Below are 93,262 nucleotides of genomic sequence, written 5' to 3' on the forward strand. Positions count from 1 at the left end.
GGCTTCGATCAGCGACATGGCTGCGCCGCGTCTGTTCTGATGGGCGCGCCCTCCACCCTCGCGGCGCAGCCATGTCGCTGATCGAAGCCCGCGCGCTCTCCCGCGTCTACGACCTCGATTCCGGCCGGGTGACCGCGCTTGACCGGGTCTCGCTCGACATCGAGGCCGGCGACCTCGTGGCGGTGATGGGCCCGTCCGGCTCGGGCAAATCCACCTTCATGAACCTGATCGGCTGCCTCGACCGGCCGACCGGCGGACATTACCGGCTCGACGGCGTCGCGGTCGAAACGCTCGGCAGTGATGGCCTTGCAGAACTGCGCAACCGCAAGCTCGGCTTCGTCTTTCAGCAGTTCAACCTGCTGCCGCGCGTCGACGCCTGCGCCAATGTCGAGCTGCCGATGGTCTATGCCGGGGCCGACCGCAAGACGCGGCGCCAGCGCGCGCTCGCCGCTCTCGGCCGGGTCGGGCTGGCCGAACGCGCCCATCACCGGCCGATGCAGCTTTCAGGCGGGCAGCAGCAGCGCGTCGCCATCGCCCGTGCGCTGGTCAACGAGCCTCGCCTGCTGCTGGCCGACGAGCCGACGGGCGCGCTCGACAGCCGCACCGCGCTGGAGATCCTCGCGCTCTTCCAGGATCTCAATCGCGAGGGCGTCACCGTCGTCCTCGTCACCCATGACGCCGAGGTCGCGCGCCACGCCCGCCGCGTCATCCGCTTCCGCGACGGCCGGCTCCTCAGCGACCAGCGGCAGGAGGCGGCCGACGCCCGCACGGCGCTGGCGTCCATCGACTCCCGTGCAGCGGCGGAGCCCGATCCCGCGCCGGAGCCCGTCCCGTGAGCATCCTCGAGGCCATCCGCTCCGCGCTCTCGGCCATCGGCGCCAATGCGCTGCGCTCGGCCCTGACGATGCTCGGCATCATCATCGGCGTCGCCGCCGTCATCGCCATGGTCGCGATCGGCTCGGGCGCCCGAGAGCGAGTGACCTCTCAGATCAAGTCGCTGGGCGCCAATCTCGCCATCGTCCAGTCCGGCAACGTCACGCAGGGCGGCGCCCGGCTCGGCGCCGGCGCCTCCTCGACCCTGACCGACGAGGACGCGACCGCCATCGCCCGGGAGGTCGACGGTGTGCTGGCCGCCGCCCCGGTCATCGTCACACGCGCGCAGGCCGTGTTCGGCGGCGCCAACTGGTCGACCCAGATCACCGCAACCGATCTCGATTTCTTCACCGCGCGCGAATGGGAGGTCGGCGAAGGCCGCCTGTTCGAGCCGGAGGAACTGCGCCGTGGCGAGATCGTCGCCATCATCGGCCAGACAGTGGCGCGCAATCTCTTCGGCGAGCAGAACCCGCTCGAACAGCAGTTCCGCATCCGCAATGTACCCTTCAAGGTCATCGGCGTGATGGCGCCCAAGGGCCAGTCGGCGCTGGGCCAGGACCAGGACGACGTCATCTTCGTGCCGCTCGACACCGGCCGGCGCCGCATCGTCGGCCGCAACTACGCCCGCGACCGCTCGGTCCAGACCATCATGGTCAAATTCGCCAGCGAGGAGGCGATCGCGCCCGGCATCGAACAGACAAGCGCGCTGCTGCGCCAGCGCCACAGGCTGATGGCGGACCAGGAAGACGACTTTATCGTCCGCAACCTGACCGAGATCGCCAACACCGCCACCCAGGCCGCCAATACACTGTCCTGGCTGCTGGCGGCGGTGGCCGGCGTCTCGCTGCTCGTCGGCGGCATCGGCATCATGAACATCATGCTCGTCTCGGTCACGGAGCGGACGCGCGAGATCGGCCTTAGGCTCGCGGTGGGCGCGCGCCAGCGCGACGTGCTGGCGCAGTTCCTGATCGAGGCGACGACGCTCGCCACCATCGGCGGGGCGGTCGGCATCGCGCTCGGCATCGGCTCGGCGCTCACGATTGCGCGAATTGCCGGCTGGCCCTCTGTCGTCTCGCTCGAAACGATCGCCATCGCCGTCGGCGTCTCGGGCCTGATCGGCGTGTTTTTCGGCTTCTATCCCGCCCGACAGGCCGCGCGGCTCGATCCCATTGAGGCGCTGCGCCGGGAGTGACCGGCGCGCTTTCGCGCATCTCTGAAAGGGTCGTTTAACACGGCTGGGCTAGTGTTTCGGGCATGTCCAAGCCCGTCGCAAACCGGATCTGATGCTCGAGACCTCGACGCCCCCGGGCGCTCTCGGCGCCGCAAGCCTCTACAGCCAGGCTCTGTCAGGGCCCGGTGGTGCGTGGTCCTGCGACCTCGCCACGGAGACCGTGAGCTGGACGGACGGCGTTTACGACCTCTTCGAGATTCGGCGCGGGCAGACCCTCCATCGCTCGATGGCGCTCGACGTCTATCAAAGCCAAAGCCGCAGTGAGATGGAGCGGCACCGGGCTGCCGCCATCCGCAGCGGGAAGGGTTTCGTGCTGGACTGCCAGCTTCGCTCGGGCGGCCGCAGCCGCTGGATGCGCCTGCGCCTCGGCGTCAGCTACGACCAGGGTCGCCCGATCCGGATCTTCGGCTCCAAGCAGGACGTCACCGCCGAGAAGAAGATGTGGGACGGGCTCGTGACTGTCTCATCCAAAGATCCGCTGACCGGCCTGACGAACCGGCGCGCCTTCGAGGAGGCCACGCGCGAACTCAGCCGTCATGCGAACGAGTCCCATGGCTTCGCTCTCGCCGTGGTCGCGATCGACGATGTCGAGGGGCTGCGCGAGCGCCATGACCATGCCGGTGCGGTCGACTGCCTGCGCTGCGTCGGCGAACGTCTGGCACGCCTGTTTCCGGATGCGATCCTGGTCGCGCGCATCGGCGGGGCCGAATTCGCCCTGCTGCTTCGCGGCGGCACCGCCAAGGCGATGGAGGCAACTCTGGCCAACGCGCACCGGCTGCTGGCTCGCCCGGTGCCGCGCGGCAGCGGCGCGATCGAACTGCAACTGTCGATCGGCGCCGCCTTGCTGAAACCCTCTCATAGCAACGATCCGAAGCGGCTCTTTGCCGAGGCCGATTCCGCGCTTTATGTCGCGCGGGCGGCCGGCGGCAATGTCGTGCGGGTCTTCGACGGCATGATCGCGCGGCCGCCTGCGACCGCGCCGATCCAAGCGGCGGGGCTCAGCCTTTGACGCTCTTGACCACGTCGGCGACATTGGCGCCGAAGGCTTCCGCCGTCTTCAGGTCGCCCGGGATCATCTCGTCGACGCCCGCATCGGAGGGCGAGGTCACGAGCAGGCCCTGATAGCCGCCGAGATTGTTGAGATCGTCGCGGGTGCTCGACTTGGCGTTGGACGGATGCATCCCCGTGCCGGTCCAGAGCATCTTGTGCTGGGCGGCGAGCAGCGCGAGATAGGCGATAGTCGAGCCCTTGTCGCCGTTCAGCGTCGCGGAATTGGTGAAACCGGCCGCGATCTTGCCCTTCCAGTCCATCGTGTACCAAGGCTTGCTGGAGGCGTCGGCGAATTTTTTGAACTGCCAGGAGACGCTGCCCATATAGGTCGGCGAACCGAAGACGATGCCGTCGGCGGCCTTGAGCGTGGCCCAGGCGGCCTCGGGCAGATTTCCGTCCGCATCGATCGCCAGCAATTCGACGGTCGCGCCCGTGCCGCGCGCACCCTTGGCGACATGCTCGGCGACCTTGGCGGTATGGCCATAGCCGGAATGGAACACGATAGCGATCTGGGTCATGAGAGCCTCCTGAGGATCAATCTGTAAGGTGGCTCCAAGATGTTGCGGCGCGGCGACGTCCGCAACGGTCAAACGATTGCCTCCGCGCAGGCTCGGAATGGCGCCGGTGCAATGCCGGCCGAGGCTCAACCCAGCGGCTTGATGAAGACGATGTTGCCGTCGAGCGAGCGGCCGGTTTCCCGCCAGCCATGGCGGCGATAGAAGCGCTCCGCCCTCGTGCCGGCACCGGTGGTGAGATGGGCCTGAACGATCCCGGCCGCCACCAGACCCGCGAGGGCCGCGTCAAGCAGCGCCCGGCCATGTCCCTGCCCCTCATGGTCCGGATCGACGAACAGCCCCCAGATCAGCCCCGTCTGGGGATTGGCGCAGGTAAAGCCGGCGATCTCGCCATCGGCCTCCGACACCAGGAAGATCGCGTGATCGCGGTACCAGGCGACTTCTGCATCGGTCACGCGCGAGGGGTCCGACAGCACGTTCTCGCGCACGCCCATGCGGATCGCATGGATGCGCGGCTGATCGGCTAGGGTCGCCTTGCGGATCACGGGCGAGGCTGCGGTCATCAGCGTTTGCGGACGAACTCGGTTCGCAGCACGAGCCCGCGGATCGTCTCGTGCCGGCAGTCGATCTCCTCGGGATCATCGGTGAGGCGGATCGAGCGGATCACCGTGCCCTGCTTCAGCGTCTGCCCGGCGCCCTTGACCTTGAGATCCTTGATCAGCACGACGGAATCGCCGTCGGCGAGCACATTGCCGGCGGAATCGCGCACGACCACGCTGTCGGTTGCGGCCGCTGCGGCCATCTCAGAGGCGGGGCGCCACTCGCCCGTCACCTCGTCATAGACGTAGTCGTCGTCAGCCATGGTCGTTCTTCCGCATCCGGTTTCGGGCCGATCGGCCCTGCGGGGCTATACGCCGCCCCGCCGCCAATCCACAAGAGCGGAATGTAGAAAAGACGGAGGCCGCCTGCCCTACTCCGCCGCCTCGAGCCGATAGCTCGCGGGCTCATAGTTGAGGATCGGCGCCAGCCAGCGCTCGACCTCATGGATCGGCATACCCTTGCGGGCGGCATAGTCCTCGACCTGGTCGCGCTCGACCTTGGCAACGCCGAAGTAATAGGCCTCCGGATGCGCGAGGTAGAGCCCCGACACGGAGGAGCCCGGCCACATCGCGAAGCTCTCGGTCAGCTTCACGCCGACGCGGGATTCCGCCTTGAGCAGCTCGAACAGCGTCGCCTTCTCGGTATGGTCGGGCTGGGCGGGATAGCCGGGTGCCGGTCGGATGCCGCGATATTCTTCGCGGATCAGATCCTCGTTGGAGAGCGCCTCGTCGGGGGCGTAACCCCAGTAGTCGCGCCGCACGAGCTGGTGCATCCGCTCGGCGAAGGCTTCCGCGAAACGATCCGCCAACGCCTTGACCATGATCGAGCGGTAATCGTCATTGTCGCGCGCGAACTTCTCCGAGATGCGCTCTTCCTCCGCCCCGGCCGTGACGACGAAGCCGCCGATATAGTCGGGCCGGTCGACACCTTCCGGCGCGACGAAATCCGCGATGCACATGTTCGGCTTGCCGTCGCGCTTGGAGAGCTGCTGGCGCAGGCCGTGCAGCGTCGCCAGACGCTCGGTGCGGCTTTCGCCGGTGTAGAGCGCGATGTCGTCGCCGACCGCATTGGCGGGCCAGAAGCCGATCACCGCCTTCGGGTTGAACCAGCGCTCCTCGACGATGCGCTTCAGCATGGCCTGGGCATCGTCCCAGAGGGCGCGTGCCGCTCGCCCCTGCGTCTCGTCCTCGAGGATCGCCGGGAAGCGCCCCTTCATCTCCCAGGTCTGGAAGAAGGGGGTCCAGTCGATCAGCGGCACGAGGTCGGCGAGATCATAGGTGCGGAAGGTCCGCGTCCCGAGGAAGCTGGGCTTCGGCGGCTGATAGGCGCTCCAGTCGGGCTTGAAGGCGTTGGCGCGGGCCTTGGCCAGCGGCAGGCGCTGCTTATCGGCCTCCGAGCGGCGATGCGCCGCCGAGACCTTGGCATATTCCTCGCGGATGCCCTCGACATAGGCCGGCTTCTGGTCCTGCGAGAGCAAGCTGGAGACCACGCCGACGGCGCGCGACGCGTCGGTGACGTAGACCGCCTGCCCCTTCTCATAGGCCGGGTGGATCTTCACCGCCGTGTGGACACGGCTCGTCGTCGCCCCGCCGATCAGCAGCGGAATGTCGAAGCCCTCGCGCTCCATCTCGGAGGCGACCGTCACCATCTCGTCGAGCGAGGGCGTGATCAGCCCCGACAGGCCGATGATGTCGACCTTCTCCTTGCGCGCCACGTCCAGGATCTTCTGCGTCGGCACCATCACGCCGAGGTCGATGACCTCGTAATTGTTGCACTGGAGCACGACGCCGACGATGTTCTTGCCGATGTCGTGGACATCGCCCTTGACCGTCGCCATCAGCACCTTGCCGGCGGCCGAGCGTTCGGAGCCGCCGTTCAGGCGCTTCTCCTCTTCCATGAAGGGCATGAGGTAGGCCACCGCCTGCTTCATCACGCGGGCCGACTTCACCACCTGCGGCAGGAACATCTTGCCCGCGCCGAACAGGTCGCCGACGACGTTCATGCCGGCCATCAGCGGCCCTTCGATCACATGCAGCGGCTTCTCGGCCTGCTGGCGCGCCTCCTCCACATCGACATCGATGAAGGCGGTGATGCCGTTGACCAGCGCATATTCAAGCCGCTTCTCGACCGGCCCCTCGCGCCAGGCCATGTCCTTGCCGGAAAACGACACCGAGCCGTCGCCCTTGAAGCGCGGCGCCGCGTCGAGCAGCCGCTCGGTCGCATCCTTGCGCCGGTTGAGGACGACATCCTCGCAGAGTTCGCGCAGCTCGGGGTCGAGATCGTCATAGGAGCCGAGCTGGCCCGCATTGACGATGCCCATATCCATGCCGACCTTGATGGCGTGGTAGAGGAAGACCGAGTGCATCGCCTCGCGGACCTTCTCGTTGCCGCGGAACGAGAAGGACAGGTTCGAGACGCCGCCCGAGATATGGGCGTGCGGCAGGGTCTCGCGGATCGTCTTAGTCGCTTGAATAAAGTCGTTGCCGTAGTTGTCGTGCTCCTCGATGCCCGTCGCCACGGCGAAAACGTTGGGGTCGAAGATGATGTCCTCGGGCGGGAACCCGATCTGCTCGGTCAGGAGCTTGTAGGCGCGCGTGCAGATCTCGATCTTGCGCTCATAGGTGTCGGCCTGCCCCTTCTCGTCGAAGGCCATCACCACCACGGCCGCCCCGTAGTTGCGGCAGATGCGCGCCTGCTCGAGGAAGGCCTCCTCGCCCTCCTTCATCGAGATCGAGTTGACGATCGGCTTGCCCTGGATCGTCTTCAGGCCGGCCTCGATGATCGGAAACTTGGAGGAATCGACCATGATCGGAACGCGGCTGATGTCCGGCTCCGAGGCGATCAGGTTCAGGAACTCGGTCATCGCCTTCTCGGAATCGAGCAGGCCCTCGTCCATGTTGACGTCGATCACCTGTGCGCCGTTGGCGACCTGGTCGCGCGCCACGTCGAGCGCCGCGGCATAGTCGCCATTGGTGATCAGCTTGCGGAACTTGGCCGAGCCGGTGACGTTGGTGCGCTCGCCGACATTGACGAAGGGGATCGTCTCGTCGAGCGTGAAGGGCTCGAGCCCGGCCAGCCGCAGATAACGCTTGATCTCCGGCACCTGGCGCGGCGCCTTGCCGGCCACCGCCTGCGCGATCGCCGCGATATGCCCCGGCGTCGTGCCGCAGCAGCCGCCGACGACATTGACGAGGCCCGCATCGGCAAACTCGGCCAGCATCGCGGCCGTCGCCTCGGGGCTTTCGTCATACATCCCGAATTCATTGGGTAGGCCGGCATTGGGATAGGCGCAGATCAGCGTGTCGGCGACGCGCGACAGGTCCTTGATATGGGCGCGCATCTCGCGCGCGCCGAGCGCGCAGTTGAGGCCGATCGTCAGCGGCGCGGCATGGCGCACCGCGTTCCAGAAGGCCTCCGTCGTTTGGCCGGACAGGGTGCGCCCCGAGAGATCGGTGATCGTTCCGGAGATCATCACCGGCAAGCGGATGCCGCGCTCGCGATAGACGTTCTCGATCGCGACGATCGCCGCCTTGGCATTGAGCGTGTCGAAGATCGTCTCGACGAGGATGATCTCGGACCCGCCGTCGATCAGCCCGCGCACCTGCTCGGCATAGGAGTCGCGCACCTGGTCGAAGGTCACAGCCCGGAAGCCCGGATTGTTGACGTCCGGCGAGATCGACAGCGTGCGGTTGGTCGGGCCGATCGCGCCGGCGACATAGCGGCGCCGCCCATCCGCCTTCTGGGCGATGGCAGCCGCCTCGCGGGCAAGCTTCGCCGACACCACGTTGAGCTCATAGGCCAGCGCCTCCATGCCGTAATCGGCCTGGGCGATCTGGGTCGAGGAGAAGGTGTTGGTCTCGACGATGTCGGCGCCGGCCTGGAAGTAAGCCAGGTGGATGTCACGGATCGCGTCCGGCTGGGTCAGCACCAGCAGGTCGTTGTTGCCCTTGAGGTCGTGGTTCCAGCCCTTGAAGCGCTCGCCCCGGAAATCCGCTTCGGAGAACTTCTGGTTCTGGATCTGCGTCCCCATCGCGCCGTCGAGGACGAGGATGCGCTCGGACGCGGATTGGCGCAGCGCGCGCTCGATCTCGGCACCGTCGACGGGGGTGGGCTGGAAATCTGACATTGTCACGCCTTCATCGAAGCCGGATCGACTCGCTCGATCCGGCAGCCCTCGTCCTTGGGAGCGCCGGGCAAGCGCCTCTAAGGACGAGGTCGTGTTGAGATCACTCCGCCGCAGCCGCCTGCGGTTCGCCACGCTCCGGCTTCACCCCGACCAGATGGCAGATGGCATAGACCAGATCGGCTTTGTTCATCGTGTAGAAGTGCAGGTCCCCGACGCCGCGGTCGATCAGGTCGAGCACCTGCTCGGCGCAGACCGCCGCCGCGACGAGACGGCGCGTCGCGGCATCGTCCTCGAGCCCCTCGAAGCGATCGGCCAACCATTGCGGCACGCTCGCGCCCGTCTTGCGGGCGAAATTGGCGGTCTGCTTGAAGTTCTGCACGGGCACGATGCCGGGCAGGATCGGAATGTCGATCCCGGCGGCGCGGACCTTGTCGAGATAGCGGAAATAGACGTCGTTATCGAAGAAGAACTGCGTGATGGCGCGCGTCGCTCCCGCATCGACCTTCTTCTTCAGCGCGTCGATATCGGCGTCCAGCGACGCGGCCTCCGGATGCTTCTCCGGATAGGCCGAGACCGTGACCTCGAAATCGCCGATGCGCTTTAGCCCCGCCACCAGATCCGAGGTCTGGTGATAGCCCTGCGGATGCGGCTCGTAGACCGTGCCGAGCCCGCCCGCCGGATCGCCGCGCAGCGCCACGACATGGCGGACGCCCGCCTCCCAATAGCCGCGGATGACCTCATCAACCTCGTCACGCGAGGCTGAAACGCAGGTGAGATGCGCCGCCGGCTTCAGCGCCGTCTCCTCGACCATGCGCTTGACGGTGGCGTGGGTGCGCTCGCGCGTCGAACCGCCGGCGCCATAGGTCACCGAAACGAAGGAGGGCGCGAGCGGCTCCAGCCGGCGCACGCTCTCCCAGAGCGAAACCTCCATCTCCGGCGTCTTGGGCGGGAAGAACTCGAAGGAGATCTTCGGGCGGCGGGTGCCGTGCCGGCTGGGTCGGAAAGCGTTCATCAGGCCACCTCGAGATTGGTGCGTCGCGGCATCGGATCGGACTGGACGCGCCGGTCGCAACCCCGCCAGAGCATGACCGGCAACTGGCCGGAGCCGCCGCCGGCGAGCGTGATTTCCTCGGAGAGATCGCAGGCGAGCCCGCTCTCGGCGAACCAGCCGGCAATCTGCGCCCGCGAGAAGCCGAGGCGGCGATGCGCGTGCTCGGTTCGCAGGAACTCCATCTCGTGCGGGGCGAAATCGACGACGATCAGCCGCCCGCCAGGGGCCAGCATCGCCGCCGCTTCGCGCACGGCGCGGCCGGGATCGTCGAGGAAGTGCAGAACCTGGTGGATCACCACGAGGTCGAAGCTGCCGCGCGGAAAAGGCAGCGCATAGATGTCGCCCTGGCGCAGCTCGACGCGGGCCAGACCGGCGGCCTCGAGATTGGCGCGGGCCACCGCCAGCATGGCGTGGTTGGCGTCGACGCCGACGGCGCGGCCGAATTTCGGCGCGATGCGCTGGAGCATCCGGCCCGTGCCGGTGCCGAGATCGAGCAGGCTGCCAGGCGAGCCCTTGCCGACGGCAGCCTCGACGGCGGCCTCCACCGCCTCGTCGGGCACATGCAGCGAGCGCAGCCGGTCCCAGTCGCGCGCCACGCTGGCGAAATAGGCCTGCGCCGCCTCCGCCCGGGTGCCCCGCACCGCGGCGAGCCGCTCGCGATCGGCCGTCAGGACCGGGTCGGAGCGGTCGAGCCAGGTGGCGAGAGAAGCGGCGAAGGCCCCGCCCGCTCCAGTTTCGTCCAGGCGGAAAAAGGCCCAGGCGCCCTCGCGCGAGCGACGCACCAGCCCCGCCTCCGCCAGGAGCTTGAGATGGCGCGAGATGCGCGGCTGCGATTGGCCGAGGATGTCGGTGAGGTCCGAGACCGACAATTCGCCCTCCGACAGCAGCGCCAGGATGCGCAGCCGCGTCTCTTCGCCCGCCGCGCGCAGCGCAGCCAGCAGGACGTCGGACGGCAGGGTGGTCGGTAGGCGCAAGGCAGGCTCCGCATCAACCAAAAACATATAAAGATATGTTTATGTCGCTTCGCCGGCGGGCGCAACAGCTTTCTCGGTTGGAACCGCCCCAGGCTGGCCGGCCGGTTAACGGTCCTTAACCACACGCCCCAGCGCTGCGAACAGCCGCGGATCGCCCGACTGGGCGACGTTGAAGCGCATGAAGCGGCTGGCACTCTGCGACAGGCTGTAGACGTTCCCGGGCGCCAGCACGATGTCCTGCGCCAGCAAGCGCTGCGCGATGACGGCGGAATCCAGCCCTTCCGGCAGCCGGCACCACAGGAACATGCCGCCGCGCGGCTCGATCCAGGGCTCGATGCCGATGGCATGGAGCCTGGCCGCCGTCTCGCCCATCGCCCGCGCGAGCCGCGTGCGGAGCCCGTCCATATGCCGGCGATAGCCGCCATCCTTCAGCACGCCGAGCACGAGCTCGGCCGCCAGCCGCCCCGTCCCGAAGGAGCCCGCGATCTTCAGGTCGATCAGCCCCTCGATCCAGTCGCGCCGAGCGGCGATGTAGCCGCAGCGCACCGAGGCCGAGAGCGACTTGGAGAAGCTGCCGATCTGGACGACGCGCTCCAGCCCGTCGAAGGCGGCGAGACGCGGCGCCGGCTCCAGCTCGAAATCGGCGAAGATGTCGTCCTCGACGATGGTCAGGCCGAAGGGTTCGGACAGCTTAAGCAACCGGTGCGCGACAACTGGCGACAGGCTCGCCCCGGTCGGATTGTGCAGACCCGAATTGGTGACGTAGAGCCGCGGCCGGTGCTCGGACAGAACCTGCTCGAAGGCGGCGAGATCGGGACCGTTCGGCCCGAAGGGCACGCCCACCATCCGCACGCGATGCGCCCTCAGCAGGGCATGGAAGTTGAAGTAGCAGGGATCGTCGACGAGCACCGTGTCGCCGGGCTCGACGAGGAGGCTGCAGACGAGATCGAGCGCCTGCGTACCGGATTCGGTGAGCAGGATCTGGTCCGGCGCGGCTTCGATGCCATGCCCCGCCAGCCGGCGCGACAGCCACAGTCGCAGCGGCGCCAGCCCCAACGGCGTGCCGTAATCGGCCAGCGTCTCGGCCGGGGCTCGCGAGAGCGCCCGCAGCGAACGACGCAGGCTCTCCTGCGGCAGCCACTCCGCCGGTAGCCAGCCACAGCCCGGCTTCAGGACCGTGTCGCCGGCATCCAGCGTCTGCCGCGACACCCAGAAGGGATCGACCGCGCGCTCCAGCCGCGGCCCGAGATCGGCGGGCGAGAAGGGCTGCGGCGGGCCGGCGACGAAGAAGCCGGAGCCCCGCCGCGCCTCGATCGCGCCCTCCGCCGCCAGCCGGTCATAGGCCTCGACCACCGTGGATTTCGACACTGCCATCGCGGTGGCGAAGGCGCGGATCGAGGGAAGCCGCGCGCCCGGCGCCAATCTCCGCCCCGTGATGCGCTCGCGGATGGCGCCCATGACGGCACCGACGCGAGTTTCAGGACGCCGCAGTTCGCTCCTGTCAGCCACCGGCTGTTCCGACTCTGTCATCAGTACAGTTTGCCTCAATTGTCCGGACCTGTCTCTGGGCGATGTGCTTGGTCCGCAGCAATGACCCCTCCCACAGCGATGGAGGAACTGCGCATGGTCGAAGACAGGACGAGTGGTCTGGTGAACGGCCTGCTGGGGGTGATCATCTTCGCGGGCTCGCTGCCAGCGACGCGGGTCGCGGTGGCGGATTTCGACCCGGTGTTCCTGACGCTCGCCCGCGCCGCCATCGCAGGCCTGCTCGGACTGGCCCTGCTGCTCCTCTTCCGCGAGAAGCGGCCCTCGCGATCCGACATCCTGCCTTTGGTGGTGGTCTCGCTCTGCGTCGTCATCGGCTTCCCGCTGCTGACGGCGCTGGCGCTGCGGCACGTCACGGCGGCGCATTCGATCGTCTTCATTGGCCTCCTGCCGCTCGCCACCGCGCTGTTCGGCGTGCTGCGCGGCGGCGAACGCCCGCGTCCGGCGTTCTGGCTGCTCTCGGGCCTCGGCAGCGCTCTCGTCGTCGGCTTCGCCCTGAGCCAGGGCTTCGCCGCCGCCCCGACCGGCGACCTGTTGATGCTCGCCGCGATCGTGGTCTGCGGCTGGGGCTACGCCGAGGGCGCGACACTGTCGCGGCGGCTCGGCGGCTGGCAGGTCATCTCCTGGGCGCTGCTGCTGGCACTGCCCGTCACGGCGAGCGCCGCGTTGGCGCTGCGCCCCGCCAGCATGGCGGCGACAAGCACGCCCGCCTGGCTCGGCCTCGCCTATGTCTCGCTCTTCAGCATGCTGATCGGCTTCGTCTTCTGGTATCGCGGCCTCGCCCAGGGCGGCATCGCGGCCGTCGGGCAGTTGCAGTTGCTGCAGCCCTTCTTCGGCCTCGCTCTGGCCGGATTGCTGATCGGCGAGACGGTGACCTGGCCGATGCTGATGGCGTGCGCGGCCGTCGCGGCCTGCGTCGCCGGCGCCCGGCGCTTCGCCCGCTAACCTGTCGTGACCGGCGGGATCACCACCACCGCATCACCCACTGCGATCGGGCCGGCCAGGTCGACGCTCAGTACCAGCCCGCGCAGACCGGCAGCCGCCTTGACGAAGCGGAACAGGAGTTCGGGGCGCCCGCTCGCAGCCGCGACCGCGGCACCCGCACGCCGACAGGGCGGATTATAGGCTTCCACCCGCAGGACCGCGCTGCCGTCGAATCGCCCTCGCCCAACCCAGCTTCCGCCGATAGCGAGCCGGCTGCCCGGCGCGATATGCGAAAAGGCCGGCAGCCCCTCGATCAGCAGATTGCCGCCAAGCCAGCCGGGCGGCAAAGCCGGAAGATCGAGCGCGGTCGCGATCACGGCCAGTTCATCAGGGCAGAGCGCCGAGAGCTGGCGATCGTTCCGCAGAAGCAGCCCGCGCGGCAGCCAGGCCTCGCGCGGCCCCGATCGCCGCACCGCGCCGGAATGGAGATCGCCGACAATGCCCGCATGGTCGAGCATGAGGGCCGTGACCGCCAAGGTCACAAAGGGGTGTCGCGACGAGGCATCTCCCGCCGCGACGAGAACGCTGGCGACGCGGCCGATGACGGGCGTGTTTTTCACATCGGCGGCATGCTGTCCGCCGACGACGCTGTCAACCGCGGCCGCGGGTCACAGCAACTGCAGCGAGCCCGCCGCGGTCTTGCCCCGTTCGGTTTTCAGTTCGAACGAGACTTTCTGCCCCTCGGTCAGTGTCATCATGCCTGCTTCCTTAACGGCAGTGATGTGGACGAACACATCCTTGCCGCCATCCGAAGGCTGAATGAAGCCGAAGCCTTTTTCTGTATTGAACCACTTGACGGTCCCGGTCGCCATCGCCGCATCCCTTGAAGCCAAAGCGTCGTTACGACTGCCGGATGCACTGCCCCGACAGCCACGCGGCAAGGATTGTCCGAAACGTCAGTGTTGTCGAGAGCAAAGCGTCGGCAAATAAAGCCTCGCCGTTCAAGACTTGGTCAGCGTCACCTGCGTCATCACAGAGGTTTGCGACGACCCGCCTAGATATATCTCGATCAGGCCCGGCTCCACGACGTAGCGACCGGCATCATCATGTGCGCCGAGATGTCGCGCCTCGAGGCGAAAGCGCATTGTGCGGGTCTCGCCCGGCCGCAGCATCGGCTTGTCGAACGCCTTCAGTTCCCTAACCGGTCGCGAGCGGCTGGCGACCGGCTGGCGGATGTAGAGCTGCACCACCTCCTGCCCCTCGCGGCTGCCGGCATTGGTGACGTCGACCGACACCTCGACGCTGCCGTCCAGCGCCATGGACGGCCGCGACACGCGGGCATTCGCATAGGTGAAGGTGGTGTAGGAGAGCCCGTGGCCGAAGGGGTAGAGCGGCTCGTTGGCCTCGTCCATGAAGATCGATTCATAGCGCTGGCGGATCTTCTGCGGCCGCCCCGTCGGCAGATGGTCGTAATAGACCGGAATCTGCCCGACCGAGCGCGGGAAGCTCATGGGCACCCGCCCCGACGGGTTGATCTTGCCGGTGAGGATGTCGGCGATGGCGGTGCGGCCTTCCGTGCCGCCATGGAAGGTCTGCAGGATGGCGGCGACATGGGCATCGGCCCAGGTCAGGACGAGCGGGCGCCCGGTCGCCAGCACCAGCACGACCGGCTTGCCCGTCGCGACCAGCGCCTCGAGCAGGGGCTGCTGGACACCGGGCAGATCGAGCTTCGTGCGCGAGGCGCCCTCCCCCATGAACTCGCAGTCCTCGCCCAGCATCGCGACGATCAGGTCGCTCGCGGCGGCGGCGCGGATGGCGGCCTCCTTATCGGCGAACTCCGTGCCGCAGGCCTTGGTGAAGGCCGGTTCATAGGTCACGGCGACATCGGCCGGCAGGCGCTCCTTCAGCGCCTCGGGCAGCCCCTGCACGACGCGGCGGCCGAGCCCCGCGGGGTCGGTCCAGACGCGCTCGTCCTCGGGCCGCGCCATCGCGCCGATCACGGCGACAGACTTCACCGACGCACCGATCGGCAGGACCCCGCCGGCATTCTTCAGCAGCATCGCGCCTTCCCGGGCCGCCTGCAGCGCCACCTGGCGGGCGCCTTCCGTCTGCATCAACGACGGCGCGGCAGCGGGGTCGACATCGGGTCTGTCGAACAGCCCGAGATGGAACTTGACCCGCAGCACCCGCCGAACGGCCTCGTCCAGCGCTTTCACGGGGACACGCCCAGCCTTCACCTCGGCGGCGAGGTGCTTGTGGTAGACGTCGCCCATCATGTCCATGTCGATGCCGGCGAGCAGCGCCTTGCGCGCGGCCTCCGCGTCATCCCTGGCGATGCCATGCAGGCGCAGCTCGGTGATCGAGCCGAAATCGGAGGTTACGAAGCCGCGGAAACCCCATTGCCCGCGCAGCAGATCGGTCAGCATGGCCCTGTTTGCTGTCGCCGGGATCCCGTTCAGCGCATTGAAGGCCGCCATGGCGGTCATCGAGCCCGCATCGAAGGACGCCTTGAAGGGCGGCAGATGCAAGTCGAAGAGCTGGCTGGTCGGGATCCAGGTCGAATTGTAGTCGCGCCCGGCCTCCCCCGCGCCGTAGCCGACGAAATGCTTCACCGAAGTCGCGACGCCACCACGCTGATAGCCGCGCGTGCGCGCCGCCGCGACGACGGACGCCAGATGTACGTCCTCGCCCGCACCCTCGAGCACGCGGCCCCAGCGCGGATCGCGCGACATGTCGACCATCGGCGCGAAGGTCCAGTTGATGCCGGCAGCCGACGCCTCGCGCCCGGTCCAGTAGGCGGCCTCCTCGATCAGCGCCGGGTTCCAGGTCGAGGCTTGGCCGAGCGGCAGCGGGAAATAGGTGGAGAAGCCGTGGACGGCATCGAGCCCGATGATCAGCGGGATCTTGAGACGACTCTCGCGCAGCGCCTTCTGCACCGCCAGAACCTCGGCCGGCACGACGAAGTTCATCACCCCGCCCATGCGGCCGGCCTTGACCTGGCCGATGTCGAAGCCGTCGCCGCGCCCCGACAGATGCAGCTGGCCGACCTTCTCCTCGAGCGTCATCTTCCCCAGCAGCGCGTCGATCCGCCGCTCGATCGCATTCGCCTCGGCCCCGGTCTTCCAGGCGACGGGCCTTGCGGCCGGAACGGCTGCCGTCTGGGCGGGGGCGACGGTGGCGGCAGCCGGCATGAGCAGGCCGAGAGCGAGGAGCGTGGCGGCGAACCGCAGGGTCATGAAACGCATCTTTCGACAGGAGACCGGGCCGGGCGGGTGGCGAGACAGGTGACGGGCGTCGACCGCCGCCCTACAGGAATGCCCGGACCGGCTCAACCATCCCGGCCGGTCGCGCCGCTGGCTCGCCCATTGCATCGCTGAGCCCGGCTGAACGCGCCCTGAATCGGACGATTCCCATGTCGCAGACCACCGCCCCTCTTGCCTCGTCGATCGACCGCCACCGCTTGTACGAGGATGCGCTGGCGATCCTGCTCGGCACGCTGATGGTCTCGATCGGCATCGCGCTCTTCGCCAAGGCGACGATCATGACCGGCGGCGCGGCCGGCTTCGCCCTGCTGCTGCAATATGCGACGGGGCTCGATTTCGGCCTGCTCTTTTCGGCGATCAACCTGCCGTTCTACTGGCTCGCCTTCCGCCGCATGGGCCTGCCGTTCACGCTGCGCACCTTCGTTGCAGTCGGGCTCGTCTCCCTGCTGGTGCAGGCAACGCCGCTCTGGCTCGACATCGCCCGCATCCAGCCGCTCTATGCTGCGCTCGCGGGCGGCAGCATCATGGGGCTGGGCCTGCTCGCGCTCGCCCGCCACCGCACTGCCATCGGCGGGGTCAACATCCTCGCGCTCTATCTGCAGGAGAAACGCGGCTGGCGCGCCGGCTGGGTACAACTCGCCATCGACGCCGCCATCTTCGTCGGAGCGGCCTTCATCCTGCCGCCGGACCGGCTGGCGATCTCGCTGATCGGCACGCTCGTCCTCAACGCGGTGCTGGGCATGAACCACAAGCCGGGCCGCTACATGGGCGTGTCCTGAACGCCGCAGGGCAGCGGCCTTGCGCCCCGCCGCCGCTCATGCGAGTCACCGCCGCGGGTGACCTGAAAGCGACGAGGCTCGACACCATGGCCCAGCCCCTGACGATCGAAGATCTGCGCCTGCTGGCGAAGCGCCGCGTCCCGCGCATGTTCTACGACTATGCCGATTCCGGCGCCTGGACCGAGGGCACCTACCGCGCCAACGAGACCGATTTCGCCAAGATCAAGCTGCGCCAGCGCGTCGCCGTCGACATGACGAACCGCACGCTGGAATCGACCATGATCGGCGAGACCGTCGCCATGCCGGTCGCGCTCGCCCCGACCGGCATGACCGGGATGCAGCATCCCGATGGCGAGATCCTGGCCGCCAAGGCCGCCGCCAAGGCGGGCGTGCCCTTCACCCTCTCGACCATGAGCATCTGCTCGATCGAGGACATCGCGAACCATGTCGGCAACCCGTTCTGGTTCCAGCTCTATGTGATGAAGGACCGCGACTTCAGCGCGCGGTTGATCCAGCGCGCCAAGGCGGCCGGCGTCTCGGCGCTCGTGCTAACGCTCGACCTGCAGATTCTCGGCCAGCGCCACAAGGACATCCGCAACGGCCTCTCCGCCCCGCCGAAGCCGACGCTCGCCAACCTGATCAACCTCGCCACCAAGCCGCGCTGGTGCCTGAAGATGCTCGACACGCCGCGGCGCAGCTTCGGCAACATCGTCGGCCATGTCTCCGGCGTCGCCGACATGTCCTCCCTCTCGTCCTGGACCGCCGACCAGTTCGATCCCCGCCTCGACTGGGACGACGTCAAGCGGATCAAGGATCAGTGGGGCGGCAAGCTGATCCTCAAGGGCATCCTCGACCCCGAGGACGCCGAGAACGCCGCCCGCAGCGGCGCCGACGCGCTGATCGTCTCCAACCATGGCGGCCGCCAGCTCGACGGTGCGCTGTCCTCGATCGAGGCGCTGCCGGCCATCGTCGACCAGGTCGGCAACCGCATCGAGGTGCTGTTCGACGGCGGCATCCGCTCTGGCCAGGACGTGATCAAGGCGCTGGCGCTCGGCGCCCACGGCACCTTCATCGGCCGCGCCTTCCTCTACGGCCTCGGCGCGATGGGTGAGGCCGGCGTCACCCGCTGCCTCGAGATCATCCGCAAGGAACTCGACGTCACGATGGCGCTCTGCGGCCTGCGCGACATCAAGGCGGTCGATGAGAAAATCCTCGTCGGCGGGCGCGAGGGCGCGATGCAGCGGCTGGCGGCGGCAGGCTGATCCGCCGCTCTCGCCTCACTCGGGCTGGATGCCGGCCTTCTTGACGATGTCGGCCCATTTGGCGATCTCGGCCACGACGAAGGCTTTCAACGCCTCGGGCGAGCTGCCCTCCGGCTCGATGCCGGCGGCGAGAAGCCGGTCCTGGGTCGCCTTGTCGGCCAGCGCCGCGGCAATGGCCTTGTGCAGCGCCTCCACGACAGGTGCAGGCGTCTTGGCCGGCGCAAAGGCGGCAAACCACGCCGCCAGATCGTAGCCCGGGACGCCGGCCTCGGCCATCGTCGGCAGTTCGGGCGCAAGGGCGCTGCGGCTGGCTGTCGAGACCGCCAGACCATTGACCTTGCCGGCGCGGACCTGAGGCATCGTCGTCGAGATGTCGGCAAAGACGATGCTGATCTGGCCGCCGAGCAGATCGGTGATCGCCTGCGGGTTGCTGCGATAGGGCACATAGGTCAGGTCGATACCTGCCAGCGACTTCAGCATCTCGCCGGCGATGCGCGACGAGCTCGACCCGGCGCCGAAGGTCAGCTTGCCGGGATTGGCCTTTGCGTGGGCAACCAGTTCAGCGACGGTCTTGGCCGGAACGGAGGGGTGGGTGGTCAGGGCCAGCGTGATCGTCCCGATCTTGCCGATCGCCTCGAAACCGCCGACCGCGTCATAGGGCACCGATTTCAGCAGGCTCTGATTGGCACCATGCGTGGTATTGGTGGTGATCAGGACGGTATGGCCATCCGGCTCGGCACGGGCGACGTTCTGGGCGGCGATGACCCCGCTGGCGCCGGCCAGGTTCTCCACCACCACCGGCTTGCCCAATGTCTTGGAGACATGGTCGCCGAGGATGCGTGCGACGGCGTCGGTCGCGCTGCCCGCGGCGAAGGGCACGACGAACTTGATGTTGCGGCTCGGGAAATCCTGCGCGCCGGCCGGTAGCGCCAGCACCAGCCCCGCAACCAGCGCGGTGATCATCGTCTTCATGGCTTTTCCTCCTTATGCTGTTCTTGTTGGATGGGACCGCTTTCGGCCGCCGCCTTGCCTGGCTCGATCTCGAGATCGAGCAGCGCGGAGCTCAGGCTCTTGCCGTGGGTGTCGAGGCAGAGCGAGCGCGTCACACCACCGCCGAGCGCCTGGCGCATCACGAAATTCAGCGCGCCGAGGCTCTCGACCTCGTAGCGAACCACCTCACCCGCCACGAGCGAGCCGAAATGCGCCTTGACGCGCGCCGCCGTGACCTCGCGGACGAGTAGCGGGAAATCGGCCGGGTCGTACGCGATCAGCGAGAGGTTGGAGACGTCACCCTTGTCGCCGGAACGCGAATGGGCGATGGCGCGAAGCTTCATCTCACGCCTCCAGCCAGGTGATCACCGGGCTCACGCTCGCCCGCGGGATCGTCACGGAGCGGATGCCGAGCACCTCCCGCACCTGCCGGCTGACGCCGCCGCCCCCGGCGGGCCCGTTGGTGTAGAGGGCTTCGATCTCGGCGCCGATCAGCGCGGCGGTTGCGGCATCGGCCGTGCGGGCGGCGACCCGCAGGCGGACCTCATAGGGCTCACGGCCGCTGGCACCGGACAGCGCCTCGCCGTGCAGCGCATCGAGGCCGATCAGATCACAGCGCAGATCCTGCAGCGCGATGCCTGTCCGGGACAGGCGCTCGCGCACGATCTCGCGCGCCAACGCCGCGCGGGCCACCGCACCGGACCCGGCATAGGCGATCTGCCCTTCGCCGACGAAGCCTTCCATCAGTCCGAGCGAGACCTTGAGATCGTCGGGCCGGGAACGACCGGTCGCGCCGCTGACGGCGACCCGATCCGGCCCGATGGGCTCGACGCGGACGCGCGAGAAATCGGCGGTGACGTCGGGCGTCAGATAGCGCGCGGGGTCATGCACCTCGTAGAGGATCTGCTCCTTGCAGGTCGCCGGCGACACCACTCCGCCGCTGCCGGCCACCTTGGTGACGACGAGCGATCCGTCCTCGCCGAACTCGCCGATCGGGAAGCCGAGCCGCGCCAGTCCTGCCACATCCTTGAAGCCGGGATCCGCGAAATAGCCGCCGGTCACCTGTCCGGCGCATTCGAGCAGATGGCCAGCCAATGTGGCCTGGCCGAGCCGGTGCCAGTCATCCGCGGCCCAGCCGAAAGCATGCAGGATCGGGCCGACATAGAGCGAGGGGTCGGCGGCACGTCCGGTGATGACGAGATCCGCTCCGCCCGAGAGCGCCTCGGCGATCGGCTCGGCACCCAGATAGGCGTTCGCCGACACCAGCCTGTCGCCGAGATCGGATATGCGCTGTCCGGTCTCCTCGATCATGCTGTCGCCGTCGAGGGCGGCCAGCACGTCGTCGCCCGTGATGGCGGCGATGACCAGCGGACCGAGCCCCAGCTCCTGCGCCACACGGCGGGCCTCCGCAGCCGCGGCGAGTGGGTTCGCTGCGCCCATATTGGTGACGATGCGCGTCCCGGCGGCACGACAGGCCGGCAGTACGGCCGCGAGCCGGGTGGTCAGCAGTGGATCGAAGCCGCTTTCGGGATTGAGGCGGCGCGCCTGCTGGGCAAGGGCGATGGTTCGCTCGGCCAGGCATTCGAACACGAGATAGTCGAGCTTCCCCTGCTCGGCCAGCTCGACGGCCGGCTCGATCCTGTCGCCCGAAAACCCTGCTCCCGCTCCCAGCCGAACCTGCCGCACCACCCTGCTCCCTGATGCTGGGAAAGGGACCATGGGCCATCCGATAGGACAATTGAATTGATCGGATCGCAGTGATTATCTTCCAGTATGAATATCGACATTCGCCAGATGCGGGCCTTCCTAGCGGTCGCAGCCACGGGAAGCTTCACCCGCGCGGCCGACCGGCTCGCCCTCTCGCAGCCGGCGCTGACGGTTCAGATCCGCAAGCTCGAACAGGCACTCGCGCTGCGCATCTTCGACCGCAACACCCGCAGCGTTGCGCTGACGCGGGCGGGGCGGGACCTCCTCCCGGTCTTCGAACGGCTCGTTCGCGAACTCGACGGCATCGTCAGCGACAGCCGGGCCCAGGCCAGTCTCAGTCGAGGCGTGGTCCGGCTCGCCGTGCTGCCGTCGATTGCCTCGGGACTCCTGCCGGACATCATCGCGCGCTTCCGCCGTGCCCATCCGGACGTTCTCTTCGTGATCCGCGACGCCATCGCCGCCACGGTGAACGCCGCGACGCAAGCCGAGGAGGTCGATCTCGGCATCACGGGCGGCAGCCTGGACCTTCAGGACCTCGAAGCGCTGCTGACGACGACCGACCACATGCACGCCGTCTTTCCCCAAGGCCACGCACTGGAGCGTGAGGGCGAGGTGTCGCTGGCGGATCTGGCCGCTCACCCGCTGATCCTGATGGACAGCGCCACGAGCGTACGACAGGTCGTTGATCAGGCCTTCTCGGCCGCGGGGCTGCGCATCGAGGTGGCGGCTGAGGCGACCTATATGAGCACAGCCGCTGCGCTGGCGAGCGCCGGCCTCGGTGTGGCGATCCTGCCCGGCTCGGCGATGGAGGTCAGAGCCGTGCCTGCTTTGCGCTCCCGACGCATCGGCTCTCCCGCCTTCGCCCGACGGATCACCGTCATCCGCCGCGCCGGCCGGACCCTCCCGCCGGCCAGTGCGCTGTTCCTGCGGGAATTGCAGCAAGCCCTGGCGCCACCGCCGGAGACGTAAAGCCCGCAGCTTGGGTTCGAACCCGCGCGGCGATGTCGGGCGCTGCGGGCGAGGCAATTAACGCGAAAACGGCTGCGGGGGCGCACCGCGCCCCCGCTTCCATCATTGGCTCTGGGCGGCTCAGGCCTTCAGGAAGGCGAGCATGTCCTGGTTCAGACGGTCCTTGTGGGTCTCGGAGAGGCCGTGCGGGGCGCCCTCATAGACCTTCAGGGTAGCGCTCGGCAGCAGGCGCTTGACGGCGCGCGCGGTCGTCTCGATCGGGACGATCTGGTCGTCGTCGCCATGGACGATCAGCGTCGGCCGGTTGACCTTCTTCAGATCCGCGACGAAATCGGTCTCCGAGAACGCCTTGATCGAGTCATAGGTGTTCTTGAAGCCGGCCTGCATGCCCTGCGCATACCAGGCCTCGATCGCACCCGCGCTCGCCTTGGCGCCGGGGCGGTTGTAGCCGAAGAAGGGACCCGACGCGATGTCGCGGAAGAGCTGGCCACGGTCGGCGAGGAAGCCCTTGCGGATGCCGTCGAAGACCTCCAGCGGCACGCCGTCCGGGTTCGAGGGCGTGCGCAGCATGATCGGCGTCACCGCGGCGATGAAGCCGACCCTGGCGAGCCGCTTGGTGCCGTGGCGGCCGACATAGCGCGCCACTTCGCCGCCGCCGGTCGAGAAGCCGAAGGCCGACACGTTCTTCAGATCGAGGGCCTCGATCACCTCCGCCAGATCGTCGGCATAGTGGTCCATGTCGTTGCCGTCCCAGACCTGGCTGGAGCGGCCATGGCCGCGCCGGTCATGGCTGATGACGCGGAAACCGTTACTGGCGAGGAAGAAGGCCTGGTTCTCCCAGCTGTCGGAGGAGAGCGGCCAGCCATGGCTCAGCGTCACCACCGGACCATCCTTGGGACCCCAGTCCTTGAAGTAGAGGCGCAAGCCCTCGCGGGTGATGACATGGTCGCCATCGACGACCGGCTTGGCCGGGCGGGCCGGCGCCTTCGCGGCAGGGCGCGTCTGAGCGGCAGCTTCGCCGGTCGGCAGCGACGCGGCGGTGGCCGTGGCGGCAGCCAGGGCGATGCCGGTCAGCAGGTCGCGGCGGGCGGGAGCGTTGGCGGCGGTTTCGTTGGCGTTCGACATGATCTCGTCTCCTTCTGGTTCAGGTGGCCCGGCGGAGAACCGTCGGCCGATCTTCAGTCGCTATCGATTAGATCGTGAGCGATTGAATAAGAGCGAGCACTGTCGCTGTCAATCCCTTGCGATTGGATCGTGTGCGATTATTTTAGGCCGGACGAGGAGATGCTGATGACCGCCCCCGCCCCGCCATCCGATCCGAAGCTCGACGATTTCCTGTGTTTCGCACTTTATTCCGCCAGCCACGCCTTCAACCGGCTCTACAAGCCGCTGCTGGACGAACTCGGCCTGACCTACCCGCAATATCTCGTCATGGTGACGCTCTGGGAGCGCGACGACCGCACCGTGGGCGAGATCGGCGAACGGCTCTTCCTCGAATCCAACACGCTGACGCCGCTGCTGAAGCGCATGGAGACGGCGGGGCTCGTCTCGCGCAGCCGCGACCCGGCCGACGAGCGCCAGGTCCGCCTGCGGCTGACGGCGAGCGGCAAGGCCCTGCTGGACAAGGCCCGCAGCGTGCCGCCCTGCGTCCAGGAAGCCACGGGGCTGACGGCGGAGGAGGCCCGCAGCCTCACCGACCAGATCGCCGCCCTGCGGACGGCGCTGTCACGCTAGGCGCTCGGCTTTGGCAGCGCTGGCGCTGCCCAGAAACAGAAGAAGCCCCGCGGCACGCTCGATGCCGCGGGGCTTCTTGGTGAAGAGCGCCTCAGCGCGAGAACTTCTTGTACTGGATGCGCTTGGGGATCGTGGAGTCGATGCCGAGGCGACGCTTCTTGTCTTCTTCGTAATCGGCGAAGTTGCCCTCGAACCACTCGACATGGCTGTCGCCCTCGAAAGCGAGGATATGGGTCGCGATACGGTCGAGGAACCAGCGATCGTGGCTGATGATCACGGCGCAGCCGGCGTAATCCTCCAGCGCCTCTTCCAGCGCCCGCAGCGTGTCGACGTCGAGGTCGTTGGTCGGCTCGTCGAGCAGCAGGACGTTGGAGCCGGCCTTCAGCATCTTGGCCAGATGGACGCGGTTCCGTTCGCCGCCCGAGAGCGAGCCGACCTTCTTCTGCTGGTCGCCGCCCTTGAAGTTGAAGGCCGAGCAATAGGCGCGGGAATTGATTTCCTTCTTGCCGAGATAGATCACGTCGTTGCCGCCCGAGATCTCCTCCCAGACGTTCTTCTTGTCGTCGAGCGAGTCGCGGCTTTGGTCGACATAGCCGAGCGTGACGCTCTCGCCGATCTTGATCGTGCCGGAATCCGGCTTGTCCTGCCCAGTGATCATCCGGAACAGCGTGGTCTTGCCGGCGCCGTTGGGGCCGATCACGCCGACGATTCCGCCCGGCGGCAGCTTGAAGGTCAGCCCGTCGATCAGCAACTTGTCCTGGAAGCCCTTCGAGATGTTCTCGAAATCGACGACGTTGTTGCCCAGCCGCTCGGCGATCGGGATGATGATCTGCGCCGTGTCGGGGCCCTTGTTGTTGGCCTTCTGGACGAGCTCGTCATAGCGCTGGATGCGCGCCTTGCTCTTGGCCTGGCGGGCCTTGGGCGAGGCCGAGATCCACTCCTGCTCGCGCTCGAGCATCTTCTGGCGCGAGGCGTCCTCCCGGTTCTCCTGGGCGAGGCGCTTCTGCTTCTGCACAGACCAGGCCGAGTAGTTGCCCTCATAGGGAATGCCCTGGCCACGATCGAGCTCGAGGATCCAGCTCGTGACGTTGTCGAGGAAGTAGCGATCGTGGGTCACGATCAGGATCGCGCCCGGATAGGTCCGCAGATGGCCTTCCAGCCAGGCAGTCGTCTCGGCGTCGAGATGGTTGGTCGGCTCGTCGAGCAGCAGCAATTCCGGCTGCTCCAGCAGCAGCTTGCAGAGCGCGACGCGGCGGCGCTCGCCGCCCGAGAGCTTGGAAACGGCCCAGTCGTCCGGCGGGCAGCGCAGCGCGTCCATCGCCTGGTCGACCTTGGAGTCGAGATCCCACAGCCCCTTGGCCTCGATCTCGTCCTGCAGCGCCGTCATCTCGTCGGCGGTCTCGTCGGAATAGTTCATCGCCAGCTCGTTGTAGCGGTCGAGCACGGCCTTCTGCGGCGCGACGCCGAGCATGACGTTCTCGCGCACGGTCAGCGCCTCGTCGAGCTTCGGCTCCTGCGGCAGGTAGCCGACACGCGCGCCCTCGGCGACCCAGGCCTCGCCGGTCCACTCCTTGTCATAGCCCGCCATGATCTTGAGCAGGGTCGACTTGCCCGCGCCGTTGACGCCGAGCACGCCGATCTTGGCATCCGGATAGAAGGAGAGGTGGATGTCCTTGAGAACCTGCTTGCCGCCCGGATAGGTCTTCGACAGGCCGCGCATATGGTAGATGAACTGGCGGGACATGGGCGTGCGGGCTCCGCTGCGGGCGTGGGCTTCGGACTTTCGGGAATCTGGCCGCTAGATAGGCGACGGGGCCGGCGAAGGCAACGGGCGGCGCACGCCGGACAAATACAACCATTGCTTGCATAATTGGTTGACGCCTATCACAATGTGCGTGGCGGGGACCATTCACAACGACTGACTGCCGCCGTTTGCCGCAGGAGCAGGCGATGGAATTGACGGGTCGGGCCAAGGCATCGAGGCGCTCATCGTCCCGCAAGGGCGCATCCCAGCCGACGCCTCAGACTTCCACGCCGCCCTTGGACGTCTCCTCCCTATCATCCTCGAACGCGACCTCGTCCTTTTCGACGCCCTTTCGATCCGACCAGATCCCTCCACCCGATACGGGAGCGGACCATCGGCCGCCCCGGCCCGAGCCACAGCCGGCATCAATCCCGGACGCATCCGCCCCGCCTGATCCCGACGACCGGCCTCAGCCTTCAAGCCCCCGGCGGCGGGCGGATCAGGCCGCCGGAGAGTCATCCACATCGGCGCCGTCACCGGATCTCGCGGCTCCGATCTCTCTGACCGAGGCGCTCCGTCTCGCTCATTCCGACGCCGCCCGCGAAATCCTGCGAGCGGCGGGAGATCGGGCCATCCGCCGCGACGGCGAAGATGCCGCCACCATCGGCGTGATGCTGATCCTGCAGGCGGCCGTCGCGGTGGGCGTGACGCAGCCGCCCGGCACATGGTCCGCACCGCGGTGGCTCGTCGACTTCGCGGAGGCGCAGGGTGTTCGCGCCGAAACGATCGCGTCCTACGGCACCACCACAAGGCTGGCCTCGCCCCATCGCGGCATCATGCTGCGGGAGGCGGCTTCACGCGCGATCCGGATGGCGGTGGAGCTGGCGAAAGCGACGGTCGGCCGGTCGCGCTTCGATGCGCGCCATCTGATCGTAGCCGCCCTCGATTCTCCGGATCGGGCCGTTGTCCGCGAGATGCGCAAGGAGGCTCTCGCGATCGGGCTCGATCTGTTGGCCCTTCGCGAAAGCCTGATCGAGCGCATCCTCGAGACGCCCGAGATCGGGGAGAATGTCGAGATCTGGTCGCGCTTCCTGAAGACGCCGGGCACAGCCTGGGCAGCGCTCGGCGCGCTTGTGCCCGAAGGAGCGAAACCAGACGCCTATCCGGGTTTCGACGCCGATCGCGCGTCGACCAGCGACGCGGACCCGCTCGGCATCGGGCCCGACGTGTCCGCCTTCGCCCGGCTGATCTGTGTCGAAGAGGCGACGACGCCCCTTTCCATCGGGCTGTTCGGGGAATGGGGCTCGGGCAAATCGAGCTTCATGGAGCGATTGCAGCGCGAGATCGGCCAGCTGACCGCCAACGAGCGCGCGGCACGGCTCAGACGGGCGAGCGATCCCGCCTATGGGGAAGCGGGTGCGCAGCCCGGGACACGCTTCGTCGAGAACGTCGTCCAGATCCGCTTCAACGCCTGGCACTATGCCGATGCCAATCTCTGGGCCAGCCTGACGGCGGAGTTCTTCGATCAACTGCGAGCGGGGGGCTCGGAGCGGCAGGGACGCAATCTCCACGCGCGGCTCGTCGAGCGGGTCAATGCCCATGTCCACAATCTGGCGAGCACCCTGACCGCGACGCGCGAAGCGCTGAACGAAAGCGAACGCACGCTCATCGATGCGCAAAAAGCCCGCGACAGGGCTGTCGCGGCCGTGCCGGCCGGGCAGCGCGACGCTCTCTCGCAGACCCTGATTGATGCGATCGGCAGCGCCTATGAAAAGCACAAATCCGATCTGGCCGAGCTCGGGCGGCGCGCCTATCAGGACGATCCCTCGAAGGGCATCGACGATTTCGTCGGCGTCGCCCGGGACGTGCAGACCATCGGCGGCCAGTTGAAGACGATCGCAGCGGTCGTGATGGCGCGGGGCTGGCGTGTTGCCCTGATGCTGGTGGCCCTGGCTTTTATGGCCGCCGCAATTGCGGGCTGGGCAACGACCGACAAGGCGGATGCGACGAGCTGGCTGACCCGGTTCGGCTTCTGGGGCTGGGTCGGGGCCGTGGCCTCGGTCTCGGGCGCGGTGCTGCCGGCGATCCGGATCGTCGCAGGGATTGCAAGGAGCACCGCCGATTTCGCCGGAAAGCTCGACAGCCTGACGAAGGACAGATTGAAGGAGCTTCTCGCGCGGGAAACGGAACTGAAGCAGGCCGCGGCCGAAGCCAGGGCGCGCCGCGACGCCATGGAGCGCGCGCAACAGGCCCTGACCCGCTATGTCGATGCCGATGGGGCCACCAGCCCGCCGCGCCTCCTGCACTACATCATCGAGGACGACCCCGAGACCAAGGCGGTGGGCGCGCAGATCGGCCTGATCAGCCGCGCCAGACGTCTGTTCCACTCCGTCGAGGAAGTGGTCAAGGAAGAGCGCCGGAAGCGCCGGGCCGGAGAGGCGAATGACGGCGCGGTTCCCGATCGCATCGTGCTCTACATCGACGATCTCGACCGCTGCACCCATGCGCAGGTCTACGACGTGCTGCAGGCGATCCACCTGCTGCTCGCCTTCCAGCTCTTCGTCGTGATTGTCGGTGTCGATGTGCGCTGGGTCGAGGAGGCGGTCGCCCGCCAGTTCGTCATCCCGATCGAGGATCTTCCAGATAGCGCTACGGCGGAGGAGCGGGAGAAGGCCCGGCAGCGGGCCGAGATGGCCCGCCGCAAACGAGCGATCGACTATCTCGAGAAGATCTTCCAGCTGCCGTTCTGGCTCCGCCCCCTCGCGACCGAGGGCGAAAATGCGAGCTACGCGGCCTATGTGCGTGGCCTGCTCGAGGCCAACCGCGAAGCAGTCGGCCCCACGCCATCGACGGGAGGCGCAACCAGGCGCCCGAAGCGCGAGGCGGAGCCCGAGGACGAGCCAGACGCCGAACCGGTGGCTGATCTGTTTGCCGACATGAAGGACTTCAGCGACAGTTCCGATGCGGAAGCACTCGACCTGGCGCTCGCCACCGTGAAGCTGACCCAGGCCGAGATCGACTTCCTCGCCAGCCCAGAAATCGGTGCACTTGCCGCCAAAAGCCCTCGTGCCGTCAAGCGGATGATCAATGTCTACAGGATCGTCCGGGCGCGGCTGGAGGAGACAGAGCTGGCCGCCTTCCTCGGCGCCGCCGACGAGCCTCCGAGCTGGCCGATCGCTGCCCTGCTGGCGGCTGTTGAGTGCGGGCAGCCCGTGGAGGTGGCGGATGATCTGTACGCTGGCCTGAAGGGCGTCGAACCCGAGCGAACCCTGGCCGAGATTGCGGATCATGACGCCGAACCATTTGCACCCCTCGACGATGACGCGGTCGACGATCGTCGCCCTTATGAAGCCATCGATCGAATGAGGCGGGCATGCCCCGCCCTATGGGCAGTTAGCGAGAGTATCCGCGAGACGCGCGGGGGCAGGACCGCGACCTGCGGCGAGATGCTCGCCATGGCCCGGACCGTCCGCCGCTACTCTTTCAACCGCTATCACTGACGAGCCTTGGGAAGCGGCTGCGGTTCCATCGGCCTTCGATGAGCGGCACGGACGGGCTGCCATCACCGGGACGCCCGCAGCCTGAACACTGTATGCAGCATATCTTGATGGCCGGCCGCAAAGCAGTCTAATCTCCTGTCAGGACCAGCCGGACCAAGCCGGCGGCCATCCCTGGGGAGGGACCATGAAGATCATCGTCAAGGCTGCGCTCGGCGCGGCCGCCCTGCTCGCTGTCGCCGGCCCGTCCTGGGCCTTTCCGGATCGTCCGGTTCAGCTCATCGTGCCATGGGCCGCGGGCGGCGGCATGGACGCGGTCATGCGCATCTTCGCCGCCGGCTACGAGGCCGAGCTGAAGCAGCCGGTCAACGTCGTCAACCGCACCGGCGGCGGCGGGCTGACCGGCCACACCGCGATCGCCACCGCCACGCCTGACGGCTACACCGTCGGCGGCATCAGCCCCGAGATCTCCTTCTTCAAGACGCTCGGTCTCGGCGACATCACCATCGACAGCGTCGATTCCTTCTCGCGCGTCTCGCTCATTCCGGCCGGCGTGACGGTCAAGGCCGACAGCCCGATCAAGACGGCGGCCGATTACATCAAGGCAGTCAAGGAGAATCCCAAGGGCACCTTCATGGCCTCGGGCACCGGCGTCGGCGGCTCCTGGCACATCGCCTCGGGCGGCCTGCTCAAATCGGCGGGCATCGCGCCCGACGCCGTTCGCTGGGTGCCGAGCAATGGCGGCGCACCAGCCCTGCAGGACCTCGCCTCCGGCGGCATCAGCGTCTTCACCGGCTCGCCGATCGAGGCCAAGGCGATGCTCGATGCCGGCCGCGTCCGCACCATCCTGCTGATGACCGAAGAACGCCACCCGAACTTCCCGGATGTGCCGAGCGCCAAGGAGGCCGGGCTGGACTGGACCTATCAGAACTGGTTCGCGCTGGCCGCCCCGAAGGGAATCCCGGCCGACCGCCGCAAGATCCTGTTCGAGGCGGCCGAACGCACGATGCAACGCCCCGAGGTCCGCAAGGCGATGGCCGATCGCGGCATCACCCCCGTCTGGGACAAGCCCGGCGAGTTCGCCGCCTATGCCAAGACCTTCACCGAGCGTGGCAATGGCGTGCTGAAGGATCTCGGCCTCGCCAAGCAGTAACGACGGCGCCGCCGCGGCCTTTCACAAACGCGCCAGCGGCGGCCAACCTCCCTTTCCTTCGGCCCGGACCGTGCATCACACTGGCGGGGCCGAAGGTTGGGAGAGCGGCGATGCGGGGCTGGACGAGATCCTGGAGAACGGTTCGCAACGGGCTTCTCGCCCTGGCCGCGACGGTTCTGCTCCTGCCATCCCCCTCCCGCGCCCAGTCCGACGAGCCGGGCTGCCGACCGGAGATGGCCTCGCTCGGACTCCCCGTCCATCGGGCCAATCTGACGCTCGCCGCCCTCGGCAAGGACGAGGTGCGCATCACCTTCGTCGGCCACGCCACCTTCCTGATCGAGACGCCTGCCGGGGTGAAGATCGCGACCGACTACAACGACTATGTCCGGCCGCAGGTGACGCCCGACGTCGCCACGATGAACAAGGCCCATTCGACGCATTACTCGCGCAACCCCGATCCCGGCATCAAACAGGTGCTGCCGGGCTGGGACCCCACCGGCCGCGGCGCGGCGAAGCACGACGTGACCATGGCCGATCTGCGCGTTCGCAACGTGCCGACCAATATCCGCTCCTATTCCGGCTCGACCGATTTCGACGGCAACTCGATCTTCGTCTTCGAGATCGGCGAGCTCTGCATCGCCCATCTCGGCCATCTGCATCACCCGCTGGAACCCGGCCATCTGCGCGCGCTCGGCCGGGTCGACGTCGTGCTCTTCCCGGTCGACGGCAGCTACACCCTCGACCAGGAAGGCATGCTCGAGGTGCTGAAATCGCTGCAGGCGCGGGTGATGATCCCGATGCACTTCTTCGGCGGCAGCACGCTCAGCGGCTTCCTCGCCCGCTCTCAGGACAACTGGCCGATCGAGCGGCGCGATCAGCCGGTGATCACGGTGACGAAGGCGGGACTCCCGGCCCGGCCGACGATGATCGTGCTACCGGGGAACTGATCCCACCCTCTCAGATGTCGCCGAGATCGTCCGGGACGTTGCCGTGGATCTTGCCGGCGGTCTTCGGCTTGGTCAGCGGAGCCGGCACCGGCGCATTGCCACGGATCAGGCTGACGCCAGCATAGATGTCGCTGGCGACCTGAAGGTCGAGGCGCTCCGCATCGCGCCTGCGGACGTCCTCGGCGATCTCGGCCGCCTCCTGCTCCGGCACGCCCATGCCGAGCAGCACCGCCGTGCCGAAGGACATGGCCGATTCGAAGGTTTCGCGGATCTGGTACTCGACCCCGGCCCGGATCAGATCCATCGCATGACCGCGATCATAGGCGCGAACGAACAGTTTGGCGTGCGGGAACGCCTCCTGCGCCACGGCGACGATGCGGTTGCTGGTCTCCCGGTCATCGACGCAGACCAGGATCGCCTCGGCCCGCTCGGCCCCCGACGCATGCAGGATCTCGGGCCGCGTGCCGTCGCCGTAATGCACTTTGAAGCCGAAACCGGCCGCCGCCTGGATCAGTTCGACATCGACCTCGATGATCGAGACGCTGAAACCCCGCGCGAGCAGGGCCTGCGAGGCAACCTGACCGAAGCGGCCGAAACCGATGATCAGCGCGCGGCCATTGAGCCCGTCGGCGAGGTCGACGCCGTCGAGAGAGGTCTCCTCCGGCGGCAGAAAGCGGTCGAGCGCCAGCACCAGCAGCGGCGTCAGCGCCATCGAGAGGATGACCGTGGCGCTCGCCACCGCATTGGTCTGGGCATCGAAGATGCCGGCCGAGGCGGCGGCCGAGTAGAGCACGAAGGCGAACTCGCCGCCCTGCGAGAACAGCGCGACCCGCGTCACCGCCTCGCGCGTCCGCGAACCGGACACCTTGGCGACGATGAAGATGCCGAGTGCCTTGACGCTCATGAAGGCGATCACGGCAAAGCCGATCAGCATCCAGTTGCGGGCGATGACGCCGAGATCGAGCGACATGCCGACGGCCAGGAAGAACAACCCGAGCAGGATGCCGCGGAAAGGCTCGATATCGGCCTCGAGCTGATGCCGGAAGCTCGACTCCGAGAGCAGCACACCGGCGAGGAAGGCACCCATCGCCATGGAGAGCCCGCTGAGCTGCATCGTCAGCGCCGAGCCGAGCACGACCAGCAGCGCGGCGGCCGTCATCACCTCGCGCGCATGGGCGAGCGCCAGCAGACGGAACATCGGATTCAGCAGATAGCGCCCAGCGATGACGAGCCCGGCGACGGCGGCCGCCGCGATGCCGACCGAGAGCCAGCCATTGCTCTGCGCCGAGGAGGCCGGCGCCAACAGCGCCACCACCGCCAGCAACGGCACGATGGCGAGATCCTCCAGCAGCAGGATCGAGACCGCCTGCTGGCCCTGCGGCGTCGAACTTTCGCCGCGCTCGTTCAGCATCTGCATGACGACCGCGGTGGATGACAGGACGAAGCCCATTCCGGCAATGAAGGCGGCCGGCAGCGGCAGGCCATAGGCATAGCCGACGCCTGTCAACAAAGTGCCGCAGAGGACCACCTGCGACACGCCGAGGCCGAAAATCTCGCGCCGCAAGTTCCACAATCGTGAGGGCTGCATCTCGAGCCCGATGATGAAGAGGAACATCACCACGCCGAGTTCGGCGACGTGCAGCACGGATTCGGGGTTCGGAAACAGGCCCACGCCATAGGGGCCGATGGCGAGGCCGGCGGTGAAATAGCCCAGCACGGAGCCGAGCCCGAGCCGCCGGAACAGCGGCACGGCGACCACGCCGGCACCCAGCAGGCTCACCACCTTGATCAGATCGCCCGTGAGTCCTTCGGCCGCCATTCCGCACCTCCCGCCTGCGCCCTCAGCCGGCGCGACCGCGCTCAGTTAGGTGCGACACAGCGACAAGGCAAATGCCGGGCCGCCCGCTCACGCAGCCGTGCGCGTCGGCCGCCCCTCGATCGGGTAGGCGGGGTCGCTGTAGCCCGGCGTCGAGGGGTGGCCCGCCGGCACCAGACGGTCGATCAGCGCCTCGTCCTCGGGCGTGAAAGTGATGTCGAGCGCCGCCAGATAGGCCTGCCACTGCTCGAGCGTGCGCGGGCCGGCGATGGCGGCCGTCAGGAAGCGGTTGTTCAGCACCCAGCCCACTGCGAACTGGATCGTGGTCATGCCGCGCGCCTCGGCATGCTGCTTGATTGTCTGCGCGATCACGAGGCTTTCCTCGCGCCATTCCGTCTGCAGGATGCGCTTGTCGCCCCGCGCGGCGCGTGTGCCCTGCTGCGGCGCCTCGCCGGGGGCGTATTTGCCCGTCAGCACGCCCCGCGCCAGGGGCGAGTAGGACGCGACGCCGAGCCCGTAATAGCCGCAGGCCGGGAGGTGCTCGACCTCGGGCATGCGGTTCATCGCGTTGTAATAGGGTTGGCTGACGACCGGCCGGTCGATCCCGAGTTCGTCGCAAAGCCGGCAGATCTCGGCGACCCGCCAGGAGCGGTAGTTCGACACGCCGAAATGCCGGATCTTGCCCTGCCGCACGAGATCACCGATCGCGCGGACCGTTTCCGCCAGTGGCGTCGCATGATCTTCCTTGTGCAGATAGTAGATGTCGATGAAGTCGGTGCCGAGCCGGCGCAGGCTGTCGTCGCAGGCCTGGATCAGCCATTTGCGCGAAAGCCCGGCGCGGTTGGGGCCGGCACCCATCGGATTGGCGACCTTGGTCGCCAGCACCCAGTCGTGCCGCTGCGCGGCGATCGCCCGCCCGGTGATCTCCTCGGAGCGGCCGTCGCTGTAGGCGTCGGCCGTGTCGATGAAGTTGATGCCGGCCTCGCGGGCGTGATCGACGATGGCGCGGGAGGCGACCTCGTCGGTGGCGCCGCCGAACATCATCGTGCCCAGGCAGATCGGCGACACCTTGAGGCCGGACCGGCCGAGCTGGCGATATTCCATCGAAACGCTCCCTTCAGGCGATCGGCCCGCCGACGATCCGGGCCTGCGGGCAGCCTGCCCCAGCCCCGCCCCTCCCGCCAGCACGCTGCGTGCAGCCGCGCCCTGCAAGGCACGCGAGCGCAAGCCCGACGGCAGCGGAAGCCCCCGGCCAAGTGCAAGGAAATGCTTAACCTTTCGTGCCACGCTCGCGCTCGACCCGATGGCCGGAGCCGATGAACCTCGCCACCCTCGCCCAGAGCCAGTCGCTGGCCACGCTGCTGCAGGCGCTCGCGCCCGCCTCCGGCCTCGTCGCGGGTCGGACGGTGGAGGCGCGGCTGCTCGCGCTGGCGGGCGACGGCACGGCGACCGCCCAGCTCGGCCAGGAGACCTTCTCGCTCGTCCTCTCCGGCCCGGTCGCCAGGCAGGCCACTCTGCAGCCCGGTGCGACGCTCGTCCTGAGGTTCGACCCGGCGCCGCCGAACGGCCGCACCCCTGCCGCCCTGCAGGCGACGCTGGTGGAGGTCCGTCCGCCTCCCGCCGCCGGCCCGCAAAGCGCTCCGACAGCCCTTCCGGCCGTCCATGGCGAGACGCAGTCAGGAGCGCCCCCTTCTCTCTCCGCGCCCTCGCCCGCCCCGCAGCCGGCCCCCGGCACATCGCAGGCACCGCCGAGCCTGAGCGTGCCCGCATCCGGCAGTAACCAGCCTGCAACCGCAGCGGCGACACTTGCGGGCCCTGCGGCTTCGGTTGCACCCCAAGGCCTGTCCGCTCGATCCGCTCCCGTGGCGGCGACCACGGCGTCGCCCCTCGCCGACCCACCTGCAACACTGCAGGCCGCATCTCCTCGTGCCCAGGCCGGGCCGCTGCTCGGCCCGGCGCTGGCGGGCCAGGACAGCCTCGCGCCGCTTCTCGCCAATATGCGCGCCTTGTCCGCCGGCAACGTCGCCCTTGCCTTGCCACGCCCGGTCCTGACCCTGGTCGAGCGCGTCCTCGCGCAGGCGCTGCCGATCGATCGCCGCCCCGTCACGGCGCCGGCGCTGAAGGCCGCGGTTCAGGGCTCGGGCCTCTTTCTCGAGGCGCGGCAGGCGCAGGGCCGTCCCCCGCCGCCACAGGGCGACCTCAAGACCAATCTCCAGACTCTGCGCGACAGTCTCGCTCCGCTGGTGCAGGCGCTGTCACCGCCCGAGACCGCACTCCCTGCCAAGACGGGCAGGGCGCTGCCGGCCGATCTCCTGCCCGTGCCGACGGGCGAGCCCCCGGCAAAGCCGCCGCCACCGCGCCGCGACGGCCCGCTCATCCCGCCTCCGCTCGCCGAAGCGAGCCTCGGCGGGGGCGACACGCCCCTGAACGTCGTCCGCACGCTGCTGGAGCAGACCGAGTCGGCGCTGGATCGGATCACCCTGTCCCAATACGCCTCGCTGCCCGCGGAAGGGCCGCGCGCCGAGGCTGCGCAGCCGCAGCGCTGGCTGACCGAACTGCCGGTCGCGCTTCAGCAGGGCACAACGATGCTGCCACTCCAGATCGAGAGGGAGCCGCCGCGCCGGGAGACGGACGCTGCCGCAGGACCGCTCTGGCGGGTCCGCTTCGCGCTCGATGTCGAGCCGCTCGGGCCGCTCCAGGGCATCGTCACGCTGCAGGGCCGCAGCGTCGGCATCACGCTCTGGGCCGAGCGCGAGGATACCAGCCGCGTGCTGCGCGGCGCCGCGCCTGGGCTTGAGGCCGCGCTCGTCGAGGCGCGCTTCGAGAACCGCGCCATCGACATCCACACCGGCCAGCCACGGATCGCCCAGCCCACCGCCGGGCAGTTTCTGGATCGCCTGTCATGACGATACCCCCCCGCCCGCGGATCGCGGTGGCTCTCGAATATGACGGCGAGAGCGCGCCGCGCGTCACGGCCAAGGGCCGAGGCGAGCTGGCCGAGCGCATCGTCGAGACCGGGCGCGCCCATGGCGTCGCGGTGGAGGAAAATGCGGTTCTGGCCCAGGCGCTTTCGGCGGTCGAACTCGACGACCAGATCCCGGAAGAGCTTTACCGGGCCACGGCGCAGGTCATCGCCTTCGTGCTCTCGCTGCGTGGCGAACTCGGCCGGCCCCGGCGCGAGGGCGGCTCGGTTTGACCTCCGGCATCGTCGTCAGGCGCATCGGCGCGGCCGATTATCCCGCCTATGCGGCGGCCTTCGCCGCGTTGGCCGCCCGCTCGCGCGAACCCAACCCGCATATGTCGCCGGCGGCGATCGCGGCCGCCCGCGTCGTCGTGCCGGAGGACCGCATCGTCATTCTCGCGGCCTGGCTCAGCGAGGCGCTGGGCTCCGAGCGACTGACCGGCCTTTGGGTGCTGCGCCGCCAGCGCGACTGGCGCACCGGCTTCGCCCCCGCTCTGACGGCACCGCTGCTGCCGCTCTACGAGGTCTCATCCCTCCCCGTCCTCGACGCCGACCATGGCGAGGACGCCATGCAGGCGATGCTGCGGCATGTCCTGGCGGCGACCGACCTGCCCCGGACCCTGGCCCTGCCATTGCTGCCGCTGCAAGGCTTCGGCTTCGCGGCCTTGCAGGAGGCCTGCCGCGTCACGGGCAGCCGCCTCTCGACCAGCGAGCGCTGGCAGCGCCCGATGATGCTGCCGCAAGCCGGCGACGACGCCGAGCGCTATCTGCGCCGGGCTCTGGGCCAGAGCTACAAGAAGCGAATGCAGCAGTACCGCGCTGTCGGGAAACACGGCGTGCTGGCCTTCCGACGGCTGCGCGGTGTGGAGGCGCGCGAGGCGCTGCCGCAGTTTCTGGCGCTGGAGGCCGCAGGCTGGAAGGGCGCAGCCGGAACGGCAATCGCGAGGCTGCCGCAGGCGCAGGCCTATTTCGACAGCCTGGCCGCGCAGTTCGCCGCCACCGACGCACTCCAGCTCGACATACTGCTGCTCGACGGGCAGCCGCTGGCGATGGGCCTTCTGATCGAGAGTGCCGGCACCCGGCATTTCCTGAAGATCGCCTATGACGAGACGCAGGCGCGCCATTCCCCCGGACGGGCCCTGACGATCGCGATGCTGCAGGCGGATTTCGCCGGCACGCCGCCCGCCGTCTTCGACAGCGGTGCGGGCGACGGGGTCGATGCCGGCACCTATGTCTGGGGCGAGCGCCGGGAGATGGGCAATGCCCTGATCCGGCTGGGCGAGCCAGAGCCGGGCCTGCCGGAGGGTGCAGCCCGCCTGCGCCAGGGCTTGCGCGCGCTTCGCACTCAGCTGCAGCGGAAGCGGGCGAAAACGGTAGCGTGAGGCATCGCGATCGGCCACATCTGCGCCCGACAGCAGTGGAGGGCAGGACATGGACGTCGGCATAAGAATCGGCATCGTCACGGTTTCGGACCGCGCCTCGGCCGGGATCTACAAGGACGAGGGTGGCCCCGCCATCCGGGCCTATTTCGAGAAGGCGCTGACCTCGCCCTGGGCGCCGGTCGCCCGCGTTATCCCCGACGACCGCGCCCTGATCGCGCAGACCCTGATCGAGCTGGCGGACAGCGAGGGCTGCTGCCTGATCGTCACCACCGGCGGGACCGGCCCTGCCCCGCGCGACGTCACGCCGGAAGCGACCGAGGATGTCGTCGAGAAGCCGATGCCCGGCTTCGGCGAATTGATGCGGCAGGTCAGTCTCGCCAAGGTGCCGACCGCGATCCTCTCGCGGCAGACCGCCGGCATTCGCGGCCGCAGCCTGATCGTCAATCTCCCCGGCCGTCCGCGCGCCATCGCGGAATGCCTCGATGCGGTCATGCCGGCGATCCCCTACTGCATCGACCTGATCGAGGGCCCCTACCTGGAGACCGACCCGGCGGTGATCGTCGCCTTCCGGCCGGGTCAGAAACCGAAAGCCTGACAGCCTCCCGCGAAGACGGGCTCAACCCTGGCGCTGCGCCAGCCACTCCGCATAGGTGCCGCGCGTCAGGTCGAAGCGGTCGTTCTGGCGCGCATAGCCGTCGCCGAACATCCGCCCGACGGGCTTGTAATCGTCCAGGCTGACGCGCAGCGTCGCGGGATCGACGAGGCCGTCGCGGGCATGGATGCGGACGACCTCGCCGATCAGCATCTCGCGCGTCGGCGAGAACACCAGCGACATCGTCTTGCGGCATTCGAGCGCGAAGGGCGCTTCCGCGATATGCGGCACGCCGACCGAGACGCCGGGCTTCAGCGACAGACCCGCCGCATCGATCTCGCTGATCTCGGGCGGGAAATCGACCGCGCAGATGTTCATCGCCTCGGCCATCCCCTCATCGACGAGGTTGACGACGAATTCCCCCGCCCCGGCGATGTTGCGGGTCGTGTCTTTCGGATTGTTGCCCGGCCGGTGCTGCAGCCCGAGCACGATCAGCGCCGGGTCCTCCGAGAAGACGTTGAAGAAGCTGAAGGGCGCGGCATTCACCACGCCGTCCGGCGACAGACTGGTGACGAGCGCGATCGGGCGCGGCGTCACGCTGGCGCAGAGCAGCTTGTAGCGATCGCGCGGGGCGAGTTCGGAAAAGGCGACGGTGAAGGCGCTCATCGGTTCACTCCGGCTCGACCACGCCGACCTGGCCGGTGATCGGCCCGTAATGCTCGATCCGCCGGTGCATCTTGAAGTCGAAGATCGTCTGCTTGCCGAAGCGGGTATCGTCGAGATCGCAGGCGTGGACGATCACCCCGTCGGCCTCGCCTTCCAGCTCGGCGACGATCTCGCCGTCGGGGTTCACGATCAGCGTGCCCCCCATCAGATGGTGGCCGTCCTCGCTGCCGGCCTTGGCGACCGCCACGACCCAGCAGGAATTCTGGTAGGCGCCCGCCTGCACCGACAGGCGATGGTGGAACAGGCGCTGCGCCATCCCCTCCTTCGCCTTGTGGCCGTTGACCGAGGGCGTGTTGAAGCCGAGGACGATCATCTCGACGCCCTGCAGCCCCATCACGCGATAGGTCTCGGGCCAGCGCCGGTCGTTGCAGATGCACATGCCCATCAGTCCGCCCATAGTCCGCCAGACCGGGAAGCCGAGATCGCCGGGCTCGAAATAGCGCTTCTCGAGATGCTGATGCGCCCGCGTCGGATCGTACTCGACATGGCCCGGCAGATGGATCTTGCGGTACTTGCCGACGATGGTGCCGCTCTTGTCGACCAGGATCGAGCTGTTGAAATGCCGTCCTTCGGGCGTCAGCTCGGCATAGCCGAAGCTCATGCCCATGCCATGCGCGCGAGCGCGGTCGAACAGCGGTTGTACCGCCGGGTTGGGCATCGCCGCCTCGAACCAGGCATCGGCCTCGGCACGGTCCTCATGGTACCAGCGCGGGAAGAAGGTCGTCAGCGCGAGTTCCGGATAGACGATGAGGTCAGCGCCCTTGGCCTTCGCCTCGTCCATCAGCGCGAGCATGCGCGCCACGACCTGCTCCCGCGTCTCGGCCTTCTGGATCGGCCCGAGCTGGGCGGCGGCGACGGTCACGATGCGGGACATGGAAAACCTCGGCGGCAGGCGGGGGCGACGACGCGGCTTAGCGAAATCGGTGCCAGCCGCCTATCCCGCTCCCATGTCCGCCGCGCTCGTCCCGTCTGCGTCGTCAGCCTGCCTGGAGCTCCTGGCCGATCGCGCGCACCAGCTGCGGCCCGATCGGATCGGTGATCGAGGAATAGCCGCCGAGCAGCTCGCCGGAGCGGCCGATCAGGTATTTGTGGAAGTTCCAGCGCGGCGTTTCGCTCGGGCGCTGGGCCGCGGCCCAGCGATAGAAGGGATGGGCGTCGGGCCCCCTCACCACGCTCTTCTCGGCGAAGGCATAGGTCGCCCCGTGAGTCTGGCGGGCGGCCTCGGCAATGGCGGCACCCTCCAACGGCTCCTGCCCGCCGAAATCATTGCTCGGCACGGCGATCAGCATCAGGCCGCGGGCGCGATAGCGCTGCCAGAGCTGTTCCAGCGAGGCGAACTGCCCGGCGAAGCCGCAATTCGTCGCGGTGTTGACGATCAGCACCGGTCGGCCACGGTAATCCGCCAGCGGCATCCGGCCGCCGCCGGCGCGCGTGAAGGTGAAGGAGGAGGCCGTGGTTGTCGCCTGGGCCGCGACGCCGCCCGCCGTTGCCGGCAGGGCACAAGCTCCCGCCAGCCACCCCAGAACCTCTCGACGCCGCAAGGTCATGACATGATCCCTCCTGGCTGGCGGGCGGCATTACACCACCCGGCGTTGCAGATCATGCCCTATACGTCGCCCGGTCCAAAACGGATGTGCCCCGCGACCTTTCGGCCCGGGGCACGTTTCGTCTCGTTCGCAGACGAGCGGACGAAGCCGGAAGAACCGGCCGGCGCCGCTCAGTTGCTCAGCGACAGCACCTTCTTCACGCGGACCTCGAGGTCACGCAACTCATAGGGCTTCACCACGTAATGGTCGGCGCCGTTTGAGGTCGCCTCGTCCATCTTGTCGACCGAGCGCTCCGAGGTCGCCATGATGATCTTGATCTGGTTCAGCTCCGGCACGGAGCGGATGGCGCGCAGCAGATCGATGCCGCTCATGCCGTCCATGTTCCAGTCGAGCAGAAGCAGATCATAGCGCTTCGTCTGCATCTTCATCAGCGCTTCGCGCGCGTTCTCGGCCTCGTCGATGTCCTGAAACTCGATCTGCTTCAGGAAGTACGTCGCGAGGCCGCGCATGCTCTTCTGGTCGTCGACCACGAGGATCCTGTACTCGCTTCTCGCCTTCATCACGATCTCCTTACGCGGACCGCAGATGCGACCGCTCGCCGAGCAGGTTGCTCACCGCGGCCCCGATCTGGTCGAGGGCCACAACCCGGTCGGCGGCACCGATCTCGAACGCCGCTTTCGGCATCCCGTTTACCACACAGGTTTCCCCACTTTGGATTAACGTCTCCGCGCCCGATTTGCGCATGGCTAACAAACCATCAGCGCCGTCTCGGCCCATGCCCGTCAGCAGGATGCCGATCGCATGCTGGCCGATGCTGCGCGCGACCGAGTGGAACATCACGTCGACCGAGGGCGAATGCCCGCTGACCAGCGGCCCCTCGCGCAGGGCGCAGACGAACTCGCCGCGCCGCTCCTCGATCTCGAGATGGCGCGGCCCGCCGGGCGCGACCACCGCCATGCCGGGCTTCAGCCGGTCCCCGTCGCTCGCTTCGCGCACGTCGAGCCCCGTGGCCGTGGCCAGGCGCGCGGCGAACTTCGCCGTATAGCCCGGCGGCATGTGCTGGACGACCGCGATCGGCAGGCGCAGATGCGCAAGATCGCGCATCACCACCTGCACCGCCGGCACGCCCCCGGTCGAGGCGCCGATGGCGATGAAGGAGGCCTTGCCCCCTGCCCTTACCGGCTCGCGCGGCGCCGCTACCCGGGCGGGCGCGCTCTCGCGCCGCGAGGCGAACATGCGGCGGCTGGCCGAGGCGCGCTGGAGCGCGCCCACCAGATGCTTCATGAAGCCCTCGAGCGTGTGCGTCGTGCCGTCCGGCTTCTCGATGAAGTCGATCGCGCCGAGTTCGAGCGCCTGAATCGTGTTGTCGGCGCCGGGCCCGCCGAAAGCCGAGACGATCAGCACCGGCAGCGGATCCTGCTTGAGCACGCGCGCCAGCAGCTTGAGGCCGTGCCGGCCGGGCAGCTCGAGATCGAGCGTCACGACGTCGGGACGAAGCTCCTGGATCTTGTCCCAGCCCTCTTCGGCACTGCCGGCGATGCCGATCACCTTGAAGCCGGGCGCGCCGTCGATGATCTGCGTCATCAGCTTCTGCATCAGGACGGAATCGTCCACGACCAGAACCTTGACCGGACTGCCGGCGGAAGGGGTCATGCCCGTCATCACCAGACCTCCACTTCACCCGCCACGGGCTGCGTCTTGAGCCGGTTGAGATACGCGACTTCCTGCTGGTGCTCAGGATCACGCGCCGTCGACTGGACGTGCTGGACCCAGGCCCGCCCCGTCGAGGGCTGGTAGTGGATGCGCCGCGAGCGCGTCCCGCCGACATCCTTCGAGACGACCGGGATGCCCTCGCGATTGAGGAACTCGGTCACGAAGGCGATGTTGCCGTCGCCGATCGCCAGCATCGTCGCTCCGGAGAGAACGCGGGCACCGCCGAAGACCTTGGCCTCCAGATTGCCTCGCCTGGCGCCGCGCTTCAACAGCCCGTTGATCAGGACCTCCATCGCCGTGTCGCCATAGCGCTCGCCGGCGCTGGCGTCGGAGGCGCCGTTGTTCTTCGGCAGCAGGAAGTGGTTGAGGCCACCCACCCCGGCCTGCGGATCGCGCATGCAGACCGAGACGCAGGAACCCAGCACCGTCGCCACGATCTCGTCCTTGGCGGCGGTGATTTCATGCTCGCCCGGCGCGACCGTGATGATGGTCGCCTCGAAGCGCGGATCGAAATAGCGGCGGGAGGAACGCGCGACGCTCATGGCAGTCTCTCATAGATCGTGCGGCCGATCAGCCGGAGTTGAGGGTGGGGCTGGGGCAGCGATTCGGAATGGCCGAGATAGAGAAACCCGCCCGGCGCGAGCAGCGTGACGAAGCGATCGAGGATGGAGGCCTTGGTCTGCGTGTCGAAATAAATGAAGACGTTGCGGCAGAAGATCACGTCGAAGGGGCCGCTCATCGGCCAGCGTTCGATCAGGTTCAGCCGCTTGAACGCGATCATCCGGCGCAGATCCTCGCTGATGCGCGCCTCGCCGCGGCTGGAGTTCTCCAGCTTGAGCAGCGGCTTCACATCGGAGGGCAGCCGGTCGAACTGGTCCGGCGAATAGACCGCGGCCTCGGCCTTGGCCAGGATGTCGGTGTCGATGTCAGTCGCCAGGATCTTGAAGTCGACATCGCTGCGGTTGCCGAGCACGTCGCGCGAGACCGCGGCGATGCTGTAGGGCTCCTCGCCGGAGGACGCCGCCGAGCACCAGATCCGGATGCGGCCCCGACGTCCGCTGCGCTCCTGCACCAGCCGCGGCAGCACATCCTTGCGCAGATGGTCGAAATGGTGCCGCTCGCGGAAGAACGAGGTGTGGTTGGTCGTGACCGCGTTGATCAGCTCCGGGATTTCATCCGCCGCCTGCGGCGTCTTCAGATAGGCACAGTATTCCGCGACGGAGTGTAGGCCGAGCGCCTTGACGCGCCGGGCGAGGCGCCCGCGTGTCATCGCCTCCTTGTGCTCGCGGATGACGATGCCCGCATGCTCGTAGACGAGCTTGGAGATGAAGCCCATGTCGTCGCGCGTCAGCGTGACGTCGGTCAGTTGCGGTTGAGCCAGCGCGGCACTGGATCTCGACATGGAACTAGAACTCCGCCCAGTCATCGGCGCGTCCGCCGCCGGCGACACGCCGGCGTGGCTCCTGCCAGGTTTTCGTCGCCGGCTCCTGCCGGCGCGTTTCGTGTGTTTTCGCGGCCGGTCGGACCGGCGCCGCCGGCCTCGCCACCCGCGGCGTCTCCACCGGAGCCCGCGCAGCGACGGCCACGGGCTGCGGCACCGGCGCGCCGTCCGCGCGGAAGAACGAAACCAGACGCCGCAGCGTCGCGATCTCGCTCATCAGCTCGGTCGCCGAGGTGGCGCTCTGCTCGGCCAAGGCCGAATTCTGCTGCGTCGTCTCGTCCATCTGGGCGACGGCGCGGCTCATCTCCTCGATGCCGTGGGCCTGCTCGGCCGCGGCCTGCGAGATCTCGACGATCGTGGCCGAGACCTTGCCGGTCGCCGTGACGATCCGCTCCAGCGCCTCGCCGGTCGAGCGCACGAAGCGAACGCCCTCCCCGACCTGTTCGTTCGAGCTGACGATCAGCCCCTTGATGTCCTTGGCGGCCTGGCCCGAACGCTGGGCGAGTGCTCGCACCTCCGAGGCGACCACCGCGAAGCCGCGCCCGGCATCGCCCGCGCGGGCAGCCTCGACAGCCGCGTTGAGCGCCAGCAGATTGGTCTGGAAGGCGATGTCGTCGATCACCGAGACGATCTCGGAGATCCGCTCCGAGGAGCTCTCGATCCGCTCGATCGCGCCCACGGCCTGGGACACGACGTCCTTGCCGTCCTGCGCGACGCCCATCGCCTCGTTGGCGAGGTCGGTCGCCTCGCGCGAGCGCCCGGCGCTGTGCTTCACCGACGCGGCGAGCTGCTCGGTGGTGGCGGCGGTTTCCTCGAGATTGGCGGCGGTCTGCTCGGTCCGCTCCGCGAGGTCGCCGGCACCGCTGTCGATCTCGGCAGCCGCGCGGGCGACATGGCCGGCCGTGCCCTGGATCGTGGCGACGGTTTCTTCGAGATGCGCCAAAGCGGCATTCAGGTCCGATTTCAGCTCGGCGAGGCGGCCGCGATAGTTGCCGTTCATGCGACGGGTCAGATCGCCCTCCGCCAGTCCGCCGACGACGGCGGCAAACTCGCCGACCGCGCTTTCGACCACGGCGTTGATCTCGTTCATGCCCTCTGCGATGCGCTGCAAGGCGTCGGACTTCCCCGCGAGCGGCACCCGGCGCGAGAAATCGCCTTCAACCGCCGCTGCAACGATCTCGGCCACTTCCGCAGCGGCGGTCAGCTCATCGGTTGTCTCGTCCCATTCGACGGCGGTGCCGAGGCGGTGCCCATCGGCCCGGTTCACCGGCGTCAGCGACAGCGACACCGTGCGGCGCCCGAGCGTGAAGCGGATCGGCGGCTGCGTCCCGGTCTGGAATCCCGCGCGCGCCTGCACGCTCTCCATCACGCGGCCGAGCATGTCCTTCGCCGAACAGCCCGGAAAGGCGAGGCGGAAATCCTCCTGCGCCTCGCCGAAGAAGCGCAACAGCGCGGCGTTAACGTAGACGACGCGGCCTTCGCCATCGCAAACCATCATGCTGGTGCGGCAGCCGTCGAGCGCGGCGCGCAGACGGGCGGATTCATCTCCCGCATCCTGAAGCGCCTGCAGCTGGCGGGCGAGATCGCCGATGGCGTCGGCTCGGTCGAGATAGGGAGCTGGAACGTTTTCACCGGCGGCGCTGCGCAGAACGGCCTCGCGCAAGCTCCGGATCGGATGGTGTATACGACGGGAAACGGCCCAGCTGGACGCAACGATAGCGCCGAGCCCAGCAACGCCGAGCCCGATCAGCGAAACGGCGTCGAGATGGCCGAGGGCAGCCTGATAACCGAGACCCCCGGCCGCGCCGCCGGCCAGGAGCGCGGCGGCGGCGACGAGGAGCGGGGTCTCGAAACCCGTTCGCGTGGATGGACCGAGGGCGCTGCCCATTGATTCTGTCGTTTCTTGTTCGGCCCGCGCTTCCTGCAACGCCACTCCTCGGGCCCGTCTTTGCTTGAGGTTCAGCTTGCGCGGGCGACCTTCGCCACCTGCTGACCCTCGGCGCCACCGTCGCGGATCACCGCCGCGAGGTCGAGCAGCGCGACGATGTCGGTGTCGAGCAGCACGAGCCCTTCGATCAGGCCGTGCTCGTCACGCTCCAGATCCGGCGCCGGGCGAACCGCGCTGACCGGCACGTCGACGATATCCGACACCGAGTCGACCAGCAGGCCGGCGACCTTGTCCTCGACATCGACGACGACGATCACATGGGTCGCGGTGGCGTTGGTGGTGCCGAGGCCGATCGAGGTACGCAGGTCGTAGACCGCCAGGATCACGCCGCGCAGGTTCAGCACGCCGCGGACATGCGGAGCCGCATGCGGCAGCGGGGTCGTGGCCTGCCAGCCCTTGATCTCGCGGACCATTCCGACATCGATCCCGAAGGTGCGATCGCCGACCTTGAAGGTCACGATCCGGCGCGCCGCGGATTCCGGCTGCGCCGACGAGAAGTGCTTTTCGCCGAGTTGCAGGGTCATGGTCATCCAGCCAGTTTCAGTTCGGTTGCGGGGTTGCGCTCGCCGGAGGCGGCGAGGCGGAGCATGGAGTCGACGTCGAGGATGAGGGCGACGAGGCCGTCACCCAGGATGGTCGCGGCGGAAGCGCCGTGGACCGTGCCGTAATTGCCTTCGAGGCTCTTCACGACGACCTGCTGCTGGCCGACGATCTCGTCGACCGCGATGCCGACATTGTCGCCGCGTTCGGTCTCGGCGATGATGATGATGTTCTCGTTGCGCGTGCCGGACGAGCCCATCACGGCGCCGAGGCGGTGCAGCGGAGTGATCTCGCCGCGCCAGCGCAGCACCTCCTGGCCGAAGGTGAGATGCTCGATCGGCGTCGAGGCCAGGTGCTGCGTCTCGATCACGCTTGCGATCGGGATGACGTAGCGGTCCGAGCCGCAGCGGATGACCATGCCCTCGAGCACGGCCAGCGTCAGCGGCAGGGCGAGGGTGAACTTGCAGCCCCGACCCGGCTCGGAATCGACGCTGATGCGGCCACCGAGCGATTCCACGTTCCGGCGCACCACGTCCATGCCGACGCCGCGGCCCGAGACGTCGCTGATGACCTCGGCGGTGGAGAGGCCGGCGGCGAAGATCAGCTGGTCGATCTCCTCCGGCGCGAGCTTCTCGTCGGCACCGACCAGGCCACGCGAGCGGGCCTTGGCGAGCAGCTTGTCGCGGCCGATGCCGCGCCCGTCGTCGGTAACCGAGATGACGATGCGCCCGGCGCGATGCTCGGCGATCAGCTTGATCGTGCCTTCCGGGCTCTTGCCGGCGGCGATGCGGTCTTCCGGCGTCTCCAGCCCGTGATCCATCGAGTTGCGGATCATATGGGTCAGCGGATCAGCCAATTCCTCGATGATCGTCTTGTCGACCTCGGTGTTCTCGCCCTCGAGCACGAGGCGCACTTCCTTGCCGAGCGTCTGGGCCAGTTCGCGGACGAGGCGCGGCATGCGCTGGAACACGGCCTTAACCGGCTGCGCGCGCACCGCCATGACGTGGTCCTGCAGCTCGCGGGTCTGGCGCGAGAGCGTCAGGATGCCTTCGGCGGTCTTGGCGTAGACGTCGTAGGGCAGCGAACGGACGCATTCGACGAGCATGGACTGAGTGATGACGATCTCACCCACCAGGTTCATCAGCTTGTCGATGCGGTCGAGATCGACGCGGACGCTGACGGCCTGACGCTGGCGCGCGGCTGCGGCGTCGTTGGCAGGCGCGCGGGCCGCAGGCTTGGGCGCGGCCGGTGCTTCGGCGGCGGGCTTCGCAGCCGGCGCGGGCGCAGCCGGCTGGATGTCGGGCTGCGCGGCCGCGGCCGTGGCCGGGCCGAGCTTGGCAAGGATGGCCGAGAGATCGGCCGCAACCGAGCCGGGAACCTCGCCGCTGGGTGCGGCGGGGGCGGCCTCGGCGGCCGGGGCCGGAGCGGCGGCTGCGGCGGAGGCCTCCGACAGAATCTCGATCTGGAATTCTTCGGTCGCCAGCGTGAAGTCGAAGCGGCTCGCGATCTCCTCGACCGAGAGCTCCGTCCTCATCGTCACGACGAAGCGCATGAAGCAGTCTGAGACGTCGATCGTCTCCAGGGCCGGGACATGGCTCAGATCGCAGGCGATCGAAACGATGTCATCGGCGGGCAGGGAGGCGAAGACGACGCGGGGCTCGATGACGCGGCGGAACAGGTCCGCCTCCGGCGAGATGCGCAGCACGACATCGCGGCCGGGCTTCTGCGAAGCGGCGGGAGCGTCGTCCCAGCCGGAGTCGGCAGGGGCCGCGGTCTTGGCCTCGACCATGGCGAGCAAATTGCCGAGCGCCGCGACGCCGGGCGGATCATCGCTCGCCGCGGTCGGGGCCGCGGGCGCGGCGGGCGCCGGAGCGGCGGCCTTCGGCGCCTCGCCGGGAGCCTTGCCGACCTGCTCGAGCGCTTCCAGCATCGGGGCGCGGCCGGGCCGGCTCGTCGTTGCGGGCGGCGGAGACGAGGTCCGCGACGGCATCGGAGCAGCGCAGGAACAGCGTGAAGGGCGCGTCCTCGATGGCGACGCGGCCCGACCTCAGATGGTCGAGCGAGGCCTCGAAGACATGCGCGAAGGAGACCAGTTCGGTGCAGCCGAAGGCGCCCGCGCCGCCCTTGATCGAGTGAATGGCGCGGAAGGCGGCATTGACATCCTCAGGGTCCGTCGAGCCTTCGTCCAGCGCCTGCAGGCGCGATTCGAGCGCCCCCAGGAGCTCTTCGCACTCCTGGAAGAAAGTCTGCTTGAGTTCGGCCAACGGATCCATGGACAGGCCTCAGTTCTGGTAGCGGGCGACGAGGCCGAGCAGGGTGTTGGGCTCGAACGGCTTGACCATCCAGGCGCTGGCGCCGGCGCGACGACCCTCCGCCTTGATCTCGGCGCCGTTTTCCGTGGTCAGCACGATGATCGGCGTGTTCTGGCCGGCCGGGCGGGCGCGGCAGGCACGGGTGAACTCGATGCCGTCCATGAGCGGCATGTTGAGATCGGTGATCACCAGGTCGGGCTTGAACTGGTCGAACTTCACCAAGCCTTCCTCACCGTTCTCCGCCTCGGCCACCTCGTGGCCGGCATTGCGCAGAGTCAGGCTGAGCAGACTGAGCAGGGTCTTGGTGTCGTCGATGGCGAGGATGCGCATTCAAATCACTCCAGAACGAGAGCGCTGTGAGCGGGATCGAAACCGATCGCCCGCAGGGATTCGCGGCACTCCGCGGAAGCTGCCCTCAGCGAGACGGACAGCCCCCGCGCCTTCGCGCTGGTCGCGGCGGAATGCAGCAGCTGGATCCACAGGCTGGGCAGCGGCCCGGCCTCGGCACATTCCACGGCGATGCTTTCCTTCTGCTCCAGCGCGACGAGCAACTGGTTGCGGAAGGTGGCCGCTTCGGAGCGGCCGAGGAAGGCGGGGAGCGATACGGTGATGACCATGTGACACGACCCAGGATTGCGCCAATCAGCATCGCGGCAGACTGGTAAAAATTTCCCTAACCACACGACGTAGCGTCAACTTTTTGGGCAGGGGGGTGTCCGGAGTGCCACAGCAGGGCGTTTGACGCTGCGTCAAGGGCAAGGGAATACTGCCGAATTTGTCAGAAGATGGCGTTGCTGATGGCGCGCGGGACGAGCGTGATGCTGCCATTCGCCTCGCGGTACTTGCGCGGGATGTTGATGATGCCCGAGAGATGGAGCCAGAGGTTGTTGGGCGAGATCGGCTTGGTGATGATCTCGTGCGCGCCGAGCTTTGCCGCCTGCACGACGGAGCGACGGTCCGGCTTCTCCATCATCACCAGCACCGGAGCCTTGGCGAAGGGCGAGGTCTTGAAGGAGCGAATCGCAGCCAGACATTTGGTGCTGCCATTATCCGGCAGGTCCCAGTCCAGGATCACGATGTTCGGCTGCTTCTGGATGAACATCGTCGCGGCGGAGGGGAGGTCCGATGCCTCGAAGATGCGATGCAGCTGCGCCTGGTAGAGCATCGTTCGCACGATGCGCCGGTAATGCGGGCTCGGATCGATCAGGAGCACCGACAGATTGGGAAAGGACGGCGCGATATGCATGACGCGGGGCCCGACAACTCACTCTACAACGACTGACGCAACAAAACCGGTCGGCTGGAAGGGCCTCGCTACACGTTCAGGCCGAAGCGGAACCCGCCCCAGTGCCGGCCCTTGACCATGATCGGCGCCGAGAGATCCTCCATCACCAGGAACTGGCCGCCACCCATGTCGCGGCGATAGGTCTGGAGCAGGAAGGGCTTGCGGTTGCGGGCCGCCGCCAGGCCGGTGCGGTCGTTGAAGATGCGCCGGTTGCGGCAATTGGCGTTGTTCCAGACCGGGTCCTGGCTCTGCGGATGCGCGTATTTCAGATTGTGCGTCGGCAGGAAGCCGTTGCGGTCCACCGCCGCGCAGAACACGATGCGCCGATTGGAGGCCAGCAGCGGCTCCTGGATCGGCGGCAAAATCCGGTCGCAGAGCTTCACGAACCGCGTCATGTGCTGCACCGGGTCGGTTCCCGGGATCGGCTGGTAGGCCTCGTCGAAGAGGTCCGCGGGCGTGACCTCGCCGCGGTCGAGGGCCTGCTCGAACAGCAGGCCGATCTGCGTGGCCGTCTCCATCGCCGTCGCGATCAGCTCCGATTGGGCGGTGCGAACGCCGGAGGCGGCGATCGCGCCGAGGATGCCCTCGCTGATCGACACCAGCGCCTCGGCCCGTTGCGAGGCCTTCTCGAGGTTCTCGCTGGAATGGTCGACGCCCTCCACGAGCGCCTTGAGATCCTCGCTCACCTTCGCAAAGGCGACGGCGTTATCGCGGGTCGGGTTCGAGATCGCGTCGATCTCGCCGATCAGTTCGACCACCGAGCGGCTGAAACTGTCCAACTCGCCGATCTGCAGGGAGATCGAGCGGCTTTCATGGCTCGCGCGCTGCGCCGTCTGGGCGTTCTCCTCGCTCTTGCTCGCGAGTGTATCGACCGACTTGACCAGCGCATCGAGCTGCTTGGCGCTGAGAGCGGTGGCGTCGCGCGTCTGCTCGGCAAGGTGCTTCACCGCAGCGGCGATGACCGCGAAGCCGCGTCCGGCGGCGCCGCTGCGAGCCGCCTCCACGCCGGCATTGATCGAGAGCAGCTGGATTTCGCGGGTAATGGCCTGGATGGCGTCGCTAGACGCCCGCACCTTGTGCGCGTCGGTTACGGCCTGCGACAGCGCCTCGGAGATCGACTGGGCGCCCTGCGACAGCGCCTCGATGTCCGACTGGGCCGAGTTCAAGCCCTGGCGCACCGCGCCGGTGACGCGCTCGAGCCCGTGACGCACGGCCGAAGCGGTGGTCTGGGCACCCTCTGCCGCCTGCTCGATCGCGCGGTTGGCGCGCGAAACCTGATCGACCGCCGTCACAACGCGGTGAAGGCCATGGGTCTGCCCGTCGAGCTGGCGCGTCACGTCGCTGATGCGGCCCGAGATATCGGTGATCTCGACGCCGAGCTTGGCGAAGCGCTCGGCGATGTCGCGGACGGCCCGCTCCGCCGCCGCCTCGGTCGGCATGTCCTCATTGGCCGGCTCAGGGGCGGTTCGCGCAAGCGCATGCATGGTAGGCGGGTCCTTTTCGGGCCTCGGCATTCCTACCGAACCCTAGCGAAACGCGGTAAACCGAGGGTTAACTCAACTTTTGGGCGTAGCTTCATGAGAGCGTCCCGCCCGACCCGCCCTGCAGCGACCGCGACCGGAGGAACCGCGCGGCCCGAGAATCCGTATATGCTCTGCATCCGCGCACGCGGCTCCGGCATAACGTTGGGGCAATCCGATACCGCGACCGCTCATGGAGGATCCCGATGAAGACCACCGCATCCCTGTCCCGCCGCTCGCTCCTCGGGATCGGCGCCGCCGCCCTCGCCGTGAGCGCCGCTCCCCGCGTCTGGGCACAGGCCGCCGCCCCGGCCGCGCCGGCTGGCCCCTTCTCCCTGCCCAAGCGCGCCTATGAGGCCGCGGCGCTCGAGCCGCATATCGACGCGATGACCATGGACATCCATTACACCCGCCACCACGCGGCCTTCGTCACAGCCCTCAACAACGCCGCCAAGGACCATGGCGTCCTCGCATCGAAGCCGATCAACGAACTTCTCGGCGACATCGGCTCGTTGCCGGAGGCGGTCCGCGTGCCGATCCGCAACGCCGGCGGCGGCCACGCCAATCACAGCATGTTCTGGGAGATCATGGGGCCTGGCGCCGGTGGCGCACCCACCGGCGACGTCGCCGCCGCAATCACCAAGGATCTCGGCGGATTCGACAAGTTCAAGGCCGATTTCGAGGCGGCGGGCCTGCGCGTCTTCGGCTCGGGCTGGGTCTTCGTCACGGTCGACAAGGCCGGCAAGCTGACGCTGGCGAGCAAGCCCAACCAGGACAGCCCGCTCATGGACAAGCAGATGGTCCTGCTCGGCAACGACGTCTGGGAACACGCCTATTACCTGAAGTACCAGAACCGCCGCGCCGACTACCTCAAGGGGTGGTGGAACGTCGTCAACTGGGCGAAGGTCAACGAGCGCTACGCCGCTGCCAAGGCCGGCAAGCTGACCGTCTGAGCGACCCAGTCTCGCGAACAGGATCGATACCCGGCCCATCGGCCGGGTATCGTCATTTTGGGCATGCCTGACGCCTGCCCTGCGCGCTTGCATCGACAGGCCAGCCGCCCTAATTTAGAACTATTCTAAATTATGAGGCGCTCGATGCTCTCTCGTTTTTCCCTTCCGGGTTTTGGCGGCAAGCGTCGCTTCGACGAACTCTCCGAGAAGGAGGTCCTCGCCCTGGCGATCGCCTCGGAGGAGGAGGATGGCCGCATCTACGCGATCTACGCCCAGAAGCTGCGGACGGCCTATCCGGCCTCGGCCGCGGTGTTCGACGGCATGGCGAGCGAGGAGGACGGCCACCGTCAGCGCCTGCTCGCGCTCTATCAGCAGCGCTTCGGCGACGTCGTCCTGCCGATCCGGCGCGAACATGTCGCGGATTTCTACACACGCAAGCCGGTCTGGCTGGTCGAGAACCTCGGCCTCGACCAGATCCGGGCCGAGGCCGAGGATATGGAGCGGCAGGCGCGCGACTTCTATGTCGCGGCTGCCGGCCGCTCGACCGATGTCGAAACGCGCAAGCTCCTCGGTACGCTGGCGGCGGCCGAAGCCGGGCATCAGGCCAAAGCCCAAGGCCTCACCGCCGAGCATCTCGGCGGGGATGTCCGCACCGACGAGGACCTCGCGGCCAAGCGCCAGTTCGTGCTGACCTGGGTCCAGCCGGGCCTGGCCGGGCTGATGGACGGCTCGGTCTCGACGCTGGCCCCGATCTTCGCCACCGCCTTCGCGACGCAGGACCCGCATACCACCTTCCTGATCGGCCTCTCGGCCTCGGTCGGTGCCGGCATCTCGATGGGCTTCACCGAGGCCGCCCATGACGATGGCAAGCTCTCGGGCCGCGGCGCGCCCTGGAAGCGGGGCCTCGCCTCGGGCGTGATGACCACGCTGGGCGGGCTCGGCCATGCCCTGCCCTATCTGATCCCGCATTTCTGGACGGCGACCACGGTGGCTCTGATCGTCGTCTTCATCGAGCTCTGGGCGATCGTCTGGATCCAGAACCGATACATGGAGACGCCCTTCCTGCGCGCCGCCTTCCAGATCGTGCTCGGCGGCGGGCTGGTGCTCGCGGCGGGCATCCTGATCGGCGGGTCCTAGTCGCCCGTCATGCTCGGGCTTGCCCCGAGCATCTCTTGCAAAAAGAGACACCTCTGTCGGGAAGGGCTTCTTGGGTCCGCGCAAGCGCGGCCCGAGCATGACGAACTAGCCGAGCACCGGCGCCCTCGCCTCGCACACCCCCTCCCGCTGGAGCGCGAACGCCGCCCGCAGGCAGAGATCCTCGCGCCAGGGCGCGGCGATGATCTGCACGCCGATCGGCAGCCCGTCGCCGAACACCGGCACCGCCGCGACGGGCAGGCCGATCGCCGAGATCGGCTGGGTGAAGAGTCCGAGATTGGGCCGCAGCGGCACGGTCTCGCCGCGCAGTTCGAGCGTTTTCTGACCGACCAGCGGCGCCGGACAGGGCGTGGCCGGCGCGATGATCAGATCGACATCGGCGAAGACCCGCATCATCTCGTCTTGAAACCAGCGCCGCGCCCGCTGCGCCTGGACGTACCAGGCCGCCGGCAGCATCGCCCCGGCGAGGAAGCGGTCGCGGGTCTCGGGGTCGAAATCATCCGCCCGCGCCCGCAGACGGTCGAGATGGAAGGTCGCGCTCTCGCTGTTGGTGATGAGGAAAGCGGCGGCGCGAGCGATCGCCGCGCCCTCCAGCGCGACCGTTCCCGTCGCGCCCAGCGCCTTCGCAACAAGCGCCACGGCCGCAGCTGCCTCCGGCATGCCGTCGGTCGCGAAATGCCCGCCCGCCACCGCGATCCGCAAGCCACCGAGACCCGCATGCAGCGACGGCAGCGCCGGTTCGACCGGCCGCTGCGCGCAGGCCGGATCTTGGGCATCCGGTCCCTGCAGCGCGTCATAGGCGGTCGCCAGGTCGGTAACGTCGCGCGCGAAGGGGCCGAGATGGTCGAGCGAGTCGCAGAAGGGGAAGCTGCGCGTGCGCGGCAGCCGCCCATAAGTCGGCTTCAGGCCGAAGACGCCGCAGAGCGAACTCGGCACGCGGATCGAGCCGTTGGTATCGGAACCCAGCGAGAGCGGGCTCAGGCCGGCCGCCGTTGCCGCCCCCGAGCCGGAGGAGGAACCGCCGGCCATGCGGGCCGGGTCGTGCGGGTTGCGGCAGGGCCCGTCATGGGCGTTCTCGCCGGTGAAGTCATAGGCGTATTCGCCCATGTTCAGCCCGCCGAGCAGCACGGCGCCCGCCGCCGTCAGCCGCTCGACCAGCACCGCGTCGCGCGCGGCCGGCTTTCGCTCGCGATTGATCTTCGAGCCCGCCCGCGTCGGCAGGCCTTCGATATCGAACAGATTCTTGGCCGCGAAGGGCACGCCCGCCAGCGGCCCGAGCGGCGCGCCGGCAGCGCGAGCGGCATCGACAGCACGCGCCTGCGCCAGCGCCCGCTCGGCGGTGACATCGGTGAAGGCGTTGATGGCGGAATCGAGCGAAGCGATGCGGGCGAGGAAGGCTTCGGTGACCGCCAGAGCCGTCACCTCCCCCTCCCGGACCTGCGCCGCAATGCGGTAGGCCGGCGCGAAGACATCAAGGCTCACGCGCTCGCCTCCGGCGCGCCCGGCCGGAACACCGGGGCGAGTTCGAGCGAGGCTTCGTCGATCGGCGCGGCGCGGACGATCTCAGCCATGCCATGGGCGATGGTGAGGAACTGCAGCACCACCGGCCGCTGCGCATCCGTGATGGTCAGCCCCAGCACCGGCGCCATCGCGTCGCAATGGCGCGCGGCGTCGAAGGCCGTCTTCGGATCGGCTCCGCTCATTCCGCCGGCTCCAGCTGGGCGCGAGGCTCGGTCGTCATCGTCTTGGCTCCGCTTTCCGCCGCGAGGCTCTTGCCGCAATACCAGAGGAACCCCGCGACCATCGCATAGGCGAGGCTGATCGAGGGCGTGACGCCCAGCCCCTTGCCGATGCCGATCGCCTCGCCATGCATCAGCCCGAAATAGGTGAGGATGGCGCCAGCGGCCGCAAAACCGGCGGCCTGCACGAACTGCTTCTCGATGACGAAGACGGCGATGGCACCGAGGACGAGCCCCGACAGGATCGCCCCGCCGCCCATCAGTTCGAGCCCGTGATAGAGCACGCCCATATTGGCCATCTTGTCGATGCCGACAGCCGCCGCGTTCGTGCCCGCGGCGCCCAGCGCCCCGTCGATCTGCACCTTGGCCCAGGCCGCCAGATGCGGCGTTACCGCCAGGACAATCGCAGGGGCATGGCTGGTCGGCGTGGTCTGGAAGGCCTGCGCGCCGATCAACATGCCGATATAGAGCAGGATCGGCGAGATCGCGACGATCGGGATCAGCGCCAGCAGCAGCGCGACGATGCCGAACCAGCAGAGCACGATCACGATCAGCCCGGTGGCGGCCGAATAGCCGATGCGCCCGCCCATCGCCTTCCAACCGGGATGGCCGATATAGACGGCGTTGATGAACGGGTTGCCCATCAGGCAGCCGATCAGCGAGACGACGCCGTCGGCGGTCAGCACCCGCGTGGTCGGGTAGTGGTCGCCGGCAGCTTCCGCGCTCTCGACATTGTCCATCGCCTCGACGAGATCGTAGATGCCGAAGGGGATGGCCGTGACCAGGATGATCCCGAGATAGGTGAAGCCCGAGAAGACGTGGTCGAAGGCCGGCACCGGCAGCGAGAAGCCGAAATTCGAGAAGGCCGCGCCGAGCTTGGCCAGCGAGAGCCCGCCGACATCGAGCCCGATGAGCGAGGATCCCCAGGCGATCACGAGGCCGAAGGCGATCGCGACGAGCCCGGCCGGGATGCCGCGCGGATAGCGGATGCCGCCGAACCAGCTCACCAGGATGATCGCCAGGCACACCAGGCCGATCGCCGGCGTCAGGAAGATCTCCAGCGCCGGCCGCATCGAGATGAAGGCGATCGAGACGCCCGCCAGCGTGCCGAGCAGCGCCGCGCGCGGCGTGATCTTGCGGATGTAGGGCGCGATGAAGCCGCCGATCATCAGGATGAAGCTCTGGAAGAACACCCAGACGAGGCCCGCCTCCCAGCCCTTGACGGGATCGCCGGTCATCGTCGCGATCGGCAGCATGATCACGAAGGTGACGACGAACATGTGCGGCACGCTGATGCCCGAGGGCAGCGCGCAGACATCGTCCCGACCGGTCTCCTTGGCGAGCTTCCAGGCCAGCCAGGCATAGTAGCCGGTCGAGAGCGCCATCATCAGCCCCAGCGCCGGCAGGATGCGCCCGTAGATCAGCTCCGTCGGCATCTTCAGGACGAATTGCAGGAGCCCGGTCAGCACCAGCAGGTTGACCAGGATGTTGGTCCCGAAGCCGAACAGGGCGTTCCAGTCGCCCGGTGCCCAGAGCTTCGGTGAGGTCGTCGTCGCGCTCGCCGTCGTCGTCGCCATGTCCCCCTCCTGTCCCGGCCTCTCAGCCCCTCATCAGGCCGCCTTCTCCCGCCCGGAGAGCGCGGCCAGCACCTCCGTCGTCGTCGAAACCCAGCCGAAGATTCCGCCCTGGGCCGCGATCATCTGCAGACCCACCTCGTGGAATTCGGGGAAATAGGAGGCGCAGGCATCGCCCAACACGAGGCAGCGATAGCCCCGGTCATTCGCCTCGCGCACCGTGGTGTGGACGCAGACCTCGGTGGTGACGCCCGTCACCATCAGCGTCTCGATGCCGCGGTTGCGCAGCATCAGCTCGAGATCGGTCTGGTAGAAGGCGCCCTTGCCGGGCTTGTCGATCACCGGCTCGCCGGGCAGCGGCGCCAGCGCGGGGATGATCTCGTGCCCCGCCTCGCCGCGGATCAGGATGCGCCCCATCGGCCCGCAGGCACCGATGCGCTTGTCGGCCGGGCCGCGCAGGACCTTGGCCGGCGGCGCGTCGGCGAGATCGGGCCGGTGCCCCTCGCGGGTGTGGATGACGAGCAGCCCCGCCGCCCGCGCTGCCGCCAGGATCGCCCGGCAGGGCTCGACCGCCGCCACCAGCCGCGAGACGTCGTTGCCGAGCGCGGCGCCGAAGCCGCCGGGCTCGAGGAAGTCGCGCTGCATGTCGATGATGATCAGCGCCGTGCGCGCCATGTCGACGCCGAGCGGGAAGGGCCGGGCAGGAATGTCGATGCGGCTCACGGTGCGGCGCCCCCGATCGCGGATCAGCGGAACGGGCTTTGCAAGGCCCGTGCCTGAGCGCGAGTCAGCGCCGGAAGCGGAATCGGATCATGAGAAGCACAGCCGAACCCATTGCCGGAACGAGACAATTCCGGCGATTCGAAATCTGAGCCGAAACGACCTCGGCCCGCCGCATTCGACAAAGCGGCGGACGAGCGCATTCGTTGCATAATCCTTGCATGCAACTCCTTGAGTTTTGCCTAATCGATAGGCGCTGCGAAAGAGAGCCCCGTGACGACCCTGACCAGCCTGCTCGACGCCCATCTCGATGGCAGCGCCACCATCCCCCAGACCATCGCCGCCTGCTATGCCCGCCACCGCGCCCATGGCGACGCGGCGATCTTCATCACGCTGCGGCCCGAAGCCGAAGTGCTGGCGGAGGCTGAGGCCCTGCAGGCGGAGGGACCGCGCGGCCGTGCGTTGTGGGGCATCCCCGTCGCGGTGAAGGACAATATCGACGTCGCCGGCCTGCCCACCACCGCGGCCTGCCCCGCCTTCGCCTTCACGCCCGCACAGGACGCGACCGTCGTCGCCCGGCTGCGTACGGCTGGCGCCATCGTCATCGGCAAGACCAATCTCGACCAGTTCGCCACCGGCCTGAACGGCTCCCGCTCGCCCTATGGCGTACCGCGCAATGCGCTCCGCGCCGATCTCGTCCCCGGCGGCTCCAGCTCCGGCTCGGCAAGCGCCGTCGCAGCCGGCATCGTGCCCGCGGCGCTGGGCACCGATACGGCGGGCTCGGGCCGCGTACCGGCGGGACTGCAGAACCTCGTCGGCCTCAAGCCCAGCCTCGGTCTCGTCTCGACGGCGGGCGTCGTGCCGGCCTGCCGCACGCTGGACTGCGTCTCCGTCTTTGCCCTGACCGTCGAGGATGCATGGGCGGTGCTGTCGGTCGCAGCTGGCCCCGATGCCGGCGATCCTTGGTCCCACGCCCTGCCGCTGGGCCGGCGAGGCGCGGTGCCGCCAAAGCTCAGAATCGCCGTGCCCCGCCCGGAGGATCTCGACGTCGCGGGCGATGCCGCAGCCGCCGCGAGCTTCGCCGCCGCGGTCGAGCGCGCCAAGGCCCTCGGCGCCGAGATCGTCCCGCTCGACATGGCGCCGTTCTACGAGACCGCGCGCCTGCTCTATGAGGGACCCTGGGTCGCCGAGCGCTATCTGACGATCCGCGATCTGCTCGCGAAGGACCCAGAGGCGATCCTGCCCGTGATCCGCCAGGTCATCGCCGGCCGGCCTTTGCCCGATGCGGCCGAGACCTTCGCCGCGCGCTACCGCGTCGCCGAACTCGCGCTGGTGGCGAAGGCGGCGATGAAGGGCATCGACGCACTGATGGTGCCGACAGCGCCGCGCCCGGTGACGCTGGCCGAGATGGCGGCCGACCCTGTCGGCGCCAATTCGCTGCTCGGGCGCTACACCAATTTCGTCAATCTGCTCGATCTTTGCGCGCTGGCCATCCCCGCCAGCCTGTCGGCCGACGGCACGGCGGCGGGCGTGACCCTGATCGCTCCGGCCGGGCATGATGCCGTGCTCGCGGGCATCGGGCAGGCGCTCCACGCCGCTGCGGGGCTGCCGCTGGGCGCGATCGGCCTGCCTCATCCCGCCGCGACACCCGCGCCGGTTCGGGCCGCGCCCGACGCCATCGAGATCGCCGTCGTCGGCGCGCATCTCTCCGGCATGCCGCTGAACCGGGAGCTGACCGACCGGGGGGGCAGCTTCCTGCGGGCGACCACGACCACTGCGGACTACCGACTCTTCGCCCTGCCGGGGGGACCGCCGGCGCGGCCAGGCCTGATCCGTGTCGGGGCCGGCGGCGCCGCGATCGCGCTCGAGGTCTGGTCGCTGCCGCCGGAGGGCTTCGGCCGCTTCGTCGCCGGCATCCCCTCCCCGCTCAGCATCGGCACGCTGGCGCTGGCCGACGGCACGAGCGTCAAGGGCTTCCTCTGCGAAACCATCGCGACCGAAGGCGCGCGCGACGTGACGACATTCGGCGGCTGGCGCGCCTTCGTGGCGGCGCAGGCGAAGGTGGGGTGACGGCAAAGCCGGACTTCGCCGAACAGCGTGCACGTGATAAGGTCACCTGTAGTCACCGTGGGAGATCGCGATGAAGGAAGTCCAGTTGCGGGAGGCGAAGGCGTCCCTCTCCGCTCTCGTCGACCGTGCCGTCGCCGGCGAGCCTGCGCTCATCACCCGGCATGGGCGCAAGGAGGCGGTCGTGCTGTCTTTCGCCGAGTATCAGCGCCTCGCCAACGTGCCGAGTTTCGAGGAGCTGCTGGCCGCCTTTCCCGGCGAGCCTGGCGATATTCCCGATCGGGATCGGTCTTCGCCGCGCGAACTCGAGTTCTGATGTACCTGCTCGACACCGACATGCTTTCGGCGTCGGCTCCGACCAAGGCCCAGCAACACGGCCCGTGGCTGGATTGGCAGGCTCGGGCCAAGGGACGGCTTTTTCTGTCCGCGATCACCATCGCTGAGGTGGAGAGCGGCATCTGCGCGTGCTTGCGTCGTGGCGCGACCACCAAAGCACTCCGCCTGCGGCAGTGGATCGATGCGATGGCCCATCTCTACGCCGGACGTATCCTGCCGTTCGATCTTAATGTCGCCTATGCCGCGGGGCCGTTGCTCGATCGGGCTCGCGCTCACGGGACGGGGTTCGCCGACATTGCAATCGCCGCCACGGCAGCCGCACACGGTCTGATCGTCTTGACCGGCAACGAGAGGCACTTCCGCCCCCTCGAGGTCGCCTGCATCAATCCCTTAAGGGAACTGCCGCCGCTGTGAGCCGCCCCCTCACCGCGTCTCCGCATAGCTCCTGAACGCATCCCTGACGATACCGATATGGGCGCGCATCGCCTCCTGCGCACCCGGCTGGTCGCCACGCAGGATCGCCTGCACGATCAGCTCATGCTCCCGATAGGAACCGCCGAGGCGGCCCGTGGCGCGGAACTGCGCCCGCCGGAACGGCGCGACGCGGGTGCGCGTCATCAGCGTCAGCTCGGCGAGATAGCCATTATGCGAGCCGGCATAGATCGCGGCGTGAAAGGCCTCGTTCTTCGCGTGATAGCTGGCCGGGTCGCCCTCATGGACGAGCAGCCTTAAAGCCTCGTGCAGGGCTTCCAATGCCCGCCGCTCGGGCACGGTCATGTTGCGGGCGGCGAGCCCGGCGCAGAGCGCCTCCAGCTCCGCCATCGCCTCGAACATGTCGTTCAACTGGCGGGGCGTCGGAAGCGCCACCACCGCGCCGCGATGCGGCCGGACGCTGACCAGCCCCGAGGCCGACAATTGGCGGATCGCCTCTCGCACCGGCGTGCGCGACACGCCGAAGCGGGTGGCGAGTTCCTGTTCGTCCAGCGGCGTCCCCGGCTCGAGCTGGCCGGAGACGATCGCATCGGACAGCTGCAGCCGCAGCGCCTCGGTGCGCGTCACCGGCGCGGTGGCGGCCCTTGCGGTTCGGACGGGGGCGGAACCTGGCTGCATGACCCTGTCGCCGTCGGGGAAAGGTGGGGCGGGAGGAGCAAGGGCATGCGCGGTCGCCCGCAGCGGCCGCTCACTCGGCGATGGCGCTGACATGGGCGGCGACGACGCGCCAGCCCTCGGGGAACTTGACCCAGGTCTGGCTCTGGCGGCCGATCTTGCCCGCCATGCTCTCGCGCCGGAACAGCGTATTGGCCGTGGCGAAGGCGTCGCCATAGGTGGTGATGACGGTGCGCTCGATCGTGCGCTTCAGCCCGGCGGACGGGCGCGCCGCGCGGAAGGCCGCGATCTCGCCGAAGCCGTAGAGATTTTCGCCGATGCCGTAGCGGATCGTCTCGGGCGCATCCTTGAAGCAGGCGTCCAGCACCGCGACGTCGTTCTCGTTCAGCGCCTTCTCATAGACCATGAAGGCGGCCTCGACTTCGGCGACGACGGCGGGATCGTTGAGGATCATGGGTTTCTCCGGTCGGCTATCGTCATTGCGAGCGCAGCGAAGCAATCCAGGGGACGTCGAGCACTGCCGTTCTGGATTGCTTCGCTGCGCTCGCAATGACGGCAGAATGTCATCACGCCGGCGGATGGGGAATCGCCGTCAGCAGTTCCTTGGTATAGTCCGCCTTCGGGTCGCCGAGCACCTCCTCGGCCGTGCCCTGCTCGACGATGGCGCCCGTCTTCATCACGATCACTCGGTCGCAGAGCAGCCGCACCACATTGAGATCATGCGAGACGAAGAGATAGCTCATCCCGAGCCGCTCCTTCAGCTCCTGCAGCAGGTTCAGCACGACCGCCTGGACGGAGACGTCGAGCGCCGCCGTCGGTTCGTCGAGGATGACGAGATCGGGGTCGAGCGCGATCGCCCGTGCGATGCCGACCCGCGCCTTCTGCCCGCCCGAGAGCTGGTGCGGGAAGCGGTCGATCAGCTCGACCGGCAGCCCGACCAGCCGCGCCAGCTCCTCGCAGCGCGCCCGCAGCGCGTCGCGCCCCGAAATCCCGCCCATCCGCAGGATCGGATCGGCGATCGCGCGTTCCGCCGTGAAGCGCGGATTGAGGCTGTCGGTCGGGTCCTGGAAGACCATCTGGATGCGCCGGCGATGCGCGGACGCCGCGAACTGCTTGGCGGGAATCGCCCCGATATCCGTGCCGTCGAACAGGATCGAGCCGCTGGTCTTGTCGATCAGCCGCGTGATCATCATCGAGGTCGTCGATTTGCCGCAGCCGGACTCGCCGACGAGCCCGAGCGTCTCGCCCTTGGCCACGCTGAAGCTGATGCCGTCGACGGCGCGGAACGGAGCTTTCGGCTCCTCCGCCTTGCCCATCAGCTTTGCGAAGAGCGAGCCGCTCTGTGGCCGCGGATACTCCTTCACGAGGTTTTCGACCCGCATCAGCGGCGCGGCATCCGACTTCGGCACAGCCTTCGCAGCCACCGGCTGTGCGGCCGGTCCCTTCTGCGCCTCCGGCAGCAGGTCGCGCAGGCTCATGCCGATGCGCGGCGTCGCCTGCATCAGCTTGCGGGTATAGGGGTGCTGGGGATTGCGGAAGATCTCGCTGGCCTGCGCCGTCTCGACGACGTTGCCCTTCTCCATCACCACGACCTTGTCGCAATAGGCGGCCGCCAGACCGAGGTCATGGGTGATCAGGATCGTCGACATGCCGCGCTCGCGCGTGAGCTCGACGATCAGGTCCATCACCGCCTTCTGGGTGGTGACGTCGAGGCCCGTCGTCGGCTCGTCGGCGATCAGGAGTTGGGGCTGGCAGGCGAGCGCCAGCGCGATCACGACGCGCTGGCACATGCCGCCGGACAGCTCGAACGGATAGGCGTCGTAGCGTTCCTCGGGTCGCGCGATCCTGACCTTGGCCAGTGCTTCGATCGCCTTCTCCCGCGCCGTCGCCCGCGTCGCCTGAACATGTTCGAGCAGCACGTCCTCGATCTGCTTGCCGACCTTGCGGATCGGGTTCAGCGCCGCGCGCGGGTTCTGGAAGATCATCGAGATCTCGCGCCCGCGGATGTCGCGCATCTGCGCTTCGCTGGCCGCCACGAGGTCCACGCCTGAAAACGAGATCGCGCCCTCGGCGACCTTGCCGGCCCGGTCGAGGATCCGCACCACGGCATAGGAGGTCACCGACTTGCCGGAGCCGGATTCGCCGACGATTGCCACCGTCTCGCCCTTGGCGACGCTGACGTCGATCGCCTTGACCGCCTGCACCGTGCCGCGCCGCGTGGCGAATTCAACGGTGAGGTTCTGGATGTCGAGGAGCGGGGGCGCGGTCATGGACGGACAACTCCGTCATGCTCGGGCTTGACCCGAGCATCTCTCGCCGGAGGTTCCCGGCTCTCCGCTTCGCTCCGGCCGGGAATGCCGGCTTGGTGGACCTGAGCCATCCTCAATTCCTCCGCTGCGGGTCGACGAGGTCACGCACACCGTCGCCGAGCAGGTTGAAGCAGAACACCGCCGTCATCAGCGCCAGCCCCGGGAAGAAGGCGATCCACCATTCGCCCGAGACGATGAAGCTAGCCCCCTCCGCGACCATGATCCCCCATTCCGGGGTGGGCGGGCGCACGCCGAGCCCGATGAAGGAGAGCCCCGCCGCGTTGAGGATGGCATAGCCCATGGTCAGCGACATCTGCACCGCCATGATCGGCATGATGTTGGGCACGATCTGCGTCAGCAGCAGGCGCCAATCGGAGTTGCCCGAAAGCCGCGCCGCCTGGACGAAGCCCGCCTCGCGCCGGACATTCGCCTCGGCCCGTGCGACGCGGGCATAGAGCGGGAAATTGATGATCGCGGTGGCGATGACGATGTTGGTCACGCTGTTGCCGAGCGCCGCGACGATGCCCATCGCCAGCACGAAGAGCGGAAACGCCATGATCGTATCGGCGATGCGCCCGACCACCTTGTCGACCCAGCCGCCATAGAAGCCGGCCATGACGCCGGCGAGCCCGCCCATCGCGAAGACGAGCGCGACCGAGCAGACCGCGATGGCGAAATCGAGCCGCGTCGCCACGATCACCCGGCTGAAGATGTCGCGGCCGAGCTGGTCGGTGCCGAACCAGTGCCGCGCGCTCGGCGCTTGAAGGGCCGAGTTGGTGTTGCTGGCGAGCGGATCATAGGGAACCAGCGAGGGGCCGAAGATCGCCGCGAACAGGATCAACGCGAAGAGCCCAAAGGCGAGCCCGGTCACCGGGTTCTCGGAGACGATGTGGCGGGCATGCGCCAGCAGGCTGGTCGAGGGCGGTGCTTCGAAGCGCAGGGCGGGCGCGGGGGCGGGATCGATCTTGGTCATGTCGTTCATGCCCTCAGCCCTCCAGCCGGACGCGCGGGTCGATGACGCCGTAGAGCAGATCGATCATCAGGTTCAGCGCGACGTAGAGGATCGCCATCGTCAGCACGAAGCCCTGGATCGGGGCATAGTCGGAGGCAATCAGCGCCTCGACCGCATAGGAACCCACGCCCGGCCAGGCGAAGACCTTCTCCACCAGAACGTTCGCTCCGAGCAGGAAGGAGAACACCATGCCGAGCGTGGTCACGACCGGCAGCATCGCATTGCGGAAGGCGTAGGTGCCGATGACCTTGCGGCTGGAGAGCCCGCTGGCGCGCGCTGTCCGCACGAAATCCGCCCCGAGCACGGCGAGCATCGAGGCGCGCGTCATCCGCGTGATCGGAGCGAGCGAGAAGATCGCCAATGTGATCGCCGGCAGCGCGATCTGCGCCAGCGCGGCCCGGAAGGTCTCGCCATCCCGCGCCAGCAGCGAGTCGACCAGATAGAGCCCGGTGACGCGTGCGGGCTCCGAGGCGAAGACGTCGAGCCGCCCGAGCGGCGCCGGCGCCCAGCCGAGGATGAAGTAGAAGACATAGACGAGCAGCAGCCCGGTGAAGAACACCGGCAGCGAGACGCCTGCCGTCGCCACGATGCGACAGAGATGGTCGATCCAGGAGCCCTGGCGAACGGCCGCGAGCACGCCGAGCGGCAGCGCCACCGACATCGCCAGCAGGAGCCCCGCCAGCGTCAGTTCGGCCGAGGCCGGAAGGCGCTGCGCGAGATCGGCCGTCACCGCTTGGCCGGTCGTCAGCGAGACGCCGAGATCGCCCTTCACCAGGGCGGTGACATAAGAGACGAACTGGACCGGCAGCGGCCGATCCAGCCCGAGCTTGTTGCGGATCTCGATGATCGCCTCCGGCGAGGCGGCCGGGCCGGCGAAATAGGCCGCCGTGTCGCCCGGCAGCACCCGCGTCAGCAGGAAGGTGACGATGATGACGCCGATCACCGAGGGGATCGTCGTCATCATGCGCTGGCCGATCAGGCGAAGCATGGCGTTCCCTTTTGCTCGTTTGGCGAGTCGTCATTGCGAGCGTAGCGAAGCAATCCAGGGGGACGTGGAGCGCGGCCGCTACTGGATTGCTTCGCTACGCTCGCAATGACGACGAGCGGCCATCAGCGTCACACGCCCTTGGTCAGGTAGCGGAAGTCCGGCTCACGGCAGGGCTGGAACTGGTAGCCGCCGATGTTCTTCTGCAGCGCGACGTCATGTGTCGGCTGGTTGATCGGCACCATCGGCACCTCGGCATTGATCAGCTTGATGAAGTCGATGACGTTGGCGTCGTAGGAGGCCTTGTCGGGGGCGAAGCGGGCGGCATCGACGAGCTTGTCCAGCGCCGGGTTCTGGTAGGCGGCGATGTTGAAGATCGAATTGTTGCCGTGCATCGTCCAGAACAGGTAGTAATCCGGATAGTCGAGCCAGCCCGCGAAGCGGTTGAGCACCATCGGATTGGTCTTCTTGGCGATCTCGGTGCGGAAATTGGCGCCCGGAACCTTGTTGATCTCGACCGTGATGCCGATCTGCGAGAGCGCCTCCTTGATCAGCACCGCCATCGGCTCGGCCACGGTCGCGTTGCCGGCGTCGAAATACAGCGTCGTCGAGAACGGCCCGCCGGCCGCATCCACCAGCACCTTCGCCTTGGCGACGTCGGTCGTGTAGGGGAAGGGCTGCGGCCAGGCGACCTTCGGGCTCGTGCCGCCGGCCATCGAGACGCCGCGGCCGAACAGCGCCGCCTGCATGATCTTCTCGTAAGGCATCACCCAGGCGACGGCTTGGCGCAGGCGCACATCCTTGAACGGGCCGACCTGCGTGTTGAGGTAGCAACCCCAGACGCCGTTGGGGATCGGCACGCCGACGACATTGATCTTGCCGCCGTCAGCCAAGTCCTTGAAATCCTTCGGCGGAAGCCCGTAGGACACGTCCGCATCCCCGCGCTCGATCAGCGCGCGGCGGGTCGAGGGCGAGGCGATGTCGCGGGCGATGATGCGGCGCAGCTGCGGCAGCTTTCCGCAGGCCCAGGCGTCGTTGCGGACATAGATCGTCTCAACGCCCGGCTTCCAGCTTTCGACCTTGTAGGCGCCGGAGCCGGCGATGTTGTTCTTCAGATACTCCTTCGCCCATGGATCGCCGCCGCTGTTGGCGATGGCGAGCTCGGAGTCGAAGACGAATGGAATGGTGACCGCCAGATTGGGCAGGGTCATCTTGTCCTTGCGGACGAAATCGATGCGGAAAGTCTTGTCGTCGACGGCGACGAACTGCTCGGGCTTCTCCAGCGAGCCGGCGTTCATCTGCGTGGTGGCGAAGCCGCCGATCGAGACGGCGCGGTCCATCGACCACTTCACATCCTTGGCGGTGACCGCGCGACCCGAATGGAACTTGGCATCGCGCAGCTTGAAGGTCGCGCTCATGCCGTCGGAAGCGACCTGGTAGCTCTCGGCCAGCTCGCCCTCGAGCTCGCCCATCGCCACCTGGTGACCGCCTCCGCCCGGGATCGGGACGGGCTTGAAGCGCAGCAGGCGATCATAGCAGTTGAGCGAGACGCCGTTGACCGGCTGCGACGAGCCGATGCCCTGCATGTCGAGGCTGTTGGGCCCGTATTCCTGCACGAGCAGCAAGGTTTCGTTGCGGCTCGGCGCCTGGGCCTGGGCACCCCCTCCCTTGGCCACGAAGGGAGCGGCGAGGCCTGCGGCGATGACTGTGCGGCGCGTGATCATCGGGGTCTGTCCTCGGTTGGCAGGCGGGCGGAAGAGCGAAACGCGTCTTCCGCTAGCAGGGAGCGTGCCAATCGCGGACGGCTGCGATTCCAAGGACTTGGCAACCTCGCCACGCGTCATCTTGCGCGGCCCTCGTGCAATTGTATGCAAGATGCCCGAAGCTGCCGATTTAATGAGCAGATCGGAGACCGCCCTCCCAACGCGCTTAACGGATCGTTGAGAATCGCGCCCCGCGCCTCCGGCCGACAGCCGCGCCCTCTTGCGCCATGACGAATCCCCCTGTGGAGTTGCCTCGCCCGCGGCTCGGGCTGGAGTGAATCAATGCGCGCCCGCCAGATCGAAGTGTTCCGGATGGTGATGCGCTGCGGCACGCTCACCAGCGCCGCCGAAGCCTTGAACGTCTCGCAGCCGGCGCTCAGCCAGATCCTGCTGCACACCGAGGACGAACTCGGCTTCAAGCTGTTCCAGCGGGTCAAGGGCCGGCTGATCCCGACCCCGGAGGCCGAGGATCTTTACCCCGAGGTCGAGCGCCTGTTCGGCGATCTGGAGGCGCTGCGCGGCCGCGCCCGAGACCTGCGCCACGGCAAGGCCGGCATCGTGCGCCTCGCCGCCTCGGCACCGCCCTCCCTTTCGGTCGTGCCCGAGGCGCTACGCCATTTCCGCAGCACCCATCCCGGGTTGCGCCTGCTCTCCTATGTCGTTCCGGCCGAGATCATCATGCGCATGCTGGACGACGGCCAGGCCGGGCTCGGCGTCGCCATGACCGACGAGCCGATGGCGGGGATCGACACCGAGATCATCGGCCGGACGCGGATGGTCTGCGTCCTGCCCGCGGGCCATGAGCTGGCGCAGAAGCCCTCGATCGCAACCGCCGACCTGCGCGAGGAAACGCTGATCTCATACCGCGCCACCTCCCTGCAGGGGCGGTTGCTGCGCGAGGCCTTCGGCCGCGAAGGGCTGGTTTTCCAGCCGGAAATGGAGATCGACGTCTCGATCATCGGCCTCGCCTTCGTCCAGCAGGGGCTCGGGGTCGCGGTCGTCGACGGCCTACTGCCTTGGCACAGCTTTCCCGGCCTCGTGACCAGGCCTTTCCTGCCCGAGGTCTCGCTGCCGCTCTGCCTGCTGACCAGCGCGCGCCGCCCGCTCTCGCGCAGCCACGATCTCCTGCGCGCCCATCTGCGCACCGCCTGCCGCGATCTCGGGCTGCTGGCGGCACCGGGGCCAGACCATAAGCCAGTCTTATAGAGCTGGGTGGGCTTGGTCTTTGACGACGAGGCACGCCCGCCCCGAGATGGCGACGCACTTCACGGACAGGCACATCATGAGCTGGCGTATCGGCGTCGACATCGGCGGCACTTTCATCGACTTCTGCGCCCTCGAGACCGGCACCGACCGCGTCGAAACCATTAAGGTCCTGACCACGCCGGACGAACCGGGCAAGGAACTGCTCGACGGGCTGCGCCTGCTGCAGGAGCGCCATGGCATCGCGCCCGGGGAGGTCGTCTCCTTCGTCCACGGCACCACGGTCGGCATCAACACCATCATCCAGCGCAAGGGCAGCCGGCTGGCGCTGATCACGACGGCGGGCTTCGAGGACGTGATCGAGCTCGCCCGGCTGCGTATGCCGGAGATGTACTCGCTGTTCTGCGCCAGGCCCGAGCAGTTGATCCCGCGCGACCGCATCCACGGCGTTCGCCAGCGCCAGCTCGCCAGCGGCGAGATCGCCGAGCCGCTCGACACCGACGGCCTCGCCGCTGCCGTGGCCGCCATCCGCGCCAAGGGCATCGATGGCGTCATCGTCTCCTTCCTCCATGCCTATCGCAACGGCGCCCACGAGGCGCAGGCGAAGGCGCTGATCGCGGAGCTCGCGCCCGAACTCTTCGTCTTCACCACCAGCGAGGTCTGGCCGGTGATCCGCGAATATGAGCGCACGACGACGGCGATCCTGAACGGGTACGTCCACCCTCGCGTGGCGGGCTATCTCACGGCGCTGGAAGACGCGCTCGCCTCGCGCGGCGTGCCGGCCGCCCCGATGCTGACCAAGTCGAACGGCGGCATCATGAACGCCCCGACGGGCAAGCGCGCTTGCGTCAACATGCTGCTCTCGGGCACGGCCTCGGGCGTCATCGGCGCCGCCTGGCTGGCCGAGCAGGCCGGTGTCGGCAACGTGTTGACGCTCGACATCGGCGGCACCAGCGCCGACCTCGCGCTCATCATCGACGGTCAGCCGCAATTCGGCACCGGCGAGGTCGTCGGCGACTTCCCGCTTTTCCTGCCATCCGTCTCCGTGACCTCGATCGGCAGCGGCGGCGGCTCGATCGCCTGGGCGGATGATTTCGGCGTGCTCAAGGTCGGCCCCGAAAGCGCCGGCTCGACGCCGGGGCCCGCCTGCTATGGGCGCGGCGGCACGCGCGCCACCGTCACCGACGCGATGGCGGCGAGCGGCTTCCTCGGCCACACGCCCCTCGCCTACAACCAGATCGGCATGGACCGCGCCCGGGCCGACGCGGTGATCGGAGAGGTGGCGGGACGCCTCGACCAGACGCCTCAGGCCACCGCCGAGGCGATCATCGCGGTCGCGGTCTCCGAGATGTTCGTCGAGGTCAACAAGCTGGTGGCGCGCTACGGCGTCGATCTGCGCGACTTCACGCTGATGCCCTTCGGCGGCGCGGGGCCGATGCTCGGCTGCTTCCTGGCACGCGAACTCGGCATCCCCCGCGTATTGGTGCCGCACCGGCCGGGCGTGGTCAGCGCGCTCGGCGGGCTGATCGCCGATGTGAAGGGCGACTTCATCCAGACCGTCTTCGCCGCGGCCGTGCCGGATGCGCTGCCGCTGCTGCGCGAGGCGCTGGCCAAACTCAAGGCGGATGGGCTGGCCTGGATCCGGCAGGACCAGGGCTTCGACGGCCCCGTGGTCGAAACCTTGAGCGCCGACATGCGCTATCACGGCCAGTCCTTCGAGATCGAGGTGTCGCTGGATGAAGCCTGGCTGCGCGACGGCGACCTCGCCGCCATGACGGCCGCCTTCCACCGCCAGCATCTCGCCATCTACGATTTCAACGACGTCGGTGCCGAGGTGCAGATCGTCAATCTGCGTCTGGTCGTCAGCGGCGCGACGCCGCGCCCCCGGCCCGCAGCGACGGCGGACCAGCGGGCGGCGATGGCGACGCCCGCGCGCCGGATCGAGGTCTGGCTCGACGGCGCCACCCGCGAGGTCGATCTCCACCACCGCGATGCCCTGCGCAACGGCCACCGCTTTTCAGGGCCGGCCGTCGTCGCTCAGCAGGACACGACGATCTGCATCCCCGAAGGCTTCGACGCCGAGGTCGATGCCCATCTCAATCTCCACCTTATTCTGCGCAGCGAGGCCTGATCATGGTCGACAAGATCACCTTGCAGGTTCTGGCGAACCATTGCCGGGCGGCGGCCGAGAACATGGCCTACACGCTCTACCGCACGGCCCACTCGACCTTCGTCAAGGAGACCGAGGACTTCACCGTGATGGTGATGGACAAGACCGGCCGCGTCGTCGCGGTGCCGATGGATCTCGGCGCGACCTGGTATCCGGGCATGAACTACAACCGTGCGATCGAGCTCGTCGACGAATACCGGCCCGGCGACATCGCCTTCACCAACGATCCCTATAGCGGCTATCTCGCCACCCACGCGCCTGACACGCATCTGTGGAAGCCGATCTTCCACGAGGGCGAGATCGTCTGCTTCGTCGGCGGCCACGTCCACAACACCGACATGGGCGGCGCGGTGCCGGCCTCGCTCTCCCGCTCGCTGACGGAAATCCATCAGGAGGGCATCCGCTTCCCGCCGATGACCTTGATGCGCGACGGCGCCTTCGACGAGACGATCCTGCGGATCATGACGATGAACGTCCGCAAGCCCGCCCTCAACATGGGCGACCTGAAGGCGCTCGCCGGGGCGCTCAACACCGGCGAGCGCAAGATCCTGGCCATGGTCCGGAAGTTCGGCGCCAAGGGCTTCATGGACGGCCTCGACGGGCTGATGGACTATGCCGAACATCAGGCCCGCGACATCCTGCGCGGGATGCCGGACGGCGAATACATCTTCGCCGACTATGCCGACGAGGACGGCGTCGACGGCAACCCCTGCCGCCTCAAGCTGACGCTGACGATCAAGGGCGACGAGGCGATCCTCGATTTCACCGGCTCGGACCCGCAGCTCGGCTCCTCGCTCAACGTGCCCACGGGTTCAGACCCGCGCCACACCCTGCTGCTGGTCGGCGTCTACTACGTCCTCTACACGCTCAACCCGCAGATCCTGCTCAACTCCGGCCTGACCCGGCCCTTCACCTGCATCGCGCCCGAGGGCACGGTGCTGAATCCAACCTTCCCGGCCGCCGTCGGCATGCGCAGCCTGACTTGTGCCAGACTGCGCAGCCTGGTTTTCGGCGCCTTCAGCCTCGCCGTGCCCGAGCGCATGCCCGCCGCGCCGGCGGGCTCGAGCTCCATCGTCAACGTCATGACCACCGACGAGCGCACCCATCGCAGCGTCATCGCCGCGATCAACCCGGTCGTCGGCGGCGGCGGCGGCATGCCCCATCGCGACGGCACCAACGGCTCGGGCGCCGACGCCGCCTATCTCAAGAACACGCCGATCGAGATCACCGAGACCGAGGTGCCGATCCAGTTCACCCGCTATGGCCTGCTGCCGGATTCGGGCGGCCCCGGCCGCTGGCGCGGCGGCCTCGCCACCGTGATGGAGTTCAAGGTCTTCGCGCCGAACTCGCGCATCACCGTGCGCAACCGCGACCGCTCGATCTTCCGCCCCTGGGGCACGCTGGGTGGCCTGTCGGCCGAAACCTCGAACTTCATCATCAAACCCGGCGCGGCCGGCGAACGCATCCTCGGGAACACCGACATCGCGATCGCCGAACCCGGCGACGTCATCCACATCCATTCCCCGGGCGGGGGCGGGCGCGGCTGCCCGCTGGATCGCGAGCCGGAGCGGGTGCGGCTCGATGTCGAGCGCGGCTATGTCGGGCTCGCGGCGGCGAAGGCGCGCTACGGCGTGGTGATCACCGACGGCGTCGTCGATGCCGAGGCGACCGCGGCCCTCCGGGCAGAGATGCGCAAGGACGTTAACACCACCCATTTCCATTACGGTCCGGAGCGCGAGGCCTTCGAGCGCCTCTGGACGGACCGCAACTACGACGCACTGACCAGCCTGCTCGCGGCCCTGCCGGTCCACTGGCGCTTCTTCGTCAAGACCAAGCTCTTCGCCGCGATGCGCGAGGCGGGCATTGGCGGCGACGTGGAGGCGGCCTTCACCGCCGTGCGGCGCGACTATCCGCAGGTGCCGGAGGTCCTGCAGGCAGCAGACTGAGGGACGTGCCGCCTGAGCGGTACGGTCATCCCGGCCGAAGCGTAGCGAAGAGCCGGGATCCAGGCCGGAGCGCGGCCGGAGAGGTTCCGGAATGGGTCCCGGGTCTCCCTCCGGTCGCCCGGGACGACGCGATGGCTAGGAAATCTCGACAAAGTCTCCCACGCGAATCTCTCCCGGCACGACCACGTCGCAATAGATGCCGAAATTGCGCCCGTAGCGCTTCACGATGGTTCGCAGCAGCTCGACATCGAGCGGCAACCCCTCCTGTTCGAGAGTGATGAAGCCACAGCGCCCGCAGGGTTCGCGGCCCGTTAGCACGACATCGCCGACGCGGATCTCCCGCCCGATCCAGCCCTGTTCCGGCATCGCCTCGGCCTCATCCGCCCAGTCGACGACGAGACTGGGGCGGAAGCGCCGTTCGTCGATGACGCTCTCGGGATGGTCGCGCCCAAGGCTGCGCATGGCGGCCGTGGTCACGATGTGCAGCGGCGCATGCTCGTAGCGCGGCCGGAAGCCCTCCCCGGGAACGGGGTCGAAGGGCTTCAGCAGCGGGCGGAATCCGAAGACCGCCGCGAGCGCCTCGAGGGTTACGGGATCGTCGGGGCCGGCCCAGCTCTCACCATCGACGGAAAGCGCGACGCCCGCGCCGGCGAAGCGCGCATGGCCGCGGGGAACCTCGATGAAATGCCGCTCGCGGCCCGGCGAGGCGATCCTCCCCGTCTGTGCATCGAGCAGCCCCCAGATGCGATCGCCCTCGATCCCCGACGGGCCGACCGGCGCCTGCTCCAGCCGCTCCCCGCCCATCGAACTGACCGGATAGCGCCAGATCGACGCGACCGATCCCGTCACGGCCATCCCCGTCACGGCAGGTCCATGCGCGGGTCGAGCGCGTCGCGCAGGCCGTCGCCGACGAAGTTGAAGCTCGTCACCGCCAGCGTGATCGCTGCGCCGGGAATGATCGCAAGCCAGGGCGCGCTCGTAAGGTAGCTCTGCGCGTTCTCCAGCATGTTGCCCCAGCTCGGCGTCGGCGGCTGGATGCCGTAGCCGAGGAAGGAGATGTAGCTCTCGGCCAGGATCGCATGAGCGACGTTCAGCGTCGCGGCGACCACGATCGGCGCGATCGCATTGGGCAGGAGCTCGCGCACCATGATGCGCATGTTGCTCGAACCCATGGCGACGGCGGCCTGCGCGAATTCCCGCGTCCGCAGGGAGCGGATCTGGGCTTCCACCACGCGCGCGACCTCCATCCAGGAGGTCATCGCGATCAGGATGACGATCGAGGGCACGGACGGCGAGATCAGCGCCGAGATCGCCAGCAGCAGGAAGATCGAGGGGAAGCAGAGCATCGCATCGACGAAGCGCATCAGCGCCGCCCCGATCACGCCCTCGTAGAAGCCGGCAGCGACGCCCACCGCGATGCCGATCCCCATCGCCAGCACCATCGCGCAGAACCCGACGGCGAGCGAGATCCGGCCCGCCATCAGCAGCCTCGCGAGAATGTCGCGGCCGAGCGGATCGGTGCCGAGAATGTGCGGCCCCGAGAAGGGCGGCGCGAAACGCTGCCGGATGTCGATGAAGGTATCGCTATAGGGCAGCAGCATCGGCCCGAAGACGCAGGCGAGCGTCATCAGGATGATCGTCACGGCGCCGAACACAGCGAGCTTGTGGCGCCGGAAGCGGCGCATGCCGCGGCTGTTCCAGAAGCCCTCCGCGCGGGCGGGCAGAGCGTCGAGCGTGGGATCGAGGCTCATCGGCCGCTCCTGGCGATACGGGGATCGGCGACACCGTAGAGGAGGTCCGCGAGCAGGCTGCCGAGCAGCACCATCACCGCCGTGAACATCAGGATGCCCATCACCACCGGATAGTCGCGGTAGCTGATCGAATCGAGGAAGAGCCGCCCCATGCCGGGCCAGGTGAACACCGTCTCGGTGACGAGCGCCCCCGAAAGCAGCGAGGGCACATGCAGCCCGGTGATCGTGATCATCGGCAGCAGCGCGTTGCGCAGCACATGCTGCAGCAGGATGCGCCGCTCCGGCACGCCCTTGGCCCGCGCCGTGCGGACGAAATCCTGGTTGATCACGTCCAGCATCGAGGAGCGCATGTAGCGGCTCCAGACCGCCGTCGAGACCAGCGCCAGCACGACACAGGGGCCGACCAGATGGTGCAGCCGGTTCAGGAAGGAGCCGTCGCCGATGGTGAAGCGGTTGCCGGAGGGCAACCAGCCGAGGCCGACCGAGAAGACGTAAATCACCACCAGGCCGAACCAGAAGGTCGGGATCGACAGCGCGATCATCGTGCCGATCGTGGCGACGCTGTCGAACAGCGAGTAGCGCTTCACGGCTCCGATGATGCCGATCCAGGCGCCGATCATCATCGCGAGCAGCGTCGAGGTCAGCATCAGCTCCAGCGTCGGCCCGAGATGGCCGGCGATGATGTGCAGCACCGGCTGCTGGTCGCGATAGGACAGGCCCCAGTCGCCGCGCAGCATGCGCCAGAGCCACTCGGCATACTGAACCGGCAGAGGCCGGTTCAGCCCGAGTTGCTCGATGATCCGGTCGAGATCCTCCTGGTTCATCTCGCCGCCGGCCGCGAATTGCGACAGCGGCCCGCCCGGAGCCAGATGCAGGATCGCGAAGCCGATCATCGAGACGATGAGCAGCAACAGGATCGCCTGCATCAGTCTTTGCAGAAGAAAGCCGCTCATGGCGCGCTCGGCTTCGCGGTAAAGGGATCCGGGCGGAGGCGCGTCATGGTCTCAGCGCGCCCAGTACCAGCTGCCCATGTTCCAGGTGTTCTGGCGGGCATTGACGTTGGGCTCGTAGCCGATCAGGCCTTCCTTGTAGCCCTCGACCGGGGCGTACTGGTAGATCGGCAGGATCGGCAGCTCCTCGCGGACGAGTTCCTGCAGCTTCCAGTAGATCGCCTTGCGCTTCTCCTGATCGAAGGTGGTCTGCCCCTCCTTCATCAGCGCATCGGCCTCGGCGTTCTGCCACTGCATCTGGTTGGCGCCGTTGCCGGACTTGGCCGGGATCGCATCCGAGCCGAAGCGATGCGCCGGATCGGGATCGATCACCGTCCGGAACGCGGTTCCGACGATCAGCGAGTCGAATTTGGATCGGGTGTAGAACTCGCCCCAGATCACCGCCGCCGGCATGTTGTTGATCGTCATCTTCACGCCGATCTGGGCCCAGTCCTGCATCATCAGCTGCTGGGTCTGCTCGCGCAGCGCCGCGCCCGTCGTGGTCGAGACGGCGAAGCTGAGCGGCACGCCGTCCTTCATGCGCGTACCGGAGCCGGACCGCTTCCAGCCGGCGTCGTCGAGGATCTTGTTGGCGAGCGCGAGATCGTAAGTCTGCTTGGGCAGGTTGGGGTTGTAGGCCCAGGAATCCTGCGGCGCGAAGGATTCGGTCGGAGTGTGCAGGCCGTAATAGATGATGTCGATGATCGCCTGCTTGTTGATCGAGGCGTAGAGCGCCTTGCGCACCGCCTTGTCCTTGAGCACCGGGTGTTCGAGGTTCGGCATCAGGATCTCGAGCGAGGCGCTCGGGATCTTGACGACTTTGCGGCCCGGCAGCTTCACCGCCTCGGCATAGAAATTGGCCGGAATGCCGGTGCCGATGATGAGATCGACCTGCCCGGTGCGGAACTGCGCGTAGAGCGCGGTCTGGTCAGGCACGTATTTGAGGACGGCGCGCTCCAGATAGGGGCCCTTGCCGTGGAATTTCTCGTTGGCGACGAGCTGGATGTTGTCGCCGGGCGTCCGCGTACCCCATTTGAACGGGCCGGTGCCGACGGGGGCGGCATTGTAGGGCGCCGTGTTGGGGTCGGCCGCCTTCTCGAGCAGGTGCTTGGGCACGATATAGGTGTTAGAGAGCAGCGCCAGATAGGGCGCATAGGCCTTCTCCATCCGCCAGGAGATCTCCAGCGGCCCGTTGACCTTGATGTCCTTGACGAAGGCGTGGCCGACGCGGGTGCGGCTCTTGAAGCCCGGCGCCACGATCAATTCGAGCGTGTATTTGACGTCCTCGGCGGTGAAGGGCGTGCCGTCATGCCAGGTCACGCCCTCGCGCAGCTTCACCTTCCAGGCCAGGCCGCCCTCAGAAATGCCGCCATTGGCCTCGCTGGGGATCTCGACGGCGAGGTCGGGGATCAGATTGCCCTTGGGATCGGCGACCCAGAGCGTGTTGAAGATCTGCATCCAGACCGTCTCGTCGACCTCGATGCCCGGCATCAGCGGGTTGAAGGCGGTCGGCTCCTGCAAGAGACCGACGACAACCTGGCCGGTGGGCTTGGACGGCGGCGGCGGTGCGGCCTTGGTCTGGGCGCGGGCGCTGCCCAGGCCGGAAGCCGCGAGCAGGCCGCCGGCACCGAGCGCGAGCACATCGCGCCGGTGGATAGCGGGCATGGGCAGGGAGTGGCCGTCGGCGATCTTGGTCATGGTGAACCCCTCGTTGTGAGTGACGCGCCTGCTTCTGCGGCAGGTCATCGCGGCGGCGGCTTGCCCGCCCTGCTCTGAGGCTAAAGGGACGGCCGCGACATCCAACGCCGATCGTCCGCGGCAGGTGCACAGAATCTGCCGTTTGCCGGCATGCCTTTGGCATAGGCTTCTGTCGGGATGCGGTGCTATCGAGGCCCCGTTTCCGGTTTCTGCCGAAGGATCGCCGCAGCCATGTCGCCCCCGGTCACCCGCATCCACAGCGACGAGACGCTGCCCGCCCAAGCCGACGTCGTGGTCATCGGCGGCGGCGTCGCCGGCATCACCACCGCCTATCATCTCGCGAAGAAGGGCCACTCCGTCGCCGTGGTCGAGAAGGGCTATGTCGCCGGCGAGCAGTCGAGCCGGAACTGGGGCTGGTGCCGCCAGCAGAACCGCGACCTGCGCGAACTCCCCCTCGCCCAGCGCGCGCTCGAAATGTGGAAGGGCATGAACGAGGAGCTCGGCGCCGAGACCGGCTTCCGCCACACCGGCCTCGTCTATGTCACGACCAAGCCGTCCGACCTCGCCGCCTGGTCCGGCTGGATCGACAAGGCCCGCGAGATGCAGATGCACAGCCGCGTCCTCTCTGCCGCCGAGGCGAAGGAGATGTCGCCGGGCTCGACCGAGAACTGGATCGGCGGCGTCCATTCGCCGAGCGACGGCAAGGCCGAGCCTGCGCTCGCCGTGCCCGCCTTCGCCGAAGCCGCACGCCGGCTCGGCGTCACCATCCATCAGGACTGCGCGGCGCGCGGCCTCGAAACCTCGGCCGGGCGTGTCTCCGCCGTCGTGACGGAAAAGGGCACGATCAGGACGAGCAGCGTGCTCGTCGCCGGCGGCGTCTGGACCTCGATGTTCTGCCGGCATCACGGCATCGACATGCCGCTCGCGGGCGTCCAGTCGACGTCGATGTTCACCGCGCCGATTTCCGGCCCGCCGATCACCGAGGGAGGCATCTCGACGCCGGACGTCACCTTCCGCCGCCGACTCGACGGCGGCTACACCATCGGCATCAGCGGCCGCGGTCTGCTGAGGCTCAGCCCGCAGGGCATGATGTACGCCAGGCCGTTCTGGCGGACCTTCAAGAAGCGCCACAAGCTCCTGACCATCACCGCGGACAAGACCTTCTTCGCCGGTCCCGAGGCGCTGATGCGCTGGAGCAATGACAGCGTCTCCCCCTTCGAGCGGATGCGGACCTTCGATCCGCCGCCGCAGGAGAAGCTGATCAGCTTCGCGCTGAAGCGCATCGCCGAGATCTATCCGCAACTCGCCGATGTGAAGATCGCACATAAATATGGCGGCTTGATCGACTTCACGCCCGACTGGGTGCCGGTGATCTCCCCGATCGACAAGCTGCCCGGCCTCTATGTCTCGGCCGGCTTCAGCGGCCACGGCTTCGGCGTCGGGCCGGCGGCGGGCAAGCTCGCGGCCGACCTCATCACCGGCGACGCTCCCATCGTCGATCCCCACCCCTACCGCTACAGCCGCCTCGTCGACGGCACCGATCTGGGCGAACCCGGGCTGATGTGAGCGGGTGGTTGACTCTTCGCCTCAATCGCCTCCCGTTTCACCCGACGTCATCCCGGACAAGCCGCGACAGCGGCGCCGATCCGGGATCCATGCCGGAGCGCTTCCGAGGAAGGTTCAGGCATGGATCCCGGGTCTCCGCTTCGCTGCGCCCGGGATGACGGCGAGGGTGTGAGGACCGCCGGCGCGACATGGATTTCGCCGGCGCGCGGCGGTAAGCCGGACGCCTGACTGCATCGGGAGAGACGATCATGCTGCGGACCGTGCAAGGCTGCGCCGAAGCGCTGGCGAGCGGCGCCACCACGGCGCGCGCCCTGGTCGAGAACTGCCTGGCGGCGATCGCCGATCCGGCAGGCGAAGGTGCCCGCACCTTCATCTCCATTTCAGCCGAAGCCGCTCGTACCGCAGCCGATGCCCATGACGCCCTGCGCCGCGCCGGGCGCGCGCCCTCGCCCTATGCCGGCATCCCCTTCGCGGTGAAGGACCTGTTCGACATCGCGGGCGAGGTCACGATGGCGGGCTCGCGCGCGCTCGCCGACGCCGCACCCGCCAGGGCCCACGCCCCGACGATCGCGCGCATGCTGGCGGCCGGCTTCATTCCCGTCGGCCGCACCAACATGACCGAATTTGCCTATTCCGGCATCGGCGCCAACCCGCATTACGGCACGCCGCTCAGCCCCTGGGACCGCGCCGCTGCCCGCATCCCCGGCGGCTCCTCCTCCGGCTCGGCGGTGGCGGTCGCGGACGGCATGTCGGTGGTCGCGCTCGGCAGCGACACCGGCGGCTCCTGCCGCATCCCCGCCGCGCTCTGCGGCATCGTCGGCTACAAGCCGACCGCGCGGCGCGTGCCGCTCGACGGCGTCGTGCCGCTCTCGGGCAGCCTCGATTCGCTCGGGCCGCTCGGCGCCAGCGTCGCCTGCTGTGCCATCGTCGATGCGGTCCTCGCCGGAGAGACCCCTGCGCTGCCGAAGGCGCGCCCGCTTGCGGGCCTGCGCCTCGCCATTCCCCGCGAGATCATGCGCGACGGCATGGACGCAACCGTCGCTGCCGCCTTCGAGCGCGCGGTCGCGTCGCTGACGGCGCAGGGCGCCCGGATCACGGAGGTCTCGTTCTCGCCGTTGCTCGACATCGCTCCCGCGATGAGCCGCGGCGGCTTCACCGGGCCAGAATCCTATGACTGGCATCGCGATCTGCTCGCCGCCAAGGGCGATCTCTACGATCCGCGCGTCCGCAGCCGCATCGAGGCCGGCGCCGCGATGACCGCCGCCGACTATGTCGCCCTGACCGCGGCACGCCGTCGCATCATTGCGGCGATGGACGCGCTGACCGCCCCCTTTGACGCCCTGCTGATGCCGACCTGCCCGATCGTGGCGCCGCGTATCGCGGAACTGGCCGAGGACGCGGAGTATTACCGCCTCAACGCGCTCCTGCTGCGCAATCCGAGCCTCGGCAACTTCCTCGACCGCTGCGCCATCAGCCTGCCCTGCAACCGCCCTGGCGAGGCCCCGGTCGGGCTGATGCTGATGGGAGAAACTGGCGGCGACGCGTCGCTCTTTGCGGTCGCGGCCGCCGTCGAGGCAGCATTGGCCGCCTGACGCGAAAATGATCCAAGGCAGCGGCGCCAAACGCCGCTAGTGGTCCGGCCTGGATCCGCCGGAGACCTGCCATGAGCCCCACGATCAAGCCCATCGCCAGCGACGCCGCCCTGCCCGCTCAGGCCGATGTCGTCGTCATCGGCGGCGGCATTGTCGGTGCGGCAGCCGCCTATTTCCTGGCGAAGCGCGGCCGCTCGGTGGCCCTCGTCGAGAAGGGCGTCGTCGGCGGCGAGCAGTCCAGCCGCAACTGGGGCTGGTGCCGCCAGCAGAACCGCGACGCCCGCGAACTCCCGCTTGCGATCCGCTCCATGGAGTTGTGGGACGATTTCGCCACCGAGATCGGCGAGGATCCGGGCTTCCGCCGCTGCGGGCTCGTCTACACCAGCAACGACGCCGCGCAGATCGCGCAATGGGAGCGCTGGCGCGAGACGGCCCGGCAGTTCGGCGTCGAGACGCGCATGCTGACCGGGTCGGAGGCTTCCGCCATGACGGCAGGCACCGGCCGCACCTGGCTCGGCGGCGTGCATTCGGTGACCGACGGCAAGGCCGAACCGGCGCTCGCCGCGCCGGTTCTGGCGCTCGGCGCCCGCCAGCATGGCGCGACCATCCATCAGGGCTGCGCCGCGCGCGGGCTCGACGTGACCAATGGCGCCGTCACCGGCGTCGTCACCGAAAAGGGCACGATCCGCACCCAGTCGGTCATCCTCTCCGGCGGCGCCTGGGCCTCGGGCTTCTGCCGCCATCACGGCGTCGTCTTCCCGCAGGCGAGCGTGCGCGTCACCAGCCTGCGCACGGAAGTGGCGCCGGCCTGGCTCGAGGCCTTCTACACGCCCGAAATCGCCCTCACGCGCCGCCTCGACGGCAGCTACACCATCGCCATCAGCGGCAAGGGCACGCTCGAGCTAACGCCGCAGGGCATCCGCTTCGCCCGCCAGTTCATGCCCATGTTCGTCAAGCGGCTGAAGGCGGTCGAGTTCGGGATCGGCTCCTCCTTCTTCAACGGGCCCGAGGCGCTGAACCGCTGGTCGCTCGACCAGGAGACGCCCTTCGAGCGCATCCGCGTGCTCGACCCCGCGCCCAGCCAGAAAGCCATCGCCACGCTGCTGGAACGCGCCCATGCGCTGGTCCCGGCACTGCGCGCCGTCCCCGTTCGGGAGAGCTGGGGCAGCTACATCGATTCCACGCCCGATGCCGTCCCGGTGATCTCGCCGACCGTGAGGCTGAAGGGCCTCGTCCTGGCCGCCGGCCTCAGCGGCCATGGCTTCGGGCTCGGCCCCGGCGCCGGCCATCTCGCCGCCGATCTCGCCACCGGCGATACCCCGATTGTCGACCCCCGCCCCTTCCGCCATGCCCGCCTGCTCGACGGCTCGCAGGGCGAGGTCGGCGAGTTCTGAGGCGCCGGCTGTCAGCGTGGCAATCCATGCTGCCGCGGCCGAACTGATCGGCAGAATCTTGGGCCGCCGGCCCGCAAATCCACGCCCGCCCCCGCTCCCCGACGCTAGTCTCGGCTCATCGGCGGCGATGTCCGCCTTTTCCAGAGAGCGAGCGGACCATGACCACCTGGCGGCCGAAATTCATCACCTTCGACTGCTACGGCACCCTGATCTATTTCGAGATGGGTCCCGCGGCGCGGCGGGTCTACGGCTCGCGCCTGTCCCCGGCGCAGATGGACGCCTTCGTCGAGGATTTCAGCAGCTATCGCCTCGACGAGGTGCTCGGCCCCTGGAAGCCCTATCAGGACGTCGTCCGCAACGCCGTCGCGCGCACCTGCAAGCTGCACGGCTTCGCTTATGATCCGGCCGACGCCCAGAAGATCATCGACGAGATCCCGACCTGGGGCCCCCATCCCGACGTACCGGCCGGCCTCGCCAAGGTCGCGACGGAAATCCCCCTCGTCATTCTCTCGAACTCGATGACGGACCTGATCCCGCATTCCGTCGCGAAGCTCGGCGCGCCCTTCCATGCCGCCTACACGGCGCAGGAGGCCCAGGCTTACAAACCCCGCATGCAGGCCTTCGAATACATGTTCGACCAGCTCGGCTGCGGCCCGCAGGACGTGATGCACTGCTCGTCCAGCTTCCGCTACGACCAGATGACCGCCTGTGACATGAAGATCGCTGCCCGCGTTTTCGTCAATCGCGGCCACGAGCCAGCGAACCCCTATTACAGCACGCATGAGATCAAGGACATCGGCGGCCTCCCCGGCCTCGTCGGGCTCTGACCCGATGAGCGATTTCGCGCCGGATTCGGTCGCCTTCGCGACCGGCCACTATATCGGCGGCGAGGTCGTCCAGGCGGGCGAGCGGATCGACGTCGCTCGCCCCTCGGACGGGGCGGCTTACGCCGATCTGCCGATCGCCGACGCCGACATCGTCGATCGCGCCGTCGCCAGTGCCACAAAGGCGGTCGCGGCGAGCGGCTGGGCGTCGCAGCCGCCGCGCGAGCGCGCCCGCGCCCTGCGCCGCTGGGCCGATCTGATCGAGGAGCGCGCGGTCGAACTTGGCCGGCTCGAGGCGCTGGGTTCGACCCGGCCGATCGCCCAGGCCGTCACTGGCGACGTCGCCAGCGTCGCGGAAGGCATCCGTTTCTTCTCTGAGTGGGCCGACAAGCTCGGCGGCGAGGTCGCGGCGACCCGTCATGACAACCTCGGGATGATCGTCTCGGAGCCTTACGGCGTCGTCGGCGCGATCACGCCCTGGAACTTCCCGCTCAGCATGGCGTCCTGGAAGGTCGGCCCGGCGCTCGCCGCCGGCAATGCCATCGTGCTGAAGCCCTCAGAGCTGACCCCGTTCTCGACCGTGCGGCTGGCGGAACTCGCCGTCGAGGCCGGCATCCCCGCCGGCATCTTCAACGTCGTGCAGGGCAATGGCGTCGTCACCGGCGATGCGCTTTCGCGCCATCCGGGTATCGCCAAGCTCTCCTTCACCGGCTCGACCCGCACCGGCATCGCCGTGATGAAGGCCGCCGCCGAAACCGGAATCAAGCCGGTGACGCTGGAGCTCGGCGGCAAGAGCCCGCAACTCGTCTTCGCCGATGCCGATCTCGACAGGGCCGCCGCCTGCATCGCCGGCTCCCTGCTTGCCAATGCCGGCCAGGCCTGCGTCGCCGGCTCGCGGCTGATCGTCCAGCGCCCGGTTATGGAAGAACTGGTTGCACGGCTGAAGGCGCGGCTCGCCACGGTCGCGCCGGGCCCGACCTGGAAGGCCGCGACGAGCTATGCGCCGATCATCTCGGAGACGCAGGCGAGGCGCATCGACGACATCCTCGAACGCAGCCGCCTGCAGGGCGCGGAATGCCTGCTCGGCGGGACGCGCATCGAGGGCCATGGCGGCGCTTTCTACCAGCCGACGCTGCTTGCAGGCGTGACGGCGCAGACGGCGGCGGTCCGCGAGGAGATATTCGGCCCGGTGCTGACGATCCAGGCCTTCGACGACGAGGCGGAGGGGCTGAGCCTCGCCGACCATCCCGAATACGGGCTCGCGGCCGGCGTCTACACCGCCGATCTCGGCCGCGGCCTGCGCGCCATGCGCGCTCTGAAGGCCGGCACAGTCTGGATCAACCGCTACAGCCGCACGCTCGACTTCATCCTGCCGACCGGCGGCTACAAGAGTTCCGGCATCGGCAAGGACCTCGGCCGCCAGGCGGTCTAGGCCAATCTGCGCCACAAGACGGTGCTGATCGACATCGGCGGCTGAGCCGGCGTCCACTCCTGTGCAGCCCTCATCCTGAGGAGCCGCGCAGCGGCGTCTCGAAGGATGGTCCAGAGGGTTCGCGAGCCTCCTGAATCATCCTTCGAGACGCGGGCTTTTCGCCCGCTCCTCAGGATGAGAGCTGAGGGCCGGCAGGATCCGCCTCAGTGCCGCCAGTCCTGATAGCGGTAATACATCCCGACGAAGGGCAGGAACCAGGGCGGGCCGAAATGGCCTGGCACCACCGGCCAGTCGAGCCCGGCGAGCGGGTTGGCCGCGGTTTCCCCGCCCATCACCCGGGCCATGATCTGCCCCATATGCACCGACATCTGCGTGCCGTGGCCGCTATAGCCGGTCGCGTAGAACACACCGTCGCGCTCGCCGGCGCGCGGCAGCCGGTCGGCGGTCATGTCGACCAATCCGCCCCAGCAATAGTCGATCCGCGTCTGCGCAAGCTGCGGGAACAGCTCGAGCATCCGCGCCTTCAGGATGGCACCGCTCTTGGCGTCCGAGGACGGGCTCGACAGGGCGAAGCGCGCCCGCCCGCCGAAGATCAGGCGGTTGTCGGGCGTCAGCCGGAAGTAGTTGCCGATGTTCATCGTCGTCGTCGCGGTCCGGCGCGTCGGCATGATCGACGCCGCGAGATTGTCCGAGAGCGGCTCGGTCGCGATGATGAAGCTGCCGACGGGCACGATCCGGCGGCGCAGCCAGGCGAAGGGCCCCTGCCGCGAGGCACCCGTCGCCAGAAGCACCTGTTTGGCTTCCAGCGTGCCGCGCGTCGTGACGACGCGGTGCGCCTGCCCGGCGATCCGCTGCAGCCCCGTCACCGCGGCGCCTTCATAAATCTGCGCCCCCGCCCGTGCGGCGGCCTCCGCGAGACCGACGCCGAAGCGGCCCATATGCATGTGCGCGCTGCGCGGGAAGACGAGCCCGCCATGGAAGCCCGAGGACCCAATCTCGCTCCGGACATCGCCCGGTGCGACGACCTCGAGATCGGGCTCGACGGTGGCCTTGAGCAGTTCGGCGCTCTTCTGCAGCTTGGCGAAATGCCCCGGCTTCGCCGCGAGCTTGATCTTGCCGGTGCGGGTGAAGTCGCAGTCGATCGCCTCCTCCTTCACCAACGCCTCGACCGTGTCGACGCCGTCGTCGAAGACGCGATAGAGCGCGCTCGCCCGCTCGATGCCGATCTGCGCCGCCAGCCCGCCGAGATCATGCGCGAGGCCATTGTTGCAGTGTCCGCCATTGCGGCCCGAGGCCTCGCCGACGACGCGCCCGGCCTCCAGCACGGCCACGCGCGCGCCGGTCTTCGCCAGGCTGCGCGCGGCCGAGAGGCCAGTGAAGCCACCCCCGATCACCGCGACATCGACTTGGCCCTCGACCGGCTCCGTCGAGCCTGAGGTGAAGCGCGGCGCGGAGGCCAGCCAATAGGGTTCGAGCTTCATCGCGGATCGGCCTCGATCGGGAACAGGGCCCAGCCGACACCCGCGCGCAGGCGCGACGGGCCGCCGCGGCGGGGCGGAGAACACACAGCTTGCACGAGCCTAACCTGCTGTATTGTATGAATTATGCTATTCCCGCGCGGTGCCGCAGGCCCTATGATCGGGGACTTCCCGTGAGGCACAGGCCTTGGCTTACAGAACGGCAAAACGCCGGCTTGGCTACGAGATCGCCATCCGGCCGATGGCGGAGTCCGATCTCGACCAGCTGCATCAGCTGTCGATCGGCGTCGGCTGGCCGCATCGCCCCGAGGACTGGCGCCTCGTCATCGGGCTCGGCCACGGCATCGTCGCCTGCGACGCGATCGGCCGGGTGCTGGGCTCGGCGATGTGGTGGCCCTTCGGCGAGCGCTTCGCAACCGTCGGCATGGTGATCACCTCACCGCGCCTGCAGGCGCAAGGCGCCGGTCGCGAGCTGATGGAGATGATCTTCGCGCAGACAGGCACGCGGGACCTCCGCCTCAACTCGACCAAGGCCGGTTACAGGCTCTACCGCTCGCTCGGCTTCGAGCCGATCGGCCGCATCTTCCAGCATCAGGGCAAGGCTCTGCCGCCGTCTGACCCGGTCGCCGCCCCACCCGGCCTGCGCCCGGTATTCCCCGGCGATCTCGACGCGCTCGTCGCGCTGGATTCGAGCGCCTATGGTGCCGACCGCCGCCCTGCGCTGACCGCGCTGCTCCCGGTCTCGGCCGGCACGCTGATGGAACGCGAGGGCGAGGTCGTCGGCTTCGCGCTCTGCCGTCCCTTCGGCCGCGGCCATGTCGTCGGCCCCATCGTGGCGGAGGATGACGCGATGGCGATCGCCCTGTTCAGCCAGCATGCGCAGGCTCACCAAGGGGATTTCCTGCGCGTCGACACCGCCCAGGAACAGGGCGCCTTCGGCGCCTTCCTGGAATCCTGCGGTCTGACGATCTTCGACACGGTCACCCCGATGATCCGCGGAAGGGCCCACGGACCGGACAGCGCCGCGCGCATCTATGGGCTGGTCAACCAGGCGCTGGGCTGAAAGCGAACGCCGAGAGGGTCAAACGTCGAAGAGCACCGGCAGCGGATAACCCGGTTTCTGGATCGGCGACTTGATCACGACATAGCTGAAATACTTCGAGATGCCGATGTTGCGGTCGAGCAGGGTCTCGATCAGCGACTGGTAATGCGTCAGCCCGCGGGTGACGAACTTGACGAGATAGTCGTATCCGCCACTGACCATGTGGCACTCCACCACTTCGTCGACGCGGCGCAGCGCGGTCTCGAAGCGGATGAAATACTCCTTGGTATGGTCGGCCAAGGTGACTTCGGTGAAGACGGTGATCGTTTCACCGAGCTTCGCCAGGTTGATCGTGGCGCCATAGCCGGAGATGAACCCCGCCTGCTCGAGCCGCTTCACCCGCAGCAGGCAAGGGCTCGGCGACAGGCCGACAGCATCGGCCAGATTGACGTTGGTGATCCGGCTGTTGTTCTGCAGCTCGATCAGGATCTTCATGTCGATGCGGTCGAGCCGCACGCCCGGTGTCACGACGAAACCTCACCCCATCCCCGGCGCGCAGGTCCTTTTGGAGCCGCCACCGTCGCGACAACCTAGACTGTCGGCGCCCCCCGGGCCAAGCAGGGATCGTGCCGCCTCAGGCCGCCTTCGCGGGCGCCATGGCGGCCTGGACCTCGGCCAACGCCAGCATGTCGTCCAGCGTCTGGCGCAGGCGCGAGACGATCAGGTCGATCTCGCTCTCGCTGCAGCAGAGCGGCGGGGCGAGCCCGATGATGTCGTCGGCAAAGGCACGGAAGATCACGCCGTTTGCATAGCCGCGAGCGAAGAGATGGTCGGCCAGCTTGACGCTGCGCGGCAGCTTTTCCTTGCTGACCTTGTCGGCCACGAGCTCGATGCCGGCGAGCAGCCCGCGCGCCCTGACTTCGCCGACCAGCGCATGGTCGGCCAAAGTGGCGAGCTTCCTTTCGAAATAGGCGCCGACGCGCTGGCCATTGGCCAGGATTCCGCCTTCGTCATAGAGCCGGAGCACTTCGAGCGCGACCGCGGCGGAAACCGGATGGCCGGAATAGGTCTGGCCATGGCCGACCGGGCCGCCCTCCGGGGCATTGTCCTTGATGCCGCGGTAGATCTTTTCGCCGATCGCCAGCGCGCCCAGCGGCGCGTAGCCCGAGGTCAGCCCCTTCGCCATCGTTATCAGATCGGGCACGACCCCTTCCGCCTCGCAGGCGAACATCGGCCCCGTCCGGCCGAAGCCGGTGATGACCTCGTCGGCGAGAAACAGGATGTCGAGCTCGGCGGCCGTGTCGCGCATGGCCTTGAGCCAGCCCTTCGGCGGCACGATCACGCCGCCTGAGCCGACCACCGGTTCGCAGAAGAAGGCGGCGACATTCTCCGCGCCCAGTTCCGCCACCTTGGCCCGCAGCGAGCCGACGCTGGCCGCGATCACCGAAGCGTCGTCGGAGCCGGTCGGATTGCGATAGGCGTAGGGCGCGGCGACATAGTGCCGGACATGCGCCGGGAAGTCGAAATTCGCATGGAAGGCCGGCAGCGCCGTGACGCCTGCACCCGTCGAGCTCGAGCCGTGATAGCCGCGCTCCAGCGAGAGGATCGCCTTCTTCGTCGGCCGGCCGGTGACGTTGTAGTAGAACTGGATCAGCCGCAGCGCGCCGTCGATCGCGTCCGAGCCGCCGAGCGAGAAATAGATGTGGTTGAGGTCGCCGGGCAGGAGCTCCGCGAGCTTGGCGGCGAGCCGGATCGCGGGCTCGCTGCCGAAGGAGAAATAGCCCGTCGCATAGGGCAGCTCGCGCATCTGCGCGGCGGCGGCCTCGACGATGCTCTCATGCCCGTAGCCGACATTCACGCACCACAGCCCCGCGAAGCCGTCGATCAGCTCATGCCCTTCCGAATCCGTGATGAAGGCGCCCTTGGCCGACTTCATGATGGTGACGCCGCGCTTCTCGTGGCCGGCCCAGTTGGCGACGGGGTGGACCCAGTGAAGGCGATCGAGCGCTTCGAGCGAGTTGACGGTCATGGCGGGCTCCTGCAACGGATCGGCGTGGGGTCGGTGGATCAGGCGGCGCTCTGCAGCGGCGGCCGGGCATCGGCCTCGCGCCGGGGCAGTCCGCCCATCTCGCGCAGATAGCGGCCCGGCGTCATCCCGCAGATATTCTTGAAATGGCGCGAGAAATGGCTCTGGTCGAAGAACCCGGCCTCCGAGGCTGCCAGCGCCATCGGCACCCCGTCACGCAGCAGCCGCTTGGCGTATCCGATCCGGCGATGGCAGATGAAGCGATGCGGCGTCAGCCCGACCTGGCGTCGGAACACCGTCACGAAGCGGCAGACGCTTAGGCCCGCCAGGGCGGCCAGATCCTCGAGATAGATCGCGTCGGTGAAGTGGCGCTCGATATGGCTCAGCGCCCGCCGGATGCCCTGGCTGGCAGGCAGGGATGACGGCGTCGTCCCGCTTTCCTGCAGGACGGGATTGACCGGAGCTGGCTCGTGCATGGACCTCTTCGACCTCCGCGCGGATGCTGTGTCCATCCTGGCAGAAGGTTAGGACAGGCCCGGGCGGCGTCGGCACGGCCTTGGGCACCCGTCATGATACGACCTGCCCAATTCGCAGCCCGCCGCGGCAGATCATGCTTTGCCTTGGGGCAGGCCCTGTCAGTAGCCGCGTTTGCGGTCGACGGCGCCCAGCAACGGCTCGCCCGCCTTGTGACGGCGCAGATTTTCGAGCACGAGGTCCACGGCCGTCTCCGGCTGGGTCATGCTGGCGACATGCGGCGTCAACAGCACGCGCGGATGGCTCCAGAGGGGGTGGCCCGGCGTCAGCGGCTCGGGTGTGCAGACGTCCAGCACCGCGGCCGAGATCTGCCCGCTCTCGAGCGCCGCCAGCAGCGCCTCCTGGTCGAGATGCCCACCGCGGCCGACATTGACCAGCCGCGCGCCGTTCGGCAACTGCGCGAAGAGTTCGGCGCCGAGCATGCCGCGCGTCTCCTCCGTCAGCGGCAGCAGGCAGACGAGGATGTCGGTCCGGCCCAGGAAATCCGGCAGGCTCTCCGTCCCGGCAAAACAGGTTACGCCCTCGATCTCGCGCCCGGAGCGGCTCCACCCCGCGACCTGGAAGCCGAGCGTCCGCAGCATCCGGCAGCAGGCCTCGCCGAGCATGCCGAGGCCGAGCACGCCGACCCGCCGGGTCGAAGCGGGACGCACGCGGATCTGCTGCCAGATCTCGGCGCGCTGCTGGCCGACGTAGTCGATCAGGTCGCGATGCAGTCCGAGCACGGCCATCGAGACATATTCGACCATGCCGTCGACGATGCCGGTCTCGATCATGCGCGCCACCGGCAGGTTCGGCGGCAGCTTCGACAAATCGAGATGATCGACGCCCGCCCCCGACGACATCAGCAATTCGAGATTGGGGAAGCGCTCGGCCAGATCGTCCGGCGGCATCCAGGCGACGAAGTAGCGGATCTCCGCCGGATCGCCGATATCGGGCCAGATCCGGAAGGACAGCTCCGGCGCCTTCTCGGCCAGGATCTTCGCCCATTCGGCGCCGCGGACCGGATCCGACTTGTAGAGGAGTGCCATCGTCGTCCCTTCAGCCCAGTGCCTGGCTGGCGAGTGTGTAGCGCTGGAACGGACCCGAGGCCCGAGGCAGCCTGCCGCGCACCATGCTGTTGACGCCGTCGACCGGCTTGAGGCCAGCCGCGGTCAACATCGCGCCGAGCGGGGAGCCGTCCTCGATATCGGCCCGCACGAACTGCCCCTGCCGCCCCTGCAAGCCGTGAGCCAGCAGCGTCTGCGCATCCGTCAGATCAGCCGCCACCACCGGCCCGATCACGAGCCCCCGGCCGAAGCGGCGCAGCAGCGCGAACCCGGCCGCCTCGCCGCCGCGCATCAGGACGGTGCCCTCGCCCGCCTCGAGCACCGCCCGCAGCAGCGGCCCGCGCGGCAGGCCCGTGGCCGCCTGATCCAGCTGCTCCAGAACCGGCAGATCGGCCAAACCAGCTGGGCGCACCGCCGCGCCACCAGCGAGAACGGGCACCGGAACCGTCGTGACCTCGCCGTGAAACTGTCGGATCGCCCCGCAGACGACGAAACCGAGCTTCTCGTAGAGCGGCTGGCCGGCGACGGTGGCGTTCAGCAGGAGCGAACGCCCCTCCGCCTGCGCGAACAGCGCCTGCATCAGCTGGCGGCCAATCCCGGCGCCCTGATGCTCCGGCGAGACGATGATCATGCCGAGCGTGGCGTGGTGTTCGCCATAGGGCCACCACAGCGCCGTCGCCACGACCTCCTCACCGAGCGTCACTACGACGCCCCGCCCGAGCCCGATCGCCATCTCCCAATCCTCGGGCCGGTGCGGCCAACCGACGGCACGCGCGAGGCCCGCACAGATGGCGGCGTCGGCCGGCGCGATGTCGCGCAGGACGGCCGCGTCCCGGATCAGCGTGTCGCCCATCAGCCGACAGTCTCCTGCACGACATAAACCTTCGCCACATGAACGCGGCTGGTCCAGGCACAGGGCGCGCCCTGCGGCACGAAGACGGTCTCGCCTTTCGCCACGGTGACGACGGTGCCGTCCGCCATGGTGAGATCGACAGCCCCTTCCAGGATGTGCATCAGCTCGGCCAGACGGTGCGGACGCGAGATCCGGGCATAGGGCGTCGAGTCCCACAGGCCGGCGCGCAGCTGCACGGCCTCGTCGGTGAAGACATTGTGGCTGCGGCATTGCGGCGACGGGCCGAGCAGGACCTCCGGCGCCGGCGGCGTCGAGGGCGACAGCGGCAGATCCCGGGTGATCAGCGTGGCGCCCGGCATCGCGCTGGTGCCGGCCGTCTGCGCGTGGAAGGCGAAGAAAGTGCCCGGCGCCGCCTCGATCCGAAGCTTTGTGCCGCGCCCGATCACCACCGCCGCGTGAGCGCCGACGGTGAGCGCAGAGGCGCCCGCGACCGACAGCGTCAGTTCGCCCGCCAGCACCACCAGCGTCTCGGTATGCGGGAAGGCGGCGACATCGACGGTGCCCGAAAAAGCGCATCTGCCGGCAGCCGCAGCCTCCGACCGCCAAGCGATCTCGCGGCCCGCCGCGAAGGGATCGGCCGGACCGAGCCCCTGGCCCGGGGCGGAGGCGGGCGGCGCGGACGTCGCGCGGTGGAGCATCACGAGGGCGGGCGTCGTCATGGGCGGGGCGGTCCGTCGCTGTCGTTTCGGAGCGTCCAGCCGCTAAGGCAATCCGTCGCCGCGGGATTGCACTATCTTTTCGATCCCGGTCTCACACGGCGCGGCTGTAGCGTCGCGCCGGCTGGTCGATATGCGCGTCGAAGGCCGAGGCGACCTTGCGCACCAGAAGCCGCGCCCGCTCCGGCATGCGGATGACGGTACCGTCCTGATCCACCATCCCGTCCTGAACCAGCGGCGCGAGCCGGGCGAGCGACGGCGCCAACTGCTCCGGATCGGCGCCATGTCGCGCACAGACCGCCTCGACATCGACCGAAAGGTCGCACATCAGCCGCTCGATCAGATCCGCTCGCAGCCGGTCGTCGTCGCTGAGCCGGTAGCCGCGCACCGTCGCCAGCCCACCCTCACGGATGCGCTCGCCATAGCGGCCGGTCACGACCTCGTTCTGGACATAGCCCTGCGGCAGCCGCCCGATGGCGGAGGCGCCGAAGCCGATCAGCGCCTCGCAGCCATCGGTGGTGTAGCCCTGGAAATTGCGGCGCAGCTGCCCGCTGCCGAGAGCTTGCGCCATCTCGTCGTCCGGCTTCGCGAAATGGTCGAGCCCGATGCGGACATAGCCGGCATCGACGAGGCGCTGCGCCATTGCCTCCGCCTGCTCATGCCTGGCGCCGCCGTCGGGCAGGTCCGCCAGAGCGATCCGTTGCTGATGCTTCTTGAAGTCCGGCACATGGGCGTAGCCGAAGATCGAAAAGCGGTCCGGCTCCATCGCAAGACACTGGTTCACCGTCTCGATGCAGGAGGCCGTGCTCTGCCGCGGCAGCCCGTAGATCAGGTCGAGATTGATCCCGCCGATGCCGGCCTCGCGCAACTGCGTGATCACGGCTGCGGTCTGACCGGCACCCTGGACGCGATTGATCGCGCGCTGGACCTCGGGATCGAAACTCTGCACGCCGAGGCTGGCGCGGTTGACCCCAGCCTCGCGCAGTGCCTCGATCATCGCCGGCGCGAGATGGCGCGGGTCAATCTCGACCGCGATCTCGGCGTCTCGGTGCAGCGCGAAACGGTCGCGCAGCAGCGCGACGAGGGCGACGAAATCCGCTGGCGCCAGGATGGTCGGCGTGCCGCCGCCGAAATGAACATGGCGGACGTCGAGCGGCGTGGTGAGACGCGCCGCGACCGCCTCGATCTCTTGCCGCAGGACCTCCAGATAGGCGCCGATCGGCGGGTCGCGCAGCGCCACCGTGGTGTGGCAGCCGCAATACCAGCACATCGACCGGCAAAAAGGGATGTGCAGATAGAGCGAGCCCTTGGTGTCGGGCGAAAGCCCACCGAGCCAGTCGCCGTAGCAAGCGCCGTCGACATCCGCGGCGAAATGCGGCGCCGTCGGATAGCTCGTGTAGCGCGGCAGGCGTTCGTCGAGATAGCTCGTCCCAGGCGCTTGCACGGCCGTTTCCCCCTGCGCCGGTCGACCGGCTTGACGGAAAATCATAGACGGGCGGCTGCGTCCGTCTTTGCGCTAGAGCAAGTCGCGCTCTCCCGCCCGAGGCTCAGACCAGACCGCCATCGACATGCAGCGTCTGCCCCGTGATGTAGGAGGCTTCCGTCGAGGCGAGGAAGGCGATTGCGGCGGCGACCTCTTCCGGCAATCCACGCCGCCCCATCGGGATGATCGCTTCCATCCGCGCGATCGCCTCGGCCGCGAGCTTGCTGCCCCGGCCCTCATCCTTGCGGATCAGCCCGGGCGCGACCGCATTCACCGTGATGGCGTCCGGCGCCAGCTCATGCGCCATCAGCCCCACGGTCGTCTCGAGCGCGGCGCGGCTGGCGGCGGTGGCGGCGAAGGGCTGCATATCGGTGCGCAGCGCATGGGCGGTGAAGGAGGAGGTCGCGACGATGCGCCCGCTGCCGCCGGTCTTCAGCAGAGGTCGCGCCAGCCGGGCCAGCCGCAGCAGCGCGACGACCGAATCCTCGACGGCTCCCCGCAGCTCCGCCTCGGCCAGATCCATGATGCCGCCCTTGCGGGCATGGCCCGCGACGGCCGCGATGGCATCCAGACGACCGAAGCGCTCATCGGCCAGCGCCACCGCGCGCTCGGCCGTGACAGCCTCGGCGATGTCGCCCAGCAGAGTGGCGACGACGGCGCCCGCCGCCCCCGCCGCGGCCGCGACCGCGGCCAGCCCGGCCGCGTTAGAGCCCGTATGCAGCACGAGCCCGACGCCGGGCCCAGCCAGCCGCAGCGCGGTCGCTCGCCCGATGCCGCTGGCGGCGCCGGTGACGAGATGGACGCGTTCGCAGGACATCATCGACGGAGAACCCTGCGCTGCGGTCGAAGCCCGGTGCGCCGTTGGGAGAGGCATGGTGGGCCGGGCCGGACTCGAACCGGCACCGGCGCTGTTATGAGCAGCGAGCTCTAACCATTGAGCTACCGGCCCATACCCCGCCTAGCATCGCCGCCGAGCCGGCCGCAAGCGTCATGCGAAGGGCGCCGCAGAAAGCCGAAGGCCCCGCCATGGGTGGATGGCGGGGCCTTCGGGTTTCGGTTGCCGCGGCGTTTCGGTTCAGGC

84 protein-coding genes and 1 tRNA gene are annotated in these 93,262 nt (G+C 68.3%); 29 read left to right on the forward strand and 56 right to left on the reverse strand.

Going from position 1 to position 93,262, the window contains the following annotated elements; translation table 11 throughout:
- Positions 1-71: 71 nt before the first annotated feature.
- From AX750_RS20200 to AX750_RS20210, 3 genes are all read left to right on the forward strand, one after another.
- Entirely contained in the window at positions 72-836 is a 765-nt protein-coding gene (locus AX750_RS20200) for an ABC transporter ATP-binding protein (protein WP_066722169.1), read from the forward strand.
- On the forward strand, positions 833-2,065 hold the full coding sequence (locus AX750_RS20205) for an ABC transporter permease (protein WP_066722167.1): 1,233 nt from the start codon (positions 833-835) through the stop codon (positions 2,063-2,065). Before AX750_RS20200 ends, AX750_RS20205 begins: the two co-directional genes overlap by 4 nt.
- Before the next feature lie 91 nt (positions 2,066-2,156).
- Entirely contained in the window at positions 2,157-3,113 is a 957-nt protein-coding gene (locus AX750_RS20210; protein WP_066722165.1) for a diguanylate cyclase, read from the forward strand.
- Here AX750_RS20210 and AX750_RS20215 read toward each other — a convergent pair.
- The 7 genes from AX750_RS20215 to AX750_RS20245 all read right to left on the reverse strand — a co-directional run bounded on the left by AX750_RS20215 (position 3,103) and on the right by AX750_RS20245 (position 11,878).
- Positions 3,103-3,672 (reverse strand): flavodoxin family protein, encoded by a 570-nt coding sequence (locus tag AX750_RS20215; RefSeq protein ID WP_066722163.1) that lies wholly within the window; start codon positions 3,670-3,672, stop codon positions 3,103-3,105. The two genes, AX750_RS20210 and AX750_RS20215, sit on opposite strands and share 11 nt — an antisense overlap.
- Before the next feature lie 125 nt (positions 3,673-3,797).
- The gene (locus tag AX750_RS20220) at positions 3,798-4,232 is read right to left on the reverse strand and encodes a GNAT family N-acetyltransferase (RefSeq protein ID WP_082735475.1); all 435 of its coding nucleotides are present in this window, start codon (positions 4,230-4,232) and stop codon (positions 3,798-3,800) included.
- Complete coding sequence (locus AX750_RS20225; protein ID WP_066722157.1) at positions 4,232-4,531, reverse strand: alkylphosphonate utilization protein; 300 nt, start codon at positions 4,529-4,531, stop codon at positions 4,232-4,234. The genes AX750_RS20220 and AX750_RS20225 overlap by 1 nt, the downstream gene beginning before the upstream one ends.
- A 108-nt stretch (positions 4,532-4,639) precedes the next feature.
- Positions 4,640-8,395, reverse strand: coding sequence for a methionine synthase (metH, locus tag AX750_RS20230; RefSeq protein ID WP_066722155.1), 3,756 nt, complete (start codon positions 8,393-8,395; stop codon positions 4,640-4,642).
- A 100-nt stretch (positions 8,396-8,495) separates the two neighbouring features.
- The gene (metF, locus tag AX750_RS20235; protein WP_156446579.1) at positions 8,496-9,407 is read right to left on the reverse strand and encodes a methylenetetrahydrofolate reductase [NAD(P)H]; all 912 of its coding nucleotides are present in this window, start codon (positions 9,405-9,407) and stop codon (positions 8,496-8,498) included.
- Complete coding sequence (locus AX750_RS20240; protein WP_245282478.1) at positions 9,407-10,420, reverse strand: metalloregulator ArsR/SmtB family transcription factor; 1,014 nt, start codon at positions 10,418-10,420, stop codon at positions 9,407-9,409. Before AX750_RS20240 ends, metF begins: the two co-directional genes overlap by 1 nt.
- Positions 10,421-10,525: 105 nt before the next feature.
- The gene (locus tag AX750_RS20245) at positions 10,526-11,878 is read right to left on the reverse strand and encodes a PLP-dependent aminotransferase family protein (protein WP_082737558.1); all 1,353 of its coding nucleotides are present in this window, start codon (positions 11,876-11,878) and stop codon (positions 10,526-10,528) included.
- Between the two features lie 165 nt (positions 11,879-12,043).
- Between AX750_RS20245 and AX750_RS20250 the strand changes: the two genes are divergently transcribed.
- Positions 12,044-12,910 (forward strand): DMT family transporter, encoded by an 867-nt coding sequence (locus AX750_RS20250; protein ID WP_066722257.1) that lies wholly within the window; start codon positions 12,044-12,046, stop codon positions 12,908-12,910.
- Here AX750_RS20250 and AX750_RS20255 read toward each other — a convergent pair.
- The 3 genes from AX750_RS20255 to AX750_RS20265 form a co-directional block, all read right to left on the reverse strand.
- Positions 12,907-13,509 carry an MOSC domain-containing protein gene (locus tag AX750_RS20255; protein WP_066722149.1) on the reverse strand — a complete coding sequence of 201 codons (603 nt, stop codon included), beginning with the start codon at positions 13,507-13,509 and terminating at the stop codon, positions 12,907-12,909. The genes AX750_RS20250 and AX750_RS20255 overlap by 4 nt on opposite strands.
- A 48-nt stretch (positions 13,510-13,557) precedes the next feature.
- A complete protein-coding gene (locus AX750_RS20260) occupies positions 13,558-13,761 on the reverse strand; it encodes a cold-shock protein (protein ID WP_066722147.1) in 204 nt (67 codons plus the stop codon).
- Between the two features lie 129 nt (positions 13,762-13,890).
- Complete coding sequence (locus AX750_RS20265) at positions 13,891-16,125, reverse strand: glycoside hydrolase family 3 N-terminal domain-containing protein (RefSeq protein WP_197426651.1); 2,235 nt, start codon at positions 16,123-16,125, stop codon at positions 13,891-13,893.
- Between the two features lie 176 nt (positions 16,126-16,301).
- Here AX750_RS20265 and AX750_RS20270 point away from each other — a divergent pair, with 176 nt between their 5' ends.
- Positions 16,302-16,931: a YitT family protein gene (locus AX750_RS20270; RefSeq protein ID WP_066722144.1), complete on the forward strand. Its 630-nt coding sequence runs from the start codon at positions 16,302-16,304 to the stop codon at positions 16,929-16,931.
- 86 nt (positions 16,932-17,017) lie between these two features.
- Positions 17,018-18,193 carry an alpha-hydroxy acid oxidase gene (locus AX750_RS20275; protein WP_066722142.1) on the forward strand — a complete coding sequence of 392 codons (1,176 nt, stop codon included), beginning with the start codon at positions 17,018-17,020 and terminating at the stop codon, positions 18,191-18,193.
- A 15-nt stretch (positions 18,194-18,208) separates the two neighbouring features.
- On the opposite strand, the gene AX750_RS20280 is transcribed toward AX750_RS20275, so the two are convergent.
- The 3 genes from AX750_RS20280 to AX750_RS20290 are packed head-to-tail and all read right to left on the reverse strand — an operon-like array spanning position 18,209 to position 20,869.
- Complete coding sequence (locus tag AX750_RS20280; protein ID WP_066722138.1) at positions 18,209-19,165, reverse strand: tripartite tricarboxylate transporter substrate-binding protein; 957 nt, start codon at positions 19,163-19,165, stop codon at positions 18,209-18,211.
- On the reverse strand, positions 19,162-19,527 hold the full coding sequence (locus AX750_RS20285; protein WP_066722137.1) for a hypothetical protein: 366 nt from the start codon (positions 19,525-19,527) through the stop codon (positions 19,162-19,164). Before AX750_RS20285 ends, AX750_RS20280 begins: the two co-directional genes overlap by 4 nt.
- Position 19,528: 1 nt before the next feature.
- Positions 19,529-20,869, reverse strand: coding sequence for an acyclic terpene utilization AtuA family protein (locus tag AX750_RS20290; RefSeq protein ID WP_066722135.1), 1,341 nt, complete (start codon positions 20,867-20,869; stop codon positions 19,529-19,531).
- An 87-nt stretch (positions 20,870-20,956) separates the two neighbouring features.
- Here AX750_RS20290 and AX750_RS20295 point away from each other — a divergent pair, with 87 nt between their 5' ends.
- Positions 20,957-21,859, forward strand: a complete 903-nt coding sequence (locus AX750_RS20295) for a LysR family transcriptional regulator (protein WP_066722133.1) — start codon at positions 20,957-20,959, stop codon at positions 21,857-21,859.
- 120 nt (positions 21,860-21,979) lie between these two features.
- Here AX750_RS20295 and AX750_RS20300 read toward each other — a convergent pair whose 3' ends face one another.
- Positions 21,980-22,984, reverse strand: coding sequence for an alpha/beta hydrolase (locus AX750_RS20300; protein ID WP_066722131.1), 1,005 nt, complete (start codon positions 22,982-22,984; stop codon positions 21,980-21,982).
- A gap of 165 nt (positions 22,985-23,149) precedes the next feature.
- Between AX750_RS20300 and AX750_RS20305 the strand changes: the two genes are divergently transcribed.
- Positions 23,150-23,593, forward strand: coding sequence for a MarR family transcriptional regulator (locus tag AX750_RS20305; protein WP_082735190.1), 444 nt, complete (start codon positions 23,150-23,152; stop codon positions 23,591-23,593).
- A 91-nt stretch (positions 23,594-23,684) separates the two neighbouring features.
- On the opposite strand, the gene ettA is transcribed toward AX750_RS20305, so the two are convergent.
- Positions 23,685-25,337 (reverse strand): energy-dependent translational throttle protein EttA, encoded by a 1,653-nt coding sequence (gene ettA / locus AX750_RS20310; RefSeq protein WP_066722127.1) that lies wholly within the window; start codon positions 25,335-25,337, stop codon positions 23,685-23,687.
- A 671-nt stretch (positions 25,338-26,008) separates the two neighbouring features.
- Between ettA and AX750_RS20315 the strand changes: the two genes are divergently transcribed.
- From AX750_RS20315 to AX750_RS20325, 3 genes are all read left to right on the forward strand, one after another.
- The gene (locus tag AX750_RS20315) at positions 26,009-28,837 is read left to right on the forward strand and encodes a P-loop NTPase fold protein (protein WP_066722125.1); all 2,829 of its coding nucleotides are present in this window, start codon (positions 26,009-26,011) and stop codon (positions 28,835-28,837) included.
- Positions 28,838-29,021: 184 nt separating this feature from the next.
- Complete coding sequence (locus tag AX750_RS20320; RefSeq protein ID WP_066722123.1) at positions 29,022-29,987, forward strand: tripartite tricarboxylate transporter substrate binding protein; 966 nt, start codon at positions 29,022-29,024, stop codon at positions 29,985-29,987.
- 110 nt (positions 29,988-30,097) lie between these two features.
- The gene (locus AX750_RS20325) at positions 30,098-30,934 is read left to right on the forward strand and encodes an MBL fold metallo-hydrolase (RefSeq protein WP_066722122.1); all 837 of its coding nucleotides are present in this window, start codon (positions 30,098-30,100) and stop codon (positions 30,932-30,934) included.
- A 10-nt stretch (positions 30,935-30,944) separates the two neighbouring features.
- On the opposite strand, the gene AX750_RS20330 is transcribed toward AX750_RS20325, so the two are convergent.
- Positions 30,945-32,753, reverse strand: a complete 1,809-nt coding sequence (locus AX750_RS20330; protein ID WP_066722120.1) for a monovalent cation:proton antiporter-2 (CPA2) family protein — start codon at positions 32,751-32,753, stop codon at positions 30,945-30,947.
- 87 nt (positions 32,754-32,840) lie between these two features.
- Complete coding sequence (locus AX750_RS20335) at positions 32,841-33,854, reverse strand: aldo/keto reductase (protein WP_066722118.1); 1,014 nt, start codon at positions 33,852-33,854, stop codon at positions 32,841-32,843.
- Between the two features lie 212 nt (positions 33,855-34,066).
- Between AX750_RS20335 and AX750_RS20340 the strand changes: the two genes are divergently transcribed.
- The 4 genes from AX750_RS20340 to mog are packed head-to-tail and all read left to right on the forward strand — an operon-like array spanning position 34,067 to position 37,689.
- Positions 34,067-35,656: a flagellar hook-length control protein FliK gene (locus AX750_RS20340; protein ID WP_066722116.1), complete on the forward strand. Its 1,590-nt coding sequence runs from the start codon at positions 34,067-34,069 to the stop codon at positions 35,654-35,656.
- Positions 35,653-35,946, forward strand: a complete 294-nt coding sequence (locus AX750_RS20345) for an EscU/YscU/HrcU family type III secretion system export apparatus switch protein (protein ID WP_066722114.1) — start codon at positions 35,653-35,655, stop codon at positions 35,944-35,946. The genes AX750_RS20340 and AX750_RS20345 overlap by 4 nt, the downstream gene beginning before the upstream one ends.
- Positions 35,943-37,094 (forward strand): GNAT family N-acetyltransferase, encoded by a 1,152-nt coding sequence (locus AX750_RS20350; RefSeq protein WP_066722112.1) that lies wholly within the window; start codon positions 35,943-35,945, stop codon positions 37,092-37,094. Before AX750_RS20345 ends, AX750_RS20350 begins: the two co-directional genes overlap by 4 nt.
- Positions 37,095-37,143: 49 nt before the next feature.
- Positions 37,144-37,689: a molybdopterin adenylyltransferase gene (mog, locus tag AX750_RS20355; protein ID WP_066722110.1), complete on the forward strand. Its 546-nt coding sequence runs from the start codon at positions 37,144-37,146 to the stop codon at positions 37,687-37,689.
- A 21-nt stretch (positions 37,690-37,710) separates the two neighbouring features.
- Here the strand turns inward: mog and AX750_RS20360 are convergent, their stop codons facing one another.
- The 15 genes from AX750_RS20360 to AX750_RS20430 all read right to left on the reverse strand — a co-directional run bounded on the left by AX750_RS20360 (position 37,711) and on the right by AX750_RS20430 (position 50,682).
- Entirely contained in the window at positions 37,711-38,352 is a 642-nt protein-coding gene (locus AX750_RS20360; protein WP_066722108.1) for a flavin reductase family protein, read from the reverse strand.
- 4 nt (positions 38,353-38,356) lie between these two features.
- Positions 38,357-39,286 carry an N-carbamoyl-D-amino-acid hydrolase gene (locus tag AX750_RS20365; protein ID WP_066722106.1) on the reverse strand — a complete coding sequence of 310 codons (930 nt, stop codon included), beginning with the start codon at positions 39,284-39,286 and terminating at the stop codon, positions 38,357-38,359.
- A 103-nt stretch (positions 39,287-39,389) separates the two neighbouring features.
- A complete protein-coding gene (locus AX750_RS20370; RefSeq protein ID WP_066722104.1) occupies positions 39,390-39,959 on the reverse strand; it encodes a glutathione peroxidase in 570 nt (189 codons plus the stop codon).
- Between the two features lie 170 nt (positions 39,960-40,129).
- Positions 40,130-40,519: a response regulator gene (locus AX750_RS20375; protein WP_066722099.1), complete on the reverse strand. Its 390-nt coding sequence runs from the start codon at positions 40,517-40,519 to the stop codon at positions 40,130-40,132.
- 10 nt (positions 40,520-40,529) lie between these two features.
- Positions 40,530-41,621, reverse strand: a complete 1,092-nt coding sequence (gene cheB, locus AX750_RS20380) for a chemotaxis-specific protein-glutamate methyltransferase CheB (protein WP_066722097.1) — start codon at positions 41,619-41,621, stop codon at positions 40,530-40,532.
- Positions 41,621-42,214: a hypothetical protein gene (locus tag AX750_RS20385; protein ID WP_066722095.1), complete on the reverse strand. Its 594-nt coding sequence runs from the start codon at positions 42,212-42,214 to the stop codon at positions 41,621-41,623. The genes cheB and AX750_RS20385 overlap by 1 nt, the downstream gene beginning before the upstream one ends.
- Entirely contained in the window at positions 42,211-43,074 is an 864-nt protein-coding gene (locus tag AX750_RS20390) for a protein-glutamate O-methyltransferase CheR (RefSeq protein ID WP_066722093.1), read from the reverse strand. Before AX750_RS20390 ends, AX750_RS20385 begins: the two co-directional genes overlap by 4 nt.
- Before the next feature lie 4 nt (positions 43,075-43,078).
- Positions 43,079-45,001, reverse strand: a complete 1,923-nt coding sequence (locus AX750_RS20395) for a methyl-accepting chemotaxis protein (protein ID WP_066722091.1) — start codon at positions 44,999-45,001, stop codon at positions 43,079-43,081.
- Positions 45,002-45,072: 71 nt separating this feature from the next.
- The gene (locus AX750_RS20400) at positions 45,073-45,591 is read right to left on the reverse strand and encodes a chemotaxis protein CheW (protein ID WP_066722089.1); all 519 of its coding nucleotides are present in this window, start codon (positions 45,589-45,591) and stop codon (positions 45,073-45,075) included.
- Positions 45,588-47,531 carry a chemotaxis protein CheA gene (locus AX750_RS20405; protein ID WP_067254914.1) on the reverse strand — a complete coding sequence of 648 codons (1,944 nt, stop codon included), beginning with the start codon at positions 47,529-47,531 and terminating at the stop codon, positions 45,588-45,590. Before AX750_RS20405 ends, AX750_RS20400 begins: the two co-directional genes overlap by 4 nt.
- Complete coding sequence (locus tag AX750_RS20410; RefSeq protein ID WP_067254916.1) at positions 47,428-47,874, reverse strand: Hpt domain-containing protein; 447 nt, start codon at positions 47,872-47,874, stop codon at positions 47,428-47,430. The genes AX750_RS20405 and AX750_RS20410 overlap by 104 nt, the downstream gene beginning before the upstream one ends.
- A gap of 9 nt (positions 47,875-47,883) precedes the next feature.
- Positions 47,884-48,243 (reverse strand): response regulator, encoded by a 360-nt coding sequence (locus AX750_RS20415; protein ID WP_066722085.1) that lies wholly within the window; start codon positions 48,241-48,243, stop codon positions 47,884-47,886.
- A 5-nt stretch (positions 48,244-48,248) separates the two neighbouring features.
- Positions 48,249-48,530: an STAS domain-containing protein gene (locus AX750_RS20420; RefSeq protein ID WP_066722083.1), complete on the reverse strand. Its 282-nt coding sequence runs from the start codon at positions 48,528-48,530 to the stop codon at positions 48,249-48,251.
- Between the two features lie 161 nt (positions 48,531-48,691).
- Complete coding sequence (locus AX750_RS20425) at positions 48,692-49,159, reverse strand: response regulator (RefSeq protein ID WP_066722081.1); 468 nt, start codon at positions 49,157-49,159, stop codon at positions 48,692-48,694.
- A 68-nt stretch (positions 49,160-49,227) separates the two neighbouring features.
- On the reverse strand, positions 49,228-50,682 hold the full coding sequence (locus AX750_RS20430; protein WP_066722079.1) for a methyl-accepting chemotaxis protein: 1,455 nt from the start codon (positions 50,680-50,682) through the stop codon (positions 49,228-49,230).
- 242 nt (positions 50,683-50,924) lie between these two features.
- Here AX750_RS20430 and AX750_RS20435 point away from each other — a divergent pair, with 242 nt between their 5' ends.
- Together AX750_RS20435 and mbfA are read left to right on the forward strand one after the other, a co-directional pair.
- The gene (locus tag AX750_RS20435) at positions 50,925-51,671 is read left to right on the forward strand and encodes a superoxide dismutase (protein ID WP_066722077.1); all 747 of its coding nucleotides are present in this window, start codon (positions 50,925-50,927) and stop codon (positions 51,669-51,671) included.
- Positions 51,672-51,815: 144 nt separating this feature from the next.
- Positions 51,816-52,808, forward strand: coding sequence for an iron exporter MbfA (gene mbfA, locus AX750_RS20440; protein ID WP_066722075.1), 993 nt, complete (start codon positions 51,816-51,818; stop codon positions 52,806-52,808).
- A 105-nt stretch (positions 52,809-52,913) separates the two neighbouring features.
- On the opposite strand, the gene AX750_RS20445 is transcribed toward mbfA, so the two are convergent.
- Genes AX750_RS20445 through AX750_RS20460 form a run of 4 tightly spaced genes read right to left on the reverse strand, consistent with a single transcriptional unit; the run spans position 52,914 to position 56,814 of the window.
- Entirely contained in the window at positions 52,914-54,308 is a 1,395-nt protein-coding gene (locus AX750_RS20445) for an AtzE family amidohydrolase (RefSeq protein WP_066722073.1), read from the reverse strand.
- Positions 54,305-54,529 carry a DUF4089 domain-containing protein gene (locus tag AX750_RS20450; RefSeq protein WP_066722071.1) on the reverse strand — a complete coding sequence of 75 codons (225 nt, stop codon included), beginning with the start codon at positions 54,527-54,529 and terminating at the stop codon, positions 54,305-54,307. Before AX750_RS20450 ends, AX750_RS20445 begins: the two co-directional genes overlap by 4 nt.
- Positions 54,526-56,142, reverse strand: coding sequence for a regulator (locus tag AX750_RS20455; protein WP_066722069.1), 1,617 nt, complete (start codon positions 56,140-56,142; stop codon positions 54,526-54,528). Before AX750_RS20455 ends, AX750_RS20450 begins: the two co-directional genes overlap by 4 nt.
- A 33-nt stretch (positions 56,143-56,175) precedes the next feature.
- The gene (locus tag AX750_RS20460) at positions 56,176-56,814 is read right to left on the reverse strand and encodes an isochorismatase family cysteine hydrolase (RefSeq protein ID WP_066722255.1); all 639 of its coding nucleotides are present in this window, start codon (positions 56,812-56,814) and stop codon (positions 56,176-56,178) included.
- A gap of 318 nt (positions 56,815-57,132) precedes the next feature.
- Between AX750_RS20460 and atzF the strand changes: the two genes are divergently transcribed.
- The 3 genes from atzF (at position 57,133) to AX750_RS20475 (ending at position 59,676) form a co-directional block, all read left to right on the forward strand.
- Positions 57,133-58,929 (forward strand): allophanate hydrolase, encoded by a 1,797-nt coding sequence (atzF, locus tag AX750_RS20465; RefSeq protein ID WP_066722067.1) that lies wholly within the window; start codon positions 57,133-57,135, stop codon positions 58,927-58,929.
- 70 nt (positions 58,930-58,999) lie between these two features.
- A complete protein-coding gene (locus tag AX750_RS20470; protein ID WP_066722065.1) occupies positions 59,000-59,242 on the forward strand; it encodes a type II toxin-antitoxin system Phd/YefM family antitoxin in 243 nt (80 codons plus the stop codon).
- Entirely contained in the window at positions 59,242-59,676 is a 435-nt protein-coding gene (locus tag AX750_RS20475) for a PIN domain-containing protein (RefSeq protein WP_066722063.1), read from the forward strand. The genes AX750_RS20470 and AX750_RS20475 overlap by 1 nt, the downstream gene beginning before the upstream one ends.
- Positions 59,677-59,685: 9 nt before the next feature.
- Here AX750_RS20475 and AX750_RS20480 read toward each other — a convergent pair whose 3' ends face one another.
- From AX750_RS20480 to AX750_RS20505, 6 genes are all read right to left on the reverse strand, one after another.
- The gene (locus AX750_RS20480; protein ID WP_066722061.1) at positions 59,686-60,372 is read right to left on the reverse strand and encodes a GntR family transcriptional regulator; all 687 of its coding nucleotides are present in this window, start codon (positions 60,370-60,372) and stop codon (positions 59,686-59,688) included.
- Positions 60,373-60,442: 70 nt separating this feature from the next.
- Positions 60,443-60,823: an oxalurate catabolism protein HpxZ gene (gene hpxZ / locus AX750_RS20485; RefSeq protein WP_066722059.1), complete on the reverse strand. Its 381-nt coding sequence runs from the start codon at positions 60,821-60,823 to the stop codon at positions 60,443-60,445.
- A gap of 112 nt (positions 60,824-60,935) precedes the next feature.
- Positions 60,936-62,639, reverse strand: a complete 1,704-nt coding sequence (locus tag AX750_RS20490) for an ABC transporter ATP-binding protein (RefSeq protein ID WP_066722057.1) — start codon at positions 62,637-62,639, stop codon at positions 60,936-60,938.
- A gap of 112 nt (positions 62,640-62,751) precedes the next feature.
- Positions 62,752-63,651, reverse strand: coding sequence for an ABC transporter permease (locus tag AX750_RS20495; RefSeq protein ID WP_066722253.1), 900 nt, complete (start codon positions 63,649-63,651; stop codon positions 62,752-62,754).
- 13 nt (positions 63,652-63,664) lie between these two features.
- Positions 63,665-64,678: an ABC transporter permease gene (locus tag AX750_RS20500; RefSeq protein WP_066722055.1), complete on the reverse strand. Its 1,014-nt coding sequence runs from the start codon at positions 64,676-64,678 to the stop codon at positions 63,665-63,667.
- A 128-nt stretch (positions 64,679-64,806) separates the two neighbouring features.
- Positions 64,807-66,399 carry an ABC transporter substrate-binding protein gene (locus AX750_RS20505; RefSeq protein ID WP_066722053.1) on the reverse strand — a complete coding sequence of 531 codons (1,593 nt, stop codon included), beginning with the start codon at positions 66,397-66,399 and terminating at the stop codon, positions 64,807-64,809.
- Between the two features lie 321 nt (positions 66,400-66,720).
- On the opposite strand from AX750_RS20505, the gene AX750_RS20510 reads away from it, so the two are divergent.
- The 3 genes from AX750_RS20510 to AX750_RS20520 all read left to right on the forward strand — a co-directional run bounded on the left by AX750_RS20510 (position 66,721) and on the right by AX750_RS20520 (position 71,757).
- Positions 66,721-67,644: a LysR family transcriptional regulator gene (locus AX750_RS20510; RefSeq protein ID WP_066722051.1), complete on the forward strand. Its 924-nt coding sequence runs from the start codon at positions 66,721-66,723 to the stop codon at positions 67,642-67,644.
- Positions 67,645-67,720: 76 nt separating this feature from the next.
- Entirely contained in the window at positions 67,721-69,772 is a 2,052-nt protein-coding gene (locus tag AX750_RS20515) for a hydantoinase/oxoprolinase family protein (RefSeq protein ID WP_082735191.1), read from the forward strand.
- Between the two features lie 2 nt (positions 69,773-69,774).
- A complete protein-coding gene (locus tag AX750_RS20520) occupies positions 69,775-71,757 on the forward strand; it encodes a hydantoinase B/oxoprolinase family protein (protein ID WP_066722046.1) in 1,983 nt (660 codons plus the stop codon).
- Between the two features lie 135 nt (positions 71,758-71,892).
- Here AX750_RS20520 and AX750_RS20525 read toward each other — a convergent pair whose 3' ends face one another.
- The 4 genes from AX750_RS20525 to AX750_RS20540 form a co-directional block, all read right to left on the reverse strand.
- Positions 71,893-72,606 carry an MOSC domain-containing protein gene (locus tag AX750_RS20525; protein ID WP_197431990.1) on the reverse strand — a complete coding sequence of 238 codons (714 nt, stop codon included), beginning with the start codon at positions 72,604-72,606 and terminating at the stop codon, positions 71,893-71,895.
- 11 nt (positions 72,607-72,617) lie between these two features.
- Positions 72,618-73,442 (reverse strand): ABC transporter permease, encoded by an 825-nt coding sequence (locus AX750_RS20530; RefSeq protein ID WP_066722251.1) that lies wholly within the window; start codon positions 73,440-73,442, stop codon positions 72,618-72,620.
- Between the two features lie 62 nt (positions 73,443-73,504).
- Positions 73,505-74,461, reverse strand: coding sequence for an ABC transporter permease (locus AX750_RS20535; protein WP_066722043.1), 957 nt, complete (start codon positions 74,459-74,461; stop codon positions 73,505-73,507).
- 51 nt (positions 74,462-74,512) lie between these two features.
- Complete coding sequence (locus AX750_RS20540; RefSeq protein ID WP_066722040.1) at positions 74,513-76,195, reverse strand: peptide ABC transporter substrate-binding protein; 1,683 nt, start codon at positions 76,193-76,195, stop codon at positions 74,513-74,515.
- 231 nt (positions 76,196-76,426) lie between these two features.
- Between AX750_RS20540 and AX750_RS20545 the strand changes: the two genes are divergently transcribed.
- From AX750_RS20545 to AX750_RS20565, 5 genes are all read left to right on the forward strand, one after another.
- On the forward strand, positions 76,427-77,761 hold the full coding sequence (locus tag AX750_RS20545) for an FAD-binding oxidoreductase (protein WP_066722038.1): 1,335 nt from the start codon (positions 76,427-76,429) through the stop codon (positions 77,759-77,761).
- A 248-nt stretch (positions 77,762-78,009) separates the two neighbouring features.
- Positions 78,010-79,353: an amidase gene (locus AX750_RS20550; RefSeq protein WP_066722036.1), complete on the forward strand. Its 1,344-nt coding sequence runs from the start codon at positions 78,010-78,012 to the stop codon at positions 79,351-79,353.
- Between the two features lie 71 nt (positions 79,354-79,424).
- Positions 79,425-80,747 carry an FAD-binding oxidoreductase gene (locus AX750_RS20555; RefSeq protein ID WP_066722034.1) on the forward strand — a complete coding sequence of 441 codons (1,323 nt, stop codon included), beginning with the start codon at positions 79,425-79,427 and terminating at the stop codon, positions 80,745-80,747.
- 158 nt (positions 80,748-80,905) lie between these two features.
- Positions 80,906-81,574 (forward strand): haloacid dehalogenase type II, encoded by a 669-nt coding sequence (locus AX750_RS20560; protein WP_066722032.1) that lies wholly within the window; start codon positions 80,906-80,908, stop codon positions 81,572-81,574.
- Positions 81,575-81,578: 4 nt separating this feature from the next.
- Positions 81,579-83,003, forward strand: a complete 1,425-nt coding sequence (locus AX750_RS20565) for an aldehyde dehydrogenase family protein (RefSeq protein WP_066722030.1) — start codon at positions 81,579-81,581, stop codon at positions 83,001-83,003.
- A gap of 203 nt (positions 83,004-83,206) precedes the next feature.
- Here AX750_RS20565 and AX750_RS20570 read toward each other — a convergent pair whose 3' ends face one another.
- Positions 83,207-84,484 carry an FAD-binding oxidoreductase gene (locus tag AX750_RS20570; RefSeq protein ID WP_066722028.1) on the reverse strand — a complete coding sequence of 426 codons (1,278 nt, stop codon included), beginning with the start codon at positions 84,482-84,484 and terminating at the stop codon, positions 83,207-83,209.
- A 184-nt stretch (positions 84,485-84,668) separates the two neighbouring features.
- On the opposite strand from AX750_RS20570, the gene AX750_RS20575 reads away from it, so the two are divergent.
- The gene (locus AX750_RS20575) at positions 84,669-85,544 is read left to right on the forward strand and encodes a GNAT family N-acetyltransferase (protein WP_082735187.1); all 876 of its coding nucleotides are present in this window, start codon (positions 84,669-84,671) and stop codon (positions 85,542-85,544) included.
- Positions 85,545-85,562: 18 nt separating this feature from the next.
- On the opposite strand, the gene AX750_RS20580 is transcribed toward AX750_RS20575, so the two are convergent.
- The 9 genes from AX750_RS20580 to AX750_RS20620 form a co-directional block, all read right to left on the reverse strand.
- Positions 85,563-86,051 (reverse strand): Lrp/AsnC family transcriptional regulator, encoded by a 489-nt coding sequence (locus tag AX750_RS20580; protein ID WP_066722026.1) that lies wholly within the window; start codon positions 86,049-86,051, stop codon positions 85,563-85,565.
- Between the two features lie 106 nt (positions 86,052-86,157).
- Positions 86,158-87,552: an aminotransferase class III-fold pyridoxal phosphate-dependent enzyme gene (locus AX750_RS20585; protein WP_066722025.1), complete on the reverse strand. Its 1,395-nt coding sequence runs from the start codon at positions 87,550-87,552 to the stop codon at positions 86,158-86,160.
- Between the two features lie 38 nt (positions 87,553-87,590).
- The gene (locus tag AX750_RS20590) at positions 87,591-88,025 is read right to left on the reverse strand and encodes an AraC family transcriptional regulator (protein WP_082735188.1); all 435 of its coding nucleotides are present in this window, start codon (positions 88,023-88,025) and stop codon (positions 87,591-87,593) included.
- Positions 88,026-88,184: 159 nt separating this feature from the next.
- Complete coding sequence (locus tag AX750_RS20595) at positions 88,185-89,111, reverse strand: glyoxylate/hydroxypyruvate reductase A (RefSeq protein WP_066722023.1); 927 nt, start codon at positions 89,109-89,111, stop codon at positions 88,185-88,187.
- A 10-nt stretch (positions 89,112-89,121) separates the two neighbouring features.
- Complete coding sequence (locus tag AX750_RS20600; protein WP_066722021.1) at positions 89,122-89,982, reverse strand: GNAT family N-acetyltransferase; 861 nt, start codon at positions 89,980-89,982, stop codon at positions 89,122-89,124.
- Entirely contained in the window at positions 89,982-90,701 is a 720-nt protein-coding gene (locus AX750_RS20605; protein ID WP_066722019.1) for a cupin domain-containing protein, read from the reverse strand. The genes AX750_RS20600 and AX750_RS20605 overlap by 1 nt, the downstream gene beginning before the upstream one ends.
- A gap of 91 nt (positions 90,702-90,792) precedes the next feature.
- A complete protein-coding gene (gene hemN / locus AX750_RS20610) occupies positions 90,793-92,142 on the reverse strand; it encodes an oxygen-independent coproporphyrinogen III oxidase (protein WP_066722017.1) in 1,350 nt (449 codons plus the stop codon).
- A 103-nt stretch (positions 92,143-92,245) separates the two neighbouring features.
- Complete coding sequence (locus AX750_RS20615) at positions 92,246-93,001, reverse strand: SDR family oxidoreductase (protein ID WP_066722012.1); 756 nt, start codon at positions 92,999-93,001, stop codon at positions 92,246-92,248.
- A 53-nt stretch (positions 93,002-93,054) separates the two neighbouring features.
- Positions 93,055-93,130 (reverse strand) — tRNA-Ile (locus tag AX750_RS20620).
- Positions 93,131-93,262: the final 132 nt, after the last annotated feature.

Source organism: Methylobacterium sp. CCH7-A2 (assembly GCF_001557075.1).
Taxonomy (GTDB): Bacteria; Pseudomonadota; Alphaproteobacteria; order Rhizobiales; family Beijerinckiaceae; genus Allobosea; species Allobosea massiliensis.

What these genes read in the sequence shown, in the direction of transcription:
- AX750_RS20420 (WP_066722083.1), bottom strand. Translation starts at nt 48,530, where the DNA reads ATGGTCATCACCGTATCGCTCCCCGCCTTCCTCGGCCGCTCCGAAGCG.
- AX750_RS20480 (WP_066722061.1), bottom strand. Translation starts at nt 60,372, where the DNA reads ATGCAGCCAGGTTCCGCCCCCGTCCGAACCGCAAGGGCCGCCACCGCG.
- AX750_RS20540 (WP_066722040.1), bottom strand. Translation starts at nt 76,195, where the DNA reads ATGACCAAGATCGCCGACGGCCACTCCCTGCCCATGCCCGCTATCCAC.
- AX750_RS20285 (WP_066722137.1), bottom strand. Translation starts at nt 19,527, where the DNA reads ATGAAGCTTCGCGCCATCGCCCATTCGCGTTCCGGCGACAAGGGTGAC.
- AX750_RS20460 (WP_066722255.1), bottom strand. Translation starts at nt 56,814, where the DNA reads ATGGCGCGCACGGCGCTGATCATCATCGACATGCAGCGCGACTTCCTC.
- AX750_RS20220 (WP_082735475.1), bottom strand. Translation starts at nt 4,232, where the DNA reads ATGACCGCAGCCTCGCCCGTGATCCGCAAGGCGACCCTAGCCGATCAG.
- AX750_RS20385 (WP_066722095.1), bottom strand. Translation starts at nt 42,214, where the DNA reads ATGAGCGTCGCGCGTTCCTCCCGCCGCTATTTCGATCCGCGCTTCGAG.
- AX750_RS20510 (WP_066722051.1), top strand. Translation starts at nt 66,721, where the DNA reads ATGCGCGCCCGCCAGATCGAAGTGTTCCGGATGGTGATGCGCTGCGGC.
- AX750_RS20250 (WP_066722257.1), top strand. Translation starts at nt 12,044, where the DNA reads ATGGTCGAAGACAGGACGAGTGGTCTGGTGAACGGCCTGCTGGGGGTG.
- AX750_RS20415 (WP_066722085.1), bottom strand. Translation starts at nt 48,243, where the DNA reads ATGCGCATCCTCGCCATCGACGACACCAAGACCCTGCTCAGTCTGCTC.
- AX750_RS20370 (WP_066722104.1), bottom strand. Translation starts at nt 39,959, where the DNA reads ATGACCTTGCGGCGTCGAGAGGTTCTGGGGTGGCTGGCGGGAGCTTGT.
- AX750_RS20400 (WP_066722089.1), bottom strand. Translation starts at nt 45,591, where the DNA reads ATGACCATGACCCTGCAACTCGGCGAAAAGCACTTCTCGTCGGCGCAG.
- AX750_RS20565 (WP_066722030.1), top strand. Translation starts at nt 81,579, where the DNA reads ATGAGCGATTTCGCGCCGGATTCGGTCGCCTTCGCGACCGGCCACTAT.
- AX750_RS20455 (WP_066722069.1), bottom strand. Translation starts at nt 56,142, where the DNA reads ATGGCGACGACGACGGCGAGCGCGACGACGACCTCACCGAAGCTCTGG.
- AX750_RS20360 (WP_066722108.1), bottom strand. Translation starts at nt 38,352, where the DNA reads ATGAGCGCCTTCACCGTCGCCTTTTCCGAACTCGCCCCGCGCGATCGC.
- AX750_RS20595 (WP_066722023.1), bottom strand. Translation starts at nt 89,111, where the DNA reads ATGGCACTCCTCTACAAGTCGGATCCGGTCCGCGGCGCCGAATGGGCG.
- AX750_RS20305 (WP_082735190.1), top strand. Translation starts at nt 23,150, where the DNA reads ATGACCGCCCCCGCCCCGCCATCCGATCCGAAGCTCGACGATTTCCTG.
- AX750_RS20210 (WP_066722165.1), top strand. Translation starts at nt 2,157, where the DNA reads ATGCTCGAGACCTCGACGCCCCCGGGCGCTCTCGGCGCCGCAAGCCTC.
- AX750_RS20490 (WP_066722057.1), bottom strand. Translation starts at nt 62,639, where the DNA reads ATGACCGCGCCCCCGCTCCTCGACATCCAGAACCTCACCGTTGAATTC.
- AX750_RS20365 (WP_066722106.1), bottom strand. Translation starts at nt 39,286, where the DNA reads ATGTCCCGCATCGTGACCGTCGCCGCCGCCCAGCTCGGGCCGATCCAG.
- AX750_RS20545 (WP_066722038.1), top strand. Translation starts at nt 76,427, where the DNA reads ATGTCGCCCCCGGTCACCCGCATCCACAGCGACGAGACGCTGCCCGCC.
- AX750_RS20405 (WP_067254914.1), bottom strand. Translation starts at nt 47,531, where the DNA reads ATGCTGGAAGCGCTCGAGCAGGTCGGCAAGGCTCCCGGCGAGGCGCCG.
- AX750_RS20570 (WP_066722028.1), bottom strand. Translation starts at nt 84,484, where the DNA reads ATGAAGCTCGAACCCTATTGGCTGGCCTCCGCGCCGCGCTTCACCTCA.
- AX750_RS20280 (WP_066722138.1), bottom strand. Translation starts at nt 19,165, where the DNA reads ATGAAGACGATGATCACCGCGCTGGTTGCGGGGCTGGTGCTGGCGCTA.
- AX750_RS20330 (WP_066722120.1), bottom strand. Translation starts at nt 32,753, where the DNA reads ATGGCGGCCGAAGGACTCACGGGCGATCTGATCAAGGTGGTGAGCCTG.
- AX750_RS20215 (WP_066722163.1), bottom strand. Translation starts at nt 3,672, where the DNA reads ATGACCCAGATCGCTATCGTGTTCCATTCCGGCTATGGCCATACCGCC.
- mbfA (WP_066722075.1), top strand. Translation starts at nt 51,816, where the DNA reads ATGCTCTCTCGTTTTTCCCTTCCGGGTTTTGGCGGCAAGCGTCGCTTC.
- AX750_RS20600 (WP_066722021.1), bottom strand. Translation starts at nt 89,982, where the DNA reads ATGGGCGACACGCTGATCCGGGACGCGGCCGTCCTGCGCGACATCGCG.
- AX750_RS20200 (WP_066722169.1), top strand. Translation starts at nt 72, where the DNA reads ATGTCGCTGATCGAAGCCCGCGCGCTCTCCCGCGTCTACGACCTCGAT.
- AX750_RS20450 (WP_066722071.1), bottom strand. Translation starts at nt 54,529, where the DNA reads ATGAGCGGAGCCGATCCGAAGACGGCCTTCGACGCCGCGCGCCATTGC.
- AX750_RS20590 (WP_082735188.1), bottom strand. Translation starts at nt 88,025, where the DNA reads ATGCACGAGCCAGCTCCGGTCAATCCCGTCCTGCAGGAAAGCGGGACG.
- metF (WP_156446579.1), bottom strand. Translation starts at nt 9,407, where the DNA reads ATGAACGCTTTCCGACCCAGCCGGCACGGCACCCGCCGCCCGAAGATC.
- AX750_RS20325 (WP_066722122.1), top strand. Translation starts at nt 30,098, where the DNA reads ATGCGGGGCTGGACGAGATCCTGGAGAACGGTTCGCAACGGGCTTCTC.
- AX750_RS20430 (WP_066722079.1), bottom strand. Translation starts at nt 50,682, where the DNA reads ATGCATGCGCTTGCGCGAACCGCCCCTGAGCCGGCCAATGAGGACATG.
- AX750_RS20245 (WP_082737558.1), bottom strand. Translation starts at nt 11,878, where the DNA reads ATGGGCGCCATCCGCGAGCGCATCACGGGGCGGAGATTGGCGCCGGGC.
- cheB (WP_066722097.1), bottom strand. Translation starts at nt 41,621, where the DNA reads ATGACGGGCATGACCCCTTCCGCCGGCAGTCCGGTCAAGGTTCTGGTC.
- AX750_RS20555 (WP_066722034.1), top strand. Translation starts at nt 79,425, where the DNA reads ATGAGCCCCACGATCAAGCCCATCGCCAGCGACGCCGCCCTGCCCGCT.
- AX750_RS20265 (WP_197426651.1), bottom strand. Translation starts at nt 16,125, where the DNA reads ATGACCCTGCGGTTCGCCGCCACGCTCCTCGCTCTCGGCCTGCTCATG.
- AX750_RS20315 (WP_066722125.1), top strand. Translation starts at nt 26,009, where the DNA reads ATGCTGATCCTGCAGGCGGCCGTCGCGGTGGGCGTGACGCAGCCGCCC.
- AX750_RS20435 (WP_066722077.1), top strand. Translation starts at nt 50,925, where the DNA reads ATGAAGACCACCGCATCCCTGTCCCGCCGCTCGCTCCTCGGGATCGGC.
- AX750_RS20375 (WP_066722099.1), bottom strand. Translation starts at nt 40,519, where the DNA reads ATGAAGGCGAGAAGCGAGTACAGGATCCTCGTGGTCGACGACCAGAAG.
- AX750_RS20340 (WP_066722116.1), top strand. Translation starts at nt 34,067, where the DNA reads ATGAACCTCGCCACCCTCGCCCAGAGCCAGTCGCTGGCCACGCTGCTG.
- AX750_RS20410 (WP_067254916.1), bottom strand. Translation starts at nt 47,874, where the DNA reads ATGGATCCGTTGGCCGAACTCAAGCAGACTTTCTTCCAGGAGTGCGAA.
- AX750_RS20320 (WP_066722123.1), top strand. Translation starts at nt 29,022, where the DNA reads ATGAAGATCATCGTCAAGGCTGCGCTCGGCGCGGCCGCCCTGCTCGCT.
- AX750_RS20530 (WP_066722251.1), bottom strand. Translation starts at nt 73,442, where the DNA reads ATGCGCCGCTTCCGGCGCCACAAGCTCGCTGTGTTCGGCGCCGTGACG.
- AX750_RS20500 (WP_066722055.1), bottom strand. Translation starts at nt 64,678, where the DNA reads ATGCTTCGCCTGATCGGCCAGCGCATGATGACGACGATCCCCTCGGTG.
- AX750_RS20535 (WP_066722043.1), bottom strand. Translation starts at nt 74,461, where the DNA reads ATGAGCGGCTTTCTTCTGCAAAGACTGATGCAGGCGATCCTGTTGCTG.
- AX750_RS20550 (WP_066722036.1), top strand. Translation starts at nt 78,010, where the DNA reads ATGCTGCGGACCGTGCAAGGCTGCGCCGAAGCGCTGGCGAGCGGCGCC.
- AX750_RS20395 (WP_066722091.1), bottom strand. Translation starts at nt 45,001, where the DNA reads ATGGGCAGCGCCCTCGGTCCATCCACGCGAACGGGTTTCGAGACCCCG.
- AX750_RS20345 (WP_066722114.1), top strand. Translation starts at nt 35,653, where the DNA reads ATGACGATACCCCCCCGCCCGCGGATCGCGGTGGCTCTCGAATATGAC.
- AX750_RS20585 (WP_066722025.1), bottom strand. Translation starts at nt 87,552, where the DNA reads ATGACCGTCAACTCGCTCGAAGCGCTCGATCGCCTTCACTGGGTCCAC.
- AX750_RS20225 (WP_066722157.1), bottom strand. Translation starts at nt 4,531, where the DNA reads ATGGCTGACGACGACTACGTCTATGACGAGGTGACGGGCGAGTGGCGC.
- AX750_RS20470 (WP_066722065.1), top strand. Translation starts at nt 59,000, where the DNA reads ATGAAGGAAGTCCAGTTGCGGGAGGCGAAGGCGTCCCTCTCCGCTCTC.
- mog (WP_066722110.1), top strand. Translation starts at nt 37,144, where the DNA reads ATGGACGTCGGCATAAGAATCGGCATCGTCACGGTTTCGGACCGCGCC.
- AX750_RS20275 (WP_066722142.1), top strand. Translation starts at nt 17,018, where the DNA reads ATGGCCCAGCCCCTGACGATCGAAGATCTGCGCCTGCTGGCGAAGCGC.
- metH (WP_066722155.1), bottom strand. Translation starts at nt 8,395, where the DNA reads ATGTCAGATTTCCAGCCCACCCCCGTCGACGGTGCCGAGATCGAGCGC.
- AX750_RS20390 (WP_066722093.1), bottom strand. Translation starts at nt 43,074, where the DNA reads ATGTCGAGATCCAGTGCCGCGCTGGCTCAACCGCAACTGACCGACGTC.
- AX750_RS20520 (WP_066722046.1), top strand. Translation starts at nt 69,775, where the DNA reads ATGGTCGACAAGATCACCTTGCAGGTTCTGGCGAACCATTGCCGGGCG.
- AX750_RS20425 (WP_066722081.1), bottom strand. Translation starts at nt 49,159, where the DNA reads ATGCATATCGCGCCGTCCTTTCCCAATCTGTCGGTGCTCCTGATCGAT.
- AX750_RS20505 (WP_066722053.1), bottom strand. Translation starts at nt 66,399, where the DNA reads ATGATCACGCGCCGCACAGTCATCGCCGCAGGCCTCGCCGCTCCCTTC.
- AX750_RS20260 (WP_066722147.1), bottom strand. Translation starts at nt 13,761, where the DNA reads ATGGCGACCGGGACCGTCAAGTGGTTCAATACAGAAAAAGGCTTCGGC.
- ettA (WP_066722127.1), bottom strand. Translation starts at nt 25,337, where the DNA reads ATGTCCCGCCAGTTCATCTACCATATGCGCGGCCTGTCGAAGACCTAT.
- AX750_RS20615 (WP_066722012.1), bottom strand. Translation starts at nt 93,001, where the DNA reads ATGATGTCCTGCGAACGCGTCCATCTCGTCACCGGCGCCGCCAGCGGC.
- AX750_RS20270 (WP_066722144.1), top strand. Translation starts at nt 16,302, where the DNA reads ATGTCGCAGACCACCGCCCCTCTTGCCTCGTCGATCGACCGCCACCGC.
- AX750_RS20515 (WP_082735191.1), top strand. Translation starts at nt 67,721, where the DNA reads ATGAGCTGGCGTATCGGCGTCGACATCGGCGGCACTTTCATCGACTTC.
- AX750_RS20295 (WP_066722133.1), top strand. Translation starts at nt 20,957, where the DNA reads ATGAATATCGACATTCGCCAGATGCGGGCCTTCCTAGCGGTCGCAGCC.
- AX750_RS20335 (WP_066722118.1), bottom strand. Translation starts at nt 33,854, where the DNA reads ATGGAATATCGCCAGCTCGGCCGGTCCGGCCTCAAGGTGTCGCCGATC.
- hpxZ (WP_066722059.1), bottom strand. Translation starts at nt 60,823, where the DNA reads ATGATCCTCAACGATCCCGCCGTCGTCGCCGAAGTCGAGGCCGCCTTC.
- AX750_RS20605 (WP_066722019.1), bottom strand. Translation starts at nt 90,701, where the DNA reads ATGACGACGCCCGCCCTCGTGATGCTCCACCGCGCGACGTCCGCGCCG.
- AX750_RS20475 (WP_066722063.1), top strand. Translation starts at nt 59,242, where the DNA reads ATGTACCTGCTCGACACCGACATGCTTTCGGCGTCGGCTCCGACCAAG.
- AX750_RS20300 (WP_066722131.1), bottom strand. Translation starts at nt 22,984, where the DNA reads ATGTCGAACGCCAACGAAACCGCCGCCAACGCTCCCGCCCGCCGCGAC.
- AX750_RS20560 (WP_066722032.1), top strand. Translation starts at nt 80,906, where the DNA reads ATGACCACCTGGCGGCCGAAATTCATCACCTTCGACTGCTACGGCACC.
- AX750_RS20495 (WP_066722253.1), bottom strand. Translation starts at nt 63,651, where the DNA reads ATGACCAAGATCGATCCCGCCCCCGCGCCCGCCCTGCGCTTCGAAGCA.